Annotated in this window: 107 protein-coding genes, 1 tRNA gene and 3 pseudogenes (2 of these 111 cut by a window edge); 69 read left to right on the top strand and 42 right to left on the bottom strand. The window is 65.9% G+C overall.

The window, feature by feature from the left end; all coding sequences use genetic code 11:
- The 8 genes from BW991_RS01805 to BW991_RS01770 all read left to right on the top strand — a co-directional run.
- Nucleotides 1-929: the 3' end of an MGDG synthase family glycosyltransferase gene (locus tag BW991_RS01805; RefSeq protein ID WP_084204924.1), read on the top strand. It extends 1,540 nt beyond the left edge of the window; only the last 929 of its 2,469 coding nucleotides appear in the window; the start codon falls outside the window, past its left edge; the stop codon is at nt 927-929.
- A 266-nt stretch (nt 930-1,195) separates the two neighbouring features.
- Entirely contained in the window at nt 1,196-2,278 is a 1,083-nt protein-coding gene (locus tag BW991_RS01800) for an efflux RND transporter periplasmic adaptor subunit (protein WP_076600373.1), read from the top strand.
- Nucleotides 2,275-5,556 (top strand): efflux RND transporter permease subunit, encoded by a 3,282-nt coding sequence (locus tag BW991_RS01795; protein WP_076600372.1) that lies wholly within the window; start codon nt 2,275-2,277, stop codon nt 5,554-5,556. Before BW991_RS01800 ends, BW991_RS01795 begins: the two co-directional genes overlap by 4 nt.
- Entirely contained in the window at nt 5,553-6,857 is a 1,305-nt protein-coding gene (locus BW991_RS01790; RefSeq protein WP_076600371.1) for a TolC family protein, read from the top strand. Before BW991_RS01795 ends, BW991_RS01790 begins: the two co-directional genes overlap by 4 nt.
- A 13-nt stretch (nt 6,858-6,870) precedes the next feature.
- Nucleotides 6,871-7,980 carry an HlyD family secretion protein gene (locus BW991_RS01785; RefSeq protein WP_076600370.1) on the top strand — a complete coding sequence of 370 codons (1,110 nt, stop codon included), beginning with the start codon at nt 6,871-6,873 and terminating at the stop codon, nt 7,978-7,980.
- Nucleotides 7,959-9,920, top strand: a complete 1,962-nt coding sequence (locus tag BW991_RS01780) for an ATP-binding cassette domain-containing protein (RefSeq protein ID WP_076600369.1) — start codon at nt 7,959-7,961, stop codon at nt 9,918-9,920. Before BW991_RS01785 ends, BW991_RS01780 begins: the two co-directional genes overlap by 22 nt.
- Complete coding sequence (locus BW991_RS01775) at nt 9,917-11,071, top strand: ABC transporter permease (RefSeq protein WP_076600368.1); 1,155 nt, start codon at nt 9,917-9,919, stop codon at nt 11,069-11,071. The genes BW991_RS01780 and BW991_RS01775 overlap by 4 nt, the downstream gene beginning before the upstream one ends.
- A gap of 38 nt (nt 11,072-11,109) precedes the next feature.
- Nucleotides 11,110-12,216 (top strand): ABC transporter permease, encoded by a 1,107-nt coding sequence (locus tag BW991_RS01770; protein ID WP_212566844.1) that lies wholly within the window; start codon nt 11,110-11,112, stop codon nt 12,214-12,216.
- 128 nt (nt 12,217-12,344) lie between these two features.
- Here the strand turns inward: BW991_RS01770 and BW991_RS01765 are convergent, their stop codons facing one another.
- A complete protein-coding gene (locus BW991_RS01765; protein WP_244551573.1) occupies nt 12,345-13,436 on the bottom strand; it encodes an alkene reductase in 1,092 nt (363 codons plus the stop codon).
- A 10-nt stretch (nt 13,437-13,446) separates the two neighbouring features.
- Complete coding sequence (locus tag BW991_RS01760; RefSeq protein ID WP_050417874.1) at nt 13,447-13,707, bottom strand: luciferase domain-containing protein; 261 nt, start codon at nt 13,705-13,707, stop codon at nt 13,447-13,449.
- Nucleotides 13,708-14,051: 344 nt separating this feature from the next.
- Between BW991_RS01760 and BW991_RS24095 the strand changes: the two genes are divergently transcribed.
- On the top strand, nt 14,052-14,234 hold the full coding sequence (locus tag BW991_RS24095; RefSeq protein WP_050417873.1) for a hypothetical protein: 183 nt from the start codon (nt 14,052-14,054) through the stop codon (nt 14,232-14,234).
- Nucleotides 14,235-14,606: 372 nt separating this feature from the next.
- On the opposite strand, the gene BW991_RS01750 is transcribed toward BW991_RS24095, so the two are convergent.
- Entirely contained in the window at nt 14,607-15,392 is a 786-nt protein-coding gene (locus BW991_RS01750) for an NAD(P)H-binding protein (RefSeq protein ID WP_169145348.1), read from the bottom strand.
- A gap of 144 nt (nt 15,393-15,536) precedes the next feature.
- On the opposite strand from BW991_RS01750, the gene BW991_RS01745 reads away from it, so the two are divergent.
- A complete protein-coding gene (locus BW991_RS01745; RefSeq protein WP_050417872.1) occupies nt 15,537-15,881 on the top strand; it encodes a winged helix-turn-helix transcriptional regulator in 345 nt (114 codons plus the stop codon).
- A gap of 35 nt (nt 15,882-15,916) precedes the next feature.
- On the opposite strand, the pseudogene BW991_RS01740 reads toward BW991_RS01745, so the two are convergent.
- Nucleotides 15,917-16,154 (bottom strand): annotated as a pseudogene (locus BW991_RS01740) (transposase domain-containing protein); the annotation flags it as partial.
- Between the two features lie 205 nt (nt 16,155-16,359).
- The gene (locus BW991_RS24090; protein WP_244551583.1) at nt 16,360-16,764 is read right to left on the bottom strand and encodes a tyrosine-type recombinase/integrase; all 405 of its coding nucleotides are present in this window, start codon (nt 16,762-16,764) and stop codon (nt 16,360-16,362) included.
- On the opposite strand from BW991_RS24090, the gene BW991_RS24085 reads away from it, so the two are divergent.
- Nucleotides 16,645-16,947 (top strand): hypothetical protein, encoded by a 303-nt coding sequence (locus BW991_RS24085; protein ID WP_244551584.1) that lies wholly within the window; start codon nt 16,645-16,647, stop codon nt 16,945-16,947. The two genes, BW991_RS24090 and BW991_RS24085, sit on opposite strands and share 120 nt — an antisense overlap.
- Here the strand turns inward: BW991_RS24085 and BW991_RS01730 are convergent.
- Together BW991_RS01730 and BW991_RS24080 are read right to left on the bottom strand one after the other, a co-directional pair.
- Nucleotides 16,914-17,270, bottom strand: a complete 357-nt coding sequence (locus tag BW991_RS01730) for a hypothetical protein (protein WP_235943322.1) — start codon at nt 17,268-17,270, stop codon at nt 16,914-16,916. The genes BW991_RS24085 and BW991_RS01730 overlap by 34 nt on opposite strands.
- Before the next feature lie 121 nt (nt 17,271-17,391).
- Nucleotides 17,392-17,637: pseudogene (locus tag BW991_RS24080) on the bottom strand (IS66 family transposase); the annotation flags it as partial.
- 304 nt (nt 17,638-17,941) lie between these two features.
- Here BW991_RS24080 and BW991_RS01725 point away from each other — a divergent pair.
- From BW991_RS01725 to BW991_RS01655, 15 genes are all read left to right on the top strand, one after another.
- Nucleotides 17,942-18,676 carry a GntR family transcriptional regulator gene (locus BW991_RS01725; protein WP_084204918.1) on the top strand — a complete coding sequence of 245 codons (735 nt, stop codon included), beginning with the start codon at nt 17,942-17,944 and terminating at the stop codon, nt 18,674-18,676.
- A gap of 73 nt (nt 18,677-18,749) precedes the next feature.
- A complete protein-coding gene (locus tag BW991_RS01720; protein WP_076600363.1) occupies nt 18,750-20,126 on the top strand; it encodes an aromatic ring-hydroxylating dioxygenase subunit alpha in 1,377 nt (458 codons plus the stop codon).
- A 106-nt stretch (nt 20,127-20,232) separates the two neighbouring features.
- Nucleotides 20,233-20,787 (top strand): aromatic-ring-hydroxylating dioxygenase subunit beta, encoded by a 555-nt coding sequence (locus BW991_RS01715; RefSeq protein WP_076600362.1) that lies wholly within the window; start codon nt 20,233-20,235, stop codon nt 20,785-20,787.
- Nucleotides 20,788-20,858: 71 nt separating this feature from the next.
- Nucleotides 20,859-21,305 (top strand): BphX family protein, encoded by a 447-nt coding sequence (locus tag BW991_RS01710; RefSeq protein WP_076600361.1) that lies wholly within the window; start codon nt 20,859-20,861, stop codon nt 21,303-21,305.
- Nucleotides 21,306-21,346: 41 nt separating this feature from the next.
- Nucleotides 21,347-21,676 (top strand): non-heme iron oxygenase ferredoxin subunit, encoded by a 330-nt coding sequence (locus BW991_RS01705; protein ID WP_076600360.1) that lies wholly within the window; start codon nt 21,347-21,349, stop codon nt 21,674-21,676.
- Complete coding sequence (locus BW991_RS01700) at nt 21,673-22,914, top strand: NAD(P)/FAD-dependent oxidoreductase (RefSeq protein ID WP_076600359.1); 1,242 nt, start codon at nt 21,673-21,675, stop codon at nt 22,912-22,914. Before BW991_RS01705 ends, BW991_RS01700 begins: the two co-directional genes overlap by 4 nt.
- A gap of 58 nt (nt 22,915-22,972) precedes the next feature.
- Complete coding sequence (bphB, locus tag BW991_RS01695; RefSeq protein WP_076600531.1) at nt 22,973-23,806, top strand: cis-2,3-dihydrobiphenyl-2,3-diol dehydrogenase; 834 nt, start codon at nt 22,973-22,975, stop codon at nt 23,804-23,806.
- A gap of 26 nt (nt 23,807-23,832) precedes the next feature.
- Nucleotides 23,833-24,768: a VOC family protein gene (locus tag BW991_RS01690; protein WP_170879032.1), complete on the top strand. Its 936-nt coding sequence runs from the start codon at nt 23,833-23,835 to the stop codon at nt 24,766-24,768.
- Nucleotides 24,769-24,939: 171 nt separating this feature from the next.
- Nucleotides 24,940-25,722 (top strand): 2-oxopent-4-enoate hydratase, encoded by a 783-nt coding sequence (gene dmpE / locus BW991_RS01685; protein WP_076600529.1) that lies wholly within the window; start codon nt 24,940-24,942, stop codon nt 25,720-25,722.
- 194 nt (nt 25,723-25,916) lie between these two features.
- Nucleotides 25,917-26,864 (top strand): acetaldehyde dehydrogenase (acetylating), encoded by a 948-nt coding sequence (locus BW991_RS01680; protein WP_076600358.1) that lies wholly within the window; start codon nt 25,917-25,919, stop codon nt 26,862-26,864.
- Between the two features lie 16 nt (nt 26,865-26,880).
- Nucleotides 26,881-27,915 (top strand): 4-hydroxy-2-oxovalerate aldolase, encoded by a 1,035-nt coding sequence (gene dmpG / locus BW991_RS01675; protein ID WP_076600357.1) that lies wholly within the window; start codon nt 26,881-26,883, stop codon nt 27,913-27,915.
- A 50-nt stretch (nt 27,916-27,965) separates the two neighbouring features.
- The gene (gene bphD, locus BW991_RS01670) at nt 27,966-28,823 is read left to right on the top strand and encodes a 2-hydroxy-6-oxo-6-phenylhexa-2,4-dienoate hydrolase (RefSeq protein ID WP_076600356.1); all 858 of its coding nucleotides are present in this window, start codon (nt 27,966-27,968) and stop codon (nt 28,821-28,823) included.
- A gap of 180 nt (nt 28,824-29,003) precedes the next feature.
- Nucleotides 29,004-30,380 carry an OmpP1/FadL family transporter gene (locus BW991_RS01665; protein WP_076600355.1) on the top strand — a complete coding sequence of 459 codons (1,377 nt, stop codon included), beginning with the start codon at nt 29,004-29,006 and terminating at the stop codon, nt 30,378-30,380.
- Nucleotides 30,381-30,479: 99 nt separating this feature from the next.
- A complete protein-coding gene (locus BW991_RS01660; protein WP_076600354.1) occupies nt 30,480-31,304 on the top strand; it encodes an alpha/beta fold hydrolase in 825 nt (274 codons plus the stop codon).
- A 584-nt stretch (nt 31,305-31,888) separates the two neighbouring features.
- On the top strand, nt 31,889-32,788 hold the full coding sequence (locus tag BW991_RS01655) for a LysR family transcriptional regulator (protein ID WP_076600353.1): 900 nt from the start codon (nt 31,889-31,891) through the stop codon (nt 32,786-32,788).
- A 27-nt stretch (nt 32,789-32,815) separates the two neighbouring features.
- Here BW991_RS01655 and BW991_RS01650 read toward each other — a convergent pair whose 3' ends face one another.
- Complete coding sequence (locus tag BW991_RS01650; RefSeq protein ID WP_050417855.1) at nt 32,816-33,109, bottom strand: helix-turn-helix domain-containing protein; 294 nt, start codon at nt 33,107-33,109, stop codon at nt 32,816-32,818.
- 103 nt (nt 33,110-33,212) lie between these two features.
- Here BW991_RS01650 and BW991_RS01645 point away from each other — a divergent pair, with 103 nt between their 5' ends.
- Nucleotides 33,213-33,854 (top strand): LysR family substrate-binding domain-containing protein, encoded by a 642-nt coding sequence (locus BW991_RS01645; protein ID WP_076600352.1) that lies wholly within the window; start codon nt 33,213-33,215, stop codon nt 33,852-33,854.
- 85 nt (nt 33,855-33,939) lie between these two features.
- Here the strand turns inward: BW991_RS01645 and BW991_RS01640 are convergent, their stop codons facing one another.
- Both BW991_RS01640 and BW991_RS01635 read right to left on the bottom strand, forming a co-directional pair.
- The gene (locus BW991_RS01640) at nt 33,940-35,808 is read right to left on the bottom strand and encodes a tyrosine-type recombinase/integrase (protein WP_076600351.1); all 1,869 of its coding nucleotides are present in this window, start codon (nt 35,806-35,808) and stop codon (nt 33,940-33,942) included.
- 223 nt (nt 35,809-36,031) lie between these two features.
- Nucleotides 36,032-36,105 (bottom strand) — tRNA-Gly (locus BW991_RS01635).
- 127 nt (nt 36,106-36,232) lie between these two features.
- On the opposite strand from BW991_RS01635, the gene thiS reads away from it, so the two are divergent.
- From thiS to sppA, 4 genes are all read left to right on the top strand, one after another.
- Nucleotides 36,233-36,436: a sulfur carrier protein ThiS gene (thiS, locus tag BW991_RS01630; protein ID WP_076600350.1), complete on the top strand. Its 204-nt coding sequence runs from the start codon at nt 36,233-36,235 to the stop codon at nt 36,434-36,436.
- A 196-nt stretch (nt 36,437-36,632) separates the two neighbouring features.
- On the top strand, nt 36,633-37,418 hold the full coding sequence (locus tag BW991_RS01625) for a thiazole synthase (RefSeq protein ID WP_076600349.1): 786 nt from the start codon (nt 36,633-36,635) through the stop codon (nt 37,416-37,418).
- 113 nt (nt 37,419-37,531) lie between these two features.
- Nucleotides 37,532-38,302 (top strand): tRNA (guanosine(46)-N7)-methyltransferase TrmB, encoded by a 771-nt coding sequence (trmB, locus tag BW991_RS01620; RefSeq protein WP_076600348.1) that lies wholly within the window; start codon nt 37,532-37,534, stop codon nt 38,300-38,302.
- 119 nt (nt 38,303-38,421) lie between these two features.
- Nucleotides 38,422-40,233 (top strand): signal peptide peptidase SppA, encoded by a 1,812-nt coding sequence (gene sppA, locus BW991_RS01615; RefSeq protein ID WP_076600347.1) that lies wholly within the window; start codon nt 38,422-38,424, stop codon nt 40,231-40,233.
- 3 nt (nt 40,234-40,236) lie between these two features.
- Here the strand turns inward: sppA and hemW are convergent, their stop codons facing one another.
- From hemW to BW991_RS01590, 5 genes are read right to left on the bottom strand one after another with little or no spacing between them, the layout of a single operon-like run.
- A complete protein-coding gene (gene hemW / locus BW991_RS01610; protein ID WP_076600346.1) occupies nt 40,237-41,463 on the bottom strand; it encodes a radical SAM family heme chaperone HemW in 1,227 nt (408 codons plus the stop codon).
- Nucleotides 41,460-42,056, bottom strand: coding sequence for an RdgB/HAM1 family non-canonical purine NTP pyrophosphatase (rdgB, locus tag BW991_RS01605; protein WP_076600345.1), 597 nt, complete (start codon nt 42,054-42,056; stop codon nt 41,460-41,462). The genes hemW and rdgB overlap by 4 nt, the downstream gene beginning before the upstream one ends.
- 4 nt (nt 42,057-42,060) lie before the next feature.
- Nucleotides 42,061-42,780 (bottom strand): ribonuclease PH, encoded by a 720-nt coding sequence (rph, locus tag BW991_RS01600; RefSeq protein WP_076600344.1) that lies wholly within the window; start codon nt 42,778-42,780, stop codon nt 42,061-42,063.
- Between the two features lie 12 nt (nt 42,781-42,792).
- Nucleotides 42,793-43,710, bottom strand: a complete 918-nt coding sequence (locus BW991_RS01595) for a PP2C family protein-serine/threonine phosphatase (protein WP_076600343.1) — start codon at nt 43,708-43,710, stop codon at nt 42,793-42,795.
- 14 nt (nt 43,711-43,724) lie between these two features.
- The gene (locus BW991_RS01590) at nt 43,725-44,675 is read right to left on the bottom strand and encodes a serine/threonine protein kinase (RefSeq protein ID WP_076600342.1); all 951 of its coding nucleotides are present in this window, start codon (nt 44,673-44,675) and stop codon (nt 43,725-43,727) included.
- Nucleotides 44,676-44,768: 93 nt separating this feature from the next.
- Here BW991_RS01590 and BW991_RS01585 point away from each other — a divergent pair, with 93 nt between their 5' ends.
- Complete coding sequence (locus BW991_RS01585) at nt 44,769-45,635, top strand: YicC/YloC family endoribonuclease (protein ID WP_076600341.1); 867 nt, start codon at nt 44,769-44,771, stop codon at nt 45,633-45,635.
- A gap of 43 nt (nt 45,636-45,678) precedes the next feature.
- Here BW991_RS01585 and BW991_RS01580 read toward each other — a convergent pair whose 3' ends face one another.
- Entirely contained in the window at nt 45,679-46,152 is a 474-nt protein-coding gene (locus BW991_RS01580; RefSeq protein ID WP_076600340.1) for a C-GCAxxG-C-C family protein, read from the bottom strand.
- Nucleotides 46,153-46,360: 208 nt separating this feature from the next.
- Between BW991_RS01580 and BW991_RS01575 the strand changes: the two genes are divergently transcribed.
- Entirely contained in the window at nt 46,361-47,500 is a 1,140-nt protein-coding gene (locus BW991_RS01575; RefSeq protein WP_076600339.1) for a S8 family peptidase, read from the top strand.
- Nucleotides 47,501-47,552: 52 nt separating this feature from the next.
- On the opposite strand, the gene BW991_RS01570 is transcribed toward BW991_RS01575, so the two are convergent.
- From BW991_RS01570 to BW991_RS01550, 5 genes are all read right to left on the bottom strand, one after another.
- Nucleotides 47,553-47,978: a DUF488 domain-containing protein gene (locus BW991_RS01570; RefSeq protein ID WP_076600338.1), complete on the bottom strand. Its 426-nt coding sequence runs from the start codon at nt 47,976-47,978 to the stop codon at nt 47,553-47,555.
- A 76-nt stretch (nt 47,979-48,054) separates the two neighbouring features.
- Entirely contained in the window at nt 48,055-48,612 is a 558-nt protein-coding gene (locus BW991_RS01565) for a hypothetical protein (RefSeq protein WP_076600337.1), read from the bottom strand.
- Complete coding sequence (locus tag BW991_RS01560) at nt 48,605-49,810, bottom strand: PASTA domain-containing protein (protein ID WP_076600336.1); 1,206 nt, start codon at nt 49,808-49,810, stop codon at nt 48,605-48,607. The genes BW991_RS01565 and BW991_RS01560 overlap by 8 nt, the downstream gene beginning before the upstream one ends.
- A gap of 36 nt (nt 49,811-49,846) precedes the next feature.
- Nucleotides 49,847-50,638, bottom strand: a complete 792-nt coding sequence (locus BW991_RS01555) for an EcsC family protein (protein ID WP_076600335.1) — start codon at nt 50,636-50,638, stop codon at nt 49,847-49,849.
- Between the two features lie 144 nt (nt 50,639-50,782).
- The gene (locus BW991_RS01550) at nt 50,783-51,433 is read right to left on the bottom strand and encodes a PEP-CTERM sorting domain-containing protein (protein ID WP_076600334.1); all 651 of its coding nucleotides are present in this window, start codon (nt 51,431-51,433) and stop codon (nt 50,783-50,785) included.
- A gap of 348 nt (nt 51,434-51,781) precedes the next feature.
- Here BW991_RS01550 and BW991_RS01545 point away from each other — a divergent pair, with 348 nt between their 5' ends.
- From BW991_RS01545 to BW991_RS01525, 5 genes are all read left to right on the top strand, one after another.
- Nucleotides 51,782-52,972, top strand: coding sequence for an Eco57I restriction-modification methylase domain-containing protein (locus tag BW991_RS01545; protein ID WP_244551582.1), 1,191 nt, complete (start codon nt 51,782-51,784; stop codon nt 52,970-52,972).
- Nucleotides 52,973-53,061: 89 nt separating this feature from the next.
- Nucleotides 53,062-54,354 carry a glutamate--cysteine ligase gene (gene gshA, locus BW991_RS01540; protein WP_076600332.1) on the top strand — a complete coding sequence of 431 codons (1,293 nt, stop codon included), beginning with the start codon at nt 53,062-53,064 and terminating at the stop codon, nt 54,352-54,354.
- Between the two features lie 9 nt (nt 54,355-54,363).
- On the top strand, nt 54,364-55,320 hold the full coding sequence (gene gshB, locus BW991_RS01535; protein WP_076600331.1) for a glutathione synthase: 957 nt from the start codon (nt 54,364-54,366) through the stop codon (nt 55,318-55,320).
- Entirely contained in the window at nt 55,317-56,372 is a 1,056-nt protein-coding gene (locus BW991_RS01530; protein WP_084204916.1) for an FAD:protein FMN transferase, read from the top strand. The genes gshB and BW991_RS01530 overlap by 4 nt, the downstream gene beginning before the upstream one ends.
- Nucleotides 56,372-57,271 (top strand): DMT family transporter, encoded by a 900-nt coding sequence (locus tag BW991_RS01525; protein ID WP_076600330.1) that lies wholly within the window; start codon nt 56,372-56,374, stop codon nt 57,269-57,271. The genes BW991_RS01530 and BW991_RS01525 overlap by 1 nt, the downstream gene beginning before the upstream one ends.
- 19 nt (nt 57,272-57,290) lie before the next feature.
- On the opposite strand, the pseudogene BW991_RS24440 reads toward BW991_RS01525, so the two are convergent.
- Nucleotides 57,291-58,188, bottom strand: a pseudogene (locus tag BW991_RS24440) (LysR substrate-binding domain-containing protein).
- Between the two features lie 127 nt (nt 58,189-58,315).
- On the opposite strand from BW991_RS24440, the gene BW991_RS01515 reads away from it, so the two are divergent.
- Both BW991_RS01515 and BW991_RS01510 read left to right on the top strand, forming a co-directional pair.
- Nucleotides 58,316-58,669, top strand: a complete 354-nt coding sequence (locus BW991_RS01515; RefSeq protein ID WP_076600329.1) for a DUF2917 domain-containing protein — start codon at nt 58,316-58,318, stop codon at nt 58,667-58,669.
- 84 nt (nt 58,670-58,753) lie between these two features.
- Nucleotides 58,754-59,359 carry a 2-hydroxychromene-2-carboxylate isomerase gene (locus BW991_RS01510; RefSeq protein ID WP_076600328.1) on the top strand — a complete coding sequence of 202 codons (606 nt, stop codon included), beginning with the start codon at nt 58,754-58,756 and terminating at the stop codon, nt 59,357-59,359.
- A gap of 33 nt (nt 59,360-59,392) precedes the next feature.
- On the opposite strand, the gene BW991_RS01505 is transcribed toward BW991_RS01510, so the two are convergent.
- Nucleotides 59,393-59,974, bottom strand: a complete 582-nt coding sequence (locus BW991_RS01505; RefSeq protein WP_244551572.1) for a hypothetical protein — start codon at nt 59,972-59,974, stop codon at nt 59,393-59,395.
- Between the two features lie 125 nt (nt 59,975-60,099).
- Between BW991_RS01505 and BW991_RS01500 the strand changes: the two genes are divergently transcribed.
- Nucleotides 60,100-62,031 carry an ATP-binding cassette domain-containing protein gene (locus BW991_RS01500; RefSeq protein WP_076600326.1) on the top strand — a complete coding sequence of 644 codons (1,932 nt, stop codon included), beginning with the start codon at nt 60,100-60,102 and terminating at the stop codon, nt 62,029-62,031.
- A gap of 29 nt (nt 62,032-62,060) precedes the next feature.
- Here the strand turns inward: BW991_RS01500 and BW991_RS01495 are convergent, their stop codons facing one another.
- Entirely contained in the window at nt 62,061-63,272 is a 1,212-nt protein-coding gene (locus BW991_RS01495) for an HD-GYP domain-containing protein (protein ID WP_076600325.1), read from the bottom strand.
- Nucleotides 63,273-63,469: 197 nt separating this feature from the next.
- On the opposite strand from BW991_RS01495, the gene ilvA reads away from it, so the two are divergent.
- The 5 genes from ilvA (at nt 63,470) to BW991_RS24310 (ending at nt 69,984) form a co-directional block, all read left to right on the top strand.
- Entirely contained in the window at nt 63,470-64,708 is a 1,239-nt protein-coding gene (ilvA, locus tag BW991_RS01490) for a threonine ammonia-lyase (protein ID WP_076600324.1), read from the top strand.
- A 296-nt stretch (nt 64,709-65,004) separates the two neighbouring features.
- Nucleotides 65,005-65,616 carry a bifunctional phosphoserine phosphatase/homoserine phosphotransferase ThrH gene (thrH, locus tag BW991_RS01485; RefSeq protein WP_076600323.1) on the top strand — a complete coding sequence of 204 codons (612 nt, stop codon included), beginning with the start codon at nt 65,005-65,007 and terminating at the stop codon, nt 65,614-65,616.
- A gap of 4 nt (nt 65,617-65,620) precedes the next feature.
- Nucleotides 65,621-66,496, top strand: a complete 876-nt coding sequence (purU, locus tag BW991_RS01480) for a formyltetrahydrofolate deformylase (RefSeq protein WP_076600322.1) — start codon at nt 65,621-65,623, stop codon at nt 66,494-66,496.
- A 267-nt stretch (nt 66,497-66,763) separates the two neighbouring features.
- Nucleotides 66,764-67,972, top strand: a complete 1,209-nt coding sequence (locus tag BW991_RS01475; RefSeq protein ID WP_076600321.1) for an ABC transporter substrate-binding protein — start codon at nt 66,764-66,766, stop codon at nt 67,970-67,972.
- Between the two features lie 11 nt (nt 67,973-67,983).
- Nucleotides 67,984-69,984 carry a HAMP domain-containing histidine kinase gene (locus BW991_RS24310; protein WP_076600320.1) on the top strand — a complete coding sequence of 667 codons (2,001 nt, stop codon included), beginning with the start codon at nt 67,984-67,986 and terminating at the stop codon, nt 69,982-69,984.
- A 96-nt stretch (nt 69,985-70,080) separates the two neighbouring features.
- Here the strand turns inward: BW991_RS24310 and BW991_RS01465 are convergent, their stop codons facing one another.
- From BW991_RS01465 to BW991_RS01455, 3 genes are read right to left on the bottom strand one after another with little or no spacing between them, the layout of a single operon-like run.
- Nucleotides 70,081-71,538, bottom strand: a complete 1,458-nt coding sequence (locus BW991_RS01465) for an ammonium transporter (protein ID WP_076600319.1) — start codon at nt 71,536-71,538, stop codon at nt 70,081-70,083.
- Nucleotides 71,539-71,549: 11 nt separating this feature from the next.
- Nucleotides 71,550-71,888 (bottom strand): P-II family nitrogen regulator, encoded by a 339-nt coding sequence (gene glnK, locus BW991_RS01460; RefSeq protein WP_076600318.1) that lies wholly within the window; start codon nt 71,886-71,888, stop codon nt 71,550-71,552.
- 50 nt (nt 71,889-71,938) lie between these two features.
- The gene (locus BW991_RS01455; protein WP_076600317.1) at nt 71,939-72,682 is read right to left on the bottom strand and encodes a TorF family putative porin; all 744 of its coding nucleotides are present in this window, start codon (nt 72,680-72,682) and stop codon (nt 71,939-71,941) included.
- A gap of 329 nt (nt 72,683-73,011) precedes the next feature.
- Here BW991_RS01455 and BW991_RS01450 point away from each other — a divergent pair, with 329 nt between their 5' ends.
- From BW991_RS01450 to BW991_RS01395, 12 genes are all read left to right on the top strand, one after another.
- The gene (locus BW991_RS01450) at nt 73,012-73,275 is read left to right on the top strand and encodes an accessory factor UbiK family protein (protein ID WP_076600316.1); all 264 of its coding nucleotides are present in this window, start codon (nt 73,012-73,014) and stop codon (nt 73,273-73,275) included.
- Nucleotides 73,276-73,383: 108 nt separating this feature from the next.
- Entirely contained in the window at nt 73,384-74,883 is a 1,500-nt protein-coding gene (locus tag BW991_RS01445; protein ID WP_076600315.1) for a YifB family Mg chelatase-like AAA ATPase, read from the top strand.
- Nucleotides 74,884-74,947: 64 nt separating this feature from the next.
- Nucleotides 74,948-76,141 carry a multidrug effflux MFS transporter gene (locus tag BW991_RS01440; RefSeq protein WP_076600314.1) on the top strand — a complete coding sequence of 398 codons (1,194 nt, stop codon included), beginning with the start codon at nt 74,948-74,950 and terminating at the stop codon, nt 76,139-76,141.
- Between the two features lie 186 nt (nt 76,142-76,327).
- On the top strand, nt 76,328-77,761 hold the full coding sequence (locus tag BW991_RS01435; protein WP_076600313.1) for a pyridoxal phosphate-dependent aminotransferase: 1,434 nt from the start codon (nt 76,328-76,330) through the stop codon (nt 77,759-77,761).
- A gap of 12 nt (nt 77,762-77,773) precedes the next feature.
- Nucleotides 77,774-78,766, top strand: a complete 993-nt coding sequence (locus BW991_RS01430) for a peptidase U32 family protein (protein WP_076600312.1) — start codon at nt 77,774-77,776, stop codon at nt 78,764-78,766.
- 15 nt (nt 78,767-78,781) lie between these two features.
- Nucleotides 78,782-79,726 carry a peptidase U32 family protein gene (locus BW991_RS01425; RefSeq protein ID WP_076600311.1) on the top strand — a complete coding sequence of 315 codons (945 nt, stop codon included), beginning with the start codon at nt 78,782-78,784 and terminating at the stop codon, nt 79,724-79,726.
- Nucleotides 79,727-79,880: 154 nt separating this feature from the next.
- Nucleotides 79,881-80,837, top strand: a complete 957-nt coding sequence (locus tag BW991_RS01420) for a peptidase U32 family protein (RefSeq protein ID WP_212566843.1) — start codon at nt 79,881-79,883, stop codon at nt 80,835-80,837.
- On the top strand, nt 80,827-81,774 hold the full coding sequence (locus tag BW991_RS01415; RefSeq protein ID WP_076600310.1) for an ABC transporter substrate-binding protein: 948 nt from the start codon (nt 80,827-80,829) through the stop codon (nt 81,772-81,774). Before BW991_RS01420 ends, BW991_RS01415 begins: the two co-directional genes overlap by 11 nt.
- Complete coding sequence (locus BW991_RS01410; RefSeq protein ID WP_076600309.1) at nt 81,774-82,751, top strand: peptidase U32 family protein; 978 nt, start codon at nt 81,774-81,776, stop codon at nt 82,749-82,751. Before BW991_RS01415 ends, BW991_RS01410 begins: the two co-directional genes overlap by 1 nt.
- Nucleotides 82,748-85,375 (top strand): PEP/pyruvate-binding domain-containing protein, encoded by a 2,628-nt coding sequence (locus tag BW991_RS01405; RefSeq protein ID WP_076600308.1) that lies wholly within the window; start codon nt 82,748-82,750, stop codon nt 85,373-85,375. Before BW991_RS01410 ends, BW991_RS01405 begins: the two co-directional genes overlap by 4 nt.
- Nucleotides 85,320-86,174, top strand: a complete 855-nt coding sequence (locus BW991_RS01400) for an SDR family NAD(P)-dependent oxidoreductase (RefSeq protein WP_076600307.1) — start codon at nt 85,320-85,322, stop codon at nt 86,172-86,174. The genes BW991_RS01405 and BW991_RS01400 overlap by 56 nt, the downstream gene beginning before the upstream one ends.
- Before the next feature lie 4 nt (nt 86,175-86,178).
- On the top strand, nt 86,179-87,021 hold the full coding sequence (locus tag BW991_RS01395) for a fumarylacetoacetate hydrolase family protein (RefSeq protein ID WP_076600306.1): 843 nt from the start codon (nt 86,179-86,181) through the stop codon (nt 87,019-87,021).
- Between the two features lie 90 nt (nt 87,022-87,111).
- Here BW991_RS01395 and BW991_RS01390 read toward each other — a convergent pair whose 3' ends face one another.
- From BW991_RS01390 to BW991_RS01360, 7 genes are all read right to left on the bottom strand, one after another.
- Nucleotides 87,112-88,518, bottom strand: a complete 1,407-nt coding sequence (locus BW991_RS01390) for an XAC2610-related protein (RefSeq protein WP_076600305.1) — start codon at nt 88,516-88,518, stop codon at nt 87,112-87,114.
- A gap of 62 nt (nt 88,519-88,580) precedes the next feature.
- Nucleotides 88,581-89,159 carry a metal-dependent hydrolase gene (locus BW991_RS01385; RefSeq protein WP_076600304.1) on the bottom strand — a complete coding sequence of 193 codons (579 nt, stop codon included), beginning with the start codon at nt 89,157-89,159 and terminating at the stop codon, nt 88,581-88,583.
- 132 nt (nt 89,160-89,291) lie between these two features.
- Nucleotides 89,292-89,771, bottom strand: a complete 480-nt coding sequence (locus BW991_RS01380; protein WP_076600303.1) for a hypothetical protein — start codon at nt 89,769-89,771, stop codon at nt 89,292-89,294.
- Nucleotides 89,772-89,951: 180 nt separating this feature from the next.
- Nucleotides 89,952-90,692, bottom strand: a complete 741-nt coding sequence (locus BW991_RS01375) for a nitroreductase family protein (protein WP_076600302.1) — start codon at nt 90,690-90,692, stop codon at nt 89,952-89,954.
- A gap of 7 nt (nt 90,693-90,699) precedes the next feature.
- Entirely contained in the window at nt 90,700-91,944 is a 1,245-nt protein-coding gene (locus BW991_RS01370) for a YcaO-like family protein (RefSeq protein WP_076600301.1), read from the bottom strand.
- Between the two features lie 75 nt (nt 91,945-92,019).
- Nucleotides 92,020-92,481 (bottom strand): hypothetical protein, encoded by a 462-nt coding sequence (locus BW991_RS01365; protein WP_076600300.1) that lies wholly within the window; start codon nt 92,479-92,481, stop codon nt 92,020-92,022.
- An 18-nt stretch (nt 92,482-92,499) separates the two neighbouring features.
- The gene (locus tag BW991_RS01360; RefSeq protein WP_076600299.1) at nt 92,500-93,330 is read right to left on the bottom strand and encodes a TOMM precursor leader peptide-binding protein; all 831 of its coding nucleotides are present in this window, start codon (nt 93,328-93,330) and stop codon (nt 92,500-92,502) included.
- 55 nt (nt 93,331-93,385) lie between these two features.
- On the opposite strand from BW991_RS01360, the gene BW991_RS01355 reads away from it, so the two are divergent.
- Complete coding sequence (locus BW991_RS01355) at nt 93,386-94,024, top strand: phosphatase PAP2 family protein (protein WP_076600298.1); 639 nt, start codon at nt 93,386-93,388, stop codon at nt 94,022-94,024.
- A gap of 107 nt (nt 94,025-94,131) precedes the next feature.
- Here BW991_RS01355 and BW991_RS01350 read toward each other — a convergent pair whose 3' ends face one another.
- The 7 genes from BW991_RS01350 to BW991_RS01320 form a co-directional block, all read right to left on the bottom strand.
- Nucleotides 94,132-94,587 carry a GFA family protein gene (locus tag BW991_RS01350; RefSeq protein ID WP_076600297.1) on the bottom strand — a complete coding sequence of 152 codons (456 nt, stop codon included), beginning with the start codon at nt 94,585-94,587 and terminating at the stop codon, nt 94,132-94,134.
- A 79-nt stretch (nt 94,588-94,666) separates the two neighbouring features.
- Complete coding sequence (locus BW991_RS01345) at nt 94,667-95,401, bottom strand: ABC transporter ATP-binding protein (RefSeq protein WP_076600296.1); 735 nt, start codon at nt 95,399-95,401, stop codon at nt 94,667-94,669.
- Nucleotides 95,391-96,167 (bottom strand): ABC transporter ATP-binding protein, encoded by a 777-nt coding sequence (locus BW991_RS01340; protein ID WP_076600295.1) that lies wholly within the window; start codon nt 96,165-96,167, stop codon nt 95,391-95,393. The genes BW991_RS01345 and BW991_RS01340 overlap by 11 nt, the downstream gene beginning before the upstream one ends.
- A complete protein-coding gene (locus BW991_RS01335) occupies nt 96,164-97,264 on the bottom strand; it encodes an ABC transporter permease subunit (RefSeq protein WP_076600294.1) in 1,101 nt (366 codons plus the stop codon). Before BW991_RS01335 ends, BW991_RS01340 begins: the two co-directional genes overlap by 4 nt.
- Nucleotides 97,265-97,282: 18 nt before the next feature.
- Nucleotides 97,283-98,215, bottom strand: coding sequence for a branched-chain amino acid ABC transporter permease (locus BW991_RS01330; RefSeq protein ID WP_076600293.1), 933 nt, complete (start codon nt 98,213-98,215; stop codon nt 97,283-97,285).
- Between the two features lie 274 nt (nt 98,216-98,489).
- Nucleotides 98,490-99,605: a branched-chain amino acid ABC transporter substrate-binding protein gene (locus BW991_RS01325; protein WP_076600292.1), complete on the bottom strand. Its 1,116-nt coding sequence runs from the start codon at nt 99,603-99,605 to the stop codon at nt 98,490-98,492.
- 538 nt (nt 99,606-100,143) lie between these two features.
- Entirely contained in the window at nt 100,144-101,256 is a 1,113-nt protein-coding gene (locus BW991_RS01320) for a branched-chain amino acid ABC transporter substrate-binding protein (RefSeq protein WP_076600291.1), read from the bottom strand.
- 152 nt (nt 101,257-101,408) lie between these two features.
- On the opposite strand from BW991_RS01320, the gene BW991_RS01315 reads away from it, so the two are divergent.
- The 3 genes from BW991_RS01315 to BW991_RS01305 all read left to right on the top strand — a co-directional run bounded on the left by BW991_RS01315 (nt 101,409) and on the right by BW991_RS01305 (nt 103,444).
- The gene (locus BW991_RS01315; RefSeq protein WP_076600290.1) at nt 101,409-101,894 is read left to right on the top strand and encodes a hypothetical protein; all 486 of its coding nucleotides are present in this window, start codon (nt 101,409-101,411) and stop codon (nt 101,892-101,894) included.
- A gap of 117 nt (nt 101,895-102,011) precedes the next feature.
- Complete coding sequence (locus tag BW991_RS01310; RefSeq protein ID WP_076600527.1) at nt 102,012-102,512, top strand: hypothetical protein; 501 nt, start codon at nt 102,012-102,014, stop codon at nt 102,510-102,512.
- A gap of 83 nt (nt 102,513-102,595) precedes the next feature.
- Nucleotides 102,596-103,444, top strand: coding sequence for an alpha/beta fold hydrolase (locus tag BW991_RS01305; protein WP_084204915.1), 849 nt, complete (start codon nt 102,596-102,598; stop codon nt 103,442-103,444).
- Nucleotides 103,445-103,466: 22 nt separating this feature from the next.
- Here BW991_RS01305 and BW991_RS01300 read toward each other — a convergent pair whose 3' ends face one another.
- Entirely contained in the window at nt 103,467-103,835 is a 369-nt protein-coding gene (locus BW991_RS01300) for a VOC family protein (RefSeq protein WP_076600288.1), read from the bottom strand.
- Nucleotides 103,836-104,333: 498 nt separating this feature from the next.
- On the opposite strand from BW991_RS01300, the gene BW991_RS01295 reads away from it, so the two are divergent.
- The 7 genes from BW991_RS01295 to BW991_RS01265 form a co-directional block, all read left to right on the top strand.
- Nucleotides 104,334-105,419: a c-type cytochrome gene (locus tag BW991_RS01295; protein WP_076600287.1), complete on the top strand. Its 1,086-nt coding sequence runs from the start codon at nt 104,334-104,336 to the stop codon at nt 105,417-105,419.
- A 298-nt stretch (nt 105,420-105,717) separates the two neighbouring features.
- Nucleotides 105,718-106,197 carry a type IV pilin protein gene (locus tag BW991_RS01290; RefSeq protein ID WP_076600286.1) on the top strand — a complete coding sequence of 160 codons (480 nt, stop codon included), beginning with the start codon at nt 105,718-105,720 and terminating at the stop codon, nt 106,195-106,197.
- Nucleotides 106,191-106,703, top strand: coding sequence for a GspH/FimT family pseudopilin (locus BW991_RS01285; RefSeq protein WP_076600285.1), 513 nt, complete (start codon nt 106,191-106,193; stop codon nt 106,701-106,703). Before BW991_RS01290 ends, BW991_RS01285 begins: the two co-directional genes overlap by 7 nt.
- Nucleotides 106,697-107,182: a type IV pilus modification PilV family protein gene (locus BW991_RS01280; protein ID WP_076600284.1), complete on the top strand. Its 486-nt coding sequence runs from the start codon at nt 106,697-106,699 to the stop codon at nt 107,180-107,182. Before BW991_RS01285 ends, BW991_RS01280 begins: the two co-directional genes overlap by 7 nt.
- 2 nt (nt 107,183-107,184) lie before the next feature.
- A complete protein-coding gene (locus BW991_RS01275) occupies nt 107,185-108,438 on the top strand; it encodes a PilW family protein (RefSeq protein ID WP_084204913.1) in 1,254 nt (417 codons plus the stop codon).
- Nucleotides 108,426-109,109: a pilus assembly PilX family protein gene (locus BW991_RS01270; protein ID WP_076600282.1), complete on the top strand. Its 684-nt coding sequence runs from the start codon at nt 108,426-108,428 to the stop codon at nt 109,107-109,109. The genes BW991_RS01275 and BW991_RS01270 overlap by 13 nt, the downstream gene beginning before the upstream one ends.
- A 29-nt stretch (nt 109,110-109,138) precedes the next feature.
- Nucleotides 109,139-112,177: the 5' portion of a pilus assembly protein gene (locus tag BW991_RS01265; protein ID WP_076600281.1), read on the top strand. 183 nt of this gene lie beyond the right edge of the window; only the first 3,039 of its 3,222 coding nucleotides appear in the window; its start codon is at nt 109,139-109,141; its stop codon lies beyond the right edge, outside the window.

Here is a 112,177-nt window from a genome sequence, read left to right as displayed (position 1 = left end):
GCGCCGCGATGGTGGCCGAGGCGCGCCGCCAGGAAGGCGCGTTCCGGGATGGCAGCCTGCAATGGCACCGGAGCGATTTCAATTGCGCGGACGTCGTGGCGCAGATGCTTGCGGCCGGTGGCTATGGCCGCCGCTCCCTCGGCAACCGGATAGGGCTGCCGAGCATGCCTTTGGACGTGTTCGAGGGCATCCGAGCACGGTTCGAAGAAGACCCGTCGTTGCAGGAGGAATTGATCGCCTACCGTTTGCTGCCTGGAACTCAGGCGCCTTATCGCTTTTCCCGTTTTCCGCTCTCGATGTGGCAGCCATTGCGCTCGATGGCGCGCGTGCTCAGCGACGCGTCTCGCGACGAGCTTGAGCAGGCAACAACCCGACAGGTCACTGGGTATTTCAGCGATTCCCGGCTTTATGTCGAGGACTTGCGGGCCTGCCGGTCGGCATCGGGAACCGAGGATATCCCGCTTGTCGAGCGTCCTCCCCTGGCACTGGAGGAGGCGATCCTCGCCGACTTGCGGCGTGTGCTCGCGGTGTACTTGGAACTTCCGTTCCAGCGGATCGGGCGCTTGGAGGGTCGCCCTGCCATCAAGGGGTTTGACGCGCTCGTCAATCGGGGACTCGAACTCGCCCGGCTGGCGACGGAGCATGCCGAAGACGGTCTGCTCCGTCTTCGCGCGGACCGGCTACGCGCGCTATTCAACCGGCTCGTGGAAGACTACGGGCAGATCGACCCGCAGCGCTTCGAATTGCGTCACGTCCAGGTCTACTTGGCGCAGCTACGGGCGTTCGAGTCGGTGCTGGGACGGGAGCTGTTGCCCCCGGGCGCTTCGTGGACCGACAGAGTGCGGACATCGCTGCATGTTTGGTGGCGTCCAAAGGTGGTGTTTGCTCGCCGCGTTGCCCAGGTGTATTTCCGCAAAAGAGAGAAGTAACTTGCCTTCACCACGCCCCCATTCAATGTGGCTCTCGCACGTTCTGTCCGGCGCTCTTCTGTCTTTCGGCAGCACAACGGCATTCGGTGCCGATCAGCTCGGCAAACAGTTTCAGATGCGGATGCCCCAGCCGGAGCGCGCTGCCTACGAGGCCGCTCCGCACCGGCCGCCGCAACACTCGCGGCACCGACAAGGCCGCGTCCGCAGAATGGCTGGCCCGCGTCCTGCTAATCACCATTTAAAGTCCAATCGGAAAAACCCGCCCCATGAAAAGAAAAACCCTGCTCACACACATGGCGCCGCTGGCGCTCTACGCTCTCTTGACCGGATGCGGTAAAGCGCCGGAGGCCCCGACTCAAATCGACGCCAAGACCTGGAATCTTCCGGTCATGACGGCGAGCGCCAGTGCACCGGTCGAGTACACTACGGTCGGCTCGGTGGTGTCCGATCAGCGCGTCGAGGTCGCCTCGCGGCTGAGCGGTTATATCCGCGAGATCCAAGTGCAGGAGGGTGAACGGGTGCGGCGCGGCCAGGTGCTTGCCCGCCTCGATGCCGCGGACGTGGAAGGCGGCATCCGCCAAACGCGCGCGGCCCAAGGCGCAGCCGAGGCCGCCTTCCGGGATGCGCAGACTGACCTCGAGCGATTCGAGCGCCTGTTCGAACGCGGCAGCGTCTCGGAAAACGAGATGCGCAAGGTGCGCCTGAAGTTTGACGCCGCCCGCGAGGCCCTGAACCAGGCACGCGCCGGTCTCGACACGGCGCTCGCCCAGCGCGCCTATGCCGAGATCACCAGCCCCGTGGCGGGCACGGTGGTGGCCCGCCTCAAACGGGCCGGCGATCTCGCCGTGCCCGGCATGCCGCTCTTGACCGTGGAGTCGGGGCGCGGCCTGCTATTCGAGACCTTCGTGGCGGAAGGCCAGATCGCCGCCATGGCCGAGGGCAAGCCGGCGGTGGTCAGCATCGACAGCCTGCCCGCGCCCCTGAAAGGCACGGTGACCCGGGTGGTCCCCTCCGGTGACCCGGTCACCCGCAGCTACCAGGTCAAGATCGCCCTGCCAGAGACGGTAGGGCTGATGCCGGGGATGTTCGGCCGCGCGGTCTTCACGGTCGGAGAAAGCCCCTCGCCGGTGGTGCCCCGGCGGGCGCTGGCCGAGCGCGGCGGGCTCACCGGAGTCTTCGTGCTGGATGGCGAAGGCCGGGCGCGCTTCCGCTGGTTGCGCACCGGCCGCGAATGGCCCGACCGGGTCGAGGTAAGCGCCGGTCTGGCGGCCGACGAGCGCTTCGTGGCGGCGGTCGAGCCCGCCCTGCGCGAGGGTGACCGCGTCATGCCGGTGGAGGCGCCGCGATGATCGACCGCAGGCTCAACAGCGCCGGACGCCTGGCCGAGTTCTTCGTCAACTCCAGGCTGACCGTGCTATTCATGCTGGCCTGCGCGCTGCTGGGTCTGCTGGCAATGGCGCTCACCCCGCGCGAGGAAAACCCGCAGATCGTGGTCCCCGGCGCCGAGGTGCGGGTGGCCCTGCCCGGCGCCTCCCCCGAAGAGGTGGAGGAACTAGTGATCCGGCCACTGGAGGGTATCGTCAAGCAGATCCCGGGGGTGGACCACACCTACGCCACGGCAATGAACTCGCTGGGCGTGCTGATGGTGCAGTTCAAGGTAGGGGAGAACAAGGAGAAATCCCTGGTCAAGCTCTACGACCGCGTGCTCGGCCAGCGCGACCGCCTGCCCCTCGGGGCGATGGAGCCGCTCATCCGCAGTGTGGACGTAGACGACGTGCCCATCGTCACGGTCACTCTGGCCTCGGAGCGCTATGACGACTATGCGCTGAAGCGGCTGGCCGACCGCATGCTGGAGGGGCTGCGCAGCCTGGAGGCGGTATCCACCACTTTCGTGCAGGGTGGCCGCGACCGGGAGATGCGCATCGAACTAGACCCGCAGCGCCTGCAGTCCTTTGGCGTGACGCTGGACCAGGTGCGCGCCTTCCTGAGCGCGGGCAACGTCGCCGCCCCCCTGGGCACGGTGGTGCAGCAGGGCGAGAACCGCCAGGTGTACCTGGACGGCTTCCTCGCCTCGGCGGAGGAGCTCGGGCGCCTGATCGTCGGCAACCACGCCGGCCGCCCCATCTACCTGGGCGAGGTGGCGCGCGTCGTCGACGGCCCCCCCGAAGAGCGGGATAAACTGAGCCGCATGGCCTTCGGTCCGGCCGATGCGCGCTTCGGCAAGGTGCAGCAGGCGGAGATGCCGGCGGTGACACTGGCTGTGGCCAAGAAGGCCGGCACCAATGCCGTGGTCGTTGCTGATGAGGTGCTCGCCCGCATCGAGCGGATGCGGGTGCAATTCGTACCGGCCGACGTCGAGCTCGTGGTGACCCGCAACGACGGCCAGAAGGCGGACGCCGCCGTCAACGGCCTGATCGAGCACCTGGGCATCGCCGTGCTGGCCGTGTTCCTGGTGACCGCCGTCTTCCTGGGGCTGAAGGAGGCGCTGATCGTGGGCGTGACGGTGCCGCTGATTCTGGCGCTCACCCTGGGCGCGGCCTATTTCGGGAGCCTGACCATCAACCGCGTCTCCCTGTTCGCGCTGATCCTATCGCTCGGGCTGCTGGTCGATGCCGCGATCGTCGTCATCGAGAACATCCACCGCCGCTACGCCCGCCTCGGCCAGGAGGACAAGGCGCGGGCCACGGTGCAGGCGGTCAACGAGATCGGCTCCCCCACCAACCTTGCGACGCTGGCGGTGATGCTGGTGTTCGGCTCGCTGCTGATCGTCTCCGGCATGACGGGGCAGTATTTCTATCCGGTCGCCTTCAACGTCCCCGTCGCCATGGCCGCCTCCCTGCTGGTGGCCTATGCCGTCGTGCCCTGGGCGGCCAACCGCTGGCTCAAACCGGGCGAGGGGCACGACCTGGAAGACCACGACACCGGGGACCGCCTGCACCGCTTCTACCACGCGCTCATGGCGCCCTTGGTGGACCGCCCGCCCAGACGGCGGGGCGTCTTTCTGCTGGCCGCCCTGGCGATCGTGCTCTCCCTGTTCCAGGCCGCCTGGCAGTTCGTGCGCCCGGCGGGTCTGAGCGGGCCGCAGGCCTGGTTCGGCGTCGAGATGGCGATGATGCCCAAGGACGACAAGAATACCTTCAACATCACCTTCGACCTGCCGGAGACCACCCCGGTAGAAACCACCGATCGCCTCGCCCGTGAGATCGGTGCCCTGTTGCGCCAGAACCCCGACGTGAGCGATTACCAGAGCTGGATCGGCCAGGCCGGTGTGATCGACTTCAATGGCCTGCTGCGCGGCGCCGGCAGCAAGCAGGGACCGCATGTGGGGGAAGTCCGCGTCAACCTCCGGGACAAAACGGCGCGCGACAAGACCTCAATCGATATCGTTCGCGAGCTGCGTCCCGCGGTGCAGGCCATCGCCGCGCGCTTCCCCGGCAGTACCGTGCAGCTGGTGGAAGACCCGCCGGGGCCGCCGGTGCGCGCCACGGTGCTGGCCGAAATCTACGGCACCGACCCGCAGCAACTGCGCGCGCTCTCCGGGCAGGTCAAAGCGGCCTTCGGGCAAACCTACGACATGGTCGAAGTCACCGACACCGAGGTCGAGGATGTGTACCAACACCGCCTGACCGTCGACCGGGAAAAGGCCGCGCTCTCCGGGCTGACCGTCGCCGAGGTGGCCGTCGCGCTGCGCCGCTTGATCGACGGCGAGGCATTGGGGCGCGCCCATGTTCAAGGCGAAAAGAACCCCGTGCCCATCCGCTTGCAAATCCCGCGCAGCCACCAAATCGACCCCGAACTGCTGACACGGGTGTCGCTGACCAATCGGCAGGGCCAGCGGGTGCCGTTGTCGGAACTGGTGCAGGTGGCGCCCGCCCGGGCCGACCGGCCCATCCTGCACAAGGATGGCGAGCGCGTCACCTTCGTGGGCGGCGAGCTCGAATCCACCGCCCCCGTCTACGCGGTGCTCGATCTCGACCGGCGCCTGGACGGCCTGGCGCTGGCCGACGGCAGCCGCCTTGTGACCGGCAACCTGCGCTTCAAGCCGGTGGCGCCCGACACCCTGGACGGCCCCCGCCTGCTCTGGGATGGCGAACTGCGCATGACGCTCGATACCTACCGCGACATGCTGGGTGCCCTGGGGCTGGCGATCACCTTCATCTTCCTGGTGCTGGTGGCCTATTACCAGTCCTTCAGCCTGCCGCTGGTCGCCATGGCGGCGATCCCCCTGGGGCTGGCCGGTGTCTTTCCGGGACACTGGCTCATGGGGCAGCCGTTCAACGCCACCTCCATGATCGGCATCATCGCTCTGGCCGGCGTGGTGGTGCGCAACTCGCTGCTCATCATCGACTTCGTGCTCGACTACCGGCGCCAGGGCATGGACCTGCGCGAAGCCATCCTCGAAGCCGGTGCGGTGCGCCTGCGTCCCATCCTGCTGACGGCGCTGGCCATCGTCCTGGGCAGCGCCGTGATGCTCGCCGACCCGGTGTTCGGCGGCCTGGCCATCTCGCTGATCTTCGGCACGCTGGTCTCCACCGTGCTCACACTGATCGTCGTGCCCCTGCTGCTCTATCTGCTGCTGCGCCACAAACAGCGCAAAGAAGCGGCCACAAAAGAAGGAACAACATGAATTCCGCTCATCACCCAAAAAGACTCCGCGGCCTGCTGCCGCTGGCAGGCCTGGCCGCCGCGCTGCTCGCGGGCAACTCCGCTGCCGAATCCCTGCCGCAGGCATGGGACACCGCCCTGGCCGTGGACCGCGGCCTGAAGGCGGCGCGCGAAAACACCGCCGCCGCCGAGAGCCTGCTGGAGGCTGCCCGATCCAGCAGCCTGCCCAGCGTGAGTCTGGAGGCAGGCTATACCGCCCTCGACAACACGCCGGCGTTCAGGGCCGACCTGCTCGGCCAGTCGCTGCAGATGCCGATGGCCCAGCAAGACAGCGCCGCCTACAAGGCCATGGCGACCCTGCCGCTCTACACCGGGGGCCGCATCGAGCGCGGCATCGATGCGGCGGCGGCGGGCCTGGAGGCGGCGAGGCTGGGCGAGACGGCCGACGTGCAGAACCTCAAGCTGCGCGTGGCCGATGCCTACGTCAACGGGCTGCGCGCCGGCCGGATGCTGAAGGTCGCCGAAAGCCATGTCGAGAGTCTGTCGGCCCATGCTCGCGATGTGGGAAACCTGCACGAGCAGGGCATGGTGGCCAGGAGCGACCTGCTCTCCGTGCGGGTCGCCCTGGCCGATGCACGGCAAAAGGCCCTGCAGGCGGCCAATGCCCTGGATCTGGCCCGCGCGGCCTACAACCGGCTGCTGGGGCGCCCGCTTGACCAGGCCGTCAGCTTGGATGAACTGGCCCCCGATGCGGGTCGGGTACCCTTGGCGCGCTTGACCGAGCGGGCGCTCGTCCAGCGCAGCGAATTGGCCGCGCTGGCCGGACAGATCGAGGCCTTACGCCATCAGGCGGCAGCCGTGCGCGGAGAAAATCGTCCGCAGATTGCGCTGTCCGGCGGCTATGGCTACCAGCAAAACCGCTATCAGGTGCATGAAGGGCAGTGGATGGTCACCCTGGGAGCCCGATGGAACGTGTTCGATGGCGGTGTGGCCGGTCACCGCGCCGGCGCGGTCGAGCGCCAGGCGGCAGCGTTGACGGAGCAGCGCGAGGAGCTCGCCTCGGTGGTCGCCCTGCAGGTGCGCCAGACTTGGCTCGACGTGGAGGAAACGGGAAAGCGCATCGAGGTCACCCGCTCGGCCATCGACCAGGCCGAGGAAAACCTGCGCGTGGTGCGCGACCGCTATGCCAACGGCCTGTCCACCCATACCGAGGTGCTGGACGCCGAAACCCTGCGCGTCAACAGCGAGGCCAATCACGCCGCCGCGCACTATGACGCCGCGCTGGCTGGACTGCGACTGAAGCGTGCCGTGGGCGATCTTTAGAGAGGGAGCCAGCGTGAAGAAGAACATCCCGTTCGTTGGGCTCGTTTCCGGATTGACCGTGCTGGCCCTGCTCGCCGTCGCGGGTTGGTGGTTCTGGCTGCGCACGCCGCCGCTGCCTGATGGACTGATCCAAGCCAACGGCCGTATCGAGGGCGATCACTATGCCGTCGCCGGAAAGATGCCGGGTAAGGTGGCTGATCTCCCTGCCCGCGAAGGGGATAGCACGCAGAAGGGCAAGGTGCTCGCCCGCCTGGACGATGCCCAGGTCCGCGCCAGGCTCGATCAGGCCCGCCAGGCGGCAAGCGCCATGGAGGCGCAATGGCGGGCGGCGCAGACGGCGCTCGCAGTCGCGCGCAAGGACCTGCCCCTGGCGATCCAGACCGCCGAGGCCAACCTCGCCCATGCCCGCGCGCAGCTCGCCTCGGCCCACTCCAGCGCGGAGCAGGCGGCGCGGGATGCCGAACGCTTCCGCCGGCTGGCCGAGGCGGGAACGGTGGATCGGCACCGTTACGAGCAGATGGCGCTCGCCGCCGAGGTCGCGGCCAACCAGGCGCGCTCGGCCGAAGAGGCCGTGCGCGTGGCGGAAAGGCAGCTCGCCCAGGCGCGTCTGGGCGATGAACGGCTGGGCGCCAGAAAGGATGAAGTGAAGGCCCTGGCCGCCCAGCTCGATCAGGCGCGGGCCGCGCTGAAAGAGGCCGAGAGCGTGCTCGCCGATCTCGCCATTGTCGCGCCTGCCGACGGCATCATCACCCAGCGTCTGGTGAATGCGGGCGAGGTGGTCGGCGCGGGTGCGCCGCTTTTCGACGTCGTCGATCTCGACCGCCTCTATCTCAAGGCCTATGTGCCGGAGAAGGACATCGGCAAGGTGCGCCTGGGGCTGCCGGCGCGGGTGTACACCGACGCCTTCCCCGACCGGCCGTTCCCCGCCACGGTGCGCTACATCGCCGCGCGGGCGGAGTTCACGCCGAAGGAGGTGCAAACACCGGACGAGCGGGTCAAGCTGGTCTATGCGGTCAAGCTGTATCTGGATGTAAACCCGGAGCACCGCCTCACGCCGGGGCTGCCGGCCGATGCCATCATCCGTTGGCGCGAGGACACCCCATGGGCGAAGCCGCGCCGCTAACGCCCGCGCCGGCCGTCCGGGTGCAGGGTTTCGGCAAGCGCTATCGCCGGCAGGCGGCGGTCGCCGGGGTCGATCTCGAGGTGCGGCGCGGTGAAATCTACGGCCTCATCGGGCCGGACGGCGCCGGCAAGTCCAGCCTCATGAAGGCCGTCGCCGGGGTGCTCGCCTTCGAGGAGGGCTCGATCGAAATGTTCGGCATCCGCATCGATTCGGAGGCGGCGGCCGAGCGGGTGAAGGGCCGGCTCGGCTTCATGCCCCAAGGCCTGGGCCTCAACCTCTATCCCGAGCTGTCGGTGGAAGAAAACATCGACTTTTTCGCCCGCCTGCGCGGCGTGCCGGCCGCAGAGATTGCCGCGCGCAAGGCGAAGCTCCTGGCCATGACGCGGCTCGACCGCTTCACCGGCCGGCCGATGAAACACCTCTCCGGCGGCATGAAGCAGAAGCTCGGCCTCGTCTGCACCCTGATCCACGAGCCGGAGCTCATCGTCCTGGACGAGCCCACCACCGGTGTCGATCCGGTCTCGCGCCGGGATTTCTGGGCCATCCTCGCCGAGCTGTTGCGCGAGAAAGGCATCACCGCCCTGATCTCCACCGCCTACATGGACGAGGCCGAGCGCTTCCACCGCCTGTCCCTGATGCACGGCGGGCGCGTGCTTGCGAGCGGCGAACCCGATGCGATCCGGGCCCGGACGCCGGGCAGCGTGTTGGAACTCGAGGCCGAGCCGCAGGTGGAGGCGCTGGACCGCATCCAGGCCAGCCTTGCGCAGGCGGAGTCGGTGGGGCCGCGGCTGCGGGTGTTCGTGGACGACGCGGCGCCCGAAGCCGCCGTCGGCACGGTAGCCGGGCTCCTCAAGGGACTGTCTCTGCGGGACCTGCACGCCACCACGCCCGATCTCGAGGACGCCTTCGTCGCCCTCCTGCGCCGGCAGCGGCTGGTCGAGGAGAGGGCCGTTGCCAAACCCCGGGCCGGCGACGGCGATCCGCCTGGCGACGATGTCGCCATCCTCGCCAAGGATCTGACGCGGGATTTCGACGGCTTCCGTGCCGTGGATCGCGCGAGCTTCACCGTCCATCAGGGCGATATCTTCGGTCTGGTGGGCGCCAACGGTGCCGGCAAGACCACGCTGATCAAGATGCTCACCGGCATTCTGCCGCCCAGCGATGGCGAGGGGCGGGTGGCCGGGGCCGACATGCACTTTGCCGCGCAGGCGATCAAGGCGCGCATCGGCTACACCTCCCAGGCGTTTTCCCTGTATCAAGACCTGAGCGTGCTGGAGAACCTGCGCCTCTATGCCCGCATCTACGGCGTAGCGCGGCACGCGGCTGGCGAGCGCATCGAACAGGTGGCGGAGCTGACCGGGCTTACGGGCCGCGAGCGGCAGCTGGCGGGCCGCCTGCCGCTGGGCATCCGCCAGCGCCTGGCGCTCGCCTGCGCCATGGTGCATCGGCCGCGCATCCTGTTCCTGGACGAACCCACCTCCGGCGTGGACCCGATCGGCCGGCGCCGCTTCTGGGACATCCTCGTCCATCTCGCCCGCGTGGAGCAGGTCGCCATCCTCATCACCACCCACTACATGAGCGAGGCCGAGCATTGCGACCGCCTGGCCCTGATGCACGCCGGACGGATCGTCGCCGACGACCCGCCCGCGGCATTGAAGCAGGCCCTGCGCGAGGAGGCCGGCGAGCTGCTGGAGGTCGCCACCGACCGGCCGCTGGCCGCCATGGCGCTGCTGGAGCAGGCGGGCTTCGCGGGGGTGGCGCTGTTCGGCCGGCACATCCATCTGTTTGCCCGCGATGCGCACACCGCGACGCGCGAGATTCAGACCATCCTCGCCGGCCGCGGCATCGGGCTCGCCAGCGTGACACCGCGCCCGCCCTCGCTGGAGGATGTGTTCGTCTACCGGATCACGGCCTTGGAACAGGGGGAGCAGCGGCTATGAACCTCGCACGCATCGCGGCGCTGGCCCACAAGGAGTGGCGCGAGATCGTGCGCGACCGCCTGTTTCTCGCGCTGGCCTTCGTGGTGCCCGCTGCGCTGATGCTGGTCTTCGGCTACGGCCTGTCGCTCGACGTGGAGCATATCCCGTTCGCGGTGGTGGACCATGACCGCAGCGCCCTCTCGCGCGACTACACCCACCGCTTCATCGACTCGCGCTACTTCGACTACCGGGGCCATGTGAAGAGCGAACGCGAGCTCGACCCCCTGCTCGCCGACAGCCGCATCCGCTTCGCCATCGTGGTTCCGCCAAAATTCGAGGAGAACCTCATGGCGGGGCGGCCCGCGGCGGTGCAGAGCCTGATCGACGGCACCTTCCCGTTTCGCGCCTCGACCAGCAAGGGCTACGTCATCGCCATCAACGCGGCCTTCAACGGCGAACTGCTGGCCGCCTATATCAGCCGCCGCTTCGGCGTCGCGCCGGAACGGGCGGCGGCGCTCGCCCAGCCGGTGCGGGTGCAGCTGCGCTATCTCTACAACCAGGAGCTCAAGAGCACCTGGTCGATCGCCACGGCGCTGGTCATGCTGGTGCTGATGGTGGCGCCTCCATTCCTCACCGCGCTGGGGGTGGTGCGCGAGAAGGAGAGCGGCTCCATCTACAACATCTATGCCTCCACCGTCACCCGCGGCGAATTCCTGGCCGGCAAGCTCCTGCCCTACGTGGGTATCTCCATCGTCAACAGCCTCATTCTGTGGGCGCTCGCCACCGGTCTGTTCGGCGTGCCGTTCAAGGGCGATCCGCTGTTCTTCTTCCTCTCCTCGGTGATCTATGTCACCTGCACCACGGGCATCGGCCTGCTCGCCTCGCTCATCGTGCGCACCCAGGTGGCGGCGATGATGCTGACCGTAGTCATGACCATCATCCCCTCCGTGCTGTACTCGGGCCTGCTGGTGCCCATCGCCTCCATGGACCCGCAGGGGCAATTCGAGGCGCACCTGTTTCCCGCCATGTATTTCACCGACATCGCCTTGGGCAGCTTCCTCAAGGGGGTGGGCCTGGAACAGCTCTGGGGCAAGGCATTGGCGCTGGCCATTTACGCGGCCGTGCTGTGGCTGATCAGCTTCGCGCTCTTTCACAAAAGACCGCGCACATGAACTCAAGGTTGACACTCTGGTGGTCGCGGCTGGCAGCGATGACAGTCAAGGAGCTGCTGCAGCTCTTTCGCGACGGCTTTCTGATGTTCGCCATCGTCTTCCTGTTCACCGCCGACATCTACATGACCCGCAATGTGCGCCTGGAGCTCAACCATGCCACGGTGGTGGTGCACGATGCCGACCACAGCGCCGCCTCCCGCGAGCTGATCTACCGCTTCCGTCCGCCTTATTTCCAGCTGGGCGGCGAGATCCAGGACAGCCGCGAAGGGCAGGCGCTGCTGGACCAGGGGCAGGCGCTGGCGGTGCTGGACATCCCTCCCTACTTTCAGCGTGACCTGCAGAGCGGCCGGCCCACGGACGTGCAGGTTCTGGTGGACACCAGCAACACCGTGCTGGGGACGCTGGCCGCCAGCTACAGTGGCCAGATCATCGGTCGCTACGGCTTCGAGGCGGCGCTGGCGCGCATGGGGGCGAGCGAGGCGAGCCTCGACACTGTCCCCATGATCCAGGACCAGCACCGCGTCTGGTACAACCCGAACCAGAACGATGCCTGGTTCATCCCCATCTCGGAGCTGCTGACCGTCATCACCGTCATGGCCATCATGCTGCCGGCCGCCGCCGCGGTGCGCGAGAAGGAGCGCGGCACCATCGAGCAACTGCTGGTTTCGCCGCTGACCCCGGCGCTGATCCTGCTGCCGAAGGTGATCTCCATGACCCTGGTGATCCTCGCGGGCACTGCAATCTCCCTGTTCCTGGTCCTGGTGCCGGTCTTCGGCGTGCCCATCAAGGGCAGCCTGCCGCTGTTCTTCGCCGTGACCACCCTCTACACCGTCGCCACCTCCGGGCTCGGTCTCTACATCGCCACCCTGAGCCGCAACTTGGCCCAGGCGGCGATGCTGGCCATTTTCATCCTTATGCCCATGGTGTTTCTCTCCGGCGCCTGGACCCCGCCCGAGGCTATGCCCGCCGGTTTACGCGAGGCGATGTATCTGTCGCCGCTCTACTACTTCATCGAGATGGGCTACGGCATCCTGCTCAAGGGCGCGGGGCTCGACGTGCTGTGGGATTCGCTGCTGGGATTGACGCTGCTGGGGGTGGGGATCTTCGGTTTTGGCGTGCGCAGGTTCAGGCGGCAGTTTGGCTAGGCCATGACGTGAACCGGGTGACGAGCACCCTCTGTTCATCGGGCCACGTGATGTAGATCAGCTTCTGCCGCGCCGCCATGCGATGACCGATCGTCCCTGTCGATCACCGCGGCGTGCGAGGTGGCCGGCTAAGCGGCGCGGGTAGGGTAGTCCGTGTAGCCTTTCTCGCCGGGAGTGTAGAAAGTGTCGAAGTCCGGCGCGTTGAGCGCCAACCCCTGTTGCCAGCGGGCGGGCAGGTCCGGGTTGGCGAGAAAATCACACCCGACCGCGATCAGATCCGCGCGGCCGGCGTTCAGATCGTCCTGGGCGCGCTGCGCGTCATAAGCGCCGACCAGGATGACGGGGCCGCCGAAGGCCGCGCGCATGGCCTGCTTGATCTGCTCCGGCACTGCAGGCGCGCCCATGGCAGAACGATCCACGATGTGTAGATACGCCAGCCCCAGCTTGCCCAATTGCTCGGCCAGGTAGGTGTAGTCGGCCTCCATTTCCGCGTAAGGCGGCATGTCGTTGAACACGCCGTAGGGCGAGAGGCGAATGCCCACCCTGGAGGCGCCGATGGCCTCGGCCGTGGCCCTGGCCACTTCCAGCACGAAACGGGCGCGGTTTTCGATCGGGCCGCCGTAGTCGTCGCTGCGCTGGTTGCTGGTGGGGCGGATGAACTGCTCCAGCAGGTAGCCGTTGGCGCCGTGCAGCTCGACCCCGTCGAAACCGGCAGCAATGGCGTTTTGGGCCGCCTTGACGAAATCCTGCCGGGTGCGGGCGATGTCGTCGAGGCTCATCGCCCGGGGCGCCGGGTGCGGCTGCATGCCGGCGCGGTCGGTGTAGATCTCGCCGGCGGCGGCGATGGCCGAGGGAGCCAGTACCTGCGCGCCCTGCGGCAGATTGTGCGGATGGCCAATACGTCCGGTGTGCATGAACTGGACGAAGATCTTGGCGCCGCGGCTGTGAACCGCGCCGGTGACGCCCTTCCAGCCGGCCACCTGGGCCTCTGAGAACAGCCCTGGAATGCGCGGATAACCCAGGCCTTCGGGCGAGGGGCTGGTGCCTTCGGTGATGATCAGCCCGGCCAAGGCGCGCTGCGCATAATACTCGGCCATCAGCGCGTTGGGCAGATTCTCGATGGCGCGGTTGCGCGTCATCGGCGCCATGACGATGCGGTTCTGTAGCCGGTGGCCGGCGACGGTGGCCGGTGAGTACAAATCACGGTTGTTTTGAGTCACTGCTTTCTCCTCATTCATGGATGACGATGGTTGAAGGTAGATTTATATGGCCGCAGGCAAAGTCCCAGGAGGTGCGCAGGATGCCCAGCAGGATGTCGATCTCGGCGATGTCCCGGGGCGCGTAGGCCATCACGGCATTGGCCGGGATGTAGCCCGCCTCGGCCATGGGATGTGGCTCGCCCCAGCCTTTGCTGACCAGCTCCAGGGGCAGAATCAGGTGCATCGAACCGTCATCAGCCGGATGCACATGGGCGAACTCGCGACCGACCATGAAGGCTTGGGGCGGACCACATGCGCGCTCATGGGATAGCACCAGAGCCTCGGCCCCGGGGACCGAGATTCTCGATGGCTCGCTGCGCACGAAGGCAACTCGATGCGTGTACCTTGAAGGTCCGGTGCACCTCCGGAGCGCTGTTCTGGCTGATCTGGGTGTGCGGTGCACAAGGCGTGGTCCGCGGACGTTCGCCCGGGCGTGGCGGAAATTCGAAGCTCATGGCCTGCCTCCATACCTCCATATTCAAAGGCACTCTCCACGGTGCCCATGACGTGATCTTCCAGCATCTTGCGGCGTGGCTCGCCAGCGGCGGCGCCAGCCACCACATGCAGGGGTAACAGATGTTCCTCACGCGTGTCGGCGGCGACCGCCTCCAGCCAGGCATCGAATTCACGGCTCGCACCCGGCTGCGCCCGTGCATACCCGCTATCATCTCCTGCATGTTGTGGAAGCTGTTGTCCGAGCCGATGATCAGCACCCCTTCCTCGCGCAACGGGGCGAGCGCCGCGCCTGCGGTCAAGTGAACGTCGAGGCCGAGGCCGGCTTTGAGCGACGTCTGCGCGCATGGAAATCTTGCTTTGGGAGGGGCGATCTTCAGTGGCACGAACACCCCGTGGTCGAAGCCCTGTCCGTCGAAGGCGGTGGCGATGGCTGCGGCCTCGAGCAGCCCGCTCGCTCGGCCAGCCATGGCGCACCCGGCGCCGGCCAGGTGAGTTCGTAAGTGTCGGGTGGATCCAGCCCATGAAAAAACGGGGCCCGCCGCAGTGAGGGAGGTAGCGCGTGGGCTGGCGGCGCATGGGCTCAGCTTGTCAGGGCCGTGCGGTTCACCGCCAGCCAGTCGCCCAGGCTTTGCGGTTCACGGCCAGCGAAGTATGTCACCGCATCGGTGACCACGTTCATGTGCCCTGCGCGCACGTTGGCATCAAAGGCGACCATGAGCTCAACGAATGGGTGGGGACCCCTGCGTCGCGCATCCCGGCCGCGAGCGCGTCGTCGGAGACCTTGACCACCTCGATGGGCTTGCCCAGTTGCTTGCTGGTCGCGGTTGCCAGCGCGTCAACGGTCAAGGCCACAGGGCCGGTGATGTCCTGGATCGATGACTGGTCCTCTGTGAGCAGGGCGCCTGTGGCCGCTGCCGCGCAGTCGAGGCGCGTCACATAGCCCACTGTCCCATCGCCGGCAGCGGTGTACCAGCGCCCCGACGCAAGCACCGAGGGCATCGTGAACAGCAGGTTGTCGAAATACCAGTTGTTACGCAGAATGGTGTAAGGGATGCCGGTGGCGATGACCGCCTCCTCACTGCTGCGATGGTCCGGCGCGAAGGGGATCAGACTTTCAGGTCCAGGGTTGGTCATCGAGGTGTAGAGGATATGCCCGACGCCAGCCTTGGCGGCCGCCTCGATCGCCGCCTTCTGCTGGCGGGCGAGCTTGCCAGGTTCACCCAAAGCATCGGTGGCAACGATCAGCAATCGATCGATACCCTCGAAGGCTTCGTCCAGGCTGACTGGGTCGTCGAAATCCACCCTGATTTTTGACTCGGCGAGCCCGCTGATCCGCACCGGGAACCGGCTCCCTGCGGTCACGTACCGGGCGCCTTGGGCGTTGAGCGCCCGCAGCACCTGAGTGGCAAACTTGCCCGAAGCGCCGGTGATGAAAATCCGTGCGTCGCGAAAATGGGGCATAGCATTACCTTTCAGGTTACAATAAAGAACTTGGTGCATTCTAGGAACTGTCGTCAAACTGCACAAGAAGGCACGCGTATGTCGCAAGGTAATCATAAGGGAACCACTCCACTGCCTTTGCCCACCCACGGCGAAAGTTGCCCGGTGCGTGATGTGCTTGATCGGCTGGGGGACAAGTGGTCGGTCTTGATTTTGATCACCCTTGCCAACAACTCCATGCGCTTCAATGAACTCCTCCGCGCCGTACCCGACATCTCCCGTCGAATGCTCGCCGAAACCTTGCGTCATCTCGAACGCGACGGGCTCGTCTGGCGCGAGGTGACCTCCACCACGCCGCCAGCGGTGCGTTACGGACTCACGGCGCTCGGTACCTCGCTTATGCCCCCGCTCACCGCACTCATCGCTTGGGCGGAGCACCACCAGCCGGCGATCGCCGTCGCACGTGCCAGATTTCAGGCGCAAGTGCCGACGCAAGCGTCAGTCAGGTAGGCCAAGCGTAACCGGTAACTGCCCGGCGTACTTGCCTACGCCTGTGGATTTTGCAAAGGCGATCGGAGAGGATTGCTAGCGAAGAGTTGCTTCCACATGCGTGGCGTCAGTTCGTGGACCTGACTGGCCGGATGCTGACCAACTCGCTGCAGGACATCGACCAGATAGTCATACGAATCGATTTCGTGCAGGCGGCAAGTGACGATCAGGCATCTGCATGATGCCGACCTGCCTGGCGCCGAGTTCGGTCCAGCAGAACAGCCAGTTCCGGCGCTTATCGAAATATTTCGATAAGCGCCGTTATCCTCGGTCAACTATTAGGCAAGCTACGCCGTCGCGAGCGTTCTCCTGTACGGTGGTCCGCATGCACAGGTTTGCATAATTCAGAGGCTTTCGAGGAATTTGAGGACGGCGTCGCTTGGGCGATAGCGTTTGCGTTTGGTCTCCGGGGGCGCGAGGGTCGCGAGGGCACGTTCCTTCATTGCCAGATCAGCCTCGACATAGCCATGGGTCGTGACCGGGCTCTCGTGACCCAGCCACAAGGCGATGACCGTGATGTCGACACCGGCCTGCACAGATGCATGGCCGTCGCGTGCCTCCAGGAATGGGGCGATATTCTGCGCCCCGCCAGCCGCGGACACTGCGTCGTCGCGGCCGTGATCGCGAGGGCAAGTCGGTCGGCCACATTCGTGCGAGTCATCGGTCGCCCGCTGCGGTTGGGGACCAGGGGCTGGTCTGCACGCAAGTCTGCATACTTCAACCAGTGACCGATTTCGGCCGCCGTCTCCTTCCACAGCGGCACGGTTCGTTGCTTGCGCCCCTTGCCCTGCAAGCGCACCGAGGACGTCGTGGCGAGCGTGACATCGGCCACCCGGATGCCGATCATTTCGGAAACTCGCGCGCCGGTGTTGTAGAGCAACGCGAACATGACCCGATCACGGTGACCACATCAGGTGCTCGTGTCGGGGGCGGCGAGAACGCCTTGAACCTCATCGCGGGAGAGATACTCGAGCAGGGGCCGCTCGAAGCGTTTCATGGGTATCGCCAGGACCTGCTGTGCGTGTAGATGTGCGGGACGAGGCGCCGGTGCGCCGGGCCGAAGAGCCCCTGCGGCGGCATCTCCGTCGCCGGATCGTCGCGCAGGCAGAAACGTGCGAAGCCACGCAGAACCTCGATACGACTCGCCCACATGAGCGGATTCCGCCGCCGCGAGGAGCGGGCCCATGCGATGGCCAGCGCCACCGTCAGGTGATCTGCCGTGCCGGCTTCGTCAGCAAAGCGGGCAAACGATTGAAGCTGCGTGGCATCGATGCTGAGCTTGAATCCGTGACGACGCCGATACGCCAGATACGTCTCGACCCGAGTCATCCATGAAACCAGGGCGTTCATGGCAGACTCCCGGGCCACAGCAGGGCCACGGTCCACAACCCTTCCAGATCGACGCGGGCGTAGGTGTTGGCCGTGTCGAGGCTTTGGTGGCGCAGAAGATCGGCGATCTCTTTGACGGAAGGCCGAGCGCCTGTTCGACGTGCTCGATCCTGCGACTCACGAAGAACGGGAAACAGATTTCGTCGAGTTCCCCGTAGACCGGCTAGAGGTACGCCGCTTTCAACTTCCCCGGCCCGGCACGCCGTGCCTTGATCGGCGTCTCGTCCATCGCCTTGACGCACGAGGCGCGAATCGAGTCGAACTGCGCGGTGTAGATCGGCTCGAGCAACCCGATGCCTTGTTGCCCGATTCTAGGCCTTGCAGTTCGACGCACTTGAAAGGCGGGGCCGGCGTGTCAGTTGAGCAGAGCGTGCTTCCAAATGTACGCCCCTGAGCAGGGTTCGTCTTCCCGCAAGATCGTCGCTTGGGCCAGTCGTTCGTACCAGAGCACTTAGTGGCGCTCTTGCAATGCTGCACTGCAGCGTGCAAACATCCAAAAAATCGATTATCGTTAATCGACATTCGTGACAAGTCCGTCGCCAGTCGAGCAGCAGCGCCGCCACAAGTGCGATGTGCTGTCTCTAGGCGATTTCGAAGTTCAATTTTCAGAAAAGATATAGGTGAGAAGAGCGATGAATCAGCCAGCGTTGGGTAAAGAGGCAATTGGCATTGACCTTTTTGCGGCCGATGTTGCGTCGCCTAAAGGAAAGCCGCGCAGTCTGATTGAGTCAGTTATGCATAGGCTTCGATGCGAAATTGTGCAAGGAGTCTTGTCGGCAGGATCGAGACTGCTGATTGATGACCTTCAGCGGCGTTTCGATGTAAGTGGCGGGACAGTGCGTGAAGCCCTGAGCCTCCTGGTTTCTGACGGCTTGGTGCATGCCAAGACACAGCGAGGCTTTTTCGTGGCGCCAATGTCGTTGCAAGACTTGGAGGGCCTCACTCGAACCCGCATAGCGCTTGAGTGTGAATCTGTTCGCGAAAGTGTGAAGTGCGGTGGCTCTGAATGGGAGAGCAATTTGGTTGCCGCATATAGCGAACTCACTCGGTCCGATGAGCACGTAATGCGTAATCCGGACGACGAGTTTGACCGATGGGAGATAGCGAATCGCAATTTCCACCGTTCACTTATTAGCGCCTGTTCGTCCGATTGGACCTACAGATTCTTGGCTGTTCTGAATATTCACCTCGAGCGTTACCGGCGCCTTACGTCGACCCACACTTTGCCCGAGAGAAATGTCCACGCGGAGCACGAGCTCATTTTTCAAAGCGCGCTTGCGCGTGACGCAGAACAATGTTCCCTTCTGCTGCGTCAGCACATTGAGTCGTCAGTCAGTGTAGTTCGGCAGTTTGCATTGCTGCGGTGAAGCACCTACGCCGCAAGTTTAATTTATAGGTGCGTTTAACAGCTCTTCACCAAGGGCAATTGAGGAGACAAATATGAGTTCGTCAATTAACGAAGTTTCACAAGCCACGATTAGGCTTTCTCGAAAGTGGACTCCCGAGGAGATTCGTGGCCTCGTCGATCAAGAGCAAGGACTGCTTGATCCCCGTATCTATAGTGATCAGGATCTGTATGAGCTGGAACTGGAACGAATTTTTGCTCGTTCGTGGCTGCTTGTGTGCCACGAAGGACATATTCCAAATCCGGGTGACTATATAACGACGTATATGGGTGAAGACCCGGTGATCGTGGTTCGGCAAAAGGATCGCTCCATCAAGGTATTTCTGAATCAGTGCCGTCACCGTGGGATGGTCATTGAGCGCTCAACTTATGGTAATGCAAAGTCCTTTACTTGCACCTATCACGGCTGGGCGTACGACATTGCAGGCAATCTTGTCAATGTTCCGTTTGAAAAGGAAGCCTTCTGTGACAAGAAAGAAGGGGACTGTGGTTTCGAAAAAGCCGACTGGGGTCCGCTGCAGGCGCGGGTAGATACCTACAAGGGTTTGGTATTCGCCAATTGGGATGCAAAGGCGCCGGCCTTGATGGACTATCTCAGTGACGCCACGCCATATATGGATGTGATGCTGGACCGTACCGAGGCTGGGACTGAAGTGATTACCGGGATGCAGCGGACCGTTATTCCATGCAATTGGAAATTCGCAGCCGAGCAGTTTTGTAGCGACATGTATCACGCGTGCACTATGTCGCATGTGGCCGGTGTCGTTTCCAGCCTACGTCCCGATCAAGACCTATCCGACGTAAAGCTGCCTGTCACTGGGAACCAATTCCGTGCAGCGTGGGGTGGTCATGGAACGGGGTGGTTCAATGACGACTTCTCCCTGCTGTACGCAATTATGGGGCCTAAAGTTGTGGACTATTGGACAAAGGGTCCGGCCGCTGAACGTGCACAGGCGCGGCTCGGTAACAAACTGCCTGCGAACCGCATGGTTGCTCAGCACATGACCATCTTCCCGACCTGTTCATTCCTGCCGGGCATCAATACTGTTCGTACTTGGCATCCACGTGGACCGAACGAACTCGAAGTCTGGTCGTTCATCGTAGTCGATGCTGATGCCCCCGAGGAAATCAAGGATGAATATCGCCGAATGAATATCTTGACCTTCAACCAGGGTGGAACTTTCGAGCAGGACGATGGTGAAAATTGGGTTGAAGTGCAGCGTGTTTTGCGGGGGCATGTGGCCCGCAGCCAACCCTTCTGTGCATCAATGGGTGTCGGTAAACCAAATGCAAACAATCCAGATTTCCCAGGGAAGACTAGCTACGTCTACGGCGAGGAGGCTGCGCGCGGCTTTTATCACCATTGGAGCCGCATGATGTCCGAGCCGAGTTGGGAAACCCTCAAGCCGTAATTTACTACCGGCCACATTGCTATTCGTTCCGCACTAACCAAACAGATCAACTTGTCAGGCCAGTCTTGCTGATACTTCGATCCAAACGAAATGATGGAGACGTTCCATGTCCATAGAATTGACACAACCGTTTAATTATCTCGAAAAGCCTGTGAGTCTTGAGCTCCAAAACGCAGTCGAACAGTTTTACTATCGGGAAGCGCAACTTCTTGATCATCGTAAATATCAAGAATGGTTAACCCTGCTCACTGAGGACATCCATTATTGGGTTCCAATTCGGACCACTCAGACCACAAAAAATTCGAACCTGGAGTACTACGGTCCGGGATGTAACGCCCACTTCGACGAAGACCACAGTCGATTGACTGCCCGTATCCGTGGCAGGTTGTCAGGCCTTAACTGGACCGAAGACCCCCCTTCCCGATCCCGTCACATGATCACTAATGTGATTGTGCGCGAAGTGTCAGCTGAGAAGCTCGAAGTGAGTTCCGCCTTCTTGTGCTATCGCAATCGTCTTGAACGAATGACTGACATTTACGTCGGGGAGCGTCGCGATATTCTCCTACGGGCAAATGATGGTCTGGGTTTCAAGATCGACAAGCGCACAGTATTGCTCGATCAAGGCACGATCACGGCCAACAATCTGAGCATGTTCTTCTAAGGCTGGGGTATCGGAGAACCGACGACAGGGTTCGCACCGGGGGTGTGAATCCTGTCGTTCAGGAGGAAGCAATGAACGATAAAGCAATCCGCTGGTTCCTGGCTGCAATCGGCATTTTTTATTTACTAAATTTTTTGGGACTGCTTCCTGCCCGTAGTGCTGCCGTCCTGATGCTGATGTACCCCTCTGTCGGAAATGGCTTTCAAGGGGAACTCATGATGCTACTTCAGGATGCGTGGCTCGTGGTCGGGATGCAGCTTGGCGCTGTGGGGGTGCTCGCTCTTTGGGCCCTGCGCGAACCCATTCGCTATGCAGGCATTATTCCTGTCGTTGTGTTCATCGAGATTTTCGACGCAATGTGGGATGTCTATAGCATGGTCTTAAGTAGCGAGACCCTGTGGTTTGGGCTTACTACACTTGCTATTCATTTGGTGTGGATCATATGGGGAATCAGCCTCTGGCGCCAGGTAGGCGACCGCTTGAGTCAACCCCGTGCTGTTGATGCAGAAAGAAATTGAGCGGATTGAAAAGTTAAGTCCAATCTACGAGGTAAGGAATTATGGGTTTTGAGAAAGTTTGTGAGGTTAGTGATATCCCTGTCGGCGAAGCGCTCAAAGTTTCTGGCGAAGAATTCGATGTGGCGATCTTCAATGTAGACGGAGAACTATTTGCAACACAAGATCGTTGCACTCACGGCGATTGGTCTCTGTCCGAAGGAGGGTACTTGGACGGGGATGTCGTTGAGTGTTCGCTGCACTGCGGGAAATTCTGCGTTCGGACAGGAAAAGTCAAGGCATATCCACCGACTGAACCGCTGAAAGTCTTTCCGATACATGTAGAAGGAAATGCTGTTTACATTGATTTTAGCGCCGGAGATATTGCCCAATGATCAAGAGTATCGTCATTGTTGGCGCGGGACTCGCCGGGACAACGGCTGCGCGCGCCCTTCGTGCAAGGGGATATGCCGGGCGGATTCATCTGATCGGCAATGAATCCCAGCTGCCCTATGATCGCCCATCATTGTCAAAAGGGGTTCTAGGGGGGGCGCAGGAGATACCGCCTCTGCTGATGGAGGCCGCGTGGTTTGAGAGCGAAGGGATTGAACTGCATCTGGGCGACCCCGTATTTGCGATCAACGCCAAGGAGCGCCTTGTAACCCTGCACTCAGGTTTGAGCCTGGACTTCGACCGGCTTTTGTTCGCCACCGGAATGCGACCGCGCAAGCTGTCTATTCCTGGCGGCAATCTGGAAGGCGTGTTCAGCCTTCGCAACTTCGCGGATTGCGCCGCGTTACGCCAGGCCTTCACGGCGGCGAAATCGCTCGTAATTATCGGTGGCGGTCTGATCGGCTGCGAAGTGGCGACCTCCGCGCGCAAAGCGGGACTTGAAGTCACGATCCTGGAATGCGCCGATGAGTTACTGACGCGCGTTCTAGGCCGGCAAATTGGCGCGTGGTGCCGCGAGCAACTCGAGGCAATGGGCGTTCGCATCGAATTGAATGCGCATATTTCGCATCTTAGCGGTGAGCGCAGTGTGCGTTCGCTGGTGTTTGCTGATGGCAGAGAGGTGGAAGCCGAACTCGTATTGGTCAGCATTGGCGGCGATCCGGAAGATACCCTGTTGAATGCAGCTGGCGTCGCCTGCAATCAAGGCGTAGTTGTCGATGCGTGCGGACAAACATCATCGCCCGATATTTACGCCGCTGGCGACGTAGCTGTGTGGCCCCTAAGGCACGGGGGCCGCCGCGCGCTAGAGACCTATATCAACTCGCAGCAACAGGCGGAAGCGGCGGTAGCCGCGATGCTAGGCGAATACAATCCGGTGCCCCAAGTCGCTACATCGTGGACCGAGATCGCAGGGCACCGCATCCAGATGATTGGGGATATGCAGGGACCCGGTGAATATGTGCAGCGCGGCGAGTTCGAACCCAATCAGCAAACCGTGCTGTTCCGGGTTTTGGACGGCAAGGCGCTGGCTGCGGTGGCGATTAATTCGACCAAGGACTTCGGTGGCGTAAGCCGTTTAGTGATGTCCGAAATAGAGATAGTGCCTGACCACCTCGCTGATACGGATATCAGCATCCGCGAACTACTCAAGGGGAATGCGGCGCGAACCGTAACCGCCTAGATGATGACTACGGACAAAATATGGAATGTATGTCGCGCTTCAATTTGGGGATAGCAAAATGAATCTGAAAGATCAGGTTGTCTTTATTACAGGCGGTGCATCTGGGCTTGGTCGTGCGCTCGTCGAACGCTTCGTTACAGAAGGTGCAAAGGTAGGGGTGCTCGACAGATCCGAGAAAGGCATCCAAGAACTAGAGTCGATGCATCCAGGGCGGGTGATCGGAGTCGCGGGTGATGCCCGCTTGCTGGCTGACAATAAAACCGCAGTCCAGCGGTGCGTGGATTCCTTTGGAAAGATCAATACTCTGATTCCCAATGTTGGAATCTGGGATTACAACACCCCGTTGGTGGATATCCCAGACGAAAGGATCGATGAGTCTTTCGACGAAATCTTTCAAATCAATGTCAAATCCGGTCTCCTCGCGGTGAAGGCTGCTCTTCCTTATCTCGTTTCGAGTCGGGGGGGGGTGATATTCACGATTTCAAATGCTGGCTTTTATCCCAATGGCGGCGGCCCGCTATATACCGCATCGAAGCATGCACTGATTGGTGTTGTAAAAGAGCTTGCTTTTGAACTGGCCCCCTATGTCCGCGTCAATGGTGTAGCGCCTGGAGGCATGGCAACGGATTTACGCGGCCCGCAATCGTTGGGCATGGGGGATCGTTCCATTTCGAGTATTCCGCTTGGCGAATTACTTGAATCCGTCCTCCCAATTGGTCGAATGCCCGATGTGAGGGAGTACACCGGAGCGTATGTATTTTTTGCCAACCACGGAGATGCAGCTCCAGCCACCGGCGCTGTTCTCAACTACGACGGTGGGATGGGCGTTCGCGGCCTCTTCTCTGCAGTTGGTGGCAAAGATCTTGAAGAGAAACTGAAACTACAGAAGTGATTCATAACTAACCAAGGAGAAATAGGATGGAGATCAAGGCATTGGGTTATATGGGGTTTTCCGTAAACGATGTTCCGGAATGGCGGCGGTATCTCACCAAGCTGGCCGGTTTGATGGAAACGCCATGCTCAACAGATGAACAGGCCCGTTTTCGAATGGATTCGAGAAGCTGGCGTATTGGCGTAGAACAAGGCGACTTGGATGATCTGGCATTTGCAGGATTTGAAGTTGCTAATCCTAGTGCTCTAGAAAAAATGCGTGTCCGACTTCAGGAAGCTGGAGTAAAAATCATAAGCGATGTTGGCGATCTCGCGAAAAAGCGCGATGTGCTTGATCTGATTGCCTTCAAAGACCCGTTCGGCATGCAAATAGAAATCTTCTATGGCGCGGGGGATTCCTACGAAAAACCCTTTGTTTCGCCAACCGGCGTAACAGGCTTTCAAACGGGAGACCAAGGGTTGGGGCACTATTTTTATGCCGTTCCAGATGTTGTCAAGGGTTTGTCATTTTACGTTGACGTGCTTGGCTTTAAATTGTCGGACGTAATCGATATTCCTTTAGGTCCGGATATGACGGTACGTGGCCACTTTCTGCATTGCAATGGACGTCACCATACCATGGCAATCGCTGAAGCCCCCATGCCTAAGCGCATCCACCATTTCATGCTCCAAGCCGCCACGCTGGATGACGTTGGGCATGCATGTGATCGTTTGGACGGTTTTGATTACCAAACTACCGATTCCAATCTTGGAGTTGCTGAAGAAAAGCCCAATAGCTACCTGACCACCACTATTGGCCGGCATGTAAACGACCATATGGTTTCATTTTATGCCCGGACGCCATCAGGATTCGAAATGGAATTTGGTTGGGGCGCTCGTGCTGTTGACGATTGCAACTGGACAATGACCCGCCACAGTCGCACAGCCATGTGGGGGCACAAGTCGCTCCGGAAACAAAAATAGCGTGTGATCAAACTATTCTTCCCAAACGGTGGATTTTCAGATGTTTGGGGGGAATAGGAAAACGCCTTTAGGACAAAGTGATAGCTGAATGATTTTCTAAACAAAAGCTATCGGTCTATGACGGCAGACGGGTGATTTACTAAAGTTCCGAATAGGAGATTGAATGGCATGATGGATGAAGATATTGTCACCAAGCTGGGAGACGAGCTTTACGACGCATTATGTGCAAAAAGAATGCTCGAGCCTTTGAGCAACCGTTATCCCGGTATCTCAGTTGATGACGCTTACAGAATTCAGTTACGGATGATTTCCTGCCGCCAAAAAGCAGGAGAGAGAATTGTTGGAAAGAAAATTGGAATCACAAGTCGGCCTGTAATGGATCTGCTCAAGGTCTATCAGCCTGATTTTGGGTATTTGCTCGATGGAATGTCTATCTGTGACGGAGCGCGCATTCCAATTGAATCGCTTATTCAGCCCAAAATTGAAGGCGAAATTGCCTTTGTGTTAAAGCGCGACTTGATGGGGCCAGGAATCAGCGCAGCCGACGTCCTTGCGGCTACCGATTTTGTTATGCCTTGCTTTGAAATTGTCGATTCGCGTATTCGGGACTGGAAAATCCAGATACAGGATACGGTAGCAGACAACGCTTCCTGCGGCCTATTCGTGCTCGGAAACACCATGGCCGATCCGAGGAAGCTTGATCTAACAACTTGTGGCATGGTCTTGGAAAAAAATGGTGAGATTGTGGCGACAGGAGCAGGGGCGGCGGCGTTGGGGTCTCCTATCAATGCTGTAGTTTGGTTGGGGAATACACTTGGTGGCCTGGGAATTCCACTTAAGGCAGGAGAAATTATTCTTTCTGGGGCGCTTGCGAGTATGTTTAGTATTCATGCAGGCGACCATTATCGTGTGGCAATTGGAGGTATCGGTAGTTGTTCCGTCTCCTTTGTCTGACTGGATAGCCATTGACGTGGGGTTATTGGACGCCACTAAGTCACTATGCCACTCCGTGTGTTGCGGTATTCCTCAGCAATACTGATTTCCAATAGGCTAAGTTTGCAGGGGGACGTGCCATGCAAATAACGCCACCGCCAAAAGAATTGTGTATATGTGCATGTCAAATCTATGCTTTATGAATTGGAGTTTTAATGAACAAGATTAAGTGCGCCCTGATCGGCCCGGGCAACATCGGCACCGATCTTCTGTACAAACTTAAGCGCAGCCCCTTCCTCGAACCGGTGTGGATGATCGGCATCGACCCCGAATCCGAAGGCCTCAAGCGCGCCGCCGACATGGGCCTCAAGACCTGTGCCACCGGCGTCGATGGCTTCCTGCCGCATGTCCTCGCCGATAGCATCCAGATCGCCTTCGATGCGACCAGCGCCTACGTCCATGCCGAGAATAGTCGTAAGCTCAATGAGCTCGGCGTCCTGATGATCGACCTGACGCCGGCGGCCATCGGCCCCTACTGCGTGCCGCCGGTCAACCTCGTCGAGCACGTCGGCAAGCGCGAAATGAACGTCAATATGGTCACCTGCGGCGGACAAGCCACCATCCCGATGGTCGCTGCCGTCTCCCGTGTCCAGCCGGTCGCTTACGGCGAAATCGTCGCCACTGTCTCTTCGAAGAGCGCCGGCCCCGGCACCCGCAAGAATATCGACGAATTCACCCGCACGACCGCCGGTGCCGTCGAAAAGGTCGGCGGCGCCAAAAAAGGCAAGGCCATCATCATCATCAACCCGGCCGAACCACCGCTTGTCATGCGCGACACCGTGCATTGCCTGACCGAAACCGCGCCCGATCAGGAAAAAATAACTGAATCCATCCACGCCATGATCAAGGAAGTCCAGAAATACGTGCCGGGCTATCGCCTGGTCAACGGCCCAGTATTCGACGGCAACCGTGTGTCCGTCTACATGGAAGTCACCGGACTCGGGGATTTCCTCCCGACCTACGCCGGTAACCTCGACATCATGACTGCTGCCGGTGCCCGTACCGCCGAAATGTTCGCCGAAGAAATTATTGCTGGTCGCCTCACCCTCGAACCCAAGGTTGCTACCGGTTCCCCCAAACTGGCCGGTTGCGGTTCCAACTGATACGGAGAAAATAATCATGACCGCCAAAGGCAAGACCGTTACCGTCCACGACATGACCCTACGCGACGGGATGCATCCCAAGCGCCACCTGATGAGCCTCGACCAGATGGTGTCCATCGCCACCGGCCTTGATGCCGCTGGCATTCCGCTGATCGAAGTCACCCACGGCGATGGCCTCGGTGGGTCATCGGTCAACTACGGATTCCCGGCCCATACCGATGAAGAATACCTCGGCACCGTCATCCCCAAGATGAAGAACGCCAAGGTCTCCGCCCTGCTGCTCCCCGGCATCGGCACCGTCGACCACTTGAAGATGGCGCGCGACCTCGGCGTCAACACCATCCGTGTCGCCACCCACTGCACCGAGGCTGACGTCTCAGAGCAGCACATCACCATGGCCCGCAAGCTCGGCATGGACACCGTCGGTTTCCTCATGATGAGCCACATGAACAGCGCCGAAGGCCTGGTCAAGCAGGCCAAATTGATGGAAGGCTACGGCGCCAACTGCATCTACGTCACCGACTCGGCCGGTCACCTGCTGCCGGAAGGCGTCAAGGAACGTCTCGGTGCTGTGCGCGCTGCCCTCAAGCCGGAAACCGAACTCGGCTTCCACGGCCACCACAACCTGGCCATGGGCGTCGCCAACTCCATCGCCGCCATTGAAGTCGGCGCCAACCGCATCGATGCTGCTGCGGCCGGCCTCGGTGCCGGTGCCGGTAATACGCCGATGGAAGTCCTGATCGCCGTGTGCAGCCTGATGGGCATCGAAACCGGTGTCGATGTCGCCAAGATCACCGACGTTGCCGAAGACCTCGTGGTGCCAATGATGGACTTCCCGATCCGCATCGACCGTGATGCGCTGACCCTGGGTTATGCCGGGGTCTATGGCTCCTTCCTGCTCTTTGCCAAGCGGGCATCCGCCAAGTACGGCGTGCCGGCCCGCGACATTCTGGTCGAGCTGGGCCGCCGCGGTATGGTCGGCGGGCAGGAGGACATGATCGAGGATACCGCCATCACCATGGCCAAGGATCGCTCTATTGCCTCCGCATAATGCCACTTGGCGCTGAGCCTTTTATATATTTAACAGGGGGAGAGATGCAAATGAATCAATATACGGAATCTACAACCAGCAGGTTTGCCAAGATCAACGAGAAGGGATTTGAAGACTTCCAGGTTCATTTCAACGAAGCTGGCGACGGCGAGGCCGTCATCATGTTGCACGGTGGTGGGCCCGGGGCAGGTGGATGGAGTAACTATAGCCGCAATCTGGGCCCGCTGGTTCAAGCAGGTTATCGCGTGATTTTGAAGGACTCACCAGGATTTAATAAGTCTGACCCCGTCGTAATGGACGAACAGCGAGGTCTGGTGAACGCACGCGCCGTCAAGGGTTTGATGGATGCCCTAAACATCGAAAAAGCGCACCTGGTGGGCAACTCGATGGGGGGGGCCACCGCACTGAATTTTGCCATCGAATATCCGGAGCGCATCGGTAAGCTCATTCTGATGGGGCCGGGGGGGCTTGGCTCGAGTCTTTTTTCCGCGATGCCCATGGAAGGCATCAAATTGCTTTTCAAGCTGTATGCCGAGCCTACGCTTGAAAATTTGAAGCAAATGCTATCGGTATTTGTTTTTGATCAGACCCAGATCACCGATGAACTGATTGAGGGCCGCTGGCGGGCGATTCAGCATAATCAAGTACACCTTCGAAATTTTCTTGTCAGTACGCAACGCGTGCCATTGAGTGCTTGGGACGTTACATCGAGATTAGGAGAGATCAAGGCAGGAACGCTTGTCATCTGGGGGCGCGACGACCGCTTCGTACCTCTTGACCATGGATTGAAGTTGGCTTGGCACATCCATGATGCGCGCTTGCATGTCTTGCCTCGGTGCGGTCACTGGGCGCAATGGGAACATGCTGAAGAGTTTAATCGCTTGTTGATCGATTTCTTACAACATTGACACCAAAGGGGGCCCGATTGACCACTTTACTACGTAACCACCGGTTACGAACGAGAAGTAAGAATTTCGGATTTTCGAGATCAATAATCAGAAGCAATTAAACAGAACAGGAAGTAAGCCACCGCTTAGAAAAAACGGGGTTGATTTCTTTAATTAACATATAAAAATGGAGGAGGCTGTATGCAATTCAATCTTAAATCTAGTGTAATGGGCGTTGCTCTAGCAGGGGTATCCTATACTGCCTTGGCGACAACAAGCGATGTTTATCGCTTTGTCGGTCATGGTCCAGTTTCTGGGGCATTGGGTGGGGCCGCTACAGCCTTTGACGTCGGTGCGGCCGGCATGATGACAAATCCCGCTACCTTATCCCTTGGCAAGCCTGGGGAGGAAATGCACCTTGGAATGGACGTCATTTTTACAGATCTATCAATCAAGAACACCGCGACGGGCGAATCCGCAAAATCCAAAGAGCATTCCAGCAACCGAGGACCCTATGCGGCTCCGCAAATGGCATATGCTTATCGTGCCGAACGATTTGCATTCGGTATTGGAGCCTTTGCACGTGGCGGAGTAGGCACAGAGTACGGAAAGGATAGCTTTCTTTCACGTGCAACAGGTGGATTGGATACGGGTTTGGAAAATTCAAGTCGCTTATTGACACTAAATATACCCATGGCCGCAAGCTTTCAGATGACTGATAGTCTTGCCGTTGGCGCAAGCGTGGATGCAGTGTGGCAGGGACTGAATTTAGATATGCTCCTCGGGGCCGATCAAGTGGGTTCCCTAATTGGCGCCGGGCGTGCGCAGGGAAGTTTGATCCCTGTGCTTGGAGGGTTGCCAGATATGCGTGGTGCGCATTTGAGCTTCACCAAGAATGAGCCAATTGCGAGTGGCGCCGACGCCTGGGGCTGGGGAGGGAAAATCGGCCTGACGTACAAGGTCAGCAAGGATACGATCCTAGGTGCTTCGTACGTTCTTGAAACACATCTTGATGACATGACTGGGAGTGCTACCCTTACCGCAATTGACGGCTTGGTAGGCCAAGTCAAGCTAGATGGAAAGATTCGTATTAAAGACTTCCAATCGCCGGCACAATTGAATTTCGGAATAAGCCATCGTTTTGACGATCAGTGGATGGTCGTGGCGGATATCTCCAGGGTATTCTGGAAACATGCAGTAAAAGATATTCATGTCTCCTTTGTTTCAAACGCTGGTCAAAATATCGATATTGATCTGCCTCAAAACTATAAGGACCAGACTGCATTGTCGTTGGGTGTCGCCTACACTTCCGGAAAATGGACATTGCGCGGAGGTGCTCGTGTTACTACACAGGCTTTGAGATCGGACACGGTATTGGCTGTAATCCCTGCCATTCCAAATAGATTCGGGACTCTTGGCTTTGGTTACCAACTTACACCTATGAGTAGTTTTGATTTTGCTTGGACTCATTCATTTAAAAAGACGATGCAAAACTCTTCATTGCCAAACACGTCTGCTCCTATCGAAATAAATCACGCCCAAGATAGTGCCACTTTTGCCTTCACTTATCGTTTTTAGGTTTGATATTAAGTTGAAATTGTCATGGTTGTGCAAATCTTAAAATTACAAGATTCTACCTGTTTTAATATTTTATGGTGAATTAACTAGGAAATTGAAATGACCAACGTAGAAATTGGAAAAGAAATCGTCGCTGCTGGAATTAAGACCAATTATCACGAGCTCGGAACAGGAGATCCTGTTTTTCTTATTCACGGATCGGGTCCAGGTGTCAGCGCTTATGCAAATTGGCGCTTGGTGTTGCCAACACTGGGGCAATTATTTCGCGTCATAGCACCGGATATGGCGGGGTTCGGTTTTACAGAGCGCCCGAAGAATTACATCTACTCAAAGGATAATTGGGTTGGGCACATCATAGGTATGCTTGACGCATTAAAAATCGAGCGTGCAGATTTTATTGGGAATTCTTTCGGTGGTGCCCTTGCAATCGCAACCGCCGTTAAGCACCCCGAACGCGTTGGCCGTTTGGTCTTGATGGGCGCAGCAGGAACACATTTTGAACTTACCCCTGGGCTGGATGCAGTTTGGGGTTATACGCCGTCAATTGAAAAAATGCGCAACCTGCTGGATATATTTGCCTTCGATCGTTCGCTTGTGAATGATGAACTTGCAAAACTGCGTTATGAGGCAAGCATTCGGCCAGGCTTTCAAGAGTCATTCGGCAGTATGTTCCCCGCTCCTCGGCAGCGCTGGGTTGACGCACTGGCGAGCTCGGATGAGCAAATTCGCAACCTCGCGAATGAGGTGCTTTTGATTCACGGCCGTGATGACCAGGTGGTACCACTGTCAAGCAGTCTTCGTCTTTTTCAACTATTGGAGAACGTCCAGTTGCATTCTTTTGCTCGCTGTGGGCACTGGGTGCAAATTGAAGCCGCCAATGACTTTTGTAGATTGGTTGTAGACTTTCTTAGCAAGCCGCATTGATTGAGCGTTCTGCGCATCCGGCGAAATTTCTTCTTCCAGATAATTGGGTAATGCGTCCGAATTGATTGGAAGGAGAAATCGAGTTGATGGTCTCATGAAGGCGTTACCGCTGGTTGTGGAACCAAGTCCTTCTTATACAAGACTCACATAGCCTCATCGTGTATCGCCTGCATGGTCGTGGTCGCGTCCAATGAAAGGGCTGTTTTAGTTGCGAAGGAAAGTCGCCTTCCTTTGCGCTCTTCCGCCCCGCGTCCCGTCTGACTCGGAAGGCTGTGCAGATCTACTGTGGTATCGCTACCGACCGCGCCTATCCACCACGTACCGGCCCGTACAGCCATATCGATCTGACGCACGCCTTGGCTGTTATTGAACGGGTCAAACATACCTGGTTCGGAACGGCTTGGACGCGAGGCTGCGAGCAAATCCCATTGGGTTCCCGTCTAGTATTTCAGTAGCGCCTGACGAGTAATTCATCGCTTCTGGATAGGCGGTCCAACCGACAGTCCTCGTGATTTGACTAGAACTGCAAGTATCCCGAGGCTGCAAGTGGAACCGTACGGTAACATCACGATGGAGGACAAACCATGGAGTTGCGCCACCTTCGCTGCTTCGCTGTCCTGGCGGAGGAACTGCACTTCACCCGTGCTGCTGAAAGGCTGCATATCGAGCAGTCCCCCCTGTCCCGTACCATCAAGGAGCTCGAAGACGAACTTGGCGCACTGCTATTCGATCGTGACCGCCGCGGCACACGGCTGACACAGGCCGGTGCAGTTTATCTCCAGGATGTGCTTCGGTTGTTCTCGACGCTGGAACTTGCCCGTGAAAACGTAAAAGCGGTTTCGTCAGGCTATCAGGGGATTCTTCGCATCGCCGTCCCCTGCGGCTGCATCGATCCGCGGCTATCTGGCTTTCTCGCACGCTGTCGCGAGGAAGATCCGGAAGTCGAGATACGTTTGACAGAAGCGACGCTGGCCGAGCAGGTGCGCGGACTGCGTTCGGGCAGCTTCAATGTGGGGTTTGCACATACCACCGACGTCGGGGATGGAATCGTTGCCGAACCGATCTGGATTGATCCGCTGGTCGTGGCCGTATCGGCACGGCATCCGCTGCTCGTTCACAAGCAGGTGCCCTTGGAGGAGTTGGTGCGTTATCCGCTCGTAATGGCTGATCCCCGGTTGTTCGGGCGGAGCAATTGCGAGCTGGATCGATTGCTGCACACCGCGACGGGCAAACCCGGCGCCGTCGAGCACGTCGCCTCGATGGACATGATGCTGACGCTGGTCGCAGCCGGTTATGGCGTTGGGTTCGCGAACGCTGCACGAATCAGAGTTTGTCATCGCCCCGACGTGGTGACTCGTCCTCTCGCGGCCCAAAATGTCACCCACACCACGTACCTGTTACGACCGGACAGTGGCGCGGACACCCCTTGCGCCATACCTCTGGACCGCTTTATGGCGCGTCTACACGCTCAAATCGACGAGTAACAGGCAAAGCCCGGTGCCGTTCACCGGTTACGTCTTTGGCCCCGAGCGCAGGTTATCCTCCGTCACAGCGATCAGATCAGCGGCACTTCTGTTCAGAGCCCCGGCGATTCTGAGGATCAGCGCCAGCGTGGGCATGTGCTCACCCCGTTCTATCTTTCCCATGTGGGAGCGCTCGATTTCCGCCAACGACGCCAGCTCCTCCTGAGCCATTCCCTGTTCCATCCGTGCCGCACGAACCGCCAGGCCGAAGGCCAGCGCAGGCTCAGGTTCGTAGGTGGTCGATCCGACAGGGCGGCCTCGCTGGACAGTACGCTTTTGCATCGGCAAAAGCGTCGAATATCGCGATACTTTTAACCACGTTAAATTTAACTCTTTGCTATGATGCTTGCTGCCACGGTCTGGCCTCCATCACGAAATGGCATCCATGAGTGCCCCCAGCCAATCGTCGATACTCAAACTCGCCGTTTCGGCTGACGCGCTGTCGCCACAGCTGGCGACCCTACTTGCCCTGCAACGTGCCGAGGAGCCGGAAACCCTCGTCCTGCTGCAGGAGGTCACTGCCGGCGATCTGGTCCGTGGCCTGGAAAACGGCGATTGCGACATGGGCATGGCGGTGAGGGCGACGTCAACGCACCTGGCGTTGGACACTCAGCCACTTTGGGGTGACGAACTGGCTTTGGCGGTTCCGTTACGCTCGCCGCTGCTTGCCCACGTCGAGGTGTCATTGGATGCGCTGCTGCACTATCCACTGGTTCGGTGGTGCCCACGGGCATGTGAAGCGCTGAGCCAGCAGGTTGATGCTGTCATTGGGCCTGAAGACCGTTCTGCCCGGGAGGTCAATTCCTTCGAACTCATGGCTCTGCTGGTGGCGGCAGGCTACGGTGTCGGCATTGCGCCCCGATCGCGCATCGCGCAGGCACGTGGCTGGGGTGTTGCCATGCGCCCCCTGGCCGACGGTCCCTATCTCATCCGAACCCAGTTGCTGCTGCCGTCGCGAGGGTGTGTGCCGGCTGTCGAGAGGTTTGCCGAACGGGCGGCGAAGATCACGGAGACCAGGTCGGCGTGATCAGGCGTCCATCGTACGTTCGCGTGTTTCCAGACGAAAGCGGCACGCGGCATCTTGCTGTGCAAGTTCGCCATCGCGCGTATCGCTAGGCGTACCGGGACAGTTGTGGAGTCCGACTATCGCGTTGCACCACCCTTTCGCTGACAGCGCTGCATACCAGATGAACGACGAGGTGAAGATTCTCCAGCGTCACTGCCTCGATGGGGGACTGCCCTTGGAAGAGATCGCTCGGCCGTGTGAGTGCATGGTAGATGTGCCACGTGTCGATTCCCGGGGGCATCTGCTTGAGGATGGTCTGGATCAGGCGGCGCTTGAGCGGATCGAGCTGCCAATCCGGCACGCGCTGTCCCCGGTTGCCCAGGCTGATCGACAGGAGGTTGCCGGCCTGGATTTCGTAAGTGATCCAGCGACGGGACTTGCCTGCGAGCTTGGCATAGTCGGCGACCGACAGGTTGTGCGGAGCCTCCAGAATGTCGAGCAGGATCATCCGCTCGCGCTGGACGTTGGAGATGGCCGGCTCGATCTTGGGCACGCGCACTGCGGAAAGGCGCTGCACCGGAGCCGTGGCCAGCGCCATGGCCCCCTGGAGCGGTTGCGACACCACCAGCGTGGGAGCAGCCCTGGCCGCCGACAACGGTTGCGCCTCCGCTTCGGTGGCGACCACGGGAAAGCCATCCAGTTTAATGGACAGCAGCGTACTGGCCGCTTCGACCTGCCCCTGCTCGAACAGGTCCAGCCGGTCCGCCCAGTCCTGCATCATGCGTCGGCGCTGCTCCACATACTTGGCGTGGTTGTAGGTTGCGCGAACCTGGTTGGGATCGACGTGGGAAAGCTGTGCATCCACCCATTTCTCGGGATACCCCAGTTCGTTGAGTGCGGTCGAGATGGTTCCGCGGATGCCGTGGCCGGTCAGCCGGCCCTTGTATCCCAAGCGATGCAGTGCTTTGTTGAGGGTGTTCTCGCTGATGCGCTGCTTGAGGCTCTTGTCCCCCGGGAACAGGTACGTCTGGGCTGGCTTGAACTGGTCGAGCATGTGCCGAACGATCTCGATCGCCTGCACGGACAGCGGCACGATGTAGGGTGGGATGTCCTCCGGCCGGACGTTCTCCTTCTGCATCTTCAATTCCAGCTGTTTCACCACCTCCGGCGGGATGATCCACAGGCCATCGTCGAGGTGGAACTGTTCTGGCGTCGCCAGCCGCAGTTCCCCGGTCCGCACGCCGGTCAGCAACAGCAGGCGGAGGCCAAGCTGCGTTTTCAGCTTGCCGGGGTACTTGCGCAGCAACTGCAAGAACTCGGGCAATTCGGGCATGCGCAGGAAGGGGTTGTGGCGTACCGGCGGCTGGGGCATGGCGACCACATCCAGGTCGGAGGCCGGGTTCTGTTCCAGGCCCGGCACGATCACGAGGGCATACCGGAAGAGTTGGTTGAACCAGGTGCGCACCTTCTCGGCGATGGATGGCGCGCCGCGCTTCTCGATGCGGCCGACGATTTCAAGTAGGTCGGCGCGGGTGATCTCGTAGATCGAACGCTTGCGCAGGCTCGGCAGGATGTCGTTCTTGAAGATGCGCGGGATCATCGACAGCGTGGTCTGCCGGCCTTTCTTGAGGCGCCCCTGCGCCCGGAAGGCGAGCCACTTGTCGTACACCGCCTCAAAGGTGTTCTGCTCGGCCTGGGTGGCGATGTGCCGATCCTTTTCTCGCTGCCGCTGTGGGTTGATGCCTTTGGCCACCTGCGCCCGCGCGTTGTCGCGGCGCTCGCGCGCTTCGCGCAGGCTGATCTCCGGGTACGTCCCCAGGGACATCCGCTTCTGTTGGCCCAGCCAGGTGTAGCGGAAGTGCCAGGACTTGGTGCCCTTGTCCGAGACCGCCAACGAGAGGCCGTCGAAATCGGGGATCGTGTAGTCCTTTCCGGTGGCCTTTGCCTGCCGGACGAACATGTCGGTGAGTGCCATGCTTGCTCCTGAACAGAGTCAGGAGTCAGATGCTCATCCCGGCACCCGCTCGGCCCAAGGAACAATCCGGACTCGAACACAACCGCTTTGATGGACTGCCGGATGGACTAATTTAGTCCAGCAGTGGGTGGATTTCGGTGGATCTCATTGGAATGTTGTCTAGCGAAAAATTCTTTTCTGACAACCGCTTATGGAACTCAGTGGATTTCCATGGAAGCCTAATTGGAGCGGGCGATGGGAATCGAACCCACGGCTCTAGCTTGGGAAGCTAGGGTATTACCATTATACGACGCCCGCTCGGCGGCCCGGTTTGTGTCGGGCAGGGCGCCATTCTAATGACTGGCGCAGTGCGACGCAATGCGCGGTCGGGGCGGTGCCGCAGGGCGTGGTAAGATTTTCACTCGACGCTTCAGACAGTTTCCCCATGATCCAGCTCATCATCAACGGCCAGACGGAACGCCTCGAACAGGCGCTGACCGTGCATGCCCTGCTCGAGGCGCGCCAGCTCGCCGGCAAGCGGCTGGCGGTCGAGCGCAACGGCGAGATCGTCCCGAAGGGCCGGCACGCCGAAACCCTGCTCGCGGACGGCGACCGGCTCGAGATAGTCGTCGCAGTGGGCGGCGGCTGAGAGATCATGAATAAAGCTACTGCGCGACCCGATTTCGCCTCTGTCGAGTTTGGCAAATGCGTCGCCGTACCATTGTACGGCTGCGCTTCTCGGGCCGAACTAGGGCCGCTCGCTACGCTTTCTTCAAGACCTCTTGGTGCTGTTTCCCGGCGTTGACGCCAATTCTCTTTCAACCCCGCAATCCCGCAGGTCGAACATGAACGACTCCCTGGTTATCGCCGGCAAGTCCTACGGCTCCCGCCTCCTCGTCGGTACCGGCAAGTACAAGGATTTCGACGAGACGCGCGCAGCGATCGACGCGAGTGGCGCCGAGATCGTCACCGTCGCGATCCGCCGCACCAACATCGGCCAGAACCCCGGCGAACCCAACCTGCTCGACGTGCTGCCGCCCGAGCGCTTCACGATCCTGCCGAACACCGCCGGCTGCTACACGGCGGACGACGCGGTGCGCACGCTGCGCCTCGCGCGCGAACTCCTCGACGGCCACGCGCTCGTGAAGCTCGAAGTGCTGGGCGACCCGAAGACGCTGTTCCCGAACATGCCCGAGACGCTCAAGGCCGCCGAGGTCCTCGTGAAGGACGGCTTCGACGTGATGGTGTACTGCGCCGACGACCCCATCCAGGCGAAGATGCTCGAAGACATGGGCTGCGCCGCGGTGATGCCGCTCGCGTCGCTGATCGGTTCCGGCATGGGCATCCTGAATCCGTGGAACCTGCGCCTGATCATCGACCAGGCCAAGGTGCCGGTGCTCGTCGACGCCGGTGTCGGCACCGCGTCCGACGCCGCGATCGCGATGGAGCTGGGCTGCGACGGCGTGCTCATGAACACCGCGATCGCGCACGCGCAGAACCCCGTGCTGATGGCCAGCGCGATGAAGAAGGCGGTCGAGTGCGGCCGCGAAGCCTTCCTCGCCGGCCGCATGCCGCGCAAGTTCTATTCCGCCGACCCGAGCTCGCCGACGAGCGGCCTGATCGGCTCGTAAGCCGCATCGCAGCGGCGCGCGTCGCGGGCCGCTGCGACCTCCGGATTCCTCCATTTCCGTTCCGCCTGCGGGGCGCGACTGCTTCCGTGCCCGTCGCCTCCCGCCCATACACGATGACCGCAACGACTCCCGACCTGCCGGATTCCGATCCGTCCGCCTCTGCAACCCCGGCCGAGGTTTCCTGCACGCCGTCCGGCGATCCCGAGGCGCGCTTCTCCAGCCGCTCGATCCGCAGCTTCGTGCTGCGCCAGGGGCGCATGTCCGTCGCCCAGCAGCGCCACATGGAGGAGACCTTCCCCAGGGTCTCGATTCCCTACCGCGTCGCGTCGCTCGACCTCGACGCCGCGTTCGGCCGCCCTGCGCCGAAAATCGTCGAGATCGGTTTCGGCATGGGCGAGACCACCGCGAAGATCGCCGCGGCGCTGCCCGACAAGGATTTCCTCGGCATCGAGGTGCATGGTCCCGGCGTCGGCAGCCTGTGCAAGCTGATCGCCGACAACGGCCTCGCCAACCTGCGCATCATGCAGCACGACGCCGTCGAGGTGCTGCGCGACATGATCCCGGAAGCTGCGCTCGCCGGCGTGCACGTGTTCTTCCCCGATCCCTGGCACAAGAAGCGTCACCACAAGCGGCGCATCATCCAGGCCGACTTCGTCGCGCTGATCGCCTCGCGCCTCGCCCCGGGCGGGTACCTGCACTGCGCAACGGACTGGGAGGAGTACGCGCAGTGGATGATGGAGATCCTCTCCGCCGAGCCGGCGCTGGAGAACACCGCGGACGGCTTCGCTCCGCGCCCGGACTACCGGCCGCTGACGAAGTTCGAGAACCGCGGCCTCAGGCTGGGCCACGGTGTATGGGATCTGGTGTTCCGCAAGCGCGGCTGAAGCTGCGCAGGCATGGGGACAGGAGCGCGGAACCGGCCACGACAGGCGGATACGCGGTAAAGTCGGCGTTTCGGCGGCCGACGCCGCTCCCGCGCGTGATCTGAACCGAGGTAAGGCACATGTTTGGCGTTCTGGGCAGGATGTTCGCATGGATCTGGCGTGCGCTCGATATGCTGCGGCGCGTCGTCGTCACGCTCGTCTTCTTGCTGGCGCTCGCGCTGGTCCTGGCCTTCGCGCTGTATCCGGGGCCGTCCGTGCCCGACGGGGCGGCGCTGGTGCTGCGGCCTGCGGGCACCCTGGTCGAGCGCGTGCGCGTCGGTGATCCGCTGGGCATCATCCGCTCGGGCGGCGCCTCCGTAGCCCAGACCTCGCTACCCGACCTGCTCGAGGCGGTGCGCGCCGCACGCGAGGACAAGCGCATCAAGGCGCTGGTCATCGAGACCGATCTCCTCGCTCCGGGCGGGTTGTCCAAGCTCGCCGAGCTGCGCGAGGCGGTGCTCGACTTCAAGAGCGGCGGCAAGCCGGTGTATGCGCGCGGCGAGCGCTTCCTGCAGGGCCAGTACTTCCTCGCCAGCATCGCCGACGAGGTTCATCTCGCGCCCGACGGCTTCGTGCTGCTGCCCGGCCTTGCGCGCAACGTCAGCTACTTCAAGGGCGCGCTCGACGCGCTGGGCGTGAAGGTGCATGTGTTCCGCGTCGGCGAGTACAAGTCCTTCAGCGAACCCTTCACGCGCACCGACATGTCCGACGAGGACCGCGAATCCTCGCGCGAACTGCTCGATGAGCTGTGGAAAGGCCTGCGCGAACGTGTCGCCGGCAGCCGCAAGCTCGCGCCGGAGGCGCTCGACCGTTATGTCGGGGACTACGCCGGGCTGCTGCAGGCGGCCGGCGGCGACGCCGCCCGCGTCGCGCGCGACACCGGTCTGGTCGATATGCTGAGCCAGCGCGACGAATGGCACGAACTACTGAAGACGCGTTTCGGCGAGGATGCCGACGGCAAGGACTTCCGGCGCATCGATGCGGACGACTACCTCGCCGCGGTGCGCGCCGCGCGCCCGCACGAGAACGCGCGCGTCGCGGTGCTGGTCGCGCAGGGCGCGATCGTCGATGGTGCGGCGGACGACGATTCGGTCGGCGGCGACAGCCTTGCGGCGCAGATCCGCGCGGCGCGCGAGGACGAACGCGTCAAGGCGGTGGTCCTGCGCATCGACAGCCCCGGCGGCAGCGCCTGGGCGTCCGAGGTGATCCGCCGCGAGCTGGAGCTCACGCGCCGCGCGGGCAAGCCGGTCGTCGCGTCGATGAGTTCGGTCGCCGCGTCCGGCGGCTACTGGGTCGCGGCGGGTGCGGACGAGATCTGGGCACGGCAGGAGACGCTCACCGGTTCGATCGGCGTGTTCGCGATGTTCCCCGAGTTCACCGAACCGCTGGCCCGCCTCGGCGTCACCACCGACCGCGTCGCCACCGGTCCGCTCGCCGGTACGCTGGATCCGCGCCGCCCCCTCGACCCCGCGCTGGCGAAGGCGATGCAGCTGGGCGTCGAGCACAGCTACCGGCGCTTCCTCGAGATCGTCGCGGGCGCGCGCAGGAAGGACGTCGCCGAGGTCGACAACGTTGCGCGCGGCCGCGTGTGGACCGGCGAGGCCGCGCTGCGCCTGGGACTCGTCGACAAGCTCGGCGGGGTCGAGGACGCGGTCACCGCCGCCGCGAAGCGCGCTCAGCTCGACCGCTACGAGACGGTGTGGCCGACCGGTGAGATCAGCCTGCGCAACCTGCTGCTGCGCCGCCTGATGTCGGTCGCCGGTCCCGCGGGCATCGCCACCGAATCCCCGCTCGCACGCCTCCTCGGCAACCTGCAGGCGCAGGCTGCGGACCTGCTGCGTTGGAACGACCCGCAGCACCTGTATGGCCACTGCCTGTGCGACGCGCCATAGGCGCTAATCGCGCAGGAACAGCGTCAGCAGGTCGTTGAGGAAGCGCCGCCCCTGTTCGCTGGGGCGGATCTCGTCGCCGTCGACCTGCACCAGCCCGCGCTGCCGCGCCGCGATCAGCTCCGTCTCGATCGCGGCGAAGGGCAGGCCCGTGCGCTCGGCGAACAGCCGGCGCGGGAAGCCGCCGGTGAGCCGCAGCGCGTTCATCATGAACTCGAAGGGCAGCTCCGCGACACCGACCTCGCGGCGTTCCTGCACGAACTCGCGCCGCTGCGCGCCTTCGAGGTAGCGCGCGGGGTGCTTGTGGCGCATCTCGCGCACGATGCCCGCGTGGCTCGACAGCTTGCCGTGCGCGCCGGCGCCGATGCCGAGGTAGTCGCCGAAGGTCCAGTAGTTGAGGTTGTGGCGGCACTCCTGGCCCGGCTTCGCGAAGGCCGAGGTCTCGTAATGGCGGAAGCCCGCGCCGGCGAGCCGTTCTTCGATCGCCTCCTGCATGTCGGCGGACAGGTCGTCGTCGGGCAGCGGCGGCGGTTCGTGCGCGAAGGGCGTGTTGGGCTCCAGCGTCAGGTGGTAGCACGACAGGTGCGTGACGCCGAAGGCCAGCGCGGTGTCGAGGTCGGCGAGCGCTTCGGCGAGAGTCTGCTCGGGTAGCGCGTACATCAGGTCGAGGTTCACGCGCTCGAAGTGCGCGAGCGCCGTGTCGATCGCCCGGCGCGCCTCGTCGCCGCCGTGGATGCGGCCGAGGCGGACGAGCCGGCGGTCGTCGAAGCTCTGGATGCCCAGCGACAGGCGGTTCACGCCGGCCGCGCGAAAGTCGCGGAAGCGGGCTGCCTCGACGGTGCCGGGGTTGGCCTCCAGCGTCACCTCGGCCATCGGGTCGAGCGGCAGCAGCGTGCGGATCCCGGTCAGCAGCCGGTCCAGCCCCTGCGCCGACATCAGGCTGGGGGTGCCGCCGCCGAAGAAGATCGAATGCACGCGCCGCCCCCACACCTGCGGCAGGGCGCTTTCGAGGTCGGTGAGCAGCGCGTCGATGTAGGCCGCCTCGGGGATCTCGCCGCCGCGCGGGGCGTGCGAGTTGAAGTCGCAGTACGGGCACTTCTTCACGCACCACGGGTAATGCACGTACAGCGCGAGCGGCGGCGGGGAGGCGAGCTGCGGTCGTTCCGGCAGGTCGCCCGACGCCTTGCCTGCGGCCGGCGCGACCGCGAGCGGGATGATGCGGCGTTCGTTCACAGCGGGTCGGTTTCCAGCCTCGACAGCAGGTGGCGCATCGCCGCGCCGCGGTGGCTCAGCGTGTTCTTGAGCTTGGCGTCGAGTTCCGCGGCGGTCTGGCCCAGCTGCGGGACGTAGAACAGCGGGTCGTAGCCGAAGCCGGCCTCGCCGCGCGGCGCGTCGAGGATCGCACCGTGCCATTCGCCATCGGCGATCAGCGGGCGCGGGTCGTCCGCATGGCGCACCAGCACGACCACCGAGTAAAAGAAGGCGCGCCGGTCGCTGACGTCGGTGAGGCGCTCGATCAGCAGCGCGTTGTTGCGCGCGTCGGACTTCGGTTCGCCCGCATAACGCGCCGACTGCACGCCCGGCGCGCCGCCCAGCGCCACCACGCACAGGCCCGAATCGTCCGCGACCGCCGGCAGGCCGCTCAGCCTGGCGGCGTGGCGCGCCTTCGCGAGCGCGTTCTCGACGAAGGTGTCGTGCGGCTCCTCCGCCTCCGGGATGTCGAAGGCCGACTGCGGCACCACCTCGATGCCCAGCGGCGCCAGCAGCGCCGCCATCTCGGCGGCCTTCTTGGCGTTGTTGCTCGCGAGTACGAGTCGTTTGCTCATCGTGTCACTGCTCCGCAATGGCCGCGCGCTGCGCGGCGAACAGCTGGCGAATGCCTCCTTCTGCGAGTGCCAGCAGCGCGTCGAGTTCCTTGCGCGTGAAGGGGGTGCCCTCGGCCGTGCCCTGCACCTCGACGAAACCGCCGGCGCCGGTCATCACGACGTTCATGTCGGTGTCGCAGTCGGAATCCTCCGCGTAGTCGAGGTCCAGCACCGGCACGCCCTTGTGGATGCCCACCGACACCGCGGCGACGAAGTCGCGCATCGGGCTCGCGGCGAGCTTGCCGGCGGCGATCAGTTTCGCGATCGCGTCATGCACGGCGACGCAGGCCCCGGTGATCGCCGCGGTGCGCGTGCCGCCGTCGGCCTGCAGCACATCGCAGTCGACGATGATCTGGCGCTCGCCCAGCGCGGCGAGGTCGACCACCGCGCGCAGGCTGCGCCCGATCAGGCGCTGGATCTCCTGCGTGCGCCCGCTCTGCTTGCCCTTGGCGGCCTCGCGCGCGCTGCGCGTGTGGGTCGAGCGCGGCAGCATGCCGTACTCGGCGGTCACCCAGCCCCGGCCCTTGCCGCGCAGGAAAGGCGGCACGGACTCATCGATGCTGGCCGTGCACAGCACGCGCGTCGCGCCGAATTCGACCAGCACCGAGCCTTCGGCGTGGCAGGTGAAGTTGCGGGTGATCCGGACGATACGCAGTTCGTCGGCGTGGCGGTGGCTCGGGCGCATGCGGGTTGTTTCCTATTTGCTGAACTTCTGGATGGCGGCGTTGATTTCGGAAATCGCCTTTTCGATGTCGTCGTCGCTGATGTCGTAGCGTGAAGCGGGCGTGCGCGAGGTGTCGAAGCTCTCGAGCTGCGTCGTGAAGTTGTCGAGCGCCATCGTCTGCGTCGATACCGCGTCGGCGTGCGGCTCGGTGGCGTCGTCGTGCCAGCGCATCGCGATCATCGACAGGTTGTCGCAACTCTGCCCCGCAAGCTCCTCGGCGCGGCTCAGCAGGGCAGGGACCGCCTGCATGATGTCGGGCTCCGACAGCCCCGCGGTCAGCGCGACATCGCCGAGCGGCCCCCACACCCCGTCGGTGCATAGCGCGAGCACGTCGCCATCGCGCAGCGGCAGGCGCTTGGAGAATTCGACCTGCGGTGCGTGGTTGCCGCCGAGGCAGCTATACACCCGGTTGCGCCCCGGATGGCGCGCGGCCTCCTCGGCATTGAGAAGGCCCTGGTCCATCATCAGCTGTACGCGCGAATGGTCGCGCGTGTGCATCGCGATCCTGCCCTGGCGCAGCACGTACAGGCGCGAGTCGCCGGCGTGCGCCCAGTAGGCGAAGCCGTCCTGCACGATGCACGCAACCACCGTCGTGCGCGGCGCCTCTTCGAGGTTCTTGTCGAAGGCGTAGTCGAGGATGGCATTGTGGGCGTTGGTCAGCGCGCGCGACAGGAACATCGAGGGATCCTGCAGCACCGGCCGCGCGTCGCGCTGGAACGCCTCGGTGATGAACTGCACGCAGATGTGCGAGGCGACCTCGCCGTGGAGGTGCCCGCCCATGCCGTCGGCCACCACCATCAGCAACGCGTCGCGCGAATAGCTGTAGGCGAGCCGGTCCTGGTTGTTCTTGCGCCGGCCGATGCGGCTTTCCTGGTAGATCGTGAACTTCACGGTCGCTTCCTTCCTTATGTACGTCCGATAAACGACTTCAGCCGTGCGCCGAGGTCGCCGAACAGCCCCGCATGCACCGTGTCGCCGCCGTCGTCGCGGCGGATCAGCGCCTTCTGCAGCGAATACACGCTCTGCGGGCGTGCCAACGGGTCGAGCTTCAGGCACCAGTCGATGGTGTCCAGCAGCTGCGGGGAATACTGTGCGCCGTGCGTCCTGCGCAGCGGCACGAAGGTGTCGTGCTTGATGCGCTCGTCCGAGCGCTGCGGCGGGCTGCCGGTGACGCACGCGTGCAGGCTCGCGCCGACGCTGTAGATGTCGCTCCACGGCCCCAGCGCGTCGCGGTGCTCGAACTGTTCGGGCGATGCGAAGCCGGGCGTGTACATCGGCTTCAGGATGGGCTGGTCGCTCATCAGCGTCTGCCGCGCCGCGCCGAAATCCAGCAGCACCGGCGTGCCGTCGTTGCGCAGGTAGATGTTCGACGGCTTGATGTCCAGATGCAGCAGCTTGTGCGCATGCACCTCGCGCAGGCCGTTCAGCATGCGCGTGAACACCACGCGGATGAAGCGTTCGCTCACCTCGCCGCGGTGTTTCTGGATATAGTCGTGCAGCGTGCGCCCGCGCTCGAACTTCATCACCATGTAAACTGTGGCGTTGGCGCGAAAGAAATTCAGCACCTGCACGACGTTGGGGTGCATCAGTTTCGCGAGCGAGCGGCCTTCTTCGAAAAAGCACTTCATCCCGTAGCGGAACGCGGGCAAGTGCTCCTCGGAAACCTGCGGTTCGAATTCGCCTTCCTTGCGCAAGGCGAGCGAGTTGGGCAGGTACTCCTTGATCGCGACCGGAGTGCCTTCCTGGTCGTTGGCGAGGTAGACGATGGAGAAGCCGCCCAGCGAAAGCTGCCGCTCGATCCGGTACTGGTCCAGCTGGAAACCGGCGGGAAGAGGGCAGTTTGTTTGCGCAGACATTTGGAGGAAGGCTGGAACCCGGCTTTCCGCGGCATTTTCTTGTTCGGAACCCGCAGTGTACAGGATCGCGGCGGGTTCCCGGAGACACGACCAATGATCCACAGCATGACCGGCTTCGCCGTGCAGACCCGCGACCTCGGTCGCGTCAGCATCCACCTCGAGCTGCGCAGCGTGAATTCGCGCTATCTCGACCTGTTTTTCCGCATCGGCGACGAACTGCGCCAGGCCGAACCGGCGATCCGAGAGCTGATTTCCGCGCGCCTGACGCGCGGCAAGGTCGAATGCCGCCTGAATCTGCAGACCAACGGCGCCGCCCCGCGCAGTCTCGCCCTCAACGCCGCGCTGCTCGACCAGTTGCGCGACGCCGAAACCCGCGTGCGCGACCACATGCACGACGCCGCGCACCTGTCGGTGGCCGAGATCCTGCGCTGGCCCGGCATGCTCGCCGACGACAGCGTCGGCTTCGACGAGCTGCAGCCGGCCGTGATCGAACTCGCCAAGGCTGCGCTCGACGAACTGGTCGCGACGCGGCGCCGCGAGGGCGACAAGCTCGCGGCGATGATCCGCGAGCGCCTCGACCGCATGCGCGAGCTCGTTGCCCAGGCCCAGCCGCGCGTCCCCGAGCTGGTCGCCGAGTACCAGGAGAAGCTCACGACACGCCTGCGCGAAGCGGTCGCCTCGCTCGACGAGGACCGCATCCGCCAGGAGGTCGCCCTCTTCGCCCAGCGCATCGACGTCGCCGAGGAGCTGTCGCGCCTGACCGCGCACATCGACGAGGTGCAGCGCATCCTCAAGGCCGGCGGCGCCGCCGGCAAGCGCCTCGACTTCCTGATGCAGGAACTCAACCGCGAGGCCAACACGCTCGCGTCGAAATCCTCCGCGACCGAGGTCACCGGCATCGCGATGGAGATGAAGGTGCTGATCGAGCAGATGCGCGAGCAGGTCCAGAACATCGAGTAAGCACCCGAGGGCCAGTGCGACCGGCCGTCCCGCCCGGCCGCCTTCAGGCTCCGGCCGGCTCGGCCGGCTGCAGGTGGCGGGCGATCGCGGTGGTCGCCAGTTCCGCCGCGAGTGCGGTGATTTCGCGGCAGCGCCGGTGCAGCTGCTGCTCGCGGAAGATCGTCTGGCCCTCCGGGCTGCCCAGGTCGCAGCCGAGCAGCCGGTTGCAGTCGCGCGCGCCGAAGATGCGCTCGAACTCGCCGATCAGCTCCTGCACCGCCCCGTAGGCTGCGGCGACCGGTTTGCCGGCGTGTGCGCGGCCCAGCACGTGGCCGATGCCGATGATGCCGCCGCTCAGCGCGCCGCAGGGCCCGCAAGTGCGCGCCATGCCGCTGCAGAATCCCGTGGCGGCGCGCGTCAACAGGTCCGCGTCCGCGCTCGTGCCCACGAGCGCCCGCACCACGCTTTCGGCGCAATACAACCCCCCGTCGAAGGCTTCTTCCGCCTTGCTCTGTGCCGAGTGGATATGCCGGTCCATTGTCGCTCCAGGATATGCGATGGGGGTGTTGCACAATCCATACAAATTATGACATCAAAATGTTTGCGCTAACGTGCGCGACGCCGCAAGATTGCGAGGATTTCGCTCGCGCAGGGCGGCGTTTGCGACCAGAATTGAATCGTTATGGGCGCATCCGTCCGTGCCATGCGGAGCGGTGTCCCCGCCCAGCCATAGAACGGAGCAGAAAATGAGGAACGGAATACTTGCGGCGACCGTGATCTGCAGTCTTGCCGGTTTGCCCGCCGGTGTCGCGGCCCAGGCGCAGCCGGGGAATCTCGGCGTGTCGGTGGAAGTGCGCGAAGAGGTACGCAACAGCTTCATCTTCGTGCTGCGCGACGATGTTCCCGCGAACGAGGTGGCGCGCCACGCCAACGCGCTCGCGGCGGGGGCGGGCGGCAGGGTCACCCACACCTATACCGCATCGATCAAGGGTTTCGCGGCGAAGCTGCCCGACGAGGCCGCCGCGCGCCTGCTCGCGGCCAACCCGCTGATCGCGTCCTACGAACCCGATGCGATCGCCTACGCCTTCGGCAAGCCGGGCACGGCCGCGGCCTATCCCTGCACCACCGCGCAGATTCCGTGGGGCGTCACGCGGGTAGGCGGGGCCGGCGACGGCACGGGCCGCACCGCGTGGGTCATCGACACGGGTATCGATTTCGAGCACCCGGACCTGGTCGTTGACCGGGAGCGCAGCGCCAGCTTCCTGCTGCGCGGCAAGACCTCGGCGGACGACGGCAACGGCCACGGCACCCATGTCGCCGGCACGATCGGAGCGCTTAACAACGGCTGCGACGTCGTCGGCGTCGCAGCCGGCGCCACGCTGGTCGCAGTGCGCGTGCTGGACAACAGCGGCTCCGGAAGCTACTCCGGCGTGATCAAGGGGATCGACTACGTCGCATCGAAGGGGGGAGTGGGCGACGTCGCGAACATGAGCCTGGGCGGGGGGTACAGCGCAGCGCTCAACGATGCGGTCGTACGGGCTGCCGAGAAAGGGATACGGTTCGCACTCGCGGCGGGCAACGAGAGCGACGATGCGGCGAAGTATTCGCCGGCCAGCGCCACCGGTCCGAACATCTACACGGTGTCGGCGATCGATGGAAGCAATACCTTCGCGTGGTTTTCGAACTACGGCAATCCGCCCGTCGACTGCGCTGCGCCGGGTGTGAACATCGTGTCGACGAAGAACGGCGGCGGCGTCACGACCTTTTCCGGTACTTCGATGGCCGCGCCCCACGTTGCGGGAATCCTCCTGCTGGGCACGCCGACCTTCAGCGGCAGCGCCAGCGGCGATCCGGACGGTGATCCCGACCCGATCTGCCACCGCTGATTGCGGCCTCAGCCCCGCCGTATAGTGTGCGGCGGGGCATCATTGCGGTGGTTCAGGTCGTGTGGTCGGTTTCAGATGCGGCAGGGGCGATCGCGGCGCCGTGCTCGGCAAGCAGCGCGCGCAACACCGAGCGGTGGCAGTGCGCCTCGTCGGCGCAGTAGCAGCCGACCGAGAAATTCGTCTGCTGCGAGAGTGCGGCCAGCACGTCGAGCGAGCGGCTGTTGTCGGGCGTCGCCATCTCGGCGCGGTAACGCTTGACGAAAGACTGCCACTCGGCGGGCGACTGCGTGTGCTGCGCCTGCTGCGCGAGCTTCATCGTGTCGACACTGGGCGCGAGGTTGGGATACCACACGTCGTACCAGTTCCGCGATGCGAACTCGGCTTTCGGCACGCCGCGCGGCGGGCGCCGCACGGTGCCGATGCGCAGGCCTTCGTCGGCCGCTCGCGGCGTGCCCAGGCGGACAATGCGCAGGACCACGATGGTTCTCCTTGTCGTTTCCGGCTGCCGGGGGCGGCCGGCGTTGAATGCGGGCATCTTACCCGCGCTGCGTGGGTCACACGATGCGCAGGCCCTGCTCGAACTCGATGCCGTGCCGGAATGCGATCTCGGGCGTTCGGCATGGTTGGATCAAGGTCGCGTCGCCGTATTTCAGCGCGACCGAGGCGCTCGCGGTGCCGGGGCTGAGCTTGCGGATTGCGCCGTCGCGTATCGTCAGTGCGAGGCTGTGGAATTCGGCCTCCAGCGCCAGCGTGAGCCGCAGCACCGGCAGGCTGATCCCGGCGATGCCGAGGCGGATGTCGATCGCCTGCGGGGCGCGGATGCGGCACTTGCCCCAGTGCACGATCGCGCTCTCGCCGGGCGGGTGCTTCGCCGGGTCCGCGTATTCGCGCAGTTCGTCGACCGCCGCCCACGCCTTGAACACGAGTTCGAAGACGTCGAGGCGCAATTGTGCGGCAACCGCCTCGGCCGCTTCCTCGGCGACGAAGCCGAGCAGCGTGGCCGGGAAGTCGGCGTGCGCGGCATGCGCGCGCACGTGCTCGTGCAGCGTGTCCTTGAGGTCGTCGGCGGCGACGTCGAGCAGCTGGCTGATGGTGATGCCGGTTTCACTCATGGCCGGGCTCCCGTGATATGTCGGCACGCGGTTGCGCCGCCGCTCGGAGGGGCGTGACGGCGATCTCGACGCGCAGCGGCGGCCCCTCCAGCGGCGTGCTGCGCGGACGTTCGGCGGGGCCGGCAAAGCTGGCGCGGACCGTCGGTTTCACGGAGAGCGGGGAGCGCCCGCCCGTGCCGCGCGCCCGCAGCCACCACGCTGCGGCGCCCACCGCGGGGAGGGGGACGAGCACCCACCACCACAGCGGGCTGGGTCCGGGGGGCGGAGCCGGCTGCGACAGGGGCGGCAAGGTCGACGAAGGTTCCGGCGCAGACGGCTCCGGAGGCGGTGCAGTGGGTGGCTGCTGCGGTGGCTGGGATTCGGGCGCAGGCGGGGGCGGGGCAGGCGGTTCGGGTTCGGGAGCTGGAGGCGCGGGGACGTCTTCGGGCGGCGGGGGCGTGTCGGCGGGTGGGGGTTCCGGCGCTGCGGGTTGCGCGGGCGGGGGCGGCTCGGTCGCGACCGTCAGGCGCACGACGCTGCCACGCGGCACCTCGGAATCCGCTCCAGGGTCTTGCGCAACCACGGTGCCGGGGCGCGCCTGCGCCGCTTGCCGCGCGATGCTCGCACGGAGACCGCTCTTGCTCAGCATTGCCATGGCGAGCGCTTCGTCGCGCTTGCCCACCGCCGGGACGCGGACGAGGGAGGCGTCCGAGACGTGCAGCGTCACCGTCGTTCCGGTCGGCACCCGCGTTTCGACCGGTGACTGGTCGATCACCACGTCGCGCGCGGCGCTGGAGGCGCTGATCGCGGTGCGCACGCTGAGATGGTACTCGCGCGCCAGTTCGCGCCGGGCGACGTCCGCGGGCCGGCCGATGTAGCTCGGCACCCACACGAGCGGCGCCGGTTCGGACGCGGGCGGGACGGGTGCGGTGCGCCGCTCGGGGCGGATTTCAGGGCGCAGGTCGGGCAGCGGGATGACCGGACTTCGCGCCGGCTGGGGCTCGTCGGTACAGGCGCCCTGTCTGCGCGCCGTATCCCGTTCGGCCAGCGGAAGACGCTCGCACGACGGGCGCGTCTGGGCATGTACGCTCGACGCGCCCGCGATCAGGCCCGCGGTGGCGGCCACCAGTGCTGCGAGCAGCCATGCGAGGAGGCGGCGCATGGCGAGCCGTTCCCCGTTGGAATGGATGACATCCGGCCACTCGGCGCTCCGCCTCATCGCGCACCTCCGCAGTGCGACGCTTCACTCCGGGCCTTACCGGCGACCCGCAATCTCGTTATATACGTGCCGCACCTCTTCCGCACCGTGACGGCGTTCCAGTCGCCGCACGACGAAATGTCCGCGCGCGATGTCCTGGAAGTGATCGATGAAGACGGTGTTGACCAGCGCACCGCCGACGGCGCCGAGCACGGGCACGGCCTGCGCCGCGACCTTCTGCGACACGGTGATCGAAAAGCGCGAGGCGATCTGCGTGATCAGGCGCACGATGGCGGGGGCGCCGTGCAGCACCGCGCCCTGCTGCGCGAGATAGCGTGCGGCCTCCGACACCGCCTTAGCCATCGCGGCGCGGGCGGCGAAGTAGGCGGTTTCGGCGGCGTCGTCGCCCGCGGCGCGGCCGCCCAGCGCAAGCACCTGCAGGCATTGCAGGCGTGTGTCGAGGTCGCGCAGGTCTTCGCCTTCGCTGCGCGCGATGTCGGCGATCGAGCGCAGCATGATCGTCGTCGATACGGGCAGTTCGATCGCCAGCGCCGCGAGCCCGAAGGCGCCGCCGGCTGCACCGGTGGTGCCGACGGCGAGCTTGTGCCAGCGGTTTGCGGGGGCGTCGGTGCGTTCGTGGTCCAGAGTGCGCAGTGCGACGTCGAGGGCGGTTGCGATGGCCTTGTGCGTGGCACCCGTCACCGCGGCGTTCCACCGCTTCGGCAGCATCTCGAAGCCGCGTTCGATCGGCGAACCGAGGGCGTCGCTGATGCGTGCGGCGAGGCCGGGGTTTTCAAGAAGGTCGCGGGCATGCCGCAACTCTGCGACTTCCGCCGGGGACAGCGACATGGTGAAGATCCGGAAGAGTGGACACGGTGCGACCGGAGGCGGGCCGCCCTGCGGCGGGTATTGTCACTCCAAGTCAGCCGTTCGACGCGGTGAGGCGTCGCCAGGTTCGCGCCATTGTCGCGAATGGCGCCGTTCCGGTACCTTTCAGTGGCGCCGCCGACTCAGGCCGAGGCCGACGAGGGCGATGCCGATGAGCGCGAGAATGTCGGGTTCCGGGACCGCGGCGACGCTGATGTCATCGACCGCAGCGGCCTGCGCGGTGAACAGCCCGCCCGGCATGTTGAACAGGATCAGTTGGTAGCTTGCGCCGAAGATCCCCTGGTTCGCGTGGTCCGTCCACGCGGCGCGCTCTTCTTCGGCCGCCAGGAGCGCGGCGAACTCGTGCAGATCTCCGCCCGACGGTCCGGCGAGGTCGAGTTGATCGACGTCGAGTTCGGCTTCAGGAAGCGAGAGGTCGAAAACATGCCTTCCGAGGCTGGTCGGCGCGTAGCCGGGCAGCACCGATCCGAAGTCGACCGCGTACAGCGGCAAACCGGTCGCGTCGGCGACAGGGCCCGCATAGAGCCCTGCCGTCGTCCATGCAATGGAGAACGTGGTTCCGACTTCGAGCCCGGAAACGGTGCCCGACTCGGTCGACGAGCTGGTCGGACCGGCGCGCGTGACCGTCAGGGTCGCGATCCCCGCATAGCCCGCGAGGCTCTCCGCGTCCGTGGCCAACTGCGCCTGGGCGGAGGGCAAGGTCGCGACGAGGGCCGACGCGAGTGCGAAGCGTTTGATAGCGGTGCTCTTTTGCATGAAGCGGTTGCTCGTCCTGAAAACGGCCGAGCTCCTTGTGTCATGAATAAGCAATATTCGTGCAAAACTACCGTAGTGCGCTGAATATAAGGAAAAATTTTACTTTGCGACGTGCACATCGACCCCTGTGTGTAAAAATTGCCGACATACGCGCGATCTCGCCCGATGCGCCGCCGATTTGCGTGAGACGCGCACGCGGTTTATCTTCGGCGCAATCCGCCCAGAACCTTCCTGCCGCTCCATGCCGAAGCGCTCCCCTCCGTTCCGCTGCGGGCACGTCCACTCCCATTGGCCCGAATGCAACCCGACGTGAACACCAACGCGCCCGCCCGCCCGCGTGACGTCGCCATGCTCGGCCAGGTATTCACGCCCGAGGCGGTGGTGCGCGCGATGCTCGCGCTGCGCCGCAACCGCGGCCGCGTGCTGGAGCCGTCCTGCGGCGACGGCGCCTTCCTGCGCCACCTGCCGGGCGCGGTCGGCATCGAGTACGACGCCGACCACTGCCCGCCCGGCGCGACGAACATCGATTTTTTCGCCTACCCGGAAAGCGAGCGCTTCGACACGATCATCGGCAATCCGCCCTACGTGCGCTTCCAGGACATCCCGGCGGCGACGCGCGCGCTGCTGCACGACGAGCACTTCGACGGGCGTTCCAACCTGTACCTGTTCTTCATCGAGAAGTGCCTGCGTCACCTTGCGCCGGGCGGCGAACTGATCTTCATCACGCCGCGCGACTTCCTCAAGGTGACTTCGGCGGTGAAGCTCAATCGCCTGATGATGGCGAGCGGCACGATCACCGACGCGATCGGGCTCGGCGACGCGCGCGTGTTCGACGACGCGGTGCCGAACTGCCTGATCTGGCGTTTCGAGAAGGACAACTTCGAGCGCAGCATGCGTTACGCGGAGATCGGCGCCAGTGACCGCCTCGCCGATGCGCTCGCGGCGCCGGCCTGGCAGACGCGCCACCTCGTCGAGTGTGCGGGCCACCTGATGTTCGCGCGCGGCGATTATCCGCTGCGGCTGTCGGACGTCGCCTTCGTCAAGGTCGGGGCGGTGTCCGGTGCCGATGACATCTACGCCGACGAGGCGGCCGGCAACCGCGACTTCGTGTGCTCGGCGACGGTGAAGAGCGGAGCCACGCGGCGCATGCTGTGGGTGGAGCCGGACGATCGCCCGCCCGCGGCGCTGTTGCCGCACAAGGAGCGTCTGATCGCGCGCCGCGTGAGCAATTTCGACGAGCGCAACTGGTGGCACTGGGGGCGCGGCTATTTCCAGTCCGGGCGCCCGCGCGTGTATGTGAACGGGCGCACGCGCCGGCCGCAGCCCTTCTTCCTGCACGACTGCCCGCATTACGACGGCGCGGTGCTGGCGGTGTTTCCGCGTCGCGAGGACGTCGATCCCGCGGCCTTCCGCGACGCGCTGAACGCCGTCGACTGGGGCGATCTCGGCTTCGTGTGCGACGGGCGCTACATCTTCACCCAACGCAGCCTCGAGAACGCGCCGCTGCCGGAGCACTTTCGCGCCTTTGCCGCGGTCTGAATCCCTGCGGGGCAGGGTGATGTAGTATTCGGGCAAAACCATCGTCGCCGGCGCGTGTCGCCGGTGGCATCCATTACGGGAAAAATTCCATGGTTCCTCACCTTACGACGGCCCTCACCGGTCCGCTGCTGGAGCTGGAGAAGCACTTCCTCGGCCATGCCACGGAGATCGAACGCTGGATGCGCGTGCAGTGGCAGGACCATATGCCACCCTTCTACGCCTCGACCGACCTGCGCAATTCGGGCTTCAAGCTCGCACCGGTCGACCTCAACCTCTTCCCCGGCGGCTGGAACAACATCAACGATGTGTTCATGCCGCTGTGCGTGCAGGCCGCGCAGGATGCGATCGAGCGCATCTGCCCGGACGCGCGCCAGCTGCTGCTGATCCCCGAGAACCACACGCGCAACCAGTTCTACCTGCAGAACGTCGCCAAGCTGGTGTCGGTGCTGCAGCTCACCGGCCTTGAGGTGCGGGTGGGCTCGCTGTTGCCCGAGATCACCGCGCCGACGACGCTGGAGCTCGCCAACGGCGGCTCGCTGACGCTGGAGCCGCTGGTGCGCACCGGCAACCGCGTCGGGCTTGCCGGCTTCAATCCGTGCGCGATCCTGCTCAACAACGATCTGTCGGGCGGCACCCCGGCGATCCTCAAGGGCCTCGACGAGCAGTGGCTGATCCCGCCGCTGCACGCCGGCTGGCACACGCGGCGCAAGTCGATCCACGCCGCAGCCTACGACCGCGTCGCGCGCGAGTTCGGCGAGGTGATCGGCATCGATCCGTGGCGCATCAACCCCGAGTTCGGCGTGTGCGGCCAGATCAACTTCCAGGAGCGCACCGGCGAGGACTGCCTTGCGGCCGAGGTCGACGGCCTGCTCACGCGCATCCGCGCGAAATACAAGGAATACGGCGTCGACGAGACGCCCTTCGTCGTCGTCAAGGCCGATGCGGGCACCTACGGCATGGGCGTGATGACGGTGCGCGACGCCTCCGAGGTGATCGGGCTGAACCGGCGCCAGCGCAACAAGATGAGCGTTGTGAAGGAAGGCCTGCAGGTGCAGGAGGTGATCATCCAGGAAGGCGTGCATACCTTCGAGACGGTCGATGATGCGGTCGCCGAGCCGGTCGTGTACATGATGGACCGCTTCGTCGTCGGCGGTTTCTACCGCGTGCATACCGAACGCGGCCGCGACGAGAACCTCAACGCGCCGGGCATGCACTTCAAGCCGCTCGCGTTCCAGACCTGCTGCTCGCTGCCCGACTGCCGCCAGGCTCCGGATGCCGCGCCGAACCGCTTCTACGCCTACGGCGTCGTCGCGCGCCTCGCGCTGCTCGCCGCCTCGGTCGAGATCGAGGAAACCGAACCGGCCGAAGCGGACGTCGCGTAAAGGGCGCCCATGACCGACCGTCTCAGGATCGCCTTCATCGTCGACCCGCTCGACCGCCTGAAGGCCTACAAGGATTCGAGCATCGCGATGATGCGCGAGGCCCACGCGCGCGGGCACGCGGTGTTCGCGATCCGGCGCGAGGCGCTGACCTGGCGCGACGGCGTCGTGTCGGCGCGCGCGCTGGCGATCCGCCCGACCGCCGACGACCACGCGTGGTACCTCCCCGGCGAGGAGGCGGTGCTGCCGCTTACGGCCTTTGACGCGGTGCTGATGCGCCAGGATCCGCCCTTCGACTTCGAGTACGTGACCGCGACGTGGATGCTCGAGCGCGCGGTCGCGGGCGGCGCGCGCGTGTTCAACGACCCGCGCGCGATCCGCGACCACTCGGAGAAGCTCGCGATCTGCGAATTCCCGCAGTTCGCCCCGACCACCCTGATCGCGCGCGACGGCGCCGACGTGCATGCCTTCATCGACGAGCTCGGCGACGTGATCCTGAAGCCGCTCGACGGCATGGGAGGCAGCCAGATCTTCCGCGTGCGCGCCGACGACCCGAACCGCAACGTGATCGTCGAGACCCTCACGCACGAGGGCGTGCGCACGATCATGGCGCAGCGTTTCCTGCCGCAGATCGCCGAGGGCGACAAGCGCGTGCTGATCGTCGGCGGCGAGGTCGTGCCGTATTCGCTCGCGCGCATCCCCAAGGCCGGCGAGACGCGCGGCAACCTCGCCGCGGGCGGGCGCGGCGTCGCGATGCCGCTCACCGAGCGCGAACGCGAGGTCGCGGAGTACCTCGCGCCTGTGCTGTGGGGACGCGGGCTGCTGATCGTGGGGCTGGACATGATCGGCGGCCAGCTCACCGAGATCAACGTCACGAGCCCCACCTGCTTCGTCGAGATCGCCGAGCAGAGCGGCTTTTCGGTGGCCGCGCTGCTCGTCGACATGCTCGAGGAGGCCTGCGCCCGATGAGCCTGCGCGAGGCGCTGCGGCATGCCGCCACCGTCCTGCTGGCCCTGCTGTGCGCGGCAGTGCTGACGGCGTGCACCAATGCCGAACTGCACAAGCAGGAGGCCTACGTGTTCGGCACGCGCGTCGACGTCACCGTGTATGGCGAAACGCGCGAGACCGCCGAGGCGGCGATGGCCGAGGTGCTGCGCGAGTTCGACCGCCTGCATCGCGCCTACCATGCGTGGCAGCCGTCCGAGCTGACCAGGCTGAACGACGCGATCGCGCGCGGCGAGGTCGCGACCGTGTCGAACGAACTCGCCGCGATGCTGACGGACGCGGGCCGGCTGGCGGACCTGGGTGACAACCTGTTCAATCCCGCGATGGGCGCGCTGATCGAGATGTGGGGCTTCCAGGCCGACGAGTTCGTGCCGCGCCGCCCCGATCCCTCCGCGCTACGGGCGGTGCTGGACGCGGCGCCGCGCATGTCCGACCTCGTCATCAACGCCAACCAGGTCGAAAGCCGCAATCCGGCCGTGAAGCTCGACCTCGGCGGCTATGCCAAGGGCTATGCGCTCGACCGCGCGGCGGCGATCCTGCGCGCGAAGGGCATCGAGAATGCGCTCATCAACATCGGCGGCAACATCCTGGCGCTGGGCAAGAAGGGCGACAGCCCGTGGCGCATCGGCCTGCAGCACCCGCGCGAGCCGCAACCGCTGGCGACGCTGCCGCTCTACGACGGCGAGGCGATCGGCACTTCGGGCGACTACCAGCGCTACTTCGAGCTCGACGGCAAGCGCTACTCGCATCTGCTCGACCCGCGCAGCGGCGGGCCCGCCGAGGCGACGCAGTCCATGACCGTGCTGGTGACCCCGCGCGAAGGGGCCGGCACGCTGTCCGACGCCGCGAGCAAGCCGCCCTTCATCGCCGGCGACAACTGGCGCCAATACACGCGCCGCTACGGCATCGACCACGCGCTGCGCGTCGCCGCCAACGGGCATATCGAGGTCACGCGCGAACTGCGCGCCCGCTTGCAGTTCCCGTCCGGCACCGCGCCCGTAACGGTCGTCGATTGATGCCGCCGCTGCGTCCCCATCTCGATCGCCTCGCGATCTCGATGATGGTCGTGCTGTGCTCGATCTGGGGCCTGCAGCAGGCCGCGATCAAGATCACCAATGTCGGCATCTCGCCGCTGTGGCAGGCCGGCTGGCGCTCTGCCGGCGCGACGCTGCTGATCCTGCTGTGGGCGCGCCTGCGCGGGGTGAGGCTTGCGGAACCGGACGGGACCCTCGCGCCCGGCATCATCGCGGGGGTGCTGTTCGCCGCCGAGTTCGCGCTGATCTTCGCCGCGCTGCAATACACCACCGCCTCGCGCGGCGTGATCTTCCTGTACACCGCGCCCTTCATGGTTGCCATCGGCGCCGTGTGGCTGCTGCCGCACGAGCACATGCGGCGCGCGCAATGGGTCGGCATGGCGCTCGCGTTCGTCGGCGTGCTGGTGCTGTTCGGCGAGGGCCTGCTGGAGCCGTCCGGGAAGGCGTGGATCGGCGACCTGATGATGCTGGGTGCGGCGGTGGCGTGGGCCGCGACGACGCTCACGGTGAAGGTGAGCCCGCTTGCGCGCGCGTCGGCGGAAAAGACCCTGCTGTACCAGCTCGGCGTCTCGGCGCTGACGCTGACGCCGCTGTCGCTCGCCCTCGGCGAGGTGGGCGTGTTCGCCGCCGACGCGCGCGTGTGGACGGCCTTCGCCTTCCAGACCGTGATCGTCGCCGCGGCGAGCTACCTCGCGTGGTTCTGGCTGATCTCGCAGTACCCGGCGACGCGCCTGTCGTCGTTCTCCTTCCTCACCCCGGTGATGGGCGTGCTGGCGGGCGTCGTCGTGCTCGGCGAAGCCATGACCGCGGCGATCTGGCTCGCGCTCGTGTTCGTCGGCGCCGGCATCTGGATCGCCAACCGCCCCGCGCCGGCGGCCTGACCGCGGCGCCTCGGCCGCCTCACGCGCTCGCCGCCGCCTCTTCGCGCAGCCAGTCGGCGAAACGTGCGACCTCCGGGCGCTGCACGCCTGCCGCGCGCACCAGCCAGAAACCCCGATCCGCGATCTCGCGCGCGCCGCTGCCGACGCGCACGAGCCGCCCGTCCGCGAGCAGTTCGCCGACCAGCCGGGCGCGACCGATCGCGATGCCCTGTCCGGCGACCGCTGCCTGGATCAGCTGGTCGTAGTGGTTGAACACCAGCACCGCACGCGGGCGCAGCTGTTCCAGTCCCATCGCCGCGAGCCAGTCGCTCCAGCGCAGCCACGGGTAGCGCGGGTCGTCGAAGTCGAGCAGCACGGTCTGCGGCAGCGTCGTCGCGTCGAGCGCGCGCGGCCAGCGCCGGGCTGGCGACCGGCACCACCGATTCGCCGAACAGCCGCTCGGCGCCGGGCGGGGCGTCGCGGTCGGCGCAGTAGCGCACCGCGAGGTCCACGTCCTCGCGCGCGAGGTCGACCATGCGGTTGCTCGCCGCGACGCGCACGTCGATGTTCGGATGGCGCGCCTGGAAGCGCGCCAGGCGCGGCACCAGCCACAGCGCCGAGATGCCGATGCTGGCCGTGACCGTCACCGGCCGCGGGCCGCGCGGGCGCAGCGTGTCGGCGAGCGCCGCGTACTCGGCGAGCCAGGCCTCGGCGGCGCGGGCGAGGCGGGCGCCCTCGGCGGTGAGCGCGAGGCTGCGCACCCCGCGTACGAACAGCGCCACCCCGAGCGCGTCCTCGAGCGCCTGCACCTGGCGGCTGATCGCCGACTGGGTGAGGAACAGCTCCTCGGCCGCGCGCGTGAAGCTGAGGTGCCGTGCCGCGGCGACGAAGCCGCGCAGCGGGTCCAGCGGAGGGAGGCGGGCGGGTGCCGTACGCATGATTTTTACGCATCCGATTGATGCGCATTATCCGTTTGTGTGCGTGTGATGTGCTGACGATACTGCAAACGTGGCGATACGGACAGATGCGCTTCGTGCATCCGTGATCGCGACACGGGAGATCGTCATGGACGTGCGTACGGAAATCACGCGCCTGTCCCTCGGGGCGAGCGGAACGATGGTCCTCGACCGGGCGCTCGGCGTCGAGGTGATCGGGCACAAGGGCTGCGTATGGCTGACCCAGCACGGCGACAGCCGCGACGTCGTGCTCGGTCCGGGACAGTCCTTCACGCTCGGGAACGCGTCGGATGTCGTCATCACCTCGGTGCGCGGCGCCGAGTTCATCCTGCGTTCCTCGCCATGCACGGCTCCTGCACCAAGGGGGTGGCTGCAACGGTTCGCCGGCTGGTTCGACGCGCGCGCCCGCAGCCGCGCATGTGCGGCGCAAGGCGGCCGCGTGAGCCTGCATCGGGTCGCGTGAGGCGGGGGCGCATCCGTGCCGCGGATCGGCTACAGTGAGCGTTGATCCGTCTTTCGAAAGGGCGAACGAAGGGGGAACTGCAACATGTCAGACCCGAAGATCGAGTTCTGGTACGAGTTCGCGAGCTCGTATTCCTACCTGTCGGTGATGCGCATCGAGGCGCTGGCGGCCGACGCCGGCGTCGCAGTGGAGTGGAAACCCTTCCTGCTCGGCCCGGTGTTCCTCGCGATGGGCTGGAACGATTCTCCGTTCAACATCTATCCGCCCAAGGGGCGCTACATGTGGCGCGACCTCGCACGCCTCGCGGACAAGTACGGGCTGCCGTTCCGCGTGCCGAGCCGCTTCCCGCGCAACGGCCTGCTCGCGGCGCGGCTCGCGTTGCTGGGCGGGGAGCAGGGCTGGGTCGCGGAATTCTCGCGCAGGGTGATGCTCGCCAACTTCGCCGAAGACCGCGAGATCGGCGAGCCCGAGGTGATCGGGGCGATCCTCGCGGAACTGGGCCTGCCGGTCGACGAACTGCTGGCGGCCGCGGTCACCGAGGACAACAAGCGCGCGTTGCGCCGCCAGACCGAGCGCGCGGCCGAACTCGGCATGTTCGGCGCGCCGAGCTTCCGCGTCGGCGACGAACTCTTCTGGGGCAACGACCGGCTGGAAGACGCGCTCGCGTGGTCACGGCGTGCGGCCCGCTGAGGCGGCGCGCCGAACGTTTCGTCGGCTCGCCGTTCAGTTGGCCGGCTTGGCCGCGTCCTTCGCTGCGTCCTTGGCCTTCTCCGCCTCGCGCTTGCGGATGCGCTCCTCGTAGCGCGCACGGTCGCGCGCCGCCGCGTCCGCGCGGCCGGCCGCTTCGGCCTCGGCCTGCGCGCGCGCCTTGGCCTTCTCCGCATCCTTCTGCTTGCGTTCCGTCTGCTCTGCTTCCTTCGCGCGGACCGCGTCGGCCTCGCGCTGGCGGCGGGTGCTTTCCGCCATCGGGTCGGGCTGGATCGTGAAGGCGCCTTCCGGCGTGGGTGCCGCCGGCTCGCTCGGCGCGTCGGTGCGCGTACGCCCGCTTTCCGCGGCGGCGCGCTGCTTCTGCGCCAATTCGGTGCGGCTCGCCTCGGCTTCGAGCGCGCGCGCCTTGCCCACCGTCGCCAGGCGCGCATCCTTCGCCCGGGCGATGCAGCGATTCACGAGGAAGCGCTCGTAGCACTTCGGCAACTCCGCGGCGAGCGCGTCGTCGGCCTGCTGGCGCAGCGCCTTGGCTTCGTCGCGCAGCTTCGCGGCGCGTTCCAGCTCGGGGTTGGCATCCGCGGCGGCGTCGGCGGCCATTACGCCTCCGCAGGCGAGGGTGAGCAGCAGGGGCAGGAGATGGGACAGAAGAGGGGGCACGATGTCCGGCGGCGGTCGGGTTCGGGGATGCGTAGAATAACGCCTTTGCCCGAAGATGCGCTGACGTGATCCAGTTTCGCAACCTCCGCCTCGCCCGGGGCGCCAAAGTCCTCGTCGATTCCGTCTCGCTGCAGATCCATCCCGGCTGGCGGGTCGGCCTGACCGGCGCCAACGGCACCGGCAAGTCCAGCCTGTTCGCGCTGCTGCGCGGGCTGCTGCATCAGGACCAGGGCGACCTCGAGATCCCCGCCGGCTGGCAGATCGCCCACGTCGCGCAGGAAACGCCGGCGCTGGCGAAGCCGGCGATCGAATACGTGCTCGACGGCGACACCGAGCTGCGCGAAGTCGAGGCGAAGCTCGCCGCGGCGGAGGCGGCGCAGGACGGCGCGCATATCGGAGAACTCCACGCGCGCCTGCACGAGATCGGCGGCTACGCGTCGCGCGCCCGCGCGGCGGCGCTGCTCGACGGCCTCGGCTTCGTCGGCGACGACCCCGAGCGGCCGGTGTCGGACTTCTCCGGCGGCTGGCGCATGCGCCTGAACCTCGCTCAGGCGCTGATGTGCCGCTCCGACCTGCTGCTGCTCGACGAGCCGACCAACCACCTCGACCTCGACGCCGTGCTGTGGCTCGAGCAGTGGCTGCGCGACTACCGCGGCACGCTGCTGCTGATCTCGCACGACCGCGAATTCCTCGACGCCTGCATCACCCACATCGCGCACATCGAGCAGCAGCGCCTCACGCTCTACACCGGCGGCTATTCCGACTTCGAGCGTCAGCGCGCCGAGCGCCTCGCGCAGCAGCAGGCGATGTTCGAGAAGCAGCAGCGCGAGGTCGCGCACATCGAGAACTACATCCGCCGCTTCCGCGCCCAGGCGACCAAGGCCCGCCAGGCGCAAAGCCGCATCAAGGCGCTCGAGCGCATGGAGCGCATCGCCGCGGCGCACATCGACACGCCCTTCGCCTTCACCTTCCGCGAAGGGCCGGCCGCGCCCGATCCGCTGCTGCAGATCGAGGACGGCGCCGTCGCGTACGGCAACCGCACCGTGCTCGACCGCGTCCGCCTGACGCTGCGCCCCGGCGAGCGCGTGGGCCTGCTCGGGCGCAACGGCGCCGGCAAGTCGACGCTGATCAAGCTGCTCGCGGGCGAGCTGCAGCTCGCCGCCGGCAGCCGCAGCGAAGGCAAGGGCCTGGCGATCGGCTACTTCGCGCAGCACCAGCTGGAGACGCTGCGCGCCGACGAATCTCCGCTGCAGCACATGATCCGCCTCGACCCGCGCGCCCGCGAGCAGGAGCTGCGCGACTACCTCGGCGGCTTCGATTTCCGCGGCGACGATGTCGGCGGCACCTCGACGCCGGCGACGACGCCCTGCGGCCCCTTCTCCGGCGGCGAGAAATCGCGCCTCGCGCTCGCGCTGATGATCTGGCAGCGGCCTAACCTGATGCTGCTCGACGAGCCCACCAACCACCTCGACCTAGAGATGCGCCATGCGCTCACGCTCGCGCTGCAGGACTACGAGGGCGGCATGGTGCTGGTGTCGCACGACCGCGCGCTGCTGCGCGCGACCTGCGACCGCTTCCTGCTCGTCGACGACGGCCGCATCCAGCCCTTCGACGGCGACCTCGACGATTACCGCGACTGGCTCGCGACGCGCCGCGCGCAGGCCGCCGAGGCCGCGAAGTGTCCGGACCGCGAAGCCGACAAGGCCGCGCGCAAGGCCGACCGCGCGCAGTCCGCGGCCGAACGCCAGGCGCGGCTCGCGGCGCGCCGCCCGCTGGTGAAGGAGATCGACCAGATCGAGAAGAAGCTCGCCGGCTGGCAGGGCGAGAAGAAGCTGCTCGATGCGCGCCTGTCCGACCCGTCGCTGTACGCGGGCGGCGACTCCGCCCAGCTGCAGACGCTGCTCAAGCGCCAGGCGGAACTCGCCGGCTGGATCGACGCGGCGGAGCTGCGCTGGCTGGAGATCTCCGAGGCGCTGGAGGCGATGCCGGCCGACTGAACCCCGCGGCTGCCCCCGTCCGGCCTAGATCAGGCCGTCGCGGGCAGCCAGCGCGCCGGGTCGATCTGCCACTGCGCGAAATCCTCGTGCTCGACGATCGCGTCCGACGAGTCGGCGAGGTTCAACTCGCGCGGCGTCGTGTAGCAGCGCTGCTTGAGGTCGAAGATCACCAGCACGCGCGGCTTGAGCAGGTTGTCCGGGTTCTGCTCCTGCACCACCGCGAGCGCGTTGCTCTGCAGGCTCACGAGCGCGCCGGTCGGGTAGATGCCGATCGAGCGGATGAAGGCGTGCACGAGCTTGGGCGCGAAGTGGAACTTGCTCCATTCGAGCAGTTTGCGCAGCGCCAGCGTCGGCGGCATGCCCTGGTGGTACACGCGGTTCGACGTGATCGCGTCATACACGTCGACGATCGCGGCCATCTGCCCGTACAGGCTGATGCCGTCGCCCGCGAGCCGGTTCGGGTAGCCGGTGCCGTCGAAGCGTTCGTGGTGCTGCGCGGCGACGTCCAGCGCGATCTCGCTGATGCCCGGGGTGTTCTGCAGGATGATCTTGCTCTGCACGACGTGCGACTTCATCGCATCGAATTCGGCGTCGGTGAGCTTGCCCGGCTTGTTGAGGATGTGCTCGGGCACTTTCGCCTTGCCGACGTCGTGCAGCAGGGCACCGATCGAGATCTCGTGGATCACCTCGCGCGGCAGCTCCAGCGTGCGCGCGAAGCTCGTCATCAGCGCGCACACCGACACCGAATGCATGAAGGTGTAGTCGTCGTGGTCCTTCAGGTGCAGCAAGGGCAGCAGCGCGTCGGACTTGCGGAAGATCGACGCGACGATGTTGTCGACCAGCGGTTCGATCTGTTCCAGTTCGATCTGCTTGCCGAGGCGGATGTCGCCCATCATGTCCTGCACGATGCGGCGGGCCTCGCCGTGTAGTCGCCGCGCGCGATAGCGCTCGGCTTCGGGCGAGATCGCCAGCTCCTCGGTCGGCCGCGTCGTCGCGATGCGGTCCAGCGTCGCATCGAGTTCGCGTGCGGCCTCGTCCGCGCTCGGCGCGTCGGCCACGTCGCCGCCGCGCGCGGTGTCGATGTAGATCTCGCGCACGCCGATGGCGCGCACGCGCGCCAGCGTCGCCGCGTCCTTGACGAGGAAGCGGCTGAGCACGAAATCGTGGTCGATCCAGTCGCAGTTCAGGTCGTGGATGAACATGCCCCGCGCGAGCTGTTCGGTGCGTATGAGTTTGATCATCGGCGGGAGGCGGTGCGGGCCGGCGCGTGGTTGGTGGGTTAGTTGCGATTTATACCGCATATCGGTGGTCGCCGCGCGACCGCGGCCGCGTGCGGCGGTGTCTGCGCCGCACTGCCGGGCGCGGGCCGTTTGCGGCTAAAGTGGCATCGTGCACGCCCGTCGTGCCTGCGCGCCACCCTTGCCCCGAGGTTCTTCGCATGCCTGCTGCCCTGCCGCTGGATCTGCCGGCCCTGCTCGCCGCGCGCGAGCGCATCCGCGACGCCATCCTGCGCACCGTGCAGTGGCAGAACGACCCGCTCTCGGACGAGCTCGGCGTGCCGCTGCGTCTCAAGCTGGAAAACCTGCAGCGCACCGGCTCGTTCAAGCTGCGCGGGGCCACGCACAAGATCGGCCGTCTGATCGCGGGCGCGCATCCGCCCACCGGCGTGGTCGCCGCGTCGGCCGGCAATCACGCCCAGGGCGTCGCGCGTGCGGCCGCCCAGTGCGGACTGCGCGCCGTCGTCTTCATGCCCGTGAACGCGCCGCTCACGAAGGTCCAGTCGTGCCGCAAGCTCGGCGCCGACGTGCGCCTGGTCGGCGAGACGCTGGAGGTGGCGACCGACGAGGCCCTGAAGCTGGCGCAGGCCGAAGGCCTCACCTTCCTCCATCCCTACGACGACTGGGATGTGATCGCCGGGCAGGCGAGCTGCGGCCTGGAGATGCTGGAGGACGCCCCCGACATGACGGTCGCGATCGTGCCGCTGGGCGGCGGCGGGCTGATCTCGGGCATTGCGCTCGCGCTCAAGCTGCAGAATCCGGCGATCCGCGTGATCGGCGTGCAGACCGAGACGGTCGCGCCGTGGCGCACCTACCTGCGCGACGGTGCGCTGGAGGAGGTGCCCCCGGGCGCACACACCATCGCCGACGGCATCAAGGTCAAGCGCCCCGGCAAGCTCACGCGCCAGGTCATCGCGCGCTACGTCGACGAGATCGTCACCGTCGACGACAACGCGATCGCCGAGGCCATCGTCACGCTGCTCGAACGCACCCGCACGATCGGCGAGGGCGCCGGCGTCGTCGGGCTCGCCGCGCTGATGCAGAAGAAGATCGCGCTGTGTCCGGACGACCGTGCGGTGGTGGTGATCTCGGGCGGCAACGTCGACATGACGCTGGTCGGGCGTTCGATCGACTACGGCCTGGCGTCGAGCGGGCGGCTGATGTGCGTCGCGGTGACCATCTCCGACGCGCCGGGGCAGCTGCTCGCGGTGCTCAAGACGGTCGCCGACCTGGGCATGAACGTGCGCCACGTCGAACACCGGCGCGGCGAGCTGCACGTGCCGGTGGGCATGACCGAGGTGATCCTGCAGATGGAGACGCGCGACTTCGAACACCAGGAGGAATTGCGCGTGCATTTCGCACAGCAGGGGCTGCGCGTGCGCAACCTGCTCGGCAGCTGAGCACGAGGGTGCAGGAAGGCGGGCCGCGGAAAGAAAGGCCGAAGAGCGGCCGGCGGGGAAACCGCAGAAAAGAAAAACGGGACGACCGGAGCCGTCCCGCGAAATGGCCTCCATCGGCCAAGGGTTACGCATTTAGCCCTGCCATTATAGGGCCATATTCCCCAGACCGCCGGTCTTCTAATTGGTTCCCGGTAGATTAAATTTTTTGAAGGCGGCGGCCTCCGCGTGCGGCGGTACGGTGGCCGGCGACTGCTAGAATCCACGGTTTCTTTATTCGCCGATACAGGAAGCTTGCCGTGCAGATCGTCTGTCTCGACCTCGAAGGTGTGCTGGTCCCCGAAATCTGGATTGAATTCGCCGAGCGTACCGGCATCCCGGAATTGCGCCGCACGACGCGCGACGAGCCGAACTACGATACGCTGATGAAGTACCGGCTCAAGATCCTTGCCGAACGCAAGCTGGGCCTGCCCGACATCCAGGACGTGATCACCAGCATGGGCCCGATGGCCGGTGCGCGCGACTTCCTCGACGACCTGCGCGAGAGCTACCAGGTCGTGATCCTCTCCGACACCTTCCAAGAGTTCGCCAAGCCGCTGATGAAGCAGCTCGGCTGGCCGACCCTGCTGTGCCACCGCCTCGAAGCCGACGCGAACGGCGTGCTGGTGAATTACCACCTGCGCATGCCCGACCAGAAGCGCGAGGCGGTGAAGCGCTTCAAGGAGCTGAACCTCACCGTCGTCGCCGCGGGCGACTCGTACAACGACACCGCGATGCTCGGCGAGGCGCACGGCGGCATCCTGTTCCATCCGCCCGAGAACGTCATCCGCGAATTCCCGCAGTTCCCGGTCACGCGCAGCTACGCCGAGCTGCGCCGCGAGATCGACAAGGCCTTCGCGCGCGTCGCGTAATCCGATGCATCGCGACCGCTTCTACACCCTGTCGGCGTCCTGCCCCGACCGCGTCGGCATCGTCGCGCGCGTGTCGGGCTTCATCGCCGAGCACCGCGGCTGGATCCTCGAGACCTCGCTGCATGCCGAGCCGCCCGCGGACGGCGAGGCGGTGGCGCGCTACTTCATGCGCATCGAGATCAAGGCCGATTCGCTGCCCTTCCACCTCGCCGAGTTCCGCGAGCGCTTCCGCCCGATCGCCGAAGAGCTGGAGATGGAATGGAGCATCACCGACTCGGCGGTGAAGAAGCGCGTCGTCGTGCTGGTGTCGAAGCAGGAGCACTGCCTCTACGATCTGCTCGCGCGCTGGCAGTCGAAGGAACTGGACATCGAGATCCCGTGCGTGATCTCGAACCACGACACCTTCCGCGGCTTCGTCGAATGGCACGGCATCCCCTTCCACCACGTGCCGGTCACCGCGGACACCAAGGCCTCCGCCTATGCCGAGGTGCGGCGCATCGTCGAGGAGGTGCGCGGCGACACGATCGTGCTCGCGCGCTACATGCAGGTGCTGTCGCCGGACCTGTGCGCCGCCTATCCGGGGCGCATCATCAACATCCACCACAGCTTCCTGCCCAGTTTCGTCGGCGCGAAGCCCTACCACCAGGCGTGGGCGAAGGGCGTCAAGCTGATCGGCGCGACCTGCCACTACGTCACGTCCGAGCTCGACCAGGGCCCCATCATCGAGCAGGACGTGATCCGCATCGACCATTCCGACTCGGTCGAGGACATGGTGCGCTACGGCAAGGACATCGAGAAGACCGTGCTCGCGCGCGGCCTGCGCTACCACCTCGAAGGCCGCGTGCTGCTGCACGGCAACAAGACGGTCGTGTTCCGCTGAACGGCGGCACGCCGGAGCGGATACCCGGCCCGGCCCCGGCCGGCATGGCTCCGGTTTTCGACGGCTGTGCGCACGGCGCCGCCGCCGGTCACGTCCGTCTATGCCTTTTGGGTTAGAATGCATCCGCCTGTCGGCGCTCGCGCCGATTCCCCTGCCGTGTCGGGCCGTGCCGACATTGCGGGCGGATCGTGCCTGCAGCCCGTGCCTGCTCCGGCGCGGCACGTCGTCGATGTCTCAACACCAATCTCAGGATCAGGGAGGCGCATGATGAACCGAAGCCATAGCGGGTGGCAGCCCCTGTTCCGCGCGTTCTTGGCGATCACCGCCGCCGTGGTCGGCTGCGGCGTGGCGAATGCCGCTGCGCCCGCGATCGTCATCGGGCTCGACGCGGACATGTCGTCGGCGTCGGCCCAGGGGGGAGAGGCGATTCGGCGGGGGGCGCTGATCGCGATCGCCGAAATCAACGAGAGCGGTGGTCTGCTCGGCGGCCGGAAGCTCGAACTGCAGGTGAAGGACCATCACGGCGTTCCGGCGCGCAGCACCGACAATCTCAACGAATTCGCCGCCGACGACCAACTGGTCGCGGTGCTCGGCGGCGTGCATAGTCCGGCGATCATCGAGAACCAGCAGCTGATCCACGACAAGCGCCTGCTCACCCTCGTGCCGTGGGCTGCGGCGACCCCGGTCATCGACAGCGCCCGCCAGCCGAGCTACGTATTCCGGATCTCGGCGCGCGACCAGTACGTCGGCGCCTTCCTGACGGCGCAGGCGCTCGCCGCGGGCCACCGTCGCCTCGGCCTGCTGCTCGAGCGGACCGCCTGGGGACGCAGCAACGAACAGGCGATCACCGAAGCGCTGGCCCGCGAGGGGCTCGCGCCCGCGGCGGTGCAGTGGTTCCACTGGGGGGATGCCGATCTGACGCCCGCCGTGCTGGCGCTCGAGGCGGCCGGTGCCGATGCGATCCTCATGGCCGCGAACGCCGTGGAGGGCGCGGCCGCGATCAAGGCGCTTGCCGCGCGTCCGCCTGCGCGCAGGCTGCCGGTGTATTCGCACTGGGGCGTGAGCGGCGGACGCTTCGTCGAGCTGGCCGGCGAGGCGTTGCGACAGGTCGATCTGCAGGTGATGCAGACTTATTCCTTCCTCGACGCGAGCGGCCCGCGCGCACGCGCAGTGGTCGACCGCTACCGCGAGATGTTCGGTGTCGAGCGTCCCGAACACATTCCGGCTCCGGTCGGCGTCGCGCATGCCTATGAGCTGGTGCAGGTCCTGGCGTTGGCGATCCGCCAGGCCGGCAGCATCGATCGCGACAAGGTGCGCGCCGCCCTGGAGAACCTGCCGCGTCATGACGGGCTGATCCGCAGCTACCGGCCGGTATTCACGCGCGACCGCCACGAAGGCCTGTCGGCCGCCGACTACCGCATGGCGCGCTACCGCAGCGACGGCGTGCTGGTGCCGGTCAAGGCCGCGGTACGCTGAAGGCGGCCGGCGTGGACGCGCGGAAGGACTCTCCGCCCGGATCGCGGCGCTTCGGTCAGTCGCTGCGCGACCGCCTGGTGCTGTTCTTTCTCGTCCTCGATCTCACCACGTTGGTGGCGATGTCGGCCGGTGTCGCCTATCACGCGAGCGGCACGGTCGCCGATCAGGTGCAGGCGAGCCTCGAGGACAACCTGCGCTTCAGTGCGCGCGCGATCGTCGAAGATCTGCGCACCAAATGGGAGCATCTGCGAGCGATCTCGCGCAACACGCTGTTGGTCAACGGCGTCGTCGACTCGCTCGGGCGGGAAGCCTACCTGCGGTCCTTCATCGACAAGCTCACGCTCGCCGGTCGCGGCGGCGAGCACCCGCACATCGTGGTGCTCGACTACAGGGGGCGGCTGATTTCGGCCAACGATTCCGCGCATCCGCCGGCGCCCGATACGCCGTGGCTCAAGGAGGTGCTCGCAGGGCGCGCACAGGGCAGCGTGCGCATGGCCGCGGACGGCAAGGCGTCGATCACGCTGGCTTTCCCGGTGTTCTACCAAGGCCAGGTGGAGGGCGTTCTCGCCGCCGAATTCGGCCTCGATTTCGTCGGCGAGCTGATGCCCGATGCGGGGCATCCGGTCAGCGCGATCGTCGACGCCGAGGGGCGCACGGTGTATGGCGACACGCCGCAGGCGGTGGTCGAGGCCGTCGGCGGGGCGGGCACCGGTCCGCGCTTCGTGGAGTCGGGGGGGCAACTGCATGCGATTCTCGCGCTGCCGTTTCCGGATGGCGAACCGCCGTTCCGCTGGCATGTGGTGCTGTCGGTACCGGTCGCACATCTGCACGAGCCCGTCGCCGAGCTCGTCTGGCGCATGGCCATCGTCGGTCTGCTCAGTGCGCTCGCCGTGTCCGCCCTCGTATTCTGGCGCGCGCGCCGCTTCGTGCAGCCGCTCGAAGCGCTGCGCGGCACGATGCATGCGATCGTGGATCACGGCGATCTGTCCTCGCGGGTGCCGCCGGGCGGCGACGATGAAGTCGGCCAGCTGGGGGAGAGCTTCAACAACATGATGGAGCGGCTGCAGGCGCAGGACGTGGCGCTGAGCGGCGAAATCGCCGAGCGCCGGCGAGCCGAGGCCGACCTGCGAACGGCGAACGACTCGTTGCGCCAGACGCTGGAGGAACTGCGCGCGACGCAGGCGCAGCTGGTCCAGTCGGAGAAGATGGCTTCGCTCGGCCAGCTCGCAGCCGGCGTCGCGCACGAAATCAACAACCCGGTCGGGTTCGTGAAGAGCAACATCCGCACCTTGCGCAACTATGCCGACGACCTGCTGACGCTGCTCGACCGTTACGAGGAGGCCCTGGCCAACGTCGCGGCGGGGCCGGCGGCGCAGCAGTTGGCGGATCTGCGGGCGCAGATGGACGTCGAGTTCATGCGCGACGATCTGATGCAGCTGCTCGACGAATCGCAGGAAGGCCTCGTGCGCATTGCGAAGATCGTCGCCGATCTCAAGGATTTCTCGCACGTGGACCGGCAGGAGCTCGAGTCGGCCGATGTCAACGTCCTCATCGACAAGGTCATCAACGTTGCGTGGAACGAGCTGAAATACAAGACCGAGGTGATCCGCGACTATGGCGTGCTGCCGCCCCTGTACTGCTACCCGGGGCGGCTGGGACAGGTATTCCTCAATCTGCTCGTCAACGCCGCGCAGGCGATCGCGACGCGTGGTTCCATCGTGGTGCGGACGGGAGTCGAAGGGGGTGAAGTCGTCGTGCGTATCAGCGACACGGGGTCAGGCATCGCGCCCGAGATCATCGGCAAGATCTTCGATCCGTTCTTCACGACGAAGCCGGTGGGCAAGGGGACCGGGCTCGGGCTGCATATCGCGTACAAGATCGTCGAGGCTCACAACGGCCGGATCGACGTCGACAGCACCCCGGGGACCGGTACGACCTTCACGATCCGGCTGCCGATCGCGGGCCTGTCTGCCGCAGCCACCCCGGAGGAGCTCGCTCCCGGTGCCGCCTGAATCGCGGCGGGTCCGCCCCGGCGGACGTGAACGAAAACGGGCGCCCCCGAAGGGGCGCCCGCTGCAGGACCGGACGAGGGAGCGATCCGGCAATGCTCAGATGTGGTAGGCCGTCTCGCCGTGGGCGGTGATGTCGAGGCCTTCGCGCTCTTCTTCTTCCGGCACGCGCAGGCCGATCAGCACATCGACGATCTTGTAGGCAACCACCGACACGACGCCCGACCACACGATCGCGACGACCACGCCCCAGACCTGGCTGGTGACCTGCGCGGAGGTCGAGAACGGGGCCACCGCGTTGGCGACGTAGTCATACACGCCGACGCCGCCGAGGTCCGGGTTGGCGAACACGCCGGTCAGGATCGCGCCGAGGATGCCGCCCACGCCATGCACGCCGAACACGTCGAGCGCGTCGTCGGCACCGAGCATGCGCTTGAGGCCATTCACGCCCCACAGGCAGATCACGCCGGCGAGCAGGCCGATCACCAGCGCGCCCATCGGACCGACCCAGCCGCAGGCCGGAGTGATCGCAACCAGACCCGACACCGCACCCGAAGCCGCACCCAGCAGCGAGGGCTTGCCCTTCATCAGCCATTCCGCGGTCATCCACGACATCGCCGCCATGCCGGTCGCGACCATCGTGTTGAGGAAGGCCAGCGCGGTCAGGCCGTTGGCTTCGAGGTTGGAGCCGGCGTTGAAGCCGAACCAGCCGATCCACAGCATCGAAGCGCCCACCATCGTCAGCGTCAGCGAGTGCGGCGCCATCGATTCGCGGCCGTAGCCGATGCGCTTGCCGATCATGAAGGCACCCACGAGGCCGGCGACGGCGGCGTTGATGTGCACCACGGTGCCGCCGGCGAAGTCGAGCGCACCCTTCTGGAACAGGAAGCCCGCGGTCGCAGCGGCCGCTTCACCCGCAGCGGCGTCGACGTAGGCATCCGGACCCGCCCAGTACCACACCATATGGGCCATCGGCAGGTAGGAGAAGGTGAACCACAGCACCATGAACAGCAGCACCGCGGAGAACTTCATGCGCTCGGCGAAGGCGCCGACGATCAGCGCCGGGGTGATCGCCGCGAAGGTCGCCTGGAAGATGATGTAGGCGAACTCGGGGATCGCGACGCCCTTGCTGAAGGTCGCGGCCATCGAATCGACCGTCACGCCGCTGAGGAAGGCTTTCGACAAGCCGCCGACGAACGCGTTGCCCTCGGTGAAGGCGAGGCTGTAGCCGTACACGAACCACAGCACGATCATCAGCGAGAAGATCACGAAGACCTGCATCAGCACCGACAGCATGTTCTTCGAGCGCACCAGGCCGCCGTAGAACAGCGCGAGGCCCGGGATCACCATGAAGGCGACCAGCGCGGTGGAGGTCAGCATCCAGGCGGTGTCGCCCTTGTTGACCGTGGGGGCCGGCGCCGCGGCGGCCGCGGGGGCGACGGCGGCGTCGGCGACCGCGGTGACGGCCTCGGCCGCAGCCGGGGCATCTTCGGCGCTGGCGAGCCCGGCGAAGCCGAGCGCCAGGACCGCAAGCAGGACAGCAAACAGTTTTTTCATGGTGTTCTCCCTTACAGCGCGTCGGCGCCCGTTTCGCCGGTGCGGATGCGGATGGCCTGCTCGAGGTCGAAGACGAAGATCTTGCCGTCGCCGATCTTGCCGGTCGCGGCGGACTTCTCGATCGCCTCGATCACCTGTTCGAGCAGCTCGGTGCGCACGGCGGCCTCGATCTTCACCTTGGGCAGGAAGTCGACGACGTATTCGGCGCCGCGGTACAGCTCGGTGTGACCCTTCTGCCGGCCGAAGCCCTTGACCTCGGTGACGGTGATGCCCTGCACGCCGATCGCCGAGAGGGCCTCGCGCACTTCGTCGAGCTTGAAGGGCTTGATGATGGCTGTGACGAATTTCATGATGGTTTCCTTTCAGTCTTGCGGGGCCGGGGCCCCGCGGCGTTGCAGGCTCAGAAGGTCTTGGCGACGCTGAGGACGTAGCGGCCGTCGGCGTCGAAATCGCTCTTGTCCTTCATGTTGGTATCCACGTAGTGCAGGCCCAGCGTCACGCCCGCGACGGCCTGGCTCACGCCGACCTTCCAGTCGGAGTAGGACTCGGCCGGGCCGGCGATCATCTGGTGGCCGTAGTGGGCGTTGAGCGTCGTGCCCGGGATCACCTCGTAGGCGGCCGACAGGTCGAAGTACTGGCTGCCCTTGGAGTCCGGCGCGCCGAACAGGTTGGTGAAGGAGTTCGAGTACTTGAACGACAGGAACTGCCACGACAGGCCGACATAGCCTTCCAGCGTATTCGGGTGCTTCAGGCCGATCGTGTTGCGCCAGGTCGAGTCGAACTCGCCCGGATAGACGTACTGCAGCAGGCCGACGTCGTAGCCGATGTCGCCGATCGTGCCCTTGTAGCCGCCGTAGACGTCCAGTTCGAGGCTGTTGCCCGAGTTCTCGCCGATGCCGCGTTCGAGGTCGCTCAGCCACGACACGTTCGATCCCCACACGCCGACGTACAGGCCGCTCGCATGCGCATAATCGAAACCGCCTTGCAGCGCCGGCTTCTCGTCGGTCTGGCTGATGCCGCGGTAGGCATAGTCGGACACGAGGGCGACGTTCGCGGCGATCGGGCTGTCGCCGGCGGCGGCCGTGCCGGAGGCGATCAGCGGAAGGGCTGCGGCGACGGCAAGGGCGATGATGCGCTTGTGCATGATGTTGCTCCTTGATGGTTGGTTTTTGATTGCTGGCGAGTCCTCCTTTGCACGCGGCGTGCCAAGTTGTTCGCTTGCTGTCGCAAGTAACTGTTTATATGTGACAAAAAGGCGTTCAGAAAGGGGTTTTCGGGCGTTTTTGTGCACATGCAGCAGAGCGCCCGATCGTCGGATGCACCGTCATGGTGCGTTATAGTCAATTTCGTGGTGCGTGACGCGCCGGGCCGGCGGAGCGCTCACCGCAATGGGGCGGAGCGGGTGTCCGTCCGTTCCGGAACCCGCGCCCGTGCTAGACTTTTCCTTTATGTTTTCGCCCCAGAGGTAACTTCATGGCAGGCCCCCGCTTTCTCGATGACATCGGCGCCAAGTTGTCCGAACTCGCCGCCAGCAATCCCGCGCGGGATTTCGAAAAGAACGCCAAGGCCCTGCTCGGCAGCGCCTTCGGCAAGCTCGATCTGGTCACGCGCGAAGAGTTCGACGTGCAGCGCGAGGTGCTCGCGCACGCGCGCCAGAAGCTCGCCGAACTGGAAGACCGCGTCGCCGCGCTGGAATCCGAACTCGTGCGCGCCCGCGCCGACCGCGAAGACGAGTGAGCGGGGACGCCCGAGCGGCGCACGGCGTCGTAGCAATGCTCGGTAGATAATCTTTCGTCATTGTCGGAGCCTCCGGTAGACTGAGCGCAGTCCATTCCGGAGGTACCGATGTCGCTGGCACTCGTACGCACCAGGGCGCTCGCAGGCATGGGCGCGCCCGAGGTGACGGTGGAAGTCCATCTCGCTAACGGCCTGCCCGCATTCAACCTGGTCGGCCTGCCCGACACCGAAGTCCGCGAGGCGCGCGAACGCGTGCGCGCCGCGATCGCGACCTCGCAGTTCGAATTCCCGCAACGCCGCATCACCGTCAATCTCGCACCCGCGGACCTGCCCAAGGAGGGCGGGCGCTTCGACCTGCCGATCGCGCTGGGCATCCTCGTGGCGTCGGGGCAGGTGGATGCGGCGGGGCTCGTGCAGCACGAATTCGTCGGCGAACTGTCGCTCGACGGTAGCCTGCGCGCAGTGCGCGGCGGCCTCGCGATGGCGCTGGAAAGCGGGCGCACCGGCCGCGCGCTGGTGCTGCCGGCCGCCAACGCCGACGAGGCGGCGCTCGCGCGCGGCGCCAGCGTGCTGCCCGCCGCCAGCCTGCTGGCCGTGTGTGCGCACCTCAACGGCCACTCGCCGCTCGTGCGCCGCCCGCCGCCGCCGGCCGTCGAGGGGCGGGACGACGAAGCGGACCTCGCCGAGGTGAAGGGGCAGTTGCAGGCGCGCCGCGCGCTCGAGGTCGCGGCCGCCGGGCAGCATTCGCTCTTGATGTTCGGTCCGCCGGGGACCGGCAAGTCCATGCTCGCGCGCCGCCTGCCGGGCCTGCTGCCGCCGCTCGACGAGGCCGAGGCGATCGAGAGCGCGTCGATCCAGTCGCTCGAAGGCGGTTTCGACGCCCGTCGCTGGGGGCGCCGGCCGTATCGCGCGCCGCACCACTCGGCCTCCGCGCCGGCGCTCGTCGGCGGCGGCGCGAATCCGCGGCCCGGCGAGATCAGCCTCGCGCACCGCGGCGTGCTGTTCCTCGACGAACTGCCGGAGTTCGACCGCCGCGTGCTCGAGGCGCTGCGCGAGCCGCTCGAGACGGGCACCGTGACAGTGTCGCGGGCACGCCAGCGCGCCGAGTTCCCGGCGCGTTTCCAGCTCGTCGCGGCGATGAATCCATGTCCCTGCGGCCACGCCGGCGACAAGGGCGGACGCTGCCGGTGCACGCCGGACCAGGTCGCGCGCTATCGCGGACGCCTGTCGGGGCCGCTGCTCGACCGCATGGACCTCGTCATCGAGGTGCCGCTGCTCGACCATGCCGAGATGACCGCGCAGCCGGCGGGCGAGTCCAGCGCAGCGGTGCGGGAGCGCGTCGCGCAGGCCTGGGCGGTGCAGCGCGCGCGCCAGGGCGGCGCGAACAGCCATCTCGCGCCGGGGCGCGTCGATGCGCTGTGTGCGCCCGACGACCAGGGCAAGGCCTTGCTCGAGCATGCGATACGACGGCTGAATCTGTCCGCGCGCGGGTATCATCGCATCCTGAAGGTCGCCCGCACGATCGCGGACCTGGCCGGCGCCGAACGCGTCGGTCCGCCGCATGTGGCCGAGGCGATCCAGTACCGGCGCGGCCTCGACTCGCGCTGACGCGGCCTGCGGGGCGCGCGGGGGCGCCCGGTACCGAACAACAACGACCCCAGGGATCCCCCCGATGCCCGCCACCTCGCCCTGGCTAGCGTTTGTCCTCGCGGCGCTCGCGGCCATCGGGCCGTTTTCGATCGACACCTACCTGCCCGCGTTCGGTGCGATGGGGGCGGAGCTCGGCGCCACGCCGCTCGAGATCCAGCAGACCCTCACCGCCTACATGGCGACCTTCGCGTTCATGGTGCTGTGGCACGGCGCGCTCGCCGACCATTTCGGACGCCGGCACGTGCTCATCGCCGGTAGCGTGCTGTTCGCGCTGGCCTCGCTGGTGTGCGCGCTGGCGCCGTCGATCGAATGGCTGTGGGTGGGCCGCGCGCTGCAGGGCATGGTCGGCGGTGCCGGCATGGTGGTGGGGCGCGCGGTGATCCGCGATCTCTTCGACGGCGCGCACGCGCAGCGGCTGATGTCGCGCGTGATGCTGATCTTCGGCGTCGCGCCGGCGATCGCGCCCATCATCGGCGGCCTGCTGCTGGCCGCAGCGGGCTGGCGCGCGATCTTTTTCTTCCTCGCCTGCTTCGGCGCCGTGCTGGCTGTCCTCACCTGGCGCTTCCTGCCCGAGACCCTGCTGGCCGAGCACCGCCATCCGCTGCACCCGGTGCTACTCGCGCGTGCCTACCGGCGGGTGCTGGGCAGCGGCGCCTTCGTGCTGCTGAGCGCGGCGGCGGCTTTCAACTTCAACGGCTTCTTCCTCTACGTGCTGTCGGCACCGGCCTTCCTGATGCAGCACCTGGGCCTCGGCGCGCAGGAATTCGGCTGGCTGTTCGTGCCGGCGGTGGTCGGCATGAGCGCGGGCTCGGCGCTGTCGGAGCGGGTGGCCGGGCGCTGGCACGTGCGCCGCACGGTCGTTATCGGCATGACGATCATGGCGAGCGCGGCGCTCGCCAACCTGCTGGTCGCCACGCTGCTGCCGCCCGGCCTGCCGTGGTCGGTGCTGCCGATCGTGCTGTACACCTTCGGCATGGCCCTGTCGATGCCCAGCATGACGCTGCTGGCGCTGGAGCTGTTTCCGTCGCACCGCGGGCTGGCGTCGAGCTGCCAGAGCTTCCTGCAGGTCGGCATCAATTCGACCATCGCCGGCGTCTTCGCGCCGCTGCTGTGGCATTCGCCGCTGACACTGGCGGCGGGCATGGCGGGTTTCCTGACGCTCGGGGGCATCGGCTTCGTCGCCTGGTGCCGCCGCGCCGGCGGCTGCCTGCGCTGAGGCGTGCGGCGCTGCGTGCGCGTGCTGCGGGGCAGCACACCGGGCCGGGTGGATGGCCATAACCATAATGATGAGATGGATTTGCAGAAAATCATGATCTCCGCTTCATGATCCTGCCGTGTCGCGTCCGGGCGCACGTGTCGATGATGTCGACATGTTCGCAGGAGCGACCCGGAGGGCGATGGAATGGATTTCGTGATGCCGCAGCTGGCCGTGGGCAGCCGCGCCGACGCCGCCGACGGCGCCGCGTTGCAGGCGGCGGGCATCGACACGCTGCTGTCGCTGGCGCCACTGGCCCGCCCGTCGGAGGTGGCGCTGCAGCTGGGGCTGGCGGTGGCTGATCGGGTGGCGCTGCCCGCGGCGACGATCCGCTCGGCCGCGGCCTTCCTCGCCGCCCGCATCGCCGCCGGGCACCGCGTGCTGATGCACTGCGAGCAGGGGATTTCGCGGTCCCCGGCGCTGGCGGCGTGCTTCCTGCACGAACACCTCGGCCTGCCCCTCGACGCGGCCTTCGCCCGGGTGCGCGCCGCGCGCCCGCAGGCCGACCCCCATCCCGCGCTGGTCGCGTCGATCCGCGCCCACTACGCCGGCGCGGACGGCCCCGCGGTCGATCTGGCGGGCAACGAGAACCCCTTCGGCCCGTCGCCCGCGGCGTGCGCCGCGATCGCGCGCACGGCGGCGCGGCTGCATCGCTATCCGGCGGCCGACAGCGCCGAACTGCGTGATGCCCTTGCGCGCCGGCTGGGGCTTTCCGCTGTGCAGCTGGTGATCGGCAACGGTGCGTGCGATCTGATCGACCTCGCGCTGCGCGCCGTCGTCGGCGCCGGCGGCGAGGTGCTGATCCCCGACCCGGCCTTTCCCGCCTACCGCTCGGCGGCCGCGCGCGTGGGCGCCCGGGTCGTCACGGTGCCGATGGCGGGCAGTGAATACGCCGTCGGGGAATACCTCGCACGCCTCAGCCCTGAAACCCGCCTCGTGGTCGTCGCATCGCCGCACAACCCCACCGGGACGCTGATGGACCCGGCCGACTGGGCGCGCCTGTGCGCTGCGCTGCCGGCGGGGGCCGTGCTGCTGCTCGACGAGGCCTACCGCGATTACGCCGAGGGCCACGCGCTGATCGACGCGGCGGCGGACGTGCGCCGCGGCGCCGCGGTGCTGGCCCTGCGCTCGCTATCGAAAGTCGAGGGGCTGGCCGGCCTGCGCGTGGGTTATGGCTTTGCGCCGGAGACCTTGGTGCGGCGGCTCGCCGCGCTGTGCCCGCAGTACCACGTCGGTTCGCTGGCGCAGGCCGCCGCGCTCGCGGCGCTCGATGACGAGACCCACCGCCGCGCGAGCATCGGCGCGAACGCGCGCGGGCGTGAGCTGTTGATGGCGGGTCTGGTGCGTCTGGGGGTCGAGTTCGTGCCTTCGGCGGCGAATTTCGTGCTGCTGCGCGCGCCGCGCGATGCGCTCGCGCGCCTCGCCGAACGCGGTGTCGCCGTGAAGTGCATGGCCCGCTACGGCCTGCCCGGGCACATCCGTGTGAGCGTCGGCCTGCCCGCCGAGAACGCGCGCTTCCTCGCCATGCTGGGCGAGCTGCTGCGCGAAGACCAGGACTGCCGGGACGCCGTTCCGGCCTGAAGGAGAGCAAGCATGGTGATGATGATGGCCCCCGGCGGCACGCTGGAGATGGCGAAGACGGTGCTCGATGAGGGGGCTGACGCGGTATATGTCGGAGTGGTCGGCTGGAGCCGGCGCGGTGCGCAGGACGAGCTCAACGACGACGAAATCCGCCACACGATCGACTACGCGCTGGCGCGGGGCAAGGAGGTGCGCGTGGTCGTGAACACGCTGCCGAGCTCGACCGAGCTGCCGATGTTCGTCGAGCGCGTCGAGCGCTACGCGGGCTGGGGCGCGCAGGGCTTCATGATCAGCGACCTCGGTGCGATGCGGCTGGTGAAGGAGCGCCTGCCGCACGTGAATGTGCACACCAGCGTCGGCTGCGGCATCACCAATTACGAGGACGTGCGCTTCCTGCGCGAACTCGGCGCCGACTACGTGGTGCTGCCTTACCGCCTGTCGGTGGAGGAGATCCGCCAGATCAAGGGCGCGGGCAAGGTCGGCATCGAGGTCTTCCTGTTCAAGACGCCCTCCGGCGGCAAGATCTGCCCCGGCAAATGCAACATGAGCAGCTACTTCAGCTTCCGCCGCTGGCTCGACACCGAGGGCAAGGACCACTTCTTCGGCTCCGCCTCGCGCGGCGGCGACTGCCTGCGCGTGTGCCAGACGGAGTGGAACTTCAACGTCGACGACATCGATTACCGCATGCCGATGACGATCAAGACCAACCCGGCGCTGTGGCTGGAGGAGCTGCCGGACTACCTCGCCGCCGGCGTCGACTGCCTCAAGGTGCCCGGGCGCGACCGTTCGGCGGTGCTGGTGCGCGACATCGTGCGCGTGTACCGGCGCGCGGTCGACGCCATCCTCGAAACGGATCGCCCCGACCTGAGCGCATTCGCATCCGAGCTGGAGACCCTGCGCGGACGCTGGATGACCGAGCGCAACAGGCGCGACAACCGCTTGCTGCGCCAGGCGATCGACGAATCCGCACGCGTTTCCGCCGAAGCCCCGGCCGTGACCCAATAAGCAAGGAGACACACCATGTTCGAACTCTCGACCGACGTCGGCAACCTCAAGGAACTGCGCGAGGGCGATTTCTCGGCCTACGACGCGATCTACCTCGGCGACTTTTCCTGCCCCGAGTATCCCAACAACTTCAGCTCGCACGCGGACCTGCTCGAAGCCGGGCTGCAGCACGTGCATGCGCGCGGGCAGAAGGCCTACCTGCGCCTGTACGCGGTGCCCGGCAACGACGACCTCGCGTGGGTCGGCGACGTCATCGACACCGCGCTCCAGCTCCCGTTCGACGCGCTGGAGGTGCATAACCTGGGCGTCCTGCGCATGCTGCGCGAACGCAGCTGCACGGCGCCGATCCACCTCGGCGTGTTCGGCAACCTGTACACGCACGAGACCGCGAAGGTGCTCAAGGACTTCGGCGTCACGCGCGTGTATCCGAATCCTGAGCTGTCGCTCGACGAGGTGCGCTACATCGCCGAGCACGCCGACGTCGAGGTGCTGGTGCCGGTGCACGGCAAGATCCCGCTGGTGATCTCGGAGACCTGCTTCATCCTCGAGCACAGCGAGGACGGCGCGGAGGGCGCATGCGGTGACGGCAGCTGTTCCTACCAATGCACGCAGGACCATTGGCTCAAGCGCGGCCGGGGCGACGGCAGCCGCGCCGACTGGTCGCTGAAGGACACCGGCCGCATGACGCTGTCGGGCAAGGACCTGTGCATGGTCGAGCACGGCGGCCGGCTCGCGGACATGGGCCTGAAGCACTTCTACGTGCATAACAAGGGCGAGGCGCCGGGCTACGCGGCGGCGGTGGGGCGCATCTACCGCGACGCGCTGACGCGGGCCTTCGCCGGCGAGGCGGCACCCGATTTCGCGCCCGCGCTCGATACGCTCGCGGGCCTCGCGCGCGAAGGGCTGTGCAACGGCTATTACTTCGAAGGCGCGGGCCAGCGCTACATCGGGCGGAATTGACCATGATGCCCCCACGCTCATTTTGTTCGCGGAGGGCCGGTTTTTCACAACCGGCCCGTTCGGCAGGCACGGCGCCATGCGCCGCGAAACCCCTGCCTCACCCCCCCAAGGGAACGCTTGCCCCCCTTGGGGCGGCCCGGCGGGAGGCCTGATCATGCCCAAGCTGCTCGCCCCGGCCGGCTCGCTGGAGATGGCGCGCGCGGCGGTCGACGAGGGCGCCGACATCATCTACGTCGGCCCGCTCGGCTTCTCGCGCCGCCCCTACGAGTCCGAGATGAGCGATGACGCGATCCGCGAGGCGGCCGCCTATGCGCGGGCGGGCGGCGCGGAGCTGCGCGTTGTGCTCAACACCTTCCCGACGCCGTACGACTTCGGCCGCTTCGTCGACAAGGCCGTGCGTTACGCGGCGGACGGCGCGTCCGGCTTCATCGTCACCGACATCGGCCTGATGCGCGCGCTGCGCCGCGAGATCCCGGACACGGTGCTGCATGTCAGCATCGGCAGCGGCATCAGCAACCTCGCCGACGCCGCCTTCTACCGCGACGCCGGCGCCGACGTGATCATCCTGCCCTACCGCTGGGACGTCGCCGAGATCGAATCGGTGCGGCGCGCGAGCGACATCGGGCTGGAGACCTTCCTGTTCGAGACGGTGCAGACCGGCAAGCTGTGCCCGGGCAAATGCATCATGAGCAGCTACCTGCGTTTCCGCGACTGGCTGGAGGTCGAGGGCAGCCGCGACTTCCACGGCAGCGCGAACCGCGGCGCGAAGGAGTGCTACCGTGTGTGCCAGGCGAACTGGGAGTTCGGCGCGGCGGGCGCGGACCCGGTCGAGATCAAGCTGCGCCGCGACGCGCGCCTGATGCTCGCGCAGCTGCCGGGCTTCGTCGCCGCCGGCGTCACCTGCTTCAAGCTGTCGGGGCGCGAGCGGCCGGTCGGGATGATCCGCGACCTGGTGCGCTTCTACCGCCGGGCGATCGACGAGGTCGTCGCGGGGGCGACCGATCTCGATCACCACGCCGCTGAACTCGCGGAGCTGCGCGGGCGCTGGGTGCGGGAAAAATCCAAGCGCGTCGAGACGCTGATGGACCGGGCCGCTGCGTATGTCGGCTGACACGTCGCACGGCGCGCTCCCCACGCTGCGGGGCGCCTTCGAGGCGACCGGCAGCGGCGCCTGGCTGATGCGCGCGATCGTCGCCTGCGGCCTCGACGAGGCCAACGGCTACCGCCTCGCGCTGCAGCTGGGCGACGACCGCATGCGCGGCGAGCGCCACGCGACCGAGGCGCGCCTGATCGACGGCGAGGTCGACCTCATCGACACCGACTGGCTGTCGCTCGCGCGCCATCGCGCCGCCGGCCTGCCGCTGGTGGCGGCCGCGCCCTACGGCGCGATCTTCGGCGGCCTCGTCGTGCCGCGCGGAAGCGCGCTGCGCGGTCTCGCGGACCTGCCGGGAATGCGCATCGGCGTCGTCCATGCGCAGGACAAGAACTGGCTGCTGCTGCGCGCCGCGTGCCGGCTACGTCACGGCTTCGACCCGGCTGAAGCGTCGCATTGCATCGCCGCCGGTTCGAAGAGCGCCCTGCACGACGCCCTGTGCGGTGGCGCGCTCGACGCGGCGCTGCTGTACTGGCACCAGGTGCCCGCACTTGTCGCGGGCGGTGCGTTCCGCGAGGTGTGCGACCTGGCCGCGCTGCTCGCGGCGATTCCCGTCCCGCGGCCGCAGGTGCCGACGAGCTTCTTCGTCTGCCACGAGGCGCTGTCGCGCTCGGCGCCCGCTTTGCTGCACGGATTCGTCCACTCGGCGGCCGCGGCGGCGCTGCGCCTGCGCACCGATCCCGGTCTGTGGTCGCGCGTCGCCGGCGTGCCGGCGGGCAGCTGGGCCGGCGCCGTGCTGCGCCGCAAGTGGCTCGCGCGCGTCGGCCTCCCGTGGGCGCCGCACATGGCCGCGCGGCTGCAGGAGCTCGCCGACCTGATGGCGCCGCCCGGCGCTCCCCGACATGCACTGCCGGCCGGCCTCCTCGCCGCCGGTCTCCATCCCCGAGGTGAATGATGACGATCCTGATGGCTCCCGGTGGCAGCCTCGAAATGGCCTTCGCGTCGCTCGCGCGCGGCGCCGACTCCGTCTACGTCGGTCCGCGCGGCTGGAGCCGCCGTCCGGCCACCGACGAGCTCGACGACGGCGCGATCGCCGAACTGGTCGCCGAGGCCGCGCGCGACGGCAAGGACGTGCGCGTCGCGATCAACGTGATGCCCGCGCCCGGCGAGGTCGGCCTGTTCCTCGACCGCGTCGCGAGCTTCGCGAAGATCGGCGTGAGCGGCGTGATGGTGTGCGACCCCGGCCTGATCCCGCTGGTGCGCCGCGCGCATCCCGACCTGGACATCCACGTCAGCGTCACCGCCGGCGTGTTCAACGTCGAGGACGTGCGCTTCTACGACGAGCTGGGAGCGGACTACGTCGTGCTGCCCTACCGCTGGGGCGTGGAAGAGGCCGCGCAGATCCGCGCCGCGAGCCCGATGAAGCTCGAAGCCTTCCTGTTCCAGAACCCGCATCGCGGGCGCATCTGCCCGGGGCGTTGCTACTCGAGCAGCTACTTCCACGTGAAGCACCTGCGCGGTGACGACGACAAGGATATCTACCTCGGCTCGGCGGCGCGCGGCGGCAGCTGCTACCGCATCTGTCGCGGCGAGTGGTCGCTCACCGCCGGCGATCGCCGCCATCCCGACTCGCCGCGCCTGAAGAGCAGCCCCGAACTGCTGCTGTGGGAAGTGCCGGAATACGTCGCGATGGGCGTCGAACGCTTCAAGATTCCCGGCCGCGAGCGCACCGCCCCGCTCGTCGCGGACATCGTCGGCTTCTACCGGCGCGTGATCGACGCGGCGCTGCGCGGCGAACGCATCGAAGGCTTCGCGCCGGAGTGGCTGGAGCTCAAGGACCGCTGGAGCGGCGAGCGCGACAACCGCGACGACTCGCGCATCCGCGGGGCGGAACGGGCGGGGCGCGCGATCCGCGCCGGGGTCGCGGCGTGACAGCTGCGGCAGGCGCGCCGCCGTCGTCGGACTGGATCCGCGACCTCGCCGCGCTCACGCCGGGGGACGCCCGCGCCGTGGGCAACAAGGCACTGCGGCAGGGCCTGCTGCTCGCGGCCGACTTCCCGGTGAGCCCCGGTTTCTGCGTCACCGCGGCGGCGATCGCAGCATGGCGCGAGGGCGGGGAAGGGCGCGAAGCGGTATGTGCGGCGCTGCTGGCGGCCTATCGCGCCCTCGGCGGGCGCGTCGCGGTGCGCAGCTCCGCGATCGAGGAGGACGGCGAGGGTGCGAGCTATGCCGGCGTGTATGCCACCGAACTCGGCGTGCACGGCGAGGCGGCGCTGCTCGCCGCGCTGGAACGCTGCATCGCCTCGTGGGCCGAACCGGCTGCAGTCGAGTACCGCGCGCGGCTGGGGCATGCCGATGCGGCGCTGGCGATCCTCGTGCAGCGCCTCGTCCCGGCGGTCGCCGCCGGCATCGCCTATACGCGCGCGCCGCTCGACACGCAGCGCCGTGAGGTGCACGTCGATGCCGTATGGGGACTGGCGGAACCGCTCGCCGCGGGGCAGCACGTCGGCGACAGCTTCGTCCTGTCCCACGCCGGCCGCCTGCTGCGCAAGCGCATCGGCGACAAGCGCGAGGCGCTCGCCGTCGACGGCCCGCATCCGGTGCGTCCGCAGCGCGCGCGCGTCGCCTGCCTGACGCCCGCCGAGGCGCGCGAGATCGCACTGCTCGCGCTACGCGCCGAAGCCTTCTTCGGCGGCCCGCAGGATGTCGAGTTCGCCGTCGACCTGTGCGGCGTGTGGCTGCTGCAGGCGCGCCCGCTCGTCGCCGCGAGCACGGCCGGCGGCGCGGGGCTGGAAAGCTACCTCGCCGGCGAGCGGCGGCGCCTCGCGCGCAAGTTCGCCGACCTGCGCCAGCGCGGCGTGCTGCACGGCAGCCAGCTCGTGCTCAGCAACGGCAACGTCGGCGAACTGCTGCCGACGCCGACGACGATGAGTTTCGGCCTGTTCCGCGACATCTTCGCCGGCCGCCGCGGCGCAATCGTCACCGGGCGCCGGCGCCTCGGATACCGCTTCGATCCGCGCTGCGTCGATCACCTCTACGAGCTGGTGGCCGGGCAGCTCTGCTTCAACCTCGAAGTCGACGCGGCAACTTTTTGCGACGGCGCGGAGCCGCCGGTGGACGACTACCTCGACCGCGTCGCGGCCGACCCCGCGCTCGCGAACTACCCCGAAGTGCGCCTGTACGGCCGGCTTCCCCTCGACGCCCCCGCCGCCGCCGCGCGGGCGCGTTTCGAGCGCGGCATGCGCGCGGCGGCACGCGACTACCTCGCGCGCTACGAATCGCAGGTCGCTCCGCGCCTCGGCGTGCCGGCGGCGCTCGCGCAAGCCGTCGCGTCGGGCGATCCCCGCCGCGTGGTCGCCGCCGTGTCGGACCTCGTACGCTTCCTGCGCACCGGGCCCTGCGTCGAGTTCGTCATCGCCGCCCGGCTCGGTTTCCACTTCGCGGCCGAGGTCCGCCGCACGCTCGAAGCCCTGTTCGGATCGGACAGCGAGGCGCTGTGCGCGCGCCTGCTGTCCGGCCTGCCCGGCAGCCTGATCACGTGCCAGGCGCTGTGGCTGGAGGACGTCGCCGGGGGGCGCCGCAGCCGCGCCGATTACCTCGCCGCCTACGGCCACTGCGCCGACAACGAACTCGAACTCGCTGAGCCGCGGCTCGCCGAGGATCCTGCCCGCCTCGACGAGTTGCTCGCGAACCTGCGCACCAGCGGCCGCCGGCCGGCGGCCGAATTCGCGCGCCAGCAGGCCGCCCGCCGCGCCGCCGAGGCGGAACTCGGGGAGCGCCTCACCGCCGCCGGCGTCGACGAGGCCGCGCGTGCGGCCCTCTTCGAGGCGCTCGCCTTCGCGCAGCACTTTCTGCCGCTGCGCGAGACGATCAAGCACCATTACACCGCCGTCCATGCGCTGATCCGCAGCGCCGCACTGCACCTCGCCGCGCACCTCGACTGGCCCGCGGCGCTGATCTTCCACCTCCACACGCGCGAACTGCCTGCCGCGCTGCGCGGCCCCGCAGCCCTGCGCCGACGTGCCGAGCGGCGTGCTGCCGAGCATGCGATGGCGCGTCTCGCCGCGCGCCTCCACTGCGTCCCGGCCGTCGTGTTCGGCGCGCGCCTCGACGCCCTCGGCGTGCCGACGGCGCGCGCCGGCGATGGCGCGGAGGGGGGCGCCTGGAGCGGCGCACCGCTGTCGCCCGGCAAGGTCTGCGGCGTCGCCCGCGTGTTCGCCCCCGGCGAGCCGGTGCCTATGGAGGGCTGGCGCGGCGACGAGATCCTCGTGCTGCGCGCCGCCAATCTCGGCGTCACGCCGCTCTTTCGCATCGTCGCGGGACTCGTCGTCGAAGTCGGCGGGCTCCTCGCCCACAGCGCCTGCCAGGCGCGCGAGGCCGGCATCCCCGCGGTCGCGCTGCCCGACGCGACACGCCTGATCGCCGACGGCGCGCGCGTCGTCCTCGACGGCGCCAGCGGCCGCGTCGCCCTGCTCGAATCCTCCACCGGAAGTCACAGTGATGAATCCCTCCACGACCCCGCCGCCCAACTCCCGGAACAATTCGCCGCGGTTTGACCTCGACGGCCGCGTCGCGCTCGTCACCGGCGCCGGCGCCAACGGCGGCATCGGCCACGCGCTGGCACTCGGCCTCGCGCGCGCCGGCGCCCGCGTGGCGATCGCCGACATTGACGCCGACGGTCTCGCGCAGACCGCACGCGAACTCGCGACGATCGGACCTGCGCCGCTCGCGCACGTCGTCGACATCGCCGACTCCGCCGCCGTCGACGGGCTGTTCGTCGCGATCGACGACGACATCGGCCGTCTCGACATCCTCGTCAACGTGCCCTTCGCCTTCCCCGCGCGCGTGCGTCCGCACGAGCTGGCCGCCGCCGACTGGGAGCGCATGCTCGCCGTGAATCTCACCGGCTATTTCCTGTGCTGCCAGGCCGCGCTGCGCCGCATGCTGCCGGCGGGGCAGGGCAGCATCATCAACATCGGCTCCAACGCGGGGGAATCCGCGCTCGGGCGCGGCGCGCTGCCCTACGGGTGCACCAAGGCCGCGGTGCACCAGATGACGCGCGAGCTCGCCGTCGAATACGCCGGGGCGGGCATCCGTGTGAACGCCATCCTCCCGGCGCAGACCCTCACGCCCGGGCTGCGCGGCCACCTCGACAACCCGCGCTTCCGCGACCACGTCCTGCCGCGCATCCTCGCCGGGCTGCCGCAGGGGCGCCTGCTCGAACCGGAGGACTACGTCGGCCCGGCCATCTTCCTCGCTTCCGACGCCGCCCACGCCGTCAACGGCGTGCTGCTGCCGGTCGACGGCGGCAACCTCGCGATGAACGCCGGCGGCAGCCACACCTGGCCGGCGTGAACGCATGAAGCTCGTCCGCTACGGCCGCCGCGGCCGCGAACGTCCGGGGCTGATCGACGCTGACGGCGTGCTGCGCGACCTCGCCGCGCACGTCCCGGACATCGGCCCCGCCACACTCGCACCGAAGGCGCTCGCCGCGCTGCGCCGCCTCGATGCCGGCGCGCTCCCCGCGGTGCCGGGCCGCCCGCGCCTCGGCGTGCCCGTCGCAGGCGTCGGCAAGATCGTCGCCGCCGGTCTCAATTACCGCGCGCACGCCGCGGCGGGCCACACCCTGCCGGACGAACCCATCCTGTTCCTCAAGGCCCCTTCCGCGCTATGCGGCGCGCGCGACGCCGTGCGCCTGCCGCCGGGCGCCACCCGCGGCGACTGGGAAGTCGAGCTCGCACTGGTGATCGGCCGCCACGCGCGCGCCGTGCCCGCCGCCCGCGCGCTTGACCACGTCGCCGGCTACTGCATCGCCAACGACGTCTCCGAGCGCGGCTTCCAGTTCGACCGCGGCCCGACGTGGGACAAGGGCAAGAGCTGCGATACCTTCTGCCCGCTCGGCCCCTGGCTCGTCACCCGCGACGAAGTGCCCGACCCGCAGGCGCTGGACCTCCGTCTCTCCGTCGACGGCGAGCTCATGCAAGCGTCGAACACCGCCGACATGCTGTTCACCTGCGCCGAGCTGGTCGCCTGCGCCAGCCGCTACGTGACCCTCCATCCCGGCGACGTCCTCCTCACCGGCACGCCCCCCGGCAGCGGATTCCTGCAATCGCCGCCGCACTACCTGCGGCCGGGCCAGACGATGCAGCTCTCAATCGCAGGCTTGGGGATGCAGCGCTCGCGGGTGGCGAGACAAGCATGATTGCGTGGCCAGTCCCGCGTTTGACCTAAGGCGCCTCTAAGCTCGGGCGATCCCGTATTCATTCGTCCGCGCACCAAACGGCCGGTTATCCTAGCGCGGCAGCCGCACCCTGTTGCGCCGCTGCCTGCAGACGAGTTCTTTGCCACGCAGGGCGCAGCTTGTGGTGACGGTCCACTTTCCGTCTGTAGAAAGGGACTCGTCCAAATTCGCGATTTCGAGCAGTTCTCCGCGGATAAATCGGTAGGTGCTCGAAGAGTGACTGCAGCAGCTGTTGCGCGAAGCGCTGGAGATGGTCTTTCGCCTCGGGTCGATCTGCACCTGCGTGAGCATCGACAGTCCATCGTGGTAGACGAAGCGCTGCGTCGCCGGATCGAAGAGATAGAAGGCACTGCTGCTGTTCGGGCCTGCCCCGCCGTCCGTTGCTCCGATCATGATGTCTGGGTGACCGTCGAAGTTGGCGTCAACCACCGTGAGTAAACGTTCGGAGGGGCCCAGGCGACCTTCCCCGCTGCCAGGCAGGATGTGCTTCATCCCGGTCTTCTTGTGTACTGCCAGGATGCCCTGCCAAGACAGGTATCCGTCGCCGGCATCGTCGTCGTCGGACACCACGACCTCGAAGCGATGATCGTGCGTTTGCTGCTGCTGATTCACGCGGCGCCCGGGAATCACATCGAGGGACTCCAGCCAGCCGGACGTCGCCTCGCCGTCTGGCGCGAGGAAGTCCACGTGCAGCCACTCGGGCGATTCCGAACCGGAGCCGGAGCGCAACGCGACGTAGCTCCCTGCCGGTAATTCCGGGCGCACGTGGGACAAGGCCGCATCTGACGACGGATACACTCGCAAGGCAACGGAGCGCGGAAGGTAGAGGATGTCGGCGTAGGCGCGCCGCTCCACTAGATTGAACTGGGAGAGTGCGACGCTCTGCTCGACATTCATCGAAATCTGTCCTGCAAGCGGGGCGGAGGATTGCAGTACGAAGGACGCATCGAGCGCGGTGAGCTGATATTGCAGAGCCGATGTGCAGCCCGAAGATGAGGCCGGAGCCAAATCGGGAGCGTAGAGCGTCGGCTCGACGCGCCATCGCCAGACCTGGCAGCCCGGTTGCGGACCTTGGCCGGCGCTCGTCACGTCGTCCGGGCGTTTCTGAGGTGAGGTGTTCGCCAATAGCGATTCTTGGGTGCCGGGAGGGCGTGCGAGCAGCATGACCGCTACTGCGCCCGAAGATGGCTCGGAGCTGACCACCGCATGGCGTAGTTCGTCCGTCTCGGCGACGAACGGAACTGCCACCGGCGTCCCGCGTTTGAGCCAGTCGGGTACGAATTCATTCATTCGCGCGGCGTCGAAAGGGGCCACTCGATACAGTCCGGCGGCCAACTGCGGTCTGGGGGCAGTGGAGTCGGCGGGTGGTTCGGCACTGACGGCCGGCGCGCAGTAGAGCAACGCGGAGAGCAGCGAGTGCAGGACGGTGCGGGTGCTGTGGGCTATGTTGCGAATCATGATGTAGTCATGCAGGTGGGCAGGCCGTGAATTACCGCTTGCTCAAATAGTCTCGCGTCCGGTCAATGGATGCGTTTCCCGTGAGCCGCAAATTGTTCCGATCGCGCCGCGAGCTTGCCGGCTGCGGTGCGTGCCAGCAGGGCTGTCGCTCCAGCCGCAAATGCCGGCAGCCATACCCAAAGAAGCTCCGACAGGAATACGCTCGCTCCCTTTGCAGAGAAAAACCGCCCGAGCCCGAGCGGTGCGACTTCGATCGGCTGAAACGGTGCGAAGTAGCGCTCCCCCGACCAGGGCCAGAGCAGCGCGATGCCGAGGCCTCCATTGGTCAGCGTATCGAGCAGGCCGTGGGAGCCGACCGCCGTCAGCAGGAAGATGAAGGATCGCGGGAAGCTTGCATGCAGCCAGCGGAAACAGCAGGCGCCCAGCAGTGCGGCGACCAAGGCGAACAGCAGCGAGTGGGAAAAGCCACGGTGTCCGAACTCTGCGGCGTAGGGGATGCCCAGGCGGAACGCGATCACGTCGAGATCGGGAAGAGTCGCGGCGATTGCGCCGCAGGCAAGCAGCCGCGGCGGAATGATCCCGCGGCCAAGTGCAGCACCGATCGCGAGCGGTACGACTGGATGGGTGAAGATTGTGGGCATCGGGAACTCCCTCGTGATCTCAGCCGGCGCGCGCCGTTAGACAGATGAATTCCGCGGAGAGTGGGGGCGCAAGGCATCACGTTTGCCCAACGGTGCATCGTCCGGGCGAAGGCCGGAAACGCCAGTACGAACTCACTGCTCCACGAGCTGAAACCATTCCGCCGCGCTCCGAAAGGCGTATTCGCAACCCACGAGGATCTTGTCCGCAATGATCTTGTGGGAGAGTTGCAGTGCAACGATAGTTACGGATGGCCGTACGGGGCGACGAGCTCCTGAAAAGGGTACTTCCTTCAGGTTCAGATCGCGCGCGACCGTAGCAATGGAATCGATCGGGACGACCAGCAGGATTCGTCCGGGGCTGACAGCGACCTGCCTCGAAGCGTACCCGTGCGCGGTGACGGGTTCCTCCAGTTCGTAGATGTCGATCGTCGGTAGCGCATAGCGGGCGACTGGTCTTTCGAAGCCTGTGTGCTCGGCGCCCAGAGTCACAAGTAGCGATCCAACAGCTTCATCAGGCAGTTCGCAAGTCAGTGCTCGCTCGAGCAACGTGCCGTCGGCGGCACTTGTGGCGCTGACCAGGAATAGCAGCGCCAAGGCGACGAAATTTTTCATTTTGCGAAGGACGTGTAGTGAGTGCAAAGGACTGGGCGTGCGACGGACGCACTCGATGTGCCGGTTCGATCTCGGTCCGAGCGTCGCTGCGGAGCTTGCTGGTGTCGCCGCAACCGTGGGGCAAGAGTCATGCATATGGAATCGATCTTGTGGTGCCGCGTCTGCTATCAGTTCATCCGCTCATCGATGTGGTCTCGGATGGCCGGCGGCGAAGGCGAACATGGCCAGATGCTCATTTGACGCCAGGCCGAGCAGGGACAAGACTTGCCTGTCCAGGAAGGAGCCGAGCGCAACCGCGGCCAGTTCTCGCTCGGCGGCCGCCAGCGACAGCGCAGCGAGATAAGTGCCGGCTTCCATGAGCATGAAGCGGCCCCCGCGCTCGCCGTACTTGGCGGTCATTGGCCCACGTTTGGCCACCGCGAAGAACACGGCCGATGGCGCGGTATCCCAGGATGTTCCGAGCACGCTTTGCAGCGCGCTCCAGGACGGACAAGCGCCGATGGGCGACAACCCATGCGTTCCGGGGTCGTACCAGCAAATCTGTCCGGCGAACTCGGAGGCGTCCTCCACGCCAAGCAAGGCCGCATAGATCCACAGCGGATATTTCCCGCCGCCGGAGGGCAAGGGGCGCGTTCCGTCACGGCGCATGGCGAAGGGCGCAAGCAAGTGCGCCAGGTCGTCCTTGCTCAATGCGGCGGCGGAAAATTCCCGGCCGCTGCGCCGTCGCGCAAGGGCTTCCGTCAGCGAAGAGCGGACGGAGGGCAGTCGGTGTTCCGCCCTGGCATAGACCGGCTCGGGGGCTTCATACGGTAGCGCGGCGTCCGCGGCGATGCGCTCGCGCAGCAAGCGGGCCCGTGTCCCGTTCAGTTCACTGTTGATCCAGAACGTTTCGAACAGCGGGCTGGCGTCGTCGATGGTCATGAACGAATTACCCTAGGGGATGCGGCAAGGGGTTGGGAAAGGCGGTGAAGCGGGGGGCATTGCCGTAACGCCAGCGGACGTCCTTGCAGCGGCCACCGAGGAAGGGCGCGCGCTCGTCGGCGTGCAGTCCGGTCAGTTGCGGTGAAAGCACGCGGATGACGTGCAAGCCGGCCGCGGCGACATCGCGCGTGGTGAGCTCGCGGTAATACAGGTCGACACCGCTGTTTGCCAGTTGATGGACCAGTTGATCGAGCTGATCGATCGCAGCAGCAGGAGCCGGGGCGAACCGCTCGACCGGAACGAATGGTTCTCGATGGGCGATTAGCGCGGTTCTGGACCAGAGATCGGGGCGCAGGGTGTAAAAGACCGCGTGCTCATCGAAGCGGCGCAACTGCGCGGCATGACGCGGCAGCTCCGCATCCCGGGTGCGCTTGAGGAAGCCGGCGAAGGTCAGTGCCTGCCCCCATTCGAGCCAGGCCTTCTGCAGCGCTTCGTCGCGTGTCGCCCGGCAAGCAATTCCCAGGCAATGGCGCGGCTCGCCGCGCCGGGGAATGCCACCCGCCACGGCCACGACCGGATGCGGATTCCACTCCTGGGTCATGTCGAAGGCGTAGGCTTCGCCGCCCCGCGCCTGCACCTGCTCGCGCCACGCGGCGGGTAGGGGAATCTCCCGGCCACCCAGGCCGTTCAGCCATGTTGTCGCAAGCGCATCCCGCTCGAGCAGTTCTTCGGTGGCGCGCAGCATGGCCATCCATGGCCCGCCCTCCACCGGGCGAAAAGCTGCGAGGCCGCTCGATGTCGACGGCAGGCGCGCCGTGCCCGTGCGCGGCCCGAGTCCCACCCACTCTTGCGGCACCCAACGCGAACGGTTGTCGAGCAAGCTGAAGACCTCGGCGAAGAGATCCTCGGCCTGTGCCTGCGTGGCCCAGGGGAAGTCGGGCCGGCCGAGCTGCTCGTCCGCAAAGCAGGCGAAACTGCCCTCGTCGAGCCGTTCAGTGGCGGGAATCTCCGAGCGCGGAAGCGTCCTGGCCGCCACGAAGGCTGCGGCATAACGCTCCAGGCCCTCGGCGATTGCACCGATCAAGGCCGACTCACGGGTCACCCCGACCGCACCGGAGACCGTTTGCCACGGGTTGCTCGGGTCTTCGGGCACCGCCACGTTGAACAGGCCCGGCAAGTCGCAGGCCTCCGCCGCGACGAACTGCGGTTCGAGCAGCAGTCCGCAGCGCAGCGATGCAGCGCTGGTGAGCATGTGCTGAAAAAGTGAAGTCCGCGTAGCCCCTTGTTCGGCCGCGCGGAACCTTGCTTCGGCCGGAATCTCAACCCCCTACCAAAGGGAGATCTCGATCGCCGCGCAAATGGCAATCGTGAGCACGGCCGCAATGGCGCTGACAATGCCCTTCCCGGAGGGAAGGCCTGCCGATTCGTAGGCGAGGGCGAATATTCCGACAAAGGTGCCCATGGCCATGATCGCCCCGAGCGCGAAACCGCCGACTGACGCAAACATCGCGCCGACGACTGTGGCGATAAGGATCGAGAACAGTCCGGAAAGCATTCGTCCGGCGTCGCCGGCAGGGGCGGCGCCGGAGTCGGGCGGCGCCATGCCGCCGGAAATGGGGGCCGTCGCGGCCGCGGTCTTCCTGAGTCCGGAAAAGTGGATGGCGGTAAGGATGCTCGCCCCGGCAGCGGTGACGACACAGCAGGAGCAGGTCGTCGTCGTCGAGCCGCCGCCTGCCGCACTGTGCACTTGGCTGGCCGTGGATTTGAATTGGTTGGGAAGACGGTACATCGTTTGCCTCGGTTCGGATCAGTGCGCTGCGTCGGCCCCGAGCCAGGGCAGGGGCAATGGTCGTGCGTCGGTGTTTTCCGAACCACATGTCGGGCAGTCCGGAAGCTGAAACAGGCGGCTGCTCTGGCTACGCAGGGTGCCCAGATCGAGACTGGTCACGCGTTCGACGAAAGCCAGTGGCGCGCGGGGTGAGGCATCCTCGGCGAGCATTGCACGGCGCAGGACGGCAACGGCAACGTCGATTTCCTCGTTGACCGCCGGGCGTCGCGGCAAGGGCGGATCTCCCCAGCGATGGGCGATGCGATTGGCGAAGCAGCCGAGACATGCGGTTTCGCCGGGTACGACAAACGGGCCGATGCTCAGCGTGTGGTGATAGGCCAGATCGACAAACAGGTGCGGCACTTGCGGCGCCAGGTTGCGATATGCCGAAAGGGTTTCCTGCCATCCCGCATCGGTGCGCACCAGCAGGAGGATATCCGTGGCGTCGGATGGGGTTTCGGTGAGGAGCCAGGGGGGTGTTTCTTCGGTCGCGCTGCCGCTCGCCAGCTTCGCCGTCAGTGCCGGGAGTGGATGGCCCAACCAGGCGATGCCGACTCGTTGCGGCGCGAGCTGGGCGCGGGCAGGAAGGATGGCCTTGAGCTGAAGGAGCTGGCGGACAACCCCGGCGCATGCCGGATCCGCAGCGATCTCCGCCAAGTTATCCGACAGATACGCCTGGTGAATGCGCCGGACAAGCGCAGGGTCGACGACGTCGTCGATCAGGTAAGTTTCGTCTCCACCCGCCGAAAGGACCAACAAATTCTTTTCGAGAAACAGGGTCCAGTTGGGGTTGGCAATCATGCGATCCATATATCATTCCAGGTCAAACGCATTTGGCATTCGACGGGCGCGAGTATATCGACAAATGGAACGTAATGACATCGGACTGGCGCAGCAGGACGTGCCGTGGAGGGCTGCGTTGGTCGCGCTGGCCGTTCTCGGGTCGATTTTTCTGGTCGGCTACCGGTGGACCAACGCAATGGCACAGGGAAATGCGCTTCCCTGGCGGGCCGAGACATGGTTCGACCGCAACGTTCCGTTTTTGCCCTGGACCTTGCTTCCCTACCTGAGCATCAACGTGATCTACCCCTTGTCGTTCTTTCTCTGTGCGAACCGTATCGAGTTGGCGCAGTTCTGCAAACGTCTGCTTGCCGCGCAATTCACCTGCTTCGCCTGCTTTTGGCTCTTTCCATTGCACAACGAAAGAGTCTTCCCTCCTGTCGGCGGATTCCTCGGGGTGCTCTGGAAGGAACTCCAGGCCTTCGACATGGCAGGCAACCTCGCGCCGTCACTCCATGCGGCAACGCTGCTCATTCTGTGGGATCTGCTGTGCAAGAATTCGATCGTAGCCATTCCCCGCTGGCTCCTGCATGCGTGGTTCCTGCTTATTGCCGTGTCGACCCAGACCACTTGGCAACACTACCTTTTCGACCTCATTACCGGACTCGGATTGGGCTTGGGGTGCGTGCTGCTGTTCCCTTCGGTGCCGAGGCGCCAGGCATGAGCTGGCTGCGAGTTCCGTTGGTCAGTCGTGGCCGCCGAATGATCACAGGTGTGTGGCTGAGTATCTGCCTCCGAAATGTCTCGGGCGCCTCGGCAGGGCGAGAGTGATTACGGGACCTCTTTCGTCAGCATGCCCAATACCTTGAAGGTCACTTGCGGAAACCACACCGCCTTCCACCGTACCACTTTGTCCTCAGCGCTCAGCGTGCGCGGCGAAACCGGCGTCGCTGCGCCGAAATCCCGCGTGGCCTCGAGGGCGAGGTGGTTGATCGTCGCCCAGGTATGCCCGGATTCCGCGTACGCCACCGCGACGAGCACGCCGCAGGCCTTGCAGAACAGGAATTCCGCCAATCCGTTCCCCTGCCGGTAGCGCCCGAGAGCAGCCAGGTCGCGAACCTCGATGTGCAGGCGCCCGGCAGGGTCCGAAACGTAAGCCGCGCCGTGCTTGCGGCAGTAGTCGCAGTCACAGGCGCGTGGGGAGTAACTCGCCGCCGGGCGCGGCAGCTCGACGTCGACGCGGAGATTGCCGCAATGGCAGCCGCCGTGCAGGGTGCCATGCGTCATGGCGCGAGTCCTCCGGAAAAGAAAACGGGCGCCCGGTATTGCGCCGGCCGCCCGTTGTGTCGCATCGCGACGTGGTCGATCAGGCCGCTTCGCCGAGATAGGCGGCGCGCACCTTGGGGTTGGTCAGCAGTTCCGTGCCGGTGCCGGTCAGCGTGATCCTGCCCGATTCCATCACGTAGGCGCGCTGCGAGAACTCCAGCGCGAGGTTTGCGTTCTGCTCGACGAGCAGGATCGTCACCCCTTCCTTGGCGACCGACTGCACGACCTCGAAGATCTTCTCCACCACCAGCGGCGCGAGGCCCATCGACGGTTCGTCGAGCAGCAGCAGTTTCGGGCGCGACAGCAGCGCGCGGCCGATCGCGACCATCTGCTGCTCGCCGCCCGACAGCGTGCCGGCCACCTGGGCGAGGCGTTCCTTCACGCGCGGCAGCATCGTGTACACGCGTTCCAGGTCCTGTTCGATGACGGCCTTGTCGTTGCGCGTGTAGGCGCCCATGCGCAGGTTCTCCTCGACCGTCAGGCGCGTGAAGATGCCGCGCCCTTCCGGCACCAGCGCGATGCCGCGGCGCAGGCGCTTGTGCGCGGGCAGCACGTGCACCTTGTCGCCCTCGTAGAGGATCTCGCCGCCGGCGATCTTGAGGCTGCCGGCGATGGCGTTCAGCGTCGTCGTCTTGCCGGCGCCGTTGGCACCGATCAGGCTCACGAGCTCGCCGCGGTACAGTTCGAGGTCGATGCCCTTCACGGCCTTGATGCCGCCGTAGGCGACCTGCATGCCGGAGAGCTGGAGCAGGGGAGAGGTGGGATTAGTGTGCATGCTTGTGGCCTCCGCCAAGGTAGGCGCCGATCACGGCCTCGTTCTTCTGCACCTCGGCCGGGACGTCCTCGGCGATCTTGCGACCGAAATCGAGCACGGCGACGCGGTCGCACAGGCCCATCACGAGCTTCACGTCGTGCTCGATCAGCAGCACGGTGATGCCGTCGCCGCGGATCTGCTCGATCAGGTTCTTCAGCTGCACCGTCTCGGTGGCGTTCATGCCCGCGGCCGGTTCGTCGAGGGCGAGGAGCTGCGGTTCCGTCGCCAGCGCGCGGGCGATCTCGAGACGGCGCTGGTCACCGTAGGAGAGGTTCTTTGCCGTCGCGGTGGCGAAGCGCTCGATACCGACGTACTTGAGCAGTTCGTAGGCGCGCTCGGTGGTCAGTCGCTCTTCCTCGACGGTATGCCTGTTCTGCGTGAGGATGCCCCACACGCTGGCATTGGTGCGGATGTGATGGCCCGCCATCACGTTCTCGAGCGCGGAGAGCTCGCGGAACAGGCGGATGTTCTGGAAGGTCCGCGCGATACCCTGCGCGACCACCAGATGCGGTTTGCCCGAAGGCAGTACCGCGCCGTTGAATACGAACTCGCCGCCGTCGGGCGTGTAGGCGCCCGTCAGCACGTTGAAGAAGGTCGTCTTGCCGGCGCCGTTGGGGCCGATCAGGCCGTACACCTCGCCCTTGCGGATCGTCAGCGAGACGTCGGAGAGCGCCTGCAGGCCGCCGAAGCGCTTGCCGATGTTGCGGGCTTCGAGCAGGGTGATCATTCGGTCACCCCCTTGGCCTTCAGGTAGCGGATGTGGGAGTACTTGGCGTTGGCTGGGATCAGGCCGGACGGGCGGAGCAGCATCATCAGGATCATCGCGAGCGACAGCAGCAGCATGCGCAGCACTTCGGGGTCGAGCAGCACGTGGCCGAACAGGGCCTGCTGCACCGGCACCGCGAGGTGGCGGAGGATTTCGGGCAGGGCGGACAGGATGATCGCGCCGACGATCGCGCCGGCAACGTTGCCCATGCCGCCGAACACGACCATCGTCAGCACCGCGATCGACTCCATCAGCGAGAACGACTCGGGCGACACGAAGCCCTGGAAGGTGCCGAACAGCACGCCGGACACGCCGCCGAAGGTCGCGCCGAGCGAGAACGCCAGCAGCTTCATGTTGCGCGTGTTGATGCCGATCGCCTTGGCGGCGAGCTCGTCGTCGCGCATCGCGGCCCAGGCGCGGCCGACGCGCGAGATCTGCAGGCGCGAGATGAAGATGATCGAGCCGACCACGCACGCGAGGAAGAAGTAGTAGTAGAGGAACAGCGAGTTGACCGCGAGCTCTTCGGTGATCTGGATGTTGCGCGACAGATCCCAGCCGAACAGCGCGATCGGGTCGAGTGCGTTGATCCCCTGCGGCCCGTTGGTGATGTTGATCGGGTAGTTCAGGTTGTTCATGAAGATGCGCACGATCTCGCCGAAGCCCAGCGTCACGATCGCGAGGTAATCCCCCCGCAATCGCAAGACCGGGAAGCCGAGCATGATGCCCGCGGTCGCGGCGAAGCACGCCGCGAGCGGCAGTACGATCCAGATCGGCAGGTGCACGTCGAAGTGCGGCGACGCGAGGAAGGCTGCGGTGTAGGCGCCCACCGCGTAGAACGCGATGTAGCCGAGGTCGAGCAGGCCGGCGAAGCCGACGACGAGGTTCAGGCCCAGCGCCAGCAGGATGTAGAGCAGCGCGAAGTCGAGCACGCGCACCCAGGTGCGGCCGAACATCATCGCGACGAGCGGCGCGCCGATCGCGATCGCGATCACGAGCCAGCGCGCGGCCTGCGGGTTGCGTTTGCCCAGCCAGGGAACGGCCAGTGCGAGTTCGTTCATGTTCTTGTCACTCCCGCGTTATGCCCGGTCGGACACGCGTTCACCCAGCAGGCCGGTAGGCTTGAAGATGAGTACGAGGCCGAGGATGATGAAGGCGAAGATGTCCTGGTAGGACGAATTGAGGAAGCCGAAGGTCGCCTGCTCGATGTAGCCGGCGCCGAAGGATTCGACGAGGCCGAGCACGATGCCGCCGAGCATCGCTCCTCCGAGGTTGCCGATGCCCCCGAGCACCGCCGCGGTGAAGGCCTTCAGGCCGGGCATGAAACCCATGCCGTAGTGCGCGATGCCGTAGTTGCTTGCGAACATCACGCCAGCGACCGCGGCGAGCGCGGCGCCGAGGACGAAGGTCAGCGCGATGATCATGTTGGTGTCGACCCCCATCAGCGCCGCGACACGATGGTTCTCGGCGGTCGCGCGCATCGCGCGGCCGAGCTTGGTCTTGGTCACGAGCAGGACCAGGCCGGCCATCATGAGCGCGGAGACGATGATGATCGTGATCTGGATAGGCGTGATGAACACGCCCTCGATCGGCTGGATCGGGGTCGTCGAGATCAGCTGCGGGAAGGTGTGGTAGTTGCGGCCCCAGATGATCATCGCCAGGGTCTGCAACAGGAAGGACACGCCGATCGCGGTGATCAGCGGTGCGAGCCGCGGCGCGTTGCGCAGCGGCCGGTAGGCGAGGCGCTCCATCGTGAAGGCGAGCAGCATGCACACCGGGACGGCGACGAGCAGCGACAGGGTCAGCATCGCGATCGGCGACATGCCGGGGGCGACGCCCATCAGGAACATCATGGTCTGCAAGGCGGTGAGCGCGCCGACCATGACGAGGTCACCGTGGGCGAAGTTGATCAGGCCCAGGATGCCGTAAACCATCGTGTAGCCCAGGGCGACGAGCGCATACACGCTGCCGACGACGAGGCCGTTCACGATCTGTTGAAGAAAGATTTCCATGTTTACCCTCGGAATGTCGGGTGCGGGCCGCACTGGGATGAATGATGCGGGGTGGCCGTCGTGAGGCCGGTCCGCCGTTCGGACGCTGGTTTCGCACGCGCCGTTCGCGCGCGCATGAGGTTCGGCGCGGGTGTGCCGGCCGGACCGCAGAAGAGCTGAAAATACATCGGGTTACATGTCGCGAGAGTCACAAAAAAGGGGGTGCGATCGTGCTGCGTGATCGCAACCCCCGCTTCAGGTCATCCAGACTGGCGGGCCGGAATGACCGTCGGAATTACATCGCCGACCAGGTGCCGGCCTTGAACTGGTACATCGTGATGGCGCCGTCCTTGATGTCGCCCAGATCGTCGAAGGCCACCGTGCCGGTCACGCCGGGGAAGTTGCTCTTCTTCAGTTCGGGCAGGTACTTGGCGGGTTCGACCGAATTGGCCGTCTGCATCGCCTTGATCATCGCCGTTGCCGCGTCATAGGCATAGGGCGAATAGATCTGCACGTCGGCGTTGAAGCGCGCCTTGTAGCGCTTGAGGAACTCGGCTCCGCCCGGCATCTTCTCGAGCGGCAGGCCCGCCATCGAGCAGTAGGCGTTGGCGCCGATCGAATCGCCGGCGAGCTTGATCATCTCCGGGCTGCAGCCGCCGTCGCCGGTGACGAACTTGGCTTCGACGCCGAGCTGCTTCAACTGGCGCAGCATCGGGCCGCCCTGGGCGTCCATGCCGCCGAAGAAGATCACGTCGGGCTTGGCGCCGCGGATCTTGGTGAGGATCGCGTTGAAGTCGGTCGCCTTGTCGGTCGTGAATTCGCGCGCGACGATCTTGCCGCCGCCCGCCTTCACCGCCTTCTCGGTCTCGTCGGCGAGACCCTGGCCGTAGGCCGTGCGGTCGTCGATGATCGCGACGGTCTTCGCGGCGAGCGGACCGACGATGAACTTGCCGAGCACGCCGCCCTGCTGGACGTCGTTGGCGATCGTGCGGAACACCGCCTTGTAGCCCTGGCGCGTGAGCGTCGGGTTGGTCGCCGAGGGCGAGATCATCGGCACGCCGGCCTGGTTGTAGATGCGCGACGCGGGGATCGTGGTGCCCGAGTTCAGGTGGCCGACGACGCCCTTCACGCCGGCATCGACGAGGCGTTGGGCGACCGTGGTGCCGGTGCGCGGGTCGGCCTGGTCGTCCTCGCCCATCAGTTCGAACTTCACCTTCTTGCCGCCGATGGTGACACCTTTGGCATTGGCGTCCTCGACGGCGAGGCGCGCGCCGTTCTCGTTGTCCTTGCCGAGGTGGGAGATGGTGCCGGTCAGGGGGGCGACGCTGCCCAGCTTGACGACCATTTCCTGCGCCTGAGCGACCGACAGGCCGATACCCAGGATCGCGAGTGCGACGACGGTTTGCTTCATGTTGCTCCTCCAGCGAGATCGATTCGTGAGATTGAAGGCCTGAACGACACTTCTGGCCTTCGTGAGCGCCGAAGGGCCGTCAGGGTGCTGCACGTGATAGCGCTTTTCTGTTCGCTCCCGACTATCACCGCTGCGTCGCAGCGGTCCCGGGGGGCTGAAAAGTCCGCGTATTCTGCCCAAAAACGGCCCGTGATGCGCAAATTGCAACAGTCATGTGCCGGAATGTGCCTTCTGCAGCGCAGCATGGCGTGGCAGGGATCGACCGCTGACGATGACATTGGCGTATGTGCGAAGAATTGATCGTCGGCTGGTGCGGGTTTCGAACGGAACGGCCATGTGTTTGCACGCATGGTGCAACGCACAAGTCATGCCAGATTGTGGAAAACCCTAATGCCGGCTGCTTGCTCGGGGCGGCAGTGGGCCAGGGGCCGGGCCGCGGCCGCCCGACGGCAAAAGGAAGGGGCGCCGCAGCGCCCCGATCCGGTTCATTCTTGCCGCCCGCCGCACGGCCGTGGTGCGCGGCAGGCGCTTCGCGCCGTCAGTTGAGCGCTTCCCACTTGCCGCCCTGGAAGCGGTACAGCGTCACGCCGCCGTCACGAATGTCGCCGTTCTTGTCGAAGGCGATCTTGCCGGTCACTCCGGACACGTCGAGCTTCTGCAGCGCCGGCAGGTACTTGGCCGGTTCGGCCGAACCGGCGGCCTTCATCGCCTCGATCAGCGCCATCGCGGCGTCGTAGCTGTACGGGGCATAGAGCTGCACGTCGCCCTTGTACACTTCCTTGAAGCGCTTGTTGAACTGCGCGCCGCCCGGCATCTTGTCCATCGGGATGCCGGCCTGCGTGCAATAGGCGTCGCCGCTCATCGCGTCGCCCGCGAGCTTGATCATCTCGCCGGTGCACGCGCCGTCGCCGCCGAGGAATTTCGCGCCGAGGCCGAGCTGCTTCATCTGGCGCAGCATCGGCGCGGCCTGCGCGTCCATGCCGCCGAAGAACACGGCGTCGGGCTGCTTGGCCTTGATCTTGGTGAGGATCGCGGTGAAATCGGTGGCCTTGTCGTTCGTGAATTCGCGGCCGACGACCTGCACGCCTTCCTTCTTCAGGCTCTCGGCGAACGCGTCGGCGAGGCCCTGGCCGTAGGCGGTGCGGTCGTCGATGATCGCGACCTTCTTCGCGCCCAGCTTGTTCGCGTACTTGGCCATCGCCGCGCCCTGCTGCAGGTCGTTGGCGATGACGCGGAAGGTGACCTTGTAGCCCTGCTGCGTGAGCTTCGGGTTCGTCGACGACGGCGTGATGACCGGCACGCCGGCCTGCTCGTAGATGCGCGAGGCGGGAATCGAAGCGCCCGAGGTCACGTGGCCGACCACGCCCTTGACGCCGCTGTCGGTCAGGCGCTGCGCGACGGTCGTCGCGGTGCGCGGGTCGGCCTGGTCGTCCTCGCTGACGAGTTCGAACTTGACCTTCTGGCCGCCGATCGTGATGCCTTTGGCGTTGGCGTCCTCGATCGCGAGGCGCACGCCGTTTTCTCCATCCTTGCCGATATGGGCGATCGGGCCGGTGAGCGGGCCGGCGTGGCCGATCTTGATGACGGTCTGCGCGTGGGCGGCCGACAGGCCGGCCGCGGCGAGTGCGAGGGCGATCAGGGTCTTCTTCATGAACCGTTCTCCGAAGCGTTGTATGCGGACAGGGGCCGGTTCGCGATTGTGCCGCGCCCCGGTATGGTGCGATTCTAGCCCACGGCCGGCGGTGCCGACATAATGCGGTGCGCTTGGCGCGCCCGCGGCCCCTTGTGAGGAGAATCGCCCTGATGAAACGCTTTTTCACCCTGCTGTGCAGCCTGCTCGCGGCGCTCGGGCTGGTTGCCTGCGATCACTTCAACCTGAAGGAGCTGGAGCCGGGGGTGTCGACGGCCGCCGACGTGCGCCAGCGCTTCGGTCCGCCGCAGATGGAATGGCACAACGATGACGGCTCGGTGACGTGGGAATATTCGCGCCAGCCCATGGGCACGGAGTGCTTCATGATGACGATCGGCAGCGACGACGTGCTGCGCAAGGTCGAGCAGGTGCTGAACGAAAACAACTTCGGGCGCATCCAAAGAGGCATGACCGGCGACGAAGTGCGGCGCATCCTCGGCGCGCCGGGCACGCGCGAGCGCTTCGGGCTCGCGAAGGAAACGGTGTGGGGCTGGCGCGTCGGCAAGGAGGCTTCGGGCGATCCGGTGTTCTTCCTGGTGCATTTCAACGACGACGCGCGTGTCGCGCGCACCAGCCGCTTCGTCGAACAGCGCGGCTGACGAAAGGACGGTAAGGCAAGGAGGGGGAGGAAAGTGAGGCATGCAGCTGCAATCGCGCAATGGGGGCGTATCGCCGCGCTGCTCGCAGCCGCGACGATCGCCGGCAGCTGCGCGACGATGCCCGGCTCCCGCCCGCTTGCGACCGAGGCCGACGCCATTGCGGCGCATGGCCGGCCGGTGCGCTACTGGCAGAACGAAGACGGCACGCGCACCCTGGAATATTCGAACCAGCCCTTCGGCCACGTTACGCTGATGGTGACCGTCGCTGCGTCGGGGGCGGTGCTGCGGCAGCAGAACGCGCTGGCCTTCGAGAACCTCACCCGCGTCGAGCGCGGCATGACGCGCGAGCAGGTGTCGCGCCTGCTCGGCACGCATCGCTCGGTGGAATTCTTCCGCCTGAGCGGCGAGGAAGTGTGGGACTGGAACATCGAGAACGACGGCCCGGGCATCTACACCTATTTCAACGTGCACTTCATCGACGGCAGGGTCGTACGCACGAGCCGCACCTACATCTTCCCGCACGACGGTCCTGAGATGGGCGGCCGCAGCGGTTTCCCGATGTTCCCGTCCGCGCCGCTCCATCCCCTGCGCCCGCGCCACTTGACGGCCGCATCCTGACCGCGGCGGGCGCGCGCCAGTCCGAGCGGCCGCGGCGGCTTCTGCCGTTATACTGTTGCAATACATTGTCAGAAGCTGGCGCGATGACCCACGCAATGAGCCATTTTCTCGCCGACGACGGCGAACACATCCACGTGAAGATCGAGGGCGAGGGCCCGCCGCTGGTGCTGCTGCACGGCTGGACCGCCAGCCATCGCGACTGGAGCCCCTTCATCGAGGCCTTCGCCGCGCGCCACCGCGTGTATCGCTGGGATGCGCGCGGGCACGGCGGCCATGCGCTGCATACGGACACCCCGCCGAGCGCGGCGCGCATGGCGCGCGACCTCGAGCAGATGCTCGAGCACTGGAACCTGCGCGACGCGATCGTCATCGGCCATTCGATGGGCGCGCTGACGCTGTGGCAATACATCCGCGACTTCGGCTGCGGTCGCCTGCGCAAGCTCGTGATCATCGACCAGTCGCCGCGCATCCTCACCGACGAGCACTGGCGCTGGGGCATCTACGGCGACTTCGACGCCGCGCGCAACGCCGCCTTCGTGCGTTCGCTGCAGGATGACTTCGCCGAAGGCGTGCTGCGCCTGGTCGGCCACAGCCTCAACGAACGCGCGCGGCGCAAGTACCGCGAGAACGGCGAGGGCATGGAACTCGCGCGCCAGCGCCTGCGCGAGATGACGCCGCAGCCGCTGATCGACTGCTGGTCCAGCCTCGCCGCGGCCGACTACCGCGACGTGCTGGAGAAGATCGACGTCCCCGCGCTGCTGGTCTATGCCGGCGCGAGCAACTTCTACCACACGCGCACCGCCCACTACGTGCGCGACAACATCCCCAACGCGCTGCTACACATCTACGACGACGTCGACCACGCGCCGCACCTGTGGCAGCGCGAGCGCTTCGCGCGCGACGTGCTCGACTTCATCGACGCCGCGGACTGAGCGCGCGGCGGCGGCCGGGAGCCTAACCGGGCGAACAGAACCACAGCTTGTTGCCCTCGCTGTCGAGGAAGGCGCCGACGTAGTAGCTGCCGTCGTAGAGCTCGACCGCATCCGAAATCTTCACGTCGAGGCCGCGCAGGGTGGTTTCCAGCGCGCGCGCGTCCGCGCATTCCAGCGTGATGCGCGGGTTCGGCTCCGCGGTCGGCGTGCCGTACCAGTCGTCCTTCAGCATCAGCACCGTACCGCCGAGTTCGAAACCGACCTGCCGGCCGCCTTCGCTGGCCGGGGCGAGGCCCAGCGTTTCGCCGTAGAACCTGTTCGCGCGCGCGACGTCACGCACCGCGAGCGCGACGACCTTCACGCATTTCAATCCGGGTTGGGGGGTGTTCATGTCGATCTGCCGTCGAAAGCGGAATCCGTCGGCATGGGCCGGCTTCTGCGTCCGGCAAAGGGGGCGGACCCCGGAGGAGGAAGGCCGCCGTGCCTTACGGCGCGGCGGGGCCGTCGCGGCCGCGGGGGTAAGGGGCGACCGTTCATGCTTCACGCTAGCACGTGCAGGGCGAAACGCCAGGCGCACAGAGCGTTCCGGTGCCGCAGTGGCCGCTGTGTTATCGACCCGGAGACGAAATACCGTTCGGGCTGAGCCTGTCGAAGCCCTGCCCGAGCCCTTCGACAAGCTCGGGGCGAACGGAGGTATTTGATTGGCACCTCGTTAGTCCAAACCAGTGAGCATGTCAATCGAGTCATTCGTCTAGTCGGCCCCTCCATCGTCTGGATGTTTTCCCCCGGCCGGGGCGCGTAGCCTGCGGCAGTGCATAGGGCAGCACCCGCGCCGCGGCCGATGCAGCGGGCCCCGGCTCCAGCGTTCGACAACCGGAGGAAAACCGACATGTCACACCGCACCCTGCGCGTCCTCTTCGGACTCGCACTCAGCGCCGCAGCCGCCGGCGCGCTCGCCGGCAGCGGGACCGATCCCGCCGACTACAACCCCTTCTACGCGCCCGCCTACCAGATTCCGGACCCCGCACTGATGAGCACGTCGGCGGCGCGCGGCAAGGACATCTTCCGCTCGACGTACCGCTATCTCGGCGCCGAAAGCGGCAACGTCGCGGCCAACGGCAAGCCCTATGTCGGCAACAAGCTCGCCTGCGGCAATTGCCACATGGACGAAGGCACGCGCCCGTATGCGGTGCCGCTCGTCGTCGCCGCGATCGAGTACGCGGACCCGAAGTTCAGCGCGCGCGAGAACGTCGCACGCGATCTGCCGATCCGCATCAACGGCTGCTTCGAGCGTTCGCTCGCGGGCGAAATGATCCCGACCGACAGCCAGTGGATGAAGGACCTCATCGCCTACGTCGACTTCCTGTCGACCGGCCTGCAGCCCGGCTACACCTGGCAGCAGGTGCCCGGCCAGGAAACCCGCAAGCCGGCGGCCCTGGCGCGCGCCGCCAGTCCGACGCGCGGCGCCAATATCTACAACGACCGCTGCCGCAGCTGTCACCAGGAGGACGGCTCGGGCGTGTGGCGCGACGACGAGCAGCGCTTCCGCTATCCCGCGCTGTGGGGAGCGAACAGCCACGGCCTGATGGCCGGCATGGGGCGGCTCCAGACCGCGGCGGCGTTCGTCTACAGCAACATGCCGCACGACAAGGTGAACGCGGTGGACCCGAACACGCTGATGGCCGCCGAGGACGCGTGGGACGTCACCGCCTACCTGCTGTCGAAGCCGCGCCCCTTCAATCCGCGCCACATCACCGAGGACTGGGCCGGCGTGGGGCCCGACGGCGTGCCGAACGCGCTCAAGCGCGCGGTCGACGCCAGCTACGACTACACCATGCCGCGCAAGGACGCGGCCGGCGCATGGTCGATCGATCCGGCCAATCCGCCCGCCTTCCCGCGCAGCCAGCACATCTACGGTCCGTTCCAGCCGATCACGGACGCCCTCAACCAGGCGCGCCAGTCGCTCGGATACTGATCGGACTGTTCCGCAGGCGTTTCGCAGAGGTCCGGCGTGCCGGGCCTCTTTGCATTTTGCGCGCCGGGTAGATCCTTTCGCGGGGAGCCGGGAAGGGTGCATTTCGTACCCTGAATGCGTATCCTGTGAACCTCCCGGGCACGCTTTTCCCCAATCTTTCGCATTGTTACAATTCTTTTCGGGGATTTGCCGCCCTCCGGTATCATTTGTGCCGAATCCGTTCGGGCATGCGCGGGGAATTTCACCCGGGTCCGTGCCGCCCGGTTAATCCGCTGCTATCCCGGCTGGACATCCGCGTATGACTTACGACATATTCAGCGCCCGCGTGGGCCATCGCGGGAACGCCCGGCGGGCCGCGGCAGGCTTCACGCTGATCGAGCTCCTGATCGCCGTCGCGATCGTCGCGATCCTCGCTGCGATCGCCATCCCGTCCTATACCGGGTATGTCCAGCGCAGCCGCATCTCCGAGGCGATCAACGAGCTGGCGACGCTGCGCATGCGCCTCGAGCAGTACTACCAGGACAACCGCAACTACGGTTCCACGGGCTCGGCCTGCGGTGTCGCGGCGCCGTCCTCGGACGCCTTCGACATCACCTGCAACAACGGCGGCGGCAGCAACCAGACCTTCCTCGCGACGGCGACCGGCAAGGCGTCGCGCAACATGGCGGGCTTCACCTTCACGATCAACCACGACAACCTGCGGCAAACGACGGCCTTCCCCGGTGCGAGCTCCCTCCCGCGCGACTGCTGGCTGCTCCGCGCGGGGGATTCGTGCTGAGTCGGCCGCGAAGCGCGGGGCGGCAAGCGGGATTCACGATCGTCGAGGCGCTCGTCGCCATCGGCGTGCTCGCGATACTGGCGTCGCTTGCGGCGCCGAGCTTCGAGACGACGCTCGTGACTTTCCGCGTCCGGGTTGCCGCAGAAGGGCTCGTCTCCGGGCTGCAGCTCGCGCGTGCCGAGGCCTTGCGCCGCAACCAGCCGGTGCGCTTCACCCTGACCGATGGTCGCGGCAACTGGTCGGTGGCGACCGTGAGTCCCGTCAGCACGATCCAGGAGGCCAAGGGAACTTCCGCTGCCGGCGTGACGATCGCGGCGAATGCGTCGCAGACCAACGTCGTCTTCCTGCCTACCGGCCTCGTGGACACCGCCGCGCCGCGCATCGAGGACATCAACCTCACGACGCGCGTGCCGGGCGTGAATAGCCTGCGCGTCCAGGTGCATGGGGGCGGACTGGTGCAGATGTGCGATCCTGCCGCGACGGGGAGCGATTCGAGAAAATGCTGAAGGGCGCAAGTCGGCTCGGCGCGCGCAGCGCGCGCGGTTTCAGCCTGATCGAGGGCCTGGTCGCCCTGCTCGTGTTCTCGGTGGGGGCGCTCGGCCTGATCGAGATGCAGGTGCGCGCCGTCCAGTTGAGCACCGAAGCGCATGACCGCGCGAATGCGTCCCTGCTCGTTAATCGCCTGTTTGCCGAGGTTGCCCTGAAGGACACCGCCGACACGCCGGACCCGTCCGAAAAATATCTGCTGACGCGCACCGCCTGCACGGACGGCATCTCGACCTCGCATCCGGCCTATACCTGGACGCGGCAGGTGTGCGCGGAATTCGACGATGCGAGCATCATCATCGAACGTCCCGCCGGCGTGTCGGCCTATTCGCTGATGGTGACCCTGGAGTGGGCGGGGCGCTACAAGAACAAGGACGGCAGCGTCGTGACGCGCGACCCGCGTCGTCATCAGGTCACGAACCGCTTCCATTGGCAGTGATCATGCAGCGTACTCCGCGTGTAAGCCGATCCCCCGTCCCCCGCGCCAGTCGCGGGATTTCGCTGGTCGAACTCATGATCGGGCTCGTCGTCGGGCTGATCATCACGCTCGCGATCACCTCGTCCGTCTCGACCATAGGCAAGCAATTCCGCATCACCGGGGCAGGGCACTCCGCGGCGGAGGGAGCGCAGGTCGCGGTCGCCCTGATCGATCGCGACCTGCGCGGTGCGGGGGCTGCCCTGTTCAACGGGTCATTCGCGAGCCTGTGCCCCGGCTACAACATGTACGACAAGGGCGTGGTCACCGCCGACAACAGCAATCTGTACAGTCTCCATTATCCCGTGCGGATCGAATCGGGTGCATCGACTGCCGTGTCGGACATGGTCGAGATCATGGTGGGGGCGCCGGACTTCTATTCCGGCGAGATCCTCCCGATCGTCAAGGAGATGCCCAGCTCGTCCGACATCATGAAGATCAGCGACACGAACCTGGCGTCCGAGGACCAGATCCACGTCGGCGACACGGTGCTGGTGGTCCAGGCACCGCCGAATGAAACGAAAGCGCCGTGCACCCGCTTCAAGGTCACCAAGGTCTCCGGGCAGACGCAAAGCGATCAGTGCACGAATTTCAAAGCGGGCTGCAACGTTCACTTCGGCAGCACCTCCGGCGACGTGGTGAACGATTTCAATCCGACGAATCCGAATACGACCTACACCAAGCCGGTGTCCTACAGTGCGGGCTCGCTCGTCTTCAAGATGCCGCCCGGCTGGGTGAAGCCCGAGTTCGAGTACGTCCAGTATGCCGTCGCATGCGGCGCGCTGCTGCGCTACGATCCCAAGAAGGTCGATCCCGTCGTGCTGCGCACGACGTGCCCAGCCTCCTACAAGAACTACGCGATGGCCGCCGACATCGTGATGCTGAAGGCCCAGTACGGCATCTCGACCGATGGCAGCGACCAGATCGCCACGTGGGAGAATGCGCCCACTGCCGCGCAGTACACTGCCTTCAGCACGGCACAGCGCGACGACTACCACAAGAAGCTGCAGCGCGTGAAGGCCGTACGCCTGGCCATGGTCGCGCGCAGCCGCGAACCCGACACCGGCAAGGTCACCGCCCAGGCGCCCGGCGTATTCGACGATACGCTCACGCTGGATTTGAGCGGCGTAGCGGTGCCGGCCGGCAAGACATGGCAGAACTATCGCTACCGGACGCATGAAACGGTCGTTCCCCTGAGGAATCCGCTATGGAACCGATGAGCGAATGCGCCTTTTCCGCTGGCCCGGGCGGACGTCGCGCCGAGGCGGGCGTGGTCCTCCTCATCGCGATGATCATCCTCGTGCTGATGAGTCTCGCCGCCGCCTCGGTGATCCGCTCGACCGATACCGGTACTCTCGTCGCCGGCAACCTCGCGTTCCGTCAGGCGACCATGTACGCCGGGGATATCGCGATCAACCGTGCGGTCGAGGAACTGCAGTCGGGCGCCTACACCGCGCGCACGTACTATCGCAGCGCCTTCTACTTCAAGGATGCCGCAGGGAAGCCGAACTTCAAGGACGCCGGCCGGATCGCCTCCGACGCGATCTGGGAGTCGACGGACGTGCCCTGCATCGACGAAAACGGCCGTGCGACGAACTGTGCGGCCGATTCGGGCAATTACCGCATCCAGTACGTCATCGAGCGTCAGTGCAAATCCGATCCGGTGCTGACCGACGGCGAGGACATCCGCAGCAAGTGCACCGTCGACCCCGAAACGGTCGCGCTGGCCGCAGCCGACGCCTTCGCGAAGAAGAGCGGCAGCACCGTGCCGCCCATCGAAGCAGGCACCCTCGACGTCTATTACCGCGTCATCATCCGCGCGCGCGGCCCGCGCGGCGGCGTGAATTTCTACGAAGCGATGCTCGCCGCCAAGGCCCAGCCGGGCGCGTGAGCGGGCGCCGTCGCTCCTGGAGCAGAGTCATGCACAAGCCGATTCGACGAATCGCCACGCTGTCGTCGTATTGCCTCGCCCTGCTGGTCGCCTGCATCGCCCCGTCGCCGGCGGCGCAGACGGACCTGGCCGACTTTCCGATGGTCGTCGGCAACAATGCGCCGCCGAACTACATGTTCGTGCTCGACAATTCGAGCTCGATGAAGAACATCGTGCCGGAGTCGCCCTATTCGGCCGCTTCGGGCGCGTACTCGTGCCCCGCCGACAAGCAGATCGACGGCGCCAATCCCGTGGACCTCGTGGTAGTCAATGGCGAGCCGCGCGTGCGCCTGGGAAACGCAGTCGGTAGTGGCAAGAGCGCAATCAGCTGCACCGATGCGTCTCCGTGCACCGTCGGAACCGCGTCGGGGCAGGTTTGTTTTGCCGACGCCACGACCTATGCGAACGTGCGCCTGCTGGTCGCGCCCGAAGGAATGACCTACGCGCCCGGACGCTACTCCGGACATTATCTCAACTGGTATTTCCGCGACGGCATCCTGACCGGCTGGGCCGGGCGGAAACCGAATGCGAGGACGCGTCTCGACGTCGCGAAGGCGGCACTCAAGAACGCCGTCGCGGCGATCCCGGCGATCCCGGCGGCGTCGACGGGGGGCGGCGTCAGGGCAGGCCTCGTCACCTACAACGGCGGCGATGGCGGGCGGCTGGTACGGGCCGTCGAGGCGCTGAACATTACCGCGTTCAATACGAGCGTCGACGGAATCAACGCCGCCGCCAGTGCCGACGCGGCGCCCTTGTCCGAGACGCTCGCCGACATCGGCCAGTATTTCAGCCTGGGCTATACGGGCGCGCTGAGCCTGCGCTCGGGCGGTACGGCAACCCTCGGCGAATTCTTCCGCCAGGGCACTTCCACTCCGCATCGCCTCCTCGATCTGGGTACCGCGACGGCGCCGGTGCAGACCGGCTACTGGTGCCAGCGCAGCCACGCCTTCCTGATGACCGACGGCCTTTCATCCGAGGATCAGGCGCTGTCGTCCAACACCTACCTGTGCGATTACGATGCGGACAGTGGCGGGGCGGGCAAGTGCGGCAACGGTTTCGACATGAAGTCGAACAGCGGGACGCCGCATGCGGGCCACCTCGCGCCGAACGGCGAAACGCACCTGTACGGCACGAACGGCAGCGACTTTCTCGACGACGTCGCCCAGGCCCTGTACGAGACGGACCTGCGCCCGGATGTCGTCCACCCCAGGGGCGAGAAGAAATCCAACAACGTCCGCACCTATACGATCGCGTTCGGCGATGTATTCACGGATCCGCTGAGGGATCCGCGCAAGGACTCGCTGCTGGTCGAAGCCGCTGCGCAGGGCGGCGGCGTGTCGGGCAAGGCGGGGAGCCAGTCCGAGCTCGCCGGGGCCTTTACCCGTGCCGTCAATACCGCCTCGCAGCAGGACAGCGCCGCGGCAGCCGTCGCCGTGACCAGCCAGCGCATCGCCGCGAACACCATCGGCTACGAGTCGGTGTACCAGTCCGGTTACTGGACCGGCGACCTCATCGCGCACTCGCTGGATCTGTCCACCGGCCTGCCGATCGGCGACGCGTTGTGGTCGGCGCAGAAGAAGCTCGACGGACTCGCCAGCCCTGCGAGCAGCCGCAAGGTCGTTTCGCTGAAGGGGTCGAGCGGTGCGGCATTCACCGCAGGCAATTTCGCCGATTCGGCGACCGGACTGACGGCAACGGTGATCGACTTCCTCCGCGGCGATCGCAGCCGGGAAGGTGTGGAACCCAATCCCTTCCGGATTCGCCAGCACCTGCTCGGCGACATCATCAACGCCGAGCCGGTGTACGGCAGCTTCGCCAGCGGGCCGGTGGTCTTCCAGGCAGCCAACGACGGGATGCTCCACGCGTTCGGCGGTGGTGACGACCTGAACAACGACGGCGGCGACGAGTTGTGGGCCTACGTGCCGAAGATGCTGCACGGGGAGCTGTCGCGCCTGACCGATCCGAACTACGCGCACCGCTATTTCATCGACGCGACGCCGGCGCTCGCCCAGGTCAGCACCGCGAGCTTCACCGGGACGCTCCTGGTCGGCGGGCTGGGCAAGGGCGGCAACGGCTACTACGCGCTTAATGTCACCAATCCCCGCCCGGCCACGCAGGATGCCGCGGCGGCGATGGTGAAATGGGAGACGGTTCCATCGACGACCGGCAGCGGCTTCAGCTTCGGCACGCCGCTGATCGTGCGCACGCCCAACGACGGCTGGCTGGTGCTCGTCACGTCGGGCTACAACAACGCCGACGGCAAGGGCTACGTGTGGGCGCTCGATCCCGCCGACGGGCGGATCGTGAAGACGATTTCCACCGGCGTCGGCTCGAGCACGTCGCCGGCAGGGCTTACCCACCTTTCGCGCCTGAGCATCGCTGCGGCGGACGATGTCGCGTACTACCTGTATGGCGGCGACCTGCAGGGCAATGTCTGGCGCTTCGATCTCGCCAACTGGACGGCGGTGAAGATCGCGGAACTGAGCGACGGCGCGGGCGCGCCGCAGCCCGTCACGAGTGCGCCGGCGGTGGGGCAGGTCGCGGGCGATGCGAACAAGTTCCTCGTGTATGTCGGCACCGGCCAGTATCTCGGGGAAACCGATATCCCGGGGACGGGCCAGAATGCGCATGCGACGCAGACGCAGACGATGTACGGCATCATCGACGACGTCAGCGCGCTTGCCCCTTCGATGCCGAACATCCGCGGCAGCAATGGCAGCAGTTGTCCGACGGGGGGCGGTAACGGCGCCTTCGTGTGCCAGGGCACCGCCAGCCTGCAGGCGACCACCGTGACGCTGACGACGAACCCGCTGCAGGCGGGCGTGCATCGCGGCTGGTACTGGGACATCCCCATGCAGTACGGACGCGTGAACACCAATCCGGCGCTGGATGCCTCGGGTGTCCTGATATTCACCGTGAATGTCCCGACGCGCGAAATCTGCGGCAAGGGCGGCTCGAGCTGGCTGATGATGATCGATGCGGGCACGGGGGGGGCCATCGCCAAGAGTTCGACCTCGACCGAGGTCTAC

The sequence above is a fragment of the Aromatoleum tolulyticum genome (assembly GCF_900156155.1).
Lineage (GTDB): Bacteria > Pseudomonadota > Gammaproteobacteria > Burkholderiales > Rhodocyclaceae > Aromatoleum > Aromatoleum tolulyticum.
The sequence above is the reverse complement of the archived record's forward strand: the minus strand, read 5'-3'. Positions and strand labels throughout refer to the sequence as shown.

Excerpts from the sequence above, each read along its gene's own strand:
- BW991_RS01800 (WP_076600373.1), top strand. The coding sequence starts at position 1,196 with ATGAAAAGAAAAACCCTGCTCACACACATGGCGCCGCTGGCGCTCTAC.
- BW991_RS01795 (WP_076600372.1), top strand. The coding sequence starts at position 2,275 with ATGATCGACCGCAGGCTCAACAGCGCCGGACGCCTGGCCGAGTTCTTC.
- BW991_RS01790 (WP_076600371.1), top strand. The coding sequence starts at position 5,553 with ATGAATTCCGCTCATCACCCAAAAAGACTCCGCGGCCTGCTGCCGCTG.
- BW991_RS01780 (WP_076600369.1), top strand. The coding sequence starts at position 7,959 with ATGGGCGAAGCCGCGCCGCTAACGCCCGCGCCGGCCGTCCGGGTGCAG.
- BW991_RS01775 (WP_076600368.1), top strand. The coding sequence starts at position 9,917 with ATGAACCTCGCACGCATCGCGGCGCTGGCCCACAAGGAGTGGCGCGAG.
- BW991_RS01770 (WP_212566844.1), top strand. The coding sequence starts at position 11,110 with ATGACAGTCAAGGAGCTGCTGCAGCTCTTTCGCGACGGCTTTCTGATG.
- BW991_RS01760 (WP_050417874.1), bottom strand. The coding sequence starts at position 13,707 with ATGGTCGGTCGCGAGTTCGCCCATGTGCATCCGGCTGATGACGGTTCG.
- BW991_RS24095 (WP_050417873.1), top strand. The coding sequence starts at position 14,052 with ATGTTCCTCACGCGTGTCGGCGGCGACCGCCTCCAGCCAGGCATCGAA.
- BW991_RS01750 (WP_169145348.1), bottom strand. The coding sequence starts at position 15,392 with ATGCCCCATTTTCGCGACGCACGGATTTTCATCACCGGCGCTTCGGGC.
- BW991_RS01730 (WP_235943322.1), bottom strand. The coding sequence starts at position 17,270 with ATGAACGCCCTGGTTTCATGGATGACTCGGGTCGAGACGTATCTGGCG.
- BW991_RS01725 (WP_084204918.1), top strand. The coding sequence starts at position 17,942 with ATGAATCAGCCAGCGTTGGGTAAAGAGGCAATTGGCATTGACCTTTTT.
- BW991_RS01720 (WP_076600363.1), top strand. The coding sequence starts at position 18,750 with ATGAGTTCGTCAATTAACGAAGTTTCACAAGCCACGATTAGGCTTTCT.
- BW991_RS01715 (WP_076600362.1), top strand. The coding sequence starts at position 20,233 with ATGTCCATAGAATTGACACAACCGTTTAATTATCTCGAAAAGCCTGTG.
- BW991_RS01710 (WP_076600361.1), top strand. The coding sequence starts at position 20,859 with ATGAACGATAAAGCAATCCGCTGGTTCCTGGCTGCAATCGGCATTTTT.
- BW991_RS01705 (WP_076600360.1), top strand. The coding sequence starts at position 21,347 with ATGGGTTTTGAGAAAGTTTGTGAGGTTAGTGATATCCCTGTCGGCGAA.
- BW991_RS01700 (WP_076600359.1), top strand. The coding sequence starts at position 21,673 with ATGATCAAGAGTATCGTCATTGTTGGCGCGGGACTCGCCGGGACAACG.
- bphB (WP_076600531.1), top strand. The coding sequence starts at position 22,973 with ATGAATCTGAAAGATCAGGTTGTCTTTATTACAGGCGGTGCATCTGGG.
- BW991_RS01690 (WP_170879032.1), top strand. The coding sequence starts at position 23,833 with ATGGAGATCAAGGCATTGGGTTATATGGGGTTTTCCGTAAACGATGTT.
- dmpE (WP_076600529.1), top strand. The coding sequence starts at position 24,940 with ATGGATGAAGATATTGTCACCAAGCTGGGAGACGAGCTTTACGACGCA.
- BW991_RS01680 (WP_076600358.1), top strand. The coding sequence starts at position 25,917 with ATGAACAAGATTAAGTGCGCCCTGATCGGCCCGGGCAACATCGGCACC.
- dmpG (WP_076600357.1), top strand. The coding sequence starts at position 26,881 with ATGACCGCCAAAGGCAAGACCGTTACCGTCCACGACATGACCCTACGC.
- bphD (WP_076600356.1), top strand. The coding sequence starts at position 27,966 with ATGAATCAATATACGGAATCTACAACCAGCAGGTTTGCCAAGATCAAC.
- BW991_RS01665 (WP_076600355.1), top strand. The coding sequence starts at position 29,004 with ATGCAATTCAATCTTAAATCTAGTGTAATGGGCGTTGCTCTAGCAGGG.
- BW991_RS01660 (WP_076600354.1), top strand. The coding sequence starts at position 30,480 with ATGACCAACGTAGAAATTGGAAAAGAAATCGTCGCTGCTGGAATTAAG.
- BW991_RS01655 (WP_076600353.1), top strand. The coding sequence starts at position 31,889 with ATGGAGTTGCGCCACCTTCGCTGCTTCGCTGTCCTGGCGGAGGAACTG.
- BW991_RS01650 (WP_050417855.1), bottom strand. The coding sequence starts at position 33,109 with ATGCAAAAGCGTACTGTCCAGCGAGGCCGCCCTGTCGGATCGACCACC.
- BW991_RS01645 (WP_076600352.1), top strand. The coding sequence starts at position 33,213 with ATGAGTGCCCCCAGCCAATCGTCGATACTCAAACTCGCCGTTTCGGCT.
- BW991_RS01640 (WP_076600351.1), bottom strand. The coding sequence starts at position 35,808 with ATGGCACTCACCGACATGTTCGTCCGGCAGGCAAAGGCCACCGGAAAG.
- thiS (WP_076600350.1), top strand. The coding sequence starts at position 36,233 with ATGATCCAGCTCATCATCAACGGCCAGACGGAACGCCTCGAACAGGCG.
- BW991_RS01625 (WP_076600349.1), top strand. The coding sequence starts at position 36,633 with ATGAACGACTCCCTGGTTATCGCCGGCAAGTCCTACGGCTCCCGCCTC.
- trmB (WP_076600348.1), top strand. The coding sequence starts at position 37,532 with ATGACCGCAACGACTCCCGACCTGCCGGATTCCGATCCGTCCGCCTCT.
- sppA (WP_076600347.1), top strand. The coding sequence starts at position 38,422 with ATGTTTGGCGTTCTGGGCAGGATGTTCGCATGGATCTGGCGTGCGCTC.
- rdgB (WP_076600345.1), bottom strand. The coding sequence starts at position 42,056 with ATGAGCAAACGACTCGTACTCGCGAGCAACAACGCCAAGAAGGCCGCC.
- rph (WP_076600344.1), bottom strand. The coding sequence starts at position 42,780 with ATGCGCCCGAGCCACCGCCACGCCGACGAACTGCGTATCGTCCGGATC.
- BW991_RS01590 (WP_076600342.1), bottom strand. The coding sequence starts at position 44,675 with ATGTCTGCGCAAACAAACTGCCCTCTTCCCGCCGGTTTCCAGCTGGAC.
- BW991_RS01585 (WP_076600341.1), top strand. The coding sequence starts at position 44,769 with ATGATCCACAGCATGACCGGCTTCGCCGTGCAGACCCGCGACCTCGGT.
- BW991_RS01580 (WP_076600340.1), bottom strand. The coding sequence starts at position 46,152 with ATGGACCGGCATATCCACTCGGCACAGAGCAAGGCGGAAGAAGCCTTC.
- BW991_RS01575 (WP_076600339.1), top strand. The coding sequence starts at position 46,361 with ATGAGGAACGGAATACTTGCGGCGACCGTGATCTGCAGTCTTGCCGGT.
- BW991_RS01565 (WP_076600337.1), bottom strand. The coding sequence starts at position 48,612 with ATGAGTGAAACCGGCATCACCATCAGCCAGCTGCTCGACGTCGCCGCC.
- BW991_RS01560 (WP_076600336.1), bottom strand. The coding sequence starts at position 49,810 with ATGAGGCGGAGCGCCGAGTGGCCGGATGTCATCCATTCCAACGGGGAA.
- BW991_RS01555 (WP_076600335.1), bottom strand. The coding sequence starts at position 50,638 with ATGTCGCTGTCCCCGGCGGAAGTCGCAGAGTTGCGGCATGCCCGCGAC.
- BW991_RS01550 (WP_076600334.1), bottom strand. The coding sequence starts at position 51,433 with ATGCAAAAGAGCACCGCTATCAAACGCTTCGCACTCGCGTCGGCCCTC.
- BW991_RS01545 (WP_244551582.1), top strand. The coding sequence starts at position 51,782 with ATGCTCGGCCAGGTATTCACGCCCGAGGCGGTGGTGCGCGCGATGCTC.
- gshA (WP_076600332.1), top strand. The coding sequence starts at position 53,062 with ATGGTTCCTCACCTTACGACGGCCCTCACCGGTCCGCTGCTGGAGCTG.
- gshB (WP_076600331.1), top strand. The coding sequence starts at position 54,364 with ATGACCGACCGTCTCAGGATCGCCTTCATCGTCGACCCGCTCGACCGC.
- BW991_RS01530 (WP_084204916.1), top strand. The coding sequence starts at position 55,317 with ATGAGCCTGCGCGAGGCGCTGCGGCATGCCGCCACCGTCCTGCTGGCC.
- BW991_RS01525 (WP_076600330.1), top strand. The coding sequence starts at position 56,372 with ATGCCGCCGCTGCGTCCCCATCTCGATCGCCTCGCGATCTCGATGATG.
- BW991_RS01515 (WP_076600329.1), top strand. The coding sequence starts at position 58,316 with ATGGACGTGCGTACGGAAATCACGCGCCTGTCCCTCGGGGCGAGCGGA.
- BW991_RS01510 (WP_076600328.1), top strand. The coding sequence starts at position 58,754 with ATGTCAGACCCGAAGATCGAGTTCTGGTACGAGTTCGCGAGCTCGTAT.
- BW991_RS01505 (WP_244551572.1), bottom strand. The coding sequence starts at position 59,974 with ATGGCCGCCGACGCCGCCGCGGATGCCAACCCCGAGCTGGAACGCGCC.
- BW991_RS01495 (WP_076600325.1), bottom strand. The coding sequence starts at position 63,272 with ATGATCAAACTCATACGCACCGAACAGCTCGCGCGGGGCATGTTCATC.
- ilvA (WP_076600324.1), top strand. The coding sequence starts at position 63,470 with ATGCCTGCTGCCCTGCCGCTGGATCTGCCGGCCCTGCTCGCCGCGCGC.
- purU (WP_076600322.1), top strand. The coding sequence starts at position 65,621 with ATGCATCGCGACCGCTTCTACACCCTGTCGGCGTCCTGCCCCGACCGC.
- BW991_RS01475 (WP_076600321.1), top strand. The coding sequence starts at position 66,764 with ATGAACCGAAGCCATAGCGGGTGGCAGCCCCTGTTCCGCGCGTTCTTG.
- BW991_RS01465 (WP_076600319.1), bottom strand. The coding sequence starts at position 71,538 with ATGAAAAAACTGTTTGCTGTCCTGCTTGCGGTCCTGGCGCTCGGCTTC.
- glnK (WP_076600318.1), bottom strand. The coding sequence starts at position 71,888 with ATGAAATTCGTCACAGCCATCATCAAGCCCTTCAAGCTCGACGAAGTG.
- BW991_RS01455 (WP_076600317.1), bottom strand. The coding sequence starts at position 72,682 with ATGCACAAGCGCATCATCGCCCTTGCCGTCGCCGCAGCCCTTCCGCTG.
- BW991_RS01450 (WP_076600316.1), top strand. The coding sequence starts at position 73,012 with ATGGCAGGCCCCCGCTTTCTCGATGACATCGGCGCCAAGTTGTCCGAA.
- BW991_RS01445 (WP_076600315.1), top strand. The coding sequence starts at position 73,384 with ATGTCGCTGGCACTCGTACGCACCAGGGCGCTCGCAGGCATGGGCGCG.
- BW991_RS01440 (WP_076600314.1), top strand. The coding sequence starts at position 74,948 with ATGCCCGCCACCTCGCCCTGGCTAGCGTTTGTCCTCGCGGCGCTCGCG.
- BW991_RS01435 (WP_076600313.1), top strand. The coding sequence starts at position 76,328 with ATGGATTTCGTGATGCCGCAGCTGGCCGTGGGCAGCCGCGCCGACGCC.
- BW991_RS01430 (WP_076600312.1), top strand. The coding sequence starts at position 77,774 with ATGGTGATGATGATGGCCCCCGGCGGCACGCTGGAGATGGCGAAGACG.
- BW991_RS01425 (WP_076600311.1), top strand. The coding sequence starts at position 78,782 with ATGTTCGAACTCTCGACCGACGTCGGCAACCTCAAGGAACTGCGCGAG.
- BW991_RS01420 (WP_212566843.1), top strand. The coding sequence starts at position 79,881 with ATGCCCAAGCTGCTCGCCCCGGCCGGCTCGCTGGAGATGGCGCGCGCG.
- BW991_RS01415 (WP_076600310.1), top strand. The coding sequence starts at position 80,827 with ATGTCGGCTGACACGTCGCACGGCGCGCTCCCCACGCTGCGGGGCGCC.
- BW991_RS01410 (WP_076600309.1), top strand. The coding sequence starts at position 81,774 with ATGACGATCCTGATGGCTCCCGGTGGCAGCCTCGAAATGGCCTTCGCG.
- BW991_RS01400 (WP_076600307.1), top strand. The coding sequence starts at position 85,320 with ATGAATCCCTCCACGACCCCGCCGCCCAACTCCCGGAACAATTCGCCG.
- BW991_RS01395 (WP_076600306.1), top strand. The coding sequence starts at position 86,179 with ATGAAGCTCGTCCGCTACGGCCGCCGCGGCCGCGAACGTCCGGGGCTG.
- BW991_RS01390 (WP_076600305.1), bottom strand. The coding sequence starts at position 88,518 with ATGATTCGCAACATAGCCCACAGCACCCGCACCGTCCTGCACTCGCTG.
- BW991_RS01385 (WP_076600304.1), bottom strand. The coding sequence starts at position 89,159 with ATGCCCACAATCTTCACCCATCCAGTCGTACCGCTCGCGATCGGTGCT.
- BW991_RS01380 (WP_076600303.1), bottom strand. The coding sequence starts at position 89,771 with ATGAAAAATTTCGTCGCCTTGGCGCTGCTATTCCTGGTCAGCGCCACA.
- BW991_RS01375 (WP_076600302.1), bottom strand. The coding sequence starts at position 90,692 with ATGACCATCGACGACGCCAGCCCGCTGTTCGAAACGTTCTGGATCAAC.
- BW991_RS01370 (WP_076600301.1), bottom strand. The coding sequence starts at position 91,944 with ATGCTCACCAGCGCTGCATCGCTGCGCTGCGGACTGCTGCTCGAACCG.
- BW991_RS01365 (WP_076600300.1), bottom strand. The coding sequence starts at position 92,481 with ATGTACCGTCTTCCCAACCAATTCAAATCCACGGCCAGCCAAGTGCAC.
- BW991_RS01360 (WP_076600299.1), bottom strand. The coding sequence starts at position 93,330 with ATGGATCGCATGATTGCCAACCCCAACTGGACCCTGTTTCTCGAAAAG.
- BW991_RS01355 (WP_076600298.1), top strand. The coding sequence starts at position 93,386 with ATGGAACGTAATGACATCGGACTGGCGCAGCAGGACGTGCCGTGGAGG.
- BW991_RS01350 (WP_076600297.1), bottom strand. The coding sequence starts at position 94,587 with ATGACGCATGGCACCCTGCACGGCGGCTGCCATTGCGGCAATCTCCGC.
- BW991_RS01345 (WP_076600296.1), bottom strand. The coding sequence starts at position 95,401 with ATGCACACTAATCCCACCTCTCCCCTGCTCCAGCTCTCCGGCATGCAG.
- BW991_RS01340 (WP_076600295.1), bottom strand. The coding sequence starts at position 96,167 with ATGATCACCCTGCTCGAAGCCCGCAACATCGGCAAGCGCTTCGGCGGC.
- BW991_RS01335 (WP_076600294.1), bottom strand. The coding sequence starts at position 97,264 with ATGAACGAACTCGCACTGGCCGTTCCCTGGCTGGGCAAACGCAACCCG.
- BW991_RS01330 (WP_076600293.1), bottom strand. The coding sequence starts at position 98,215 with ATGGAAATCTTTCTTCAACAGATCGTGAACGGCCTCGTCGTCGGCAGC.
- BW991_RS01325 (WP_076600292.1), bottom strand. The coding sequence starts at position 99,605 with ATGAAGCAAACCGTCGTCGCACTCGCGATCCTGGGTATCGGCCTGTCG.
- BW991_RS01320 (WP_076600291.1), bottom strand. The coding sequence starts at position 101,256 with ATGAAGAAGACCCTGATCGCCCTCGCACTCGCCGCGGCCGGCCTGTCG.
- BW991_RS01315 (WP_076600290.1), top strand. The coding sequence starts at position 101,409 with ATGAAACGCTTTTTCACCCTGCTGTGCAGCCTGCTCGCGGCGCTCGGG.
- BW991_RS01310 (WP_076600527.1), top strand. The coding sequence starts at position 102,012 with ATGCCCGGCTCCCGCCCGCTTGCGACCGAGGCCGACGCCATTGCGGCG.
- BW991_RS01305 (WP_084204915.1), top strand. The coding sequence starts at position 102,596 with ATGACCCACGCAATGAGCCATTTTCTCGCCGACGACGGCGAACACATC.
- BW991_RS01300 (WP_076600288.1), bottom strand. The coding sequence starts at position 103,835 with ATGAACACCCCCCAACCCGGATTGAAATGCGTGAAGGTCGTCGCGCTC.
- BW991_RS01295 (WP_076600287.1), top strand. The coding sequence starts at position 104,334 with ATGTCACACCGCACCCTGCGCGTCCTCTTCGGACTCGCACTCAGCGCC.
- BW991_RS01290 (WP_076600286.1), top strand. The coding sequence starts at position 105,718 with ATGACTTACGACATATTCAGCGCCCGCGTGGGCCATCGCGGGAACGCC.
- BW991_RS01280 (WP_076600284.1), top strand. The coding sequence starts at position 106,697 with ATGCTGAAGGGCGCAAGTCGGCTCGGCGCGCGCAGCGCGCGCGGTTTC.
- BW991_RS01275 (WP_084204913.1), top strand. The coding sequence starts at position 107,185 with ATGCAGCGTACTCCGCGTGTAAGCCGATCCCCCGTCCCCCGCGCCAGT.
- BW991_RS01270 (WP_076600282.1), top strand. The coding sequence starts at position 108,426 with ATGGAACCGATGAGCGAATGCGCCTTTTCCGCTGGCCCGGGCGGACGT.